General features: G+C 60.9%; 97 protein-coding genes, 4 tRNA genes and 1 pseudogene (2 of these 102 running past the window's edge). 55 read left to right on the top strand and 47 right to left on the bottom strand.

Features of this window, described 5'->3' with window-relative positions; all coding sequences use genetic code 11:
- The 5 genes from K1X80_RS17705 to K1X80_RS17685 form a co-directional block, all read left to right on the top strand.
- Window positions 1-500, top strand: the 3' portion of a protein-coding gene (locus tag K1X80_RS17705; RefSeq protein ID WP_128593639.1) for an FAD/NAD(P)-binding oxidoreductase. It extends 745 nt beyond the left edge of the window; 500 of the gene's 1,245 nt are visible here — the last part of the coding sequence; the start codon falls outside the window, past its left edge; the stop codon is at window positions 498-500.
- Window positions 501-509: 9 nt separating this feature from the next.
- Window positions 510-1,313 carry a sulfite exporter TauE/SafE family protein gene (locus K1X80_RS17700; protein WP_220172380.1) on the top strand — a complete coding sequence of 268 codons (804 nt, stop codon included), beginning with the start codon at window positions 510-512 and terminating at the stop codon, window positions 1,311-1,313.
- 153 nt (window positions 1,314-1,466) lie between these two features.
- Window positions 1,467-2,642, top strand: coding sequence for a porin (locus K1X80_RS17695; protein ID WP_057960082.1), 1,176 nt, complete (start codon window positions 1,467-1,469; stop codon window positions 2,640-2,642).
- A gap of 192 nt (window positions 2,643-2,834) precedes the next feature.
- A complete protein-coding gene (gene nosP, locus K1X80_RS17690; RefSeq protein WP_057960094.1) occupies window positions 2,835-3,998 on the top strand; it encodes a nitric oxide-sensing protein NosP in 1,164 nt (387 codons plus the stop codon).
- Window positions 3,928-6,228: a PAS domain-containing hybrid sensor histidine kinase/response regulator gene (locus K1X80_RS17685; RefSeq protein WP_120733526.1), complete on the top strand. Its 2,301-nt coding sequence runs from the start codon at window positions 3,928-3,930 to the stop codon at window positions 6,226-6,228. Before nosP ends, K1X80_RS17685 begins: the two co-directional genes overlap by 71 nt.
- Window positions 6,229-6,719: 491 nt before the next feature.
- Here the strand turns inward: K1X80_RS17685 and K1X80_RS17680 are convergent, their stop codons facing one another.
- Together K1X80_RS17680 and K1X80_RS17675 are read right to left on the bottom strand one after the other, a co-directional pair.
- Window positions 6,720-7,385, bottom strand: coding sequence for a response regulator transcription factor (locus K1X80_RS17680; RefSeq protein WP_029296512.1), 666 nt, complete (start codon window positions 7,383-7,385; stop codon window positions 6,720-6,722).
- A 27-nt stretch (window positions 7,386-7,412) separates the two neighbouring features.
- A complete protein-coding gene (locus K1X80_RS17675) occupies window positions 7,413-7,967 on the bottom strand; it encodes a PQQ-dependent catabolism-associated CXXCW motif protein (protein ID WP_057960077.1) in 555 nt (184 codons plus the stop codon).
- A gap of 275 nt (window positions 7,968-8,242) precedes the next feature.
- On the opposite strand from K1X80_RS17675, the gene K1X80_RS17670 reads away from it, so the two are divergent.
- Window positions 8,243-8,869 (top strand): response regulator transcription factor, encoded by a 627-nt coding sequence (locus K1X80_RS17670; RefSeq protein ID WP_057439407.1) that lies wholly within the window; start codon window positions 8,243-8,245, stop codon window positions 8,867-8,869.
- 42 nt (window positions 8,870-8,911) lie between these two features.
- Here the strand turns inward: K1X80_RS17670 and K1X80_RS17665 are convergent, their stop codons facing one another.
- A complete protein-coding gene (locus tag K1X80_RS17665; RefSeq protein WP_120733525.1) occupies window positions 8,912-9,559 on the bottom strand; it encodes a pentapeptide repeat-containing protein in 648 nt (215 codons plus the stop codon).
- A gap of 87 nt (window positions 9,560-9,646) precedes the next feature.
- Entirely contained in the window at window positions 9,647-11,539 is a 1,893-nt protein-coding gene (gene exaA / locus K1X80_RS17660; RefSeq protein ID WP_057439406.1) for a quinoprotein ethanol dehydrogenase, read from the bottom strand.
- 254 nt (window positions 11,540-11,793) lie between these two features.
- On the opposite strand from exaA, the gene pedF reads away from it, so the two are divergent.
- From pedF to K1X80_RS17595, 13 genes and pseudogenes are all read left to right on the top strand, one after another.
- Window positions 11,794-12,255 carry a cytochrome c-550 PedF gene (gene pedF / locus K1X80_RS17655; RefSeq protein ID WP_057439405.1) on the top strand — a complete coding sequence of 154 codons (462 nt, stop codon included), beginning with the start codon at window positions 11,794-11,796 and terminating at the stop codon, window positions 12,253-12,255.
- A 3-nt stretch (window positions 12,256-12,258) separates the two neighbouring features.
- Window positions 12,259-13,014, top strand: coding sequence for a quinoprotein dehydrogenase-associated SoxYZ-like carrier (locus K1X80_RS17650; RefSeq protein WP_120733524.1), 756 nt, complete (start codon window positions 12,259-12,261; stop codon window positions 13,012-13,014).
- Complete coding sequence (locus tag K1X80_RS17645) at window positions 13,011-13,937, top strand: quinoprotein relay system zinc metallohydrolase 1 (protein ID WP_220172379.1); 927 nt, start codon at window positions 13,011-13,013, stop codon at window positions 13,935-13,937. The genes K1X80_RS17650 and K1X80_RS17645 overlap by 4 nt, the downstream gene beginning before the upstream one ends.
- A gap of 26 nt (window positions 13,938-13,963) precedes the next feature.
- The gene (locus tag K1X80_RS17640) at window positions 13,964-15,484 is read left to right on the top strand and encodes an aldehyde dehydrogenase family protein (protein WP_057439402.1); all 1,521 of its coding nucleotides are present in this window, start codon (window positions 13,964-13,966) and stop codon (window positions 15,482-15,484) included.
- A gap of 659 nt (window positions 15,485-16,143) precedes the next feature.
- Entirely contained in the window at window positions 16,144-16,215 is a 72-nt protein-coding gene (pqqA, locus tag K1X80_RS17635; RefSeq protein ID WP_003243383.1) for a pyrroloquinoline quinone precursor peptide PqqA, read from the top strand.
- 127 nt (window positions 16,216-16,342) lie between these two features.
- Window positions 16,343-17,506 carry an alcohol dehydrogenase-like regulatory protein ErcA gene (gene ercA / locus K1X80_RS17630; RefSeq protein WP_169990360.1) on the top strand — a complete coding sequence of 388 codons (1,164 nt, stop codon included), beginning with the start codon at window positions 16,343-16,345 and terminating at the stop codon, window positions 17,504-17,506.
- Entirely contained in the window at window positions 17,490-18,860 is a 1,371-nt protein-coding gene (locus K1X80_RS17625; protein ID WP_115128518.1) for a hybrid sensor histidine kinase/response regulator, read from the top strand. The genes ercA and K1X80_RS17625 overlap by 17 nt, the downstream gene beginning before the upstream one ends.
- Window positions 18,861-19,008: 148 nt before the next feature.
- Window positions 19,009-19,422 carry a VOC family protein gene (locus K1X80_RS17620; RefSeq protein WP_057439400.1) on the top strand — a complete coding sequence of 138 codons (414 nt, stop codon included), beginning with the start codon at window positions 19,009-19,011 and terminating at the stop codon, window positions 19,420-19,422.
- Between the two features lie 90 nt (window positions 19,423-19,512).
- A pseudogene (locus K1X80_RS17615) lies at window positions 19,513-19,662 on the top strand (ATP-binding cassette domain-containing protein); the annotation flags it as partial.
- 75 nt (window positions 19,663-19,737) lie between these two features.
- Window positions 19,738-21,024 carry an amidase gene (locus tag K1X80_RS17610; RefSeq protein ID WP_220172378.1) on the top strand — a complete coding sequence of 429 codons (1,287 nt, stop codon included), beginning with the start codon at window positions 19,738-19,740 and terminating at the stop codon, window positions 21,022-21,024.
- A 108-nt stretch (window positions 21,025-21,132) separates the two neighbouring features.
- A complete protein-coding gene (locus K1X80_RS17605; protein ID WP_220172377.1) occupies window positions 21,133-22,611 on the top strand; it encodes a DASS family sodium-coupled anion symporter in 1,479 nt (492 codons plus the stop codon).
- Window positions 22,612-22,795: 184 nt separating this feature from the next.
- On the top strand, window positions 22,796-24,457 hold the full coding sequence (locus K1X80_RS17600; RefSeq protein WP_115128516.1) for an MFS transporter: 1,662 nt from the start codon (window positions 22,796-22,798) through the stop codon (window positions 24,455-24,457).
- Entirely contained in the window at window positions 24,454-25,605 is a 1,152-nt protein-coding gene (locus K1X80_RS17595; protein WP_169990358.1) for an HlyD family secretion protein, read from the top strand. The genes K1X80_RS17600 and K1X80_RS17595 overlap by 4 nt, the downstream gene beginning before the upstream one ends.
- A gap of 14 nt (window positions 25,606-25,619) precedes the next feature.
- Here K1X80_RS17595 and copD read toward each other — a convergent pair whose 3' ends face one another.
- Together copD and copC are read right to left on the bottom strand one after the other, a co-directional pair.
- Window positions 25,620-26,468 carry a copper homeostasis membrane protein CopD gene (copD, locus tag K1X80_RS17590; RefSeq protein WP_169990357.1) on the bottom strand — a complete coding sequence of 283 codons (849 nt, stop codon included), beginning with the start codon at window positions 26,466-26,468 and terminating at the stop codon, window positions 25,620-25,622.
- A gap of 3 nt (window positions 26,469-26,471) precedes the next feature.
- Window positions 26,472-26,837, bottom strand: coding sequence for a copper homeostasis periplasmic binding protein CopC (copC, locus tag K1X80_RS17585; RefSeq protein ID WP_186625818.1), 366 nt, complete (start codon window positions 26,835-26,837; stop codon window positions 26,472-26,474).
- Between the two features lie 115 nt (window positions 26,838-26,952).
- On the opposite strand from copC, the gene K1X80_RS17580 reads away from it, so the two are divergent.
- Window positions 26,953-27,573 carry a TetR/AcrR family transcriptional regulator gene (locus K1X80_RS17580; protein WP_029298440.1) on the top strand — a complete coding sequence of 207 codons (621 nt, stop codon included), beginning with the start codon at window positions 26,953-26,955 and terminating at the stop codon, window positions 27,571-27,573.
- Between the two features lie 112 nt (window positions 27,574-27,685).
- Here the strand turns inward: K1X80_RS17580 and preA are convergent, their stop codons facing one another.
- From preA to hydA, 3 genes are all read right to left on the bottom strand, one after another.
- Window positions 27,686-28,960, bottom strand: coding sequence for an NAD-dependent dihydropyrimidine dehydrogenase subunit PreA (preA, locus tag K1X80_RS17575; RefSeq protein ID WP_186625817.1), 1,275 nt, complete (start codon window positions 28,958-28,960; stop codon window positions 27,686-27,688).
- Entirely contained in the window at window positions 28,961-30,328 is a 1,368-nt protein-coding gene (locus K1X80_RS17570) for an NAD(P)-dependent oxidoreductase (protein WP_120734445.1), read from the bottom strand. It abuts the gene before it with no gap.
- A gap of 145 nt (window positions 30,329-30,473) precedes the next feature.
- The gene (hydA, locus tag K1X80_RS17565; protein ID WP_057441486.1) at window positions 30,474-31,913 is read right to left on the bottom strand and encodes a dihydropyrimidinase; all 1,440 of its coding nucleotides are present in this window, start codon (window positions 31,911-31,913) and stop codon (window positions 30,474-30,476) included.
- A gap of 600 nt (window positions 31,914-32,513) precedes the next feature.
- On the opposite strand from hydA, the gene K1X80_RS17560 reads away from it, so the two are divergent.
- A complete protein-coding gene (locus tag K1X80_RS17560) occupies window positions 32,514-34,001 on the top strand; it encodes an NCS1 family nucleobase:cation symporter-1 (RefSeq protein ID WP_169990354.1) in 1,488 nt (495 codons plus the stop codon).
- Between the two features lie 127 nt (window positions 34,002-34,128).
- Window positions 34,129-35,409, top strand: a complete 1,281-nt coding sequence (locus tag K1X80_RS17555; protein ID WP_186625814.1) for a Zn-dependent hydrolase — start codon at window positions 34,129-34,131, stop codon at window positions 35,407-35,409.
- A 39-nt stretch (window positions 35,410-35,448) separates the two neighbouring features.
- Here the strand turns inward: K1X80_RS17555 and K1X80_RS17550 are convergent, their stop codons facing one another.
- A complete protein-coding gene (locus K1X80_RS17550) occupies window positions 35,449-35,610 on the bottom strand; it encodes a hypothetical protein (RefSeq protein ID WP_164844848.1) in 162 nt (53 codons plus the stop codon).
- Between the two features lie 212 nt (window positions 35,611-35,822).
- Here K1X80_RS17550 and K1X80_RS17545 point away from each other — a divergent pair, with 212 nt between their 5' ends.
- On the top strand, window positions 35,823-36,509 hold the full coding sequence (locus tag K1X80_RS17545) for a peptidase C39 family protein (protein WP_057960079.1): 687 nt from the start codon (window positions 35,823-35,825) through the stop codon (window positions 36,507-36,509).
- A 48-nt stretch (window positions 36,510-36,557) separates the two neighbouring features.
- On the opposite strand, the gene pbpG is transcribed toward K1X80_RS17545, so the two are convergent.
- The 3 genes from pbpG to folD form a co-directional block, all read right to left on the bottom strand.
- Window positions 36,558-37,481, bottom strand: coding sequence for a D-alanyl-D-alanine endopeptidase (gene pbpG / locus K1X80_RS17540; RefSeq protein WP_057441495.1), 924 nt, complete (start codon window positions 37,479-37,481; stop codon window positions 36,558-36,560).
- Between the two features lie 246 nt (window positions 37,482-37,727).
- Complete coding sequence (locus K1X80_RS17535) at window positions 37,728-38,048, bottom strand: hypothetical protein (protein WP_128593476.1); 321 nt, start codon at window positions 38,046-38,048, stop codon at window positions 37,728-37,730.
- A gap of 28 nt (window positions 38,049-38,076) precedes the next feature.
- On the bottom strand, window positions 38,077-38,931 hold the full coding sequence (folD, locus tag K1X80_RS17530) for a bifunctional methylenetetrahydrofolate dehydrogenase/methenyltetrahydrofolate cyclohydrolase FolD (protein ID WP_057445013.1): 855 nt from the start codon (window positions 38,929-38,931) through the stop codon (window positions 38,077-38,079).
- 280 nt (window positions 38,932-39,211) lie between these two features.
- Between folD and K1X80_RS17525 the strand changes: the two genes are divergently transcribed.
- The 10 genes from K1X80_RS17525 (at window position 39,212) to K1X80_RS17480 (ending at window position 48,606) form a co-directional block, all read left to right on the top strand.
- Window positions 39,212-39,288 (top strand) — tRNA-Arg (locus K1X80_RS17525).
- A 32-nt stretch (window positions 39,289-39,320) separates the two neighbouring features.
- Window positions 39,321-39,396, top strand: a tRNA-His gene (locus K1X80_RS17520).
- Between the two features lie 58 nt (window positions 39,397-39,454).
- Window positions 39,455-39,539: transfer RNA gene (locus tag K1X80_RS17515), tRNA-Leu, on the top strand.
- A gap of 77 nt (window positions 39,540-39,616) precedes the next feature.
- Window positions 39,617-39,692 (top strand) — tRNA-His (locus K1X80_RS17510).
- Between the two features lie 402 nt (window positions 39,693-40,094).
- A complete protein-coding gene (gene tig / locus K1X80_RS17505; RefSeq protein ID WP_057441496.1) occupies window positions 40,095-41,405 on the top strand; it encodes a trigger factor in 1,311 nt (436 codons plus the stop codon).
- 92 nt (window positions 41,406-41,497) lie between these two features.
- Entirely contained in the window at window positions 41,498-42,133 is a 636-nt protein-coding gene (gene clpP, locus K1X80_RS17500) for an ATP-dependent Clp endopeptidase proteolytic subunit ClpP (RefSeq protein ID WP_029298421.1), read from the top strand.
- A 112-nt stretch (window positions 42,134-42,245) separates the two neighbouring features.
- The gene (gene clpX / locus K1X80_RS17495; protein ID WP_029298419.1) at window positions 42,246-43,529 is read left to right on the top strand and encodes an ATP-dependent Clp protease ATP-binding subunit ClpX; all 1,284 of its coding nucleotides are present in this window, start codon (window positions 42,246-42,248) and stop codon (window positions 43,527-43,529) included.
- Between the two features lie 160 nt (window positions 43,530-43,689).
- Window positions 43,690-46,086 carry an endopeptidase La gene (gene lon / locus K1X80_RS17490; protein ID WP_057441499.1) on the top strand — a complete coding sequence of 799 codons (2,397 nt, stop codon included), beginning with the start codon at window positions 43,690-43,692 and terminating at the stop codon, window positions 46,084-46,086.
- Window positions 46,087-46,232: 146 nt separating this feature from the next.
- Complete coding sequence (locus tag K1X80_RS17485) at window positions 46,233-46,505, top strand: HU family DNA-binding protein (RefSeq protein ID WP_003174819.1); 273 nt, start codon at window positions 46,233-46,235, stop codon at window positions 46,503-46,505.
- A gap of 229 nt (window positions 46,506-46,734) precedes the next feature.
- Window positions 46,735-48,606 (top strand): SurA N-terminal domain-containing protein, encoded by a 1,872-nt coding sequence (locus K1X80_RS17480; protein WP_057960062.1) that lies wholly within the window; start codon window positions 46,735-46,737, stop codon window positions 48,604-48,606.
- Window positions 48,607-48,669: 63 nt separating this feature from the next.
- On the opposite strand, the gene K1X80_RS17475 is transcribed toward K1X80_RS17480, so the two are convergent.
- Complete coding sequence (locus tag K1X80_RS17475) at window positions 48,670-49,845, bottom strand: MFS transporter (protein ID WP_057960061.1); 1,176 nt, start codon at window positions 49,843-49,845, stop codon at window positions 48,670-48,672.
- 126 nt (window positions 49,846-49,971) lie between these two features.
- Here K1X80_RS17475 and K1X80_RS17470 point away from each other — a divergent pair, with 126 nt between their 5' ends.
- A complete protein-coding gene (locus K1X80_RS17470) occupies window positions 49,972-50,916 on the top strand; it encodes a LysR family transcriptional regulator (RefSeq protein ID WP_220172376.1) in 945 nt (314 codons plus the stop codon).
- Window positions 50,917-50,960: 44 nt separating this feature from the next.
- On the top strand, window positions 50,961-51,758 hold the full coding sequence (locus K1X80_RS17465) for a DUF2242 domain-containing protein (RefSeq protein ID WP_057960059.1): 798 nt from the start codon (window positions 50,961-50,963) through the stop codon (window positions 51,756-51,758).
- Here K1X80_RS17465 and aceE read toward each other — a convergent pair whose 3' ends face one another.
- The gene (aceE, locus tag K1X80_RS17460; RefSeq protein ID WP_198792514.1) at window positions 51,759-54,419 is read right to left on the bottom strand and encodes a pyruvate dehydrogenase (acetyl-transferring), homodimeric type; all 2,661 of its coding nucleotides are present in this window, start codon (window positions 54,417-54,419) and stop codon (window positions 51,759-51,761) included.
- A gap of 155 nt (window positions 54,420-54,574) precedes the next feature.
- Here aceE and K1X80_RS17455 point away from each other — a divergent pair, with 155 nt between their 5' ends.
- Window positions 54,575-55,054 (top strand): MarR family winged helix-turn-helix transcriptional regulator, encoded by a 480-nt coding sequence (locus K1X80_RS17455; RefSeq protein WP_057441509.1) that lies wholly within the window; start codon window positions 54,575-54,577, stop codon window positions 55,052-55,054.
- Between the two features lie 18 nt (window positions 55,055-55,072).
- On the opposite strand, the gene K1X80_RS17450 is transcribed toward K1X80_RS17455, so the two are convergent.
- The 3 genes from K1X80_RS17450 to K1X80_RS17440 all read right to left on the bottom strand — a co-directional run bounded on the left by K1X80_RS17450 (window position 55,073) and on the right by K1X80_RS17440 (window position 58,599).
- Entirely contained in the window at window positions 55,073-56,095 is a 1,023-nt protein-coding gene (locus K1X80_RS17450) for a transketolase-like TK C-terminal-containing protein (RefSeq protein WP_057960057.1), read from the bottom strand.
- A gap of 328 nt (window positions 56,096-56,423) precedes the next feature.
- Complete coding sequence (locus K1X80_RS17445; RefSeq protein WP_220172375.1) at window positions 56,424-57,464, bottom strand: AraC family transcriptional regulator; 1,041 nt, start codon at window positions 57,462-57,464, stop codon at window positions 56,424-56,426.
- 4 nt (window positions 57,465-57,468) lie between these two features.
- Window positions 57,469-58,599, bottom strand: coding sequence for a carbon-nitrogen hydrolase family protein (locus tag K1X80_RS17440; protein ID WP_057960056.1), 1,131 nt, complete (start codon window positions 58,597-58,599; stop codon window positions 57,469-57,471).
- 211 nt (window positions 58,600-58,810) lie between these two features.
- On the opposite strand from K1X80_RS17440, the gene K1X80_RS17435 reads away from it, so the two are divergent.
- Entirely contained in the window at window positions 58,811-60,850 is a 2,040-nt protein-coding gene (locus K1X80_RS17435; protein WP_057960055.1) for an NADPH-dependent 2,4-dienoyl-CoA reductase, read from the top strand.
- Window positions 60,851-60,907: 57 nt separating this feature from the next.
- Window positions 60,908-61,798, top strand: coding sequence for a 1-aminocyclopropane-1-carboxylate deaminase/D-cysteine desulfhydrase (locus K1X80_RS17430; protein ID WP_220172374.1), 891 nt, complete (start codon window positions 60,908-60,910; stop codon window positions 61,796-61,798).
- Here the strand turns inward: K1X80_RS17430 and K1X80_RS17425 are convergent.
- The 3 genes from K1X80_RS17425 to K1X80_RS17415 form a co-directional block, all read right to left on the bottom strand.
- Window positions 61,795-62,340: a cytochrome b gene (locus K1X80_RS17425; protein WP_220172373.1), complete on the bottom strand. Its 546-nt coding sequence runs from the start codon at window positions 62,338-62,340 to the stop codon at window positions 61,795-61,797. The two genes, K1X80_RS17430 and K1X80_RS17425, sit on opposite strands and share 4 nt — an antisense overlap.
- 114 nt (window positions 62,341-62,454) lie before the next feature.
- Window positions 62,455-63,282, bottom strand: a complete 828-nt coding sequence (phnX, locus tag K1X80_RS17420; protein ID WP_057441522.1) for a phosphonoacetaldehyde hydrolase — start codon at window positions 63,280-63,282, stop codon at window positions 62,455-62,457.
- Window positions 63,283-63,359: 77 nt separating this feature from the next.
- Window positions 63,360-64,469: a 2-aminoethylphosphonate--pyruvate transaminase gene (locus K1X80_RS17415; RefSeq protein WP_057444272.1), complete on the bottom strand. Its 1,110-nt coding sequence runs from the start codon at window positions 64,467-64,469 to the stop codon at window positions 63,360-63,362.
- 112 nt (window positions 64,470-64,581) lie between these two features.
- Between K1X80_RS17415 and K1X80_RS17410 the strand changes: the two genes are divergently transcribed.
- Window positions 64,582-65,442, top strand: coding sequence for a LysR substrate-binding domain-containing protein (locus K1X80_RS17410; RefSeq protein ID WP_057960052.1), 861 nt, complete (start codon window positions 64,582-64,584; stop codon window positions 65,440-65,442).
- Here the strand turns inward: K1X80_RS17410 and K1X80_RS17405 are convergent.
- Window positions 65,412-66,317, bottom strand: coding sequence for a LysR substrate-binding domain-containing protein (locus K1X80_RS17405; protein WP_057441524.1), 906 nt, complete (start codon window positions 66,315-66,317; stop codon window positions 65,412-65,414). The two genes, K1X80_RS17410 and K1X80_RS17405, sit on opposite strands and share 31 nt — an antisense overlap.
- 266 nt (window positions 66,318-66,583) lie before the next feature.
- Here K1X80_RS17405 and K1X80_RS17400 point away from each other — a divergent pair, with 266 nt between their 5' ends.
- Both K1X80_RS17400 and K1X80_RS17395 read left to right on the top strand, forming a co-directional pair.
- Window positions 66,584-67,909 carry an MFS transporter gene (locus K1X80_RS17400; RefSeq protein ID WP_220172372.1) on the top strand — a complete coding sequence of 442 codons (1,326 nt, stop codon included), beginning with the start codon at window positions 66,584-66,586 and terminating at the stop codon, window positions 67,907-67,909.
- 118 nt (window positions 67,910-68,027) lie between these two features.
- A complete protein-coding gene (locus K1X80_RS17395) occupies window positions 68,028-68,735 on the top strand; it encodes a YebC/PmpR family DNA-binding transcriptional regulator (protein ID WP_057441529.1) in 708 nt (235 codons plus the stop codon).
- A gap of 149 nt (window positions 68,736-68,884) precedes the next feature.
- Here the strand turns inward: K1X80_RS17395 and K1X80_RS17390 are convergent, their stop codons facing one another.
- Genes K1X80_RS17390 through K1X80_RS17375 form a run of 4 tightly spaced genes read right to left on the bottom strand, consistent with a single transcriptional unit; the run spans window position 68,885 to window position 72,599 of the window.
- The gene (locus tag K1X80_RS17390; protein WP_169990348.1) at window positions 68,885-70,189 is read right to left on the bottom strand and encodes a protein kinase; all 1,305 of its coding nucleotides are present in this window, start codon (window positions 70,187-70,189) and stop codon (window positions 68,885-68,887) included.
- A gap of 35 nt (window positions 70,190-70,224) precedes the next feature.
- Entirely contained in the window at window positions 70,225-71,337 is a 1,113-nt protein-coding gene (zapE, locus tag K1X80_RS17385; protein ID WP_220172371.1) for a cell division protein ZapE, read from the bottom strand.
- Window positions 71,338-71,349: 12 nt separating this feature from the next.
- Window positions 71,350-72,096: an anti-sigma factor gene (locus K1X80_RS17380; RefSeq protein ID WP_057960049.1), complete on the bottom strand. Its 747-nt coding sequence runs from the start codon at window positions 72,094-72,096 to the stop codon at window positions 71,350-71,352.
- Window positions 72,093-72,599, bottom strand: coding sequence for a sigma-70 family RNA polymerase sigma factor (locus K1X80_RS17375; protein WP_057441590.1), 507 nt, complete (start codon window positions 72,597-72,599; stop codon window positions 72,093-72,095). The genes K1X80_RS17380 and K1X80_RS17375 overlap by 4 nt, the downstream gene beginning before the upstream one ends.
- Window positions 72,600-72,751: 152 nt before the next feature.
- Between K1X80_RS17375 and K1X80_RS17370 the strand changes: the two genes are divergently transcribed.
- Together K1X80_RS17370 and K1X80_RS17365 are read left to right on the top strand one after the other, a co-directional pair.
- The gene (locus K1X80_RS17370; RefSeq protein ID WP_220172370.1) at window positions 72,752-73,834 is read left to right on the top strand and encodes a catalase family peroxidase; all 1,083 of its coding nucleotides are present in this window, start codon (window positions 72,752-72,754) and stop codon (window positions 73,832-73,834) included.
- Entirely contained in the window at window positions 73,831-74,367 is a 537-nt protein-coding gene (locus K1X80_RS17365; protein WP_169990346.1) for a cytochrome b, read from the top strand. Before K1X80_RS17370 ends, K1X80_RS17365 begins: the two co-directional genes overlap by 4 nt.
- Here K1X80_RS17365 and K1X80_RS17360 read toward each other — a convergent pair.
- Entirely contained in the window at window positions 74,265-75,530 is a 1,266-nt protein-coding gene (locus tag K1X80_RS17360; RefSeq protein WP_120733501.1) for an MFS transporter, read from the bottom strand. The two genes, K1X80_RS17365 and K1X80_RS17360, sit on opposite strands and share 103 nt — an antisense overlap.
- Window positions 75,531-75,627: 97 nt before the next feature.
- Here K1X80_RS17360 and K1X80_RS17355 point away from each other — a divergent pair, with 97 nt between their 5' ends.
- Window positions 75,628-76,089 carry a helix-turn-helix domain-containing protein gene (locus K1X80_RS17355; RefSeq protein WP_057960045.1) on the top strand — a complete coding sequence of 154 codons (462 nt, stop codon included), beginning with the start codon at window positions 75,628-75,630 and terminating at the stop codon, window positions 76,087-76,089.
- A 20-nt stretch (window positions 76,090-76,109) separates the two neighbouring features.
- Here the strand turns inward: K1X80_RS17355 and K1X80_RS17350 are convergent, their stop codons facing one another.
- Window positions 76,110-77,261 (bottom strand): M14-type cytosolic carboxypeptidase, encoded by a 1,152-nt coding sequence (locus K1X80_RS17350; protein WP_120733500.1) that lies wholly within the window; start codon window positions 77,259-77,261, stop codon window positions 76,110-76,112.
- Window positions 77,262-77,740: 479 nt separating this feature from the next.
- Complete coding sequence (locus tag K1X80_RS17345; RefSeq protein WP_057960043.1) at window positions 77,741-78,085, bottom strand: DUF6124 family protein; 345 nt, start codon at window positions 78,083-78,085, stop codon at window positions 77,741-77,743.
- Window positions 78,086-78,214: 129 nt separating this feature from the next.
- On the opposite strand from K1X80_RS17345, the gene K1X80_RS17340 reads away from it, so the two are divergent.
- Window positions 78,215-78,862, top strand: a complete 648-nt coding sequence (locus K1X80_RS17340; protein ID WP_057441591.1) for a LexA family transcriptional regulator — start codon at window positions 78,215-78,217, stop codon at window positions 78,860-78,862.
- Here K1X80_RS17340 and K1X80_RS17335 read toward each other — a convergent pair.
- The 4 genes from K1X80_RS17335 to K1X80_RS17320 are packed head-to-tail and all read right to left on the bottom strand — an operon-like array spanning window position 78,859 to window position 84,411.
- Window positions 78,859-80,811 (bottom strand): acetyl/propionyl/methylcrotonyl-CoA carboxylase subunit alpha, encoded by a 1,953-nt coding sequence (locus tag K1X80_RS17335; RefSeq protein ID WP_220172369.1) that lies wholly within the window; start codon window positions 80,809-80,811, stop codon window positions 78,859-78,861. The two genes, K1X80_RS17340 and K1X80_RS17335, sit on opposite strands and share 4 nt — an antisense overlap.
- Entirely contained in the window at window positions 80,808-81,614 is an 807-nt protein-coding gene (locus tag K1X80_RS17330) for a gamma-carboxygeranoyl-CoA hydratase (RefSeq protein ID WP_120733498.1), read from the bottom strand. The genes K1X80_RS17335 and K1X80_RS17330 overlap by 4 nt, the downstream gene beginning before the upstream one ends.
- A 14-nt stretch (window positions 81,615-81,628) precedes the next feature.
- Entirely contained in the window at window positions 81,629-83,236 is a 1,608-nt protein-coding gene (locus K1X80_RS17325; RefSeq protein WP_057960040.1) for a carboxyl transferase domain-containing protein, read from the bottom strand.
- 11 nt (window positions 83,237-83,247) lie between these two features.
- Window positions 83,248-84,411 carry an isovaleryl-CoA dehydrogenase gene (locus K1X80_RS17320; protein WP_057441554.1) on the bottom strand — a complete coding sequence of 388 codons (1,164 nt, stop codon included), beginning with the start codon at window positions 84,409-84,411 and terminating at the stop codon, window positions 83,248-83,250.
- A 171-nt stretch (window positions 84,412-84,582) separates the two neighbouring features.
- On the opposite strand from K1X80_RS17320, the gene K1X80_RS17315 reads away from it, so the two are divergent.
- The gene (locus K1X80_RS17315) at window positions 84,583-86,265 is read left to right on the top strand and encodes an AMP-binding protein (protein ID WP_115128492.1); all 1,683 of its coding nucleotides are present in this window, start codon (window positions 84,583-84,585) and stop codon (window positions 86,263-86,265) included.
- Window positions 86,266-86,889: 624 nt separating this feature from the next.
- On the opposite strand, the gene K1X80_RS17310 is transcribed toward K1X80_RS17315, so the two are convergent.
- The 3 genes from K1X80_RS17310 to K1X80_RS17300 all read right to left on the bottom strand — a co-directional run bounded on the left by K1X80_RS17310 (window position 86,890) and on the right by K1X80_RS17300 (window position 89,204).
- Window positions 86,890-87,789: a hydroxymethylglutaryl-CoA lyase gene (locus K1X80_RS17310; protein WP_220172368.1), complete on the bottom strand. Its 900-nt coding sequence runs from the start codon at window positions 87,787-87,789 to the stop codon at window positions 86,890-86,892.
- Between the two features lie 13 nt (window positions 87,790-87,802).
- Window positions 87,803-88,204, bottom strand: a complete 402-nt coding sequence (locus tag K1X80_RS17305; RefSeq protein WP_057960037.1) for a MerR family DNA-binding transcriptional regulator — start codon at window positions 88,202-88,204, stop codon at window positions 87,803-87,805.
- A gap of 70 nt (window positions 88,205-88,274) precedes the next feature.
- A complete protein-coding gene (locus K1X80_RS17300; RefSeq protein ID WP_057960036.1) occupies window positions 88,275-89,204 on the bottom strand; it encodes a LysR family transcriptional regulator in 930 nt (309 codons plus the stop codon).
- Between the two features lie 151 nt (window positions 89,205-89,355).
- Here K1X80_RS17300 and K1X80_RS17295 point away from each other — a divergent pair, with 151 nt between their 5' ends.
- Window positions 89,356-90,585, top strand: coding sequence for an acyl-CoA dehydrogenase (locus K1X80_RS17295; protein WP_029298342.1), 1,230 nt, complete (start codon window positions 89,356-89,358; stop codon window positions 90,583-90,585).
- Between the two features lie 115 nt (window positions 90,586-90,700).
- Here K1X80_RS17295 and K1X80_RS17290 read toward each other — a convergent pair whose 3' ends face one another.
- A complete protein-coding gene (locus K1X80_RS17290; RefSeq protein ID WP_057441570.1) occupies window positions 90,701-92,041 on the bottom strand; it encodes a phosphate ABC transporter substrate-binding/OmpA family protein in 1,341 nt (446 codons plus the stop codon).
- Between the two features lie 198 nt (window positions 92,042-92,239).
- Window positions 92,240-93,052, bottom strand: coding sequence for an exodeoxyribonuclease III (xthA, locus tag K1X80_RS17285; protein ID WP_057441571.1), 813 nt, complete (start codon window positions 93,050-93,052; stop codon window positions 92,240-92,242).
- A gap of 188 nt (window positions 93,053-93,240) precedes the next feature.
- Between xthA and K1X80_RS17280 the strand changes: the two genes are divergently transcribed.
- From K1X80_RS17280 to K1X80_RS17255, 6 genes are all read left to right on the top strand, one after another.
- The gene (locus K1X80_RS17280; protein WP_220172367.1) at window positions 93,241-93,891 is read left to right on the top strand and encodes a GNAT family N-acetyltransferase; all 651 of its coding nucleotides are present in this window, start codon (window positions 93,241-93,243) and stop codon (window positions 93,889-93,891) included.
- Window positions 93,892-93,955: 64 nt separating this feature from the next.
- Complete coding sequence (locus K1X80_RS17275; RefSeq protein WP_057441574.1) at window positions 93,956-95,683, top strand: autotransporter assembly complex family protein; 1,728 nt, start codon at window positions 93,956-93,958, stop codon at window positions 95,681-95,683.
- Entirely contained in the window at window positions 95,680-99,354 is a 3,675-nt protein-coding gene (locus K1X80_RS17270; RefSeq protein ID WP_220172366.1) for a translocation/assembly module TamB domain-containing protein, read from the top strand. Before K1X80_RS17275 ends, K1X80_RS17270 begins: the two co-directional genes overlap by 4 nt.
- Before the next feature lie 173 nt (window positions 99,355-99,527).
- Window positions 99,528-100,001: a MarR family winged helix-turn-helix transcriptional regulator gene (locus K1X80_RS17265; RefSeq protein ID WP_057441577.1), complete on the top strand. Its 474-nt coding sequence runs from the start codon at window positions 99,528-99,530 to the stop codon at window positions 99,999-100,001.
- A 41-nt stretch (window positions 100,002-100,042) separates the two neighbouring features.
- On the top strand, window positions 100,043-101,245 hold the full coding sequence (locus tag K1X80_RS17260) for an efflux RND transporter periplasmic adaptor subunit (protein WP_220172365.1): 1,203 nt from the start codon (window positions 100,043-100,045) through the stop codon (window positions 101,243-101,245).
- Window positions 101,245-102,774, top strand: coding sequence for a DHA2 family efflux MFS transporter permease subunit (locus K1X80_RS17255; RefSeq protein ID WP_057441580.1), 1,530 nt, complete (start codon window positions 101,245-101,247; stop codon window positions 102,772-102,774). Before K1X80_RS17260 ends, K1X80_RS17255 begins: the two co-directional genes overlap by 1 nt.
- Before the next feature lie 70 nt (window positions 102,775-102,844).
- On the opposite strand, the gene lpxH is transcribed toward K1X80_RS17255, so the two are convergent.
- Both lpxH and K1X80_RS17245 read right to left on the bottom strand, forming a co-directional pair.
- The gene (gene lpxH, locus K1X80_RS17250; RefSeq protein ID WP_057960031.1) at window positions 102,845-103,594 is read right to left on the bottom strand and encodes a UDP-2,3-diacylglucosamine diphosphatase; all 750 of its coding nucleotides are present in this window, start codon (window positions 103,592-103,594) and stop codon (window positions 102,845-102,847) included.
- Window positions 103,591-104,094 carry a peptidylprolyl isomerase gene (locus K1X80_RS17245; RefSeq protein WP_057441582.1) on the bottom strand — a complete coding sequence of 168 codons (504 nt, stop codon included), beginning with the start codon at window positions 104,092-104,094 and terminating at the stop codon, window positions 103,591-103,593. The genes lpxH and K1X80_RS17245 overlap by 4 nt, the downstream gene beginning before the upstream one ends.
- 247 nt (window positions 104,095-104,341) lie before the next feature.
- Between K1X80_RS17245 and K1X80_RS17240 the strand changes: the two genes are divergently transcribed.
- Both K1X80_RS17240 and cysS read left to right on the top strand, forming a co-directional pair.
- The gene (locus tag K1X80_RS17240) at window positions 104,342-106,042 is read left to right on the top strand and encodes a glutamine--tRNA ligase/YqeY domain fusion protein (protein ID WP_057960030.1); all 1,701 of its coding nucleotides are present in this window, start codon (window positions 104,342-104,344) and stop codon (window positions 106,040-106,042) included.
- A 21-nt stretch (window positions 106,043-106,063) separates the two neighbouring features.
- A complete protein-coding gene (gene cysS, locus K1X80_RS17235; protein WP_057441584.1) occupies window positions 106,064-107,446 on the top strand; it encodes a cysteine--tRNA ligase in 1,383 nt (460 codons plus the stop codon).
- Between the two features lie 71 nt (window positions 107,447-107,517).
- Here cysS and K1X80_RS17230 read toward each other — a convergent pair whose 3' ends face one another.
- The 7 genes from K1X80_RS17230 to K1X80_RS17205 form a co-directional block, all read right to left on the bottom strand.
- Entirely contained in the window at window positions 107,518-108,066 is a 549-nt protein-coding gene (locus K1X80_RS17230) for a dihydrofolate reductase family protein (RefSeq protein ID WP_120733485.1), read from the bottom strand.
- 128 nt (window positions 108,067-108,194) lie between these two features.
- On the bottom strand, window positions 108,195-108,950 hold the full coding sequence (locus K1X80_RS17225; protein WP_233100817.1) for a peptidase E: 756 nt from the start codon (window positions 108,948-108,950) through the stop codon (window positions 108,195-108,197).
- Between the two features lie 802 nt (window positions 108,951-109,752).
- Complete coding sequence (locus K1X80_RS17220; RefSeq protein WP_170045415.1) at window positions 109,753-110,142, bottom strand: hypothetical protein; 390 nt, start codon at window positions 110,140-110,142, stop codon at window positions 109,753-109,755.
- Complete coding sequence (locus K1X80_RS28580) at window positions 110,142-110,450, bottom strand: polymorphic toxin type 47 domain-containing protein (RefSeq protein ID WP_120733481.1); 309 nt, start codon at window positions 110,448-110,450, stop codon at window positions 110,142-110,144. Before K1X80_RS28580 ends, K1X80_RS17220 begins: the two co-directional genes overlap by 1 nt.
- 533 nt (window positions 110,451-110,983) lie before the next feature.
- Entirely contained in the window at window positions 110,984-111,295 is a 312-nt protein-coding gene (locus K1X80_RS28575) for a DUF6896 domain-containing protein (protein ID WP_408980312.1), read from the bottom strand.
- Window positions 111,296-112,197: 902 nt separating this feature from the next.
- Window positions 112,198-112,566 carry a hypothetical protein gene (locus tag K1X80_RS17210; RefSeq protein ID WP_081044273.1) on the bottom strand — a complete coding sequence of 123 codons (369 nt, stop codon included), beginning with the start codon at window positions 112,564-112,566 and terminating at the stop codon, window positions 112,198-112,200.
- A 1-nt stretch (window position 112,567) separates the two neighbouring features.
- On the bottom strand, window positions 112,568-115,343 hold the 3' portion of the coding sequence (locus K1X80_RS17205; RefSeq protein WP_220172364.1) for an RHS repeat-associated core domain-containing protein. The gene runs 1,853 nt beyond the window's last position; only the last 2,776 of its 4,629 coding nucleotides appear in the window; the start codon falls outside the window, past its right edge — the gene reads right to left on this strand; the stop codon is at window positions 112,568-112,570.

Below are 115,343 nucleotides of genomic sequence, written 5' to 3'. Positions count from 1 at the left end.
AAGGCAATATCAGCGTCGAGGAAAAATCCTTCGACATGCTGCACGTCGTCCCGCCGCAAGTGGCCCCGGACTTTATCCGCCACAGCCCACTGGCCGACGCCGCTGGCTGGTGCGAGGTCGACCCCCATAGCCTGCAACAGGTGCGTTACCCGCACATCTTCGCCCTGGGCGATGTGTGCTCCACCAGCAATGCCAAGACGGCAGCGGCGGTGCGCAAGCAAATCGTGGTGGTCGCCGAGAACTTGCTGGCCCTGCGCAGACAGGCGCCATTGCCGCTCAAGTACGACGGTTATGGCTCCTGCCCGTTGACGGTGGAGAAGGGCAAGGTGGTGCTGGCCGAGTTCGGTTATGGCGGCCGGCTGCTGCCGACCTTTCCCCTCGACCCGACGGTGGCGCGGCGCTCGGCGTGGTTTTTGAAGGCGACGCTGCTGCCGTGGTTCTACTGGAACGGCATGCTCAAGGGCCGCGAATGGCTGACCCGTCTGGCCAAGGTGGAGTGAGAGAACCCTATGCTGCTGGCAAGTTTTTTTGGCGTGTTCATGGGGCTGGTGATGGGCCTGCCCGGGGCCGGGGGCGGGATCCTGGGGGTGCCGGCGTTGGTGCTGGGGCTGGGCTTGACCATGACCCAAGCGGCCCCGGTGTCATTGTTCGCCGTGGGCGCGGCGGCAGCGGTGGGGGCGATTGATGGCTTGCGCCATGGCCTGGTGCGGTACCGCGCGGCGTTGCTGATTGCCTTGCTTGGCGCCCTGTTTTCGCCGCTGGGGGTGTTCTTCGCCCATCAGTTGCCGGACAAGATCCTGATGGGCCTGTTCAGCGCGCTGATGGTGCTGGTGGCGTGGCGCATGTTGCGGCGCGAAAAGCTCGAGGCCGGCCCCAGCGACCATGGCGCCGCGTCCTGGGGGCAGAAGAACTGCATGCTCGATCAGCAGACCGGGCGGTTTTCCTGGACCGCCAAATGCACCGCGACCCTGGCCGCCCTCGGTGCGGTGACCGGTGCGGTATCGGGCCTGCTGGGGGTGGGCGGCGGCTTTCTGATCGTGCCGGCGTTCAAGCAACTGACCGATGTGCAGATGCGCGGGATTGTCGCCACCTCGCTGATGGTGATCAGCCTGATTTCGCTGATTGGTGTGGTCGGCGCGTTCCATGCCGGGGTGGTGATCGACACCCTCGGCTGGGTGTTTATTGGTGCCAGCATCGTCGGCATGCTCATCGGCCGGCGCCTGGGCTCGCTGATTCCGGCGCGGGCCTTGCAAATCGGCTTTGCCAGCCTGTGTATCGTGGTGGCAGGCGGGATGTTGTTCAACGCCCTTTGACCCCAACCCCGCGCCTACCGGTGTAAGCCTTAAGTGGCGGGCCCTCGGCGCCCTCCAAAGCACCGCGCATTTCCCTCCAAGGCAGCGTTTAACCGCGCTGCCTGGCTTTCGATAATCGCCTCCGACACCCAGACCCCCGTCGCGGAGCGCGCCATGCATAACAATAAGAACTTCCCCCGTCGTTTGTTGCCAGCCTTTATCGCCAGCCTCGGTTTGAGCTCGGTGGCCCAGGCCGAGATCGTGCTGTACGACAAGGACCAAACCACCTTCTCCACCGATGGCTACGTCAACGCCTTCTACGTCAACAGCGATGTGGACCGTGCCGGCGAGCAATACGACCGGCGCCAGTCGCGGGTGAAAATGGGCTTTTTGCCCAACTACCTGGGCTTCAACATGGGCAAGCAGGTCGATGACCTCAAGCTCGGCGCCCGTGCCTCGTTCTGGGTGACCATCAACGACAGTGAAACCAACGGCACCGACACCGCCATCGACGTGCGCCAGTTCTACGGCACCGTGGCCAACCCCGAGTGGGGCGAAGTGCTGATCGGCAAGGACTTCGGCCTGTTCGCCCGTTCCAACATCCTGCTCGACGAACTGCTCGCCGGCTATGGCCAGGTCAGCGACAGCCTGGGCCTGGTGGACGGCGGCGGGGTATCGTTCGGCAATATCGGCAGTGGCTACCCATACCCGTTCCCCACCTCGCAAATCACCTACCGCACCCCGGTAATGGACGGCCTGCGGGTGGCCGTGGGCATCATGGACCCGGTCGACACCAACGACAGCAGCCCGCTGGGCAAGGCCTACCAGAAGAACCCACGTACCGAGAGCGAGATCACCTACCAGTTCGACGTGGGCGGGGCGAAGATCTACAGCTGGCTCAACGGCAGCTACCAGACCTCGGACAACACCGACTCTACCGTCGAATCGGTGACCTCCAAGGGCCTGGGGTATGGGGTGCAGGCGAAGATGGGCGGCTTGTCGCTCACCGGCTCCGGCTTCCAGGCCAAGGGCATCAACCCGTTCTTCACCAACAACGCCGGGGAGGCCACCTTGCGTAATGTCGACAGCAATGGCTACCTGCTGCAGGGCTCCTACAAATTGGGCAAGAACCGCCTGGCGCTGTCCTACGGCAAGACCAAGGACGACGGCAACGGCGTGGTCGGCAGCGGCGCCGACTACGAAACCCGGGGCATTGCCCTGTTCCATGACATCAACGACAACCTGAAGCTGGTGGCCGAGTACAACCAGTTCGAGATCAGCGGCCACGACACCAGTGCGCAGAATGAAGACACCGATACCTTTGCCGTAGGTGCGGTGCTGACCTGGTAATGACCTGGAACACGGTCAAACGTGTGGGAGCTGGCTTATGTGGGAGCCAGCTCCCACACAAAGCCAGTTCCCCACTGAGATTCATCTGTTGCCCGGTGGCTCTCATCCCATCGAAGCCCCGACCCAGTACCCAAGTAGCATAGGTCGCCACCCCGCGCGTTCGTACACTTGAGCTTCAACGGGGAGATGACCATGCAACAGGTGCACAGCGAAGGCGTAGTCACAGCCATGTCCCAGGCCAGCGATGCGCAGCAGGTGGCCGATGAGCTGGCGTGCCAGTTGTTGCACCCGTACCTGGGGTTCGTGCTGTTCTTCTGCTCTGCCACCTATGATCTGCAGGCCCTCGGCCAGGCCCTGCAACACAGTTTCGGTGGTGTCCGCGTGGTGGGTTGCACCAGCGCCGGCGAGATCACGCCCCAGGGTTACGGGCGCAATTGCGTGACGGCGGTGGGGTTTGACCATGCGCACTTTTCCATTGCCACCGAACTGATCGACCAGGTCGAGCACTTCAGCCTGATCGACGCGCAACAAATGGTCGAACGCCTGGTGGGTGGCTGTCGCAGCAACACCCTGGCCCCGATCAAGGGCAACAGCTTTGCCTTGACCCTGCTCGACGGCCTGTCCAGCCGCGAAGAAATGGTCCTCGCCGCCCTGAGCGCAGCGCTCGGCGATATCCCGCATTTCGGCGGTTCGGCTGGCGATGACAACCACCTGACCCACACCCATGTGTATTTCGACGGCGCCTTCCACAGCGGCGCGGCTGTCGTGGTGCTGGTCAATACCTGGCTGGACTTCGAGGTGTTCACCACCCACCACATTCTGCCCTTGGCACACAAACTGGTGGTGACAGGGGCGGACAGCGCGTCGCGGCGGGTCTTTGAGTTGAATGCCGAACCTGCCGCCGAGGAGTACGCACGGCATATCGGCGTGGCCGTTGCACAGTTGGATCACCGGATCTTCGCCGCCCATCCGTTGGCGGTGCGTATCAACGAGCAGTACTACGTGCGGGCGATCCAGCAGGTCCACGATGACTTGAGCCTGAGTTTCTACTGCGCGGTGGAAAACGGCATCGTCCTCACCGCCATGACCCCGGGGCCGATCCTGCCCAACCTGCAGACCCTGTTCGACGGCCTGCAAGCGCGTCTCGGCGACCTGCTGCTGACCATCGGCTGCGACTGTTTCCTGCGGCGCCTGGAGCTGGAAGAGCACGGCACCCTGGAGCCGATCGGCGCCTTTTTGCGTGAGCAACGGGTGATGGGGTTCAACACCTACGGAGAACAGTTCAATGGCATGCACATCAACCAGACCTTTACCGGGGTCGCCATTGCCCGTGGTCGAAGCTCTGGACAGCGCTGAACTGCACGCGCAGATCCGCGCCCTGCAGCAGGACAATCGCAAGCTGGCGCGGATCAACGCCGCGCTGATCGAGCGCGTCGAGTCCGGCGCGACCCGTGGCAACGACCCCTATGCGGCGTTCCAGCATTCGGTGGTGCTGGCCGAGCAGGTGCGCGAACGTACCGACGCCCTCAACCAGGCGATGGCCGAACTCAAGGCCAGCAACCATCTGCTGCGCGATGCACGGCTGCGCGCGGAAACCGCCCACCAGCATTTGATTGATGCCATCGAGAGCATTTCCGATGCCTTTGTGCTGTTCGACCAGCACCAACACATTGTGTTGTTCAACAGCCGCTTCCAGGGGTTCTGGAGCAACAGCCCGGTGCAGATTGTCGCGGGCATGGGCCTGCGTGAGGTCAAACGGCTGATGACGGTCAACGGCCTGTTCACCGAAGAGGCCCACGGGCACGCTGATGAAACCCTGTTTTACCGTCTGGATAACGGCCGTTGGCTGCAAGTCAGCGAGCGGCCGACCCAGGACGGTGGGCGGGTGATTCTGTTTACCGACATCACTGACGTCAAACTGGCGGAAACCCTGCGCCGTGAACAGGCCGTCGCGCAGAAATCCCAGGAAAGCGAGCGCTGGATCCGCCTGATCACCGACCATGTGCCGGCGTTGATTGCCTACCTCAATGCCGATCTGGTCTACGAGTTCACCAACAAGGTCTACGAGCAATGGTATTGCTGGGCGCAGGGCGCGATGCTCGGCAAAAGCCTGCGCCAGGCCCACAGCGAACAGCATTACCAGCGCCTGGAAGCCTACGTGGCGCAGGCGCTGGCGGGGGAGAGCGTGACCTTCGAGTTCGCCGAAACCAATATCAACCATCAGGAGCGCTACATGCTGCGCTCCTATGTGCCCAACCGCCTGGCCAGTGGCGAGGTGGTGGGGATCTTTGTGCTGATCCGCGACATCACCGAACGCCGGCGCACCGCCGAGGCCCTGCACCAGGCTTATCAGAACCTGGAACTGCGAGTGCGCGAGCGCACCGCCGAACTGACTTCGCTCAACGACCAACTGCTGCAGGAAATCGACGAGCGCCGCCGCGTGGAGTCGCGCCTGCGCGAAGCCAAGCTGGAAGCCGAGCAGGCCAACCTGTCGAAAACCAAGTTTCTGGCGGCGGTCAGCCATGACCTGCTGCAACCGCTGAATGCCGCCCGCTTGTTTACCGGGGCCTTGCTGGAGCGGCGTGACCCGGTGGCCAACGAGACCCTGGTGCGCAATGTCAGCAATTCCCTGGAAGACGTGGAAAACCTGCTGGGCACCCTGGTGGATATTTCCAAGCTCGACGCCGGGGTGATCAAGGCCGATATCGCACCGTTTGCCTTGAGCGAACTGCTGGACAACCTCGCCGCCGAATACACCCAAGTGGCCCGCAGCGAAGGCTTGCAGCTGCACTTTATTGGCTGCTCGGCCCTGGTGCGCAGCGATATCCAGCTGCTCGCCAGAATCTTGCGCAACCTGTTGAGCAATGCCATCCGCTACACCTACGGCGGGCGCGTGGTGCTGGGTTGTCGGCGTGAGCATCAGCGGTTGTCGATCCAGGTCTGGGACACTGGTATGGGCATCGCCGAGGAGCGCCTGGAGGAGATTTTCCAGGAGTTCAAGCGTGGCGATGTGCAACGCCCGGACCAGGATCGTGGGTTGGGCCTGGGGTTGGCGATTGTGGAAAAAATCGCGCGGATCCTCGGGCACCGGATCAGCGTGCGCTCCTGGCCGGGACGGGGCTCGATGTTCAGTGTGGAGGTGCCGTTGAGCAGCACCGCACCCAGGGTCTTGCCTATGCCGGTGATGAGTGAGCCGATGCTGGAGCGTTTGCAGGGCGCCCGGGTGTGGGTGCTGGATAACGACGCGGCGATCTGTGCCGGTATGCGTACCTTGCTCGAAGGCTGGGGCTGCCAGGTGATTACCGCCTTGTCCGAACAGGACCTGGCACGCCAGGTGGACAACTACCATGCCCAGGCGGACTTGCTGATTGCTGATTACCACCTGGATGACGAACAGAACGGCGTGGACGCGGTGGCCAGGATCAATGCGCGGCGGGCCAGTGCCATTCCGGCGATGATGATCACCGCCAATTACAGCAACGAACTGAAACTGCAAATCCGCGAGCTGGGGCATACCCTGATGCACAAGCCGGTGCGGCCGATGAAACTCAAGACTGCCATGAGCCACCTCTTGGGCCGTCCCTGACATGCCCTCGATCAAAATGTGGGAGCGGGCTTGCCCGCGATAGCGGTGGGTCAGGCAAATAAATGCTGAATGACACACCGTTATCGTGGCGTAGGTATCTACACAGGTCTTTTCTGGGGTTGTGTACATATCCGTTGCTGCGGTCATGGCCACTTAGGGTTCCGCCCTTACGGCGGCTCACTTTTGGAAAAGAGCCCCAAAAGTAACCAAAAGGGCTCTTGCCCCACCACTCGGCACCTCGCCTAGGCTCGGTGTGCCCGTCATCCGACATTGATTTGGGGGGCCGCCGCGATGGGCCATCCATGGCCCAGCGCGGCTAACCCGGCGTCCTGCCGGGTTACCCCCCAAATCAAAATCGGATGACGGCCAGCGTGGTTTAACGGGGCGCCTCAGATCAAGATCAAGATCAAAAGCAAAGCGAGGCGGCCTTAAAGCCGACCTGATCTTTGAATCGTACGCGTACCCCTGTGGGAGCTCAGTTGTAAGGAAAATCAGCGCCGCAGGTAGGAGCCGAAGTCGATATCTCCAGCGCTAAGGATCGCCTGCACCCGGTTATGTACGTTCAACTTGCGCAGAATCGCCGACACATGGGCCTTCACCGTGGTCTCGGCAATTTCCAGGGTGTAGGCAATCTGCTTGTTCGACTCGCCCTTGGTCATCCGCTCCAACACCAGCAACTGCTTGCGTGTAAGGGCCTGCAGCAGTTCCGGGGCGAAGGCCGGGTTGTCGTGCATGCGCCGCTGGCCGGGGTTTTTCTGGGTGCGGATGATGTCGGGCGGCAGGTACACGTTGCCATTGAGGATCTGCTGGATCGCTTCGGTCATCTGCGCCCGTGGCGAGGATTTAGTGATAAAGCCCACCGCGCCATAGGTGATGGCTTGCAGCACGATCTGCTTGTCCTGTTCGGCCGAGACGATCACCACCGGTATGGTCGGCGCTTCGTTGCGCAGGTTGATCAGGCCGTTGAGGCCGTGCATGCCGGGCATGTTCAGGTCCAGCAGGATCAGGTCGAGGTCGTCGTGCTCCTGGGTCAGGGCCAGGGCGCTGTCCAGGTCGGCAGTTTCCATCACTTCGCTGCCGGCAAAACCGTCGCTGATGACGTTATGGATCGCTTCGCGAAACAGCGGGTGATCGTCGGCAATCAGAATTTTATACATGGCCGTTCACCTTTTTATTGTGATGTTTCAGGGGGCAAGCTCAAAGGGCTCAGGGTGTGCCGCGGCGACGGGCAGCTTGGCGGCTTCCCACGCGTCCAGGCCATCGCGATACCAATACACAGTGTTATAGCCCAAGGCTTTGGCCCGTTTTACCGCGTTCCAACTCAACCAGCAATCGGCGCGGCAGTAGAACACTAAGGGGTGGGCAAGGTGACCGTCGGTGTAGGTGTACAGGTGGCGGGCAAAGTAGCTCTGCCACTCGGGCGTCAGCTCGCCATCGCCGGTATTGGCCAGCCAGTGGCTGCCGGGCAGGTTGGCGTGGGGCTGGTCTTCGATGAACTGGCCGTGCAGCCATTGCCGGCGGTAGACGTCGATCAGCACCGGGCGCGGCTGTTGCGCCAGCAGGGTTTGCAGGGCCTGGGTATCGACGATGGTCGCGCCCGGCAGGTGTTCGGGGGTGGGGCTGCGATAGAGGTTGATGCGGTAGCCGTCGCGGGAAAACAGCGCGGTTGGCGGCTGGGCAGCAGCCAGCAGCGGGGTCAGCGACAGCACGGCAGCCAGAGTCAGTCGGGCGGGCAGCATGGCAGGTACGATCCTTATAGTTATGCGCCTATTACATGCCAGTCGCGCTGCCTTGGGAATGCGACGATAGACAGCAAAACCAGTACCAAAGTAGTAAATCAGCCGGCGCTTGAGGGCTCTAGCATGAAAGTACCGGTCATCCTCAGGAGTTGTACGATCATGCGAATTCTCAAGGCGCTGCTCTTGCCGTTTTTGCTGATTGTCAGCCTGATCGGCGTGGACAAGCTCCACGGCCCGCGACCGGCGCCGTTGTTGGTGACGCCGGCGCATTCCTCATGAATATCCTGTTGGTAGACAAGCACGCCGTGGTGCGCCTGGGTTACAGCAGCCTATTGCGGGCGCTGCTACCGGGCGTGGAAGTGCGCGAGGCGGGCACTGGCGAGGAGGCGCTGGCGCGGGTGCAGGAGGCGGTGCCGAACCTGGTGATCACCGGTTTTGGCCTGCCGGGCATCAGTGGCCTGGAGACCACCCGCCGCCTGCGCCAGCGCCTGCCGCAATTGCGCGTGCTGTTTTTCAGCCAGCATCAGGAGCTGCCCCTGGTACGCCAGGCCCTGGAGGCCGGTGCGTCGGGCTATATCACCAAGGGCGCGACGCCTGCGGTGATGAATGAAGCGGTGCAGCGCATTCTCGACGGCCACACCTATATCGAACAGGCCCTGGCCACCGAGCTGGCCTACCACCCGGTCGATCATCGCCTGCAGGGCATGACGGCCCGTGAGCTGGAAATTTTCCTGATGCTGGCCAAAGGCACACCCACCCGGGCCATTGCCGATCAACTGAGTATCAGCAGCAAGACCGTGTCCAATCACCTGACCTTGCTCAAGAGCAAATTGCAGGTCAGCTCCCATGCGGAGCTGGTGCATGTGGGGATTGATATGGGCGTGGTGCGGGCGGCGGGATAAGTCGCTCCTCTGCGGGAGCCGGCAAGCCCGCTCCTGCAAAAGTTAACGGTCCCAGGTGGTGGGGCAGTCCTTGCAGCCCTCCATATTCGCGTCCTGGAAGTTTGCATAGTGCTGGCGGCTGCCGGTGAGGGTGGCCTGTTCCAGGTTGCTTTCACCGAACTTGGCCTCTTGCAGGTTGGCGTCGCTCAGGTCCGCACCTTGCAGGTCGGCTTTGCTCATCCAAGTCATTTCCAGGTCTGCTGCACGCAGGTTGGCCTTGTGCAGCTTGGCCCCCGACAACCGCGCAAATTGCAGGTAAGCCGCGCTGAGGTTGGCGTTTTCAAATTGCGCGCCCTGGGCAAACATGCCCCAGCCTTGCACGGCCATCAAAGTGGCCCCGCTGAAATCTGCCAGGCGCAGGTTGGCTTGCTGCAGGCTGGCGCGGGTCAGGTTGGCGCCTTGCAGTTGGGCTTTTTCCAGGTTGGCCAGGTCGAGGTTCGCGTGGCGCAGGTCGGCCTCGCGCAGATCGGCCCCGGCCAGGTTCATTTTGCTCAAGTCCTGGTTGCGCAGGTTGGCGCCCTTGAGGTTGGCGCCGGGGCATTGGCTGTGGGGGGCGAGGGTGCAGCCGTTGATGACCAGGGGTTGATCGTCGCCGTCGTCGGCGTAGGCCAGAGGGAGGGAAAGCAGGAGTAGCAGGGGCAGGTAGTTCATGGCAGGGACCTCGTGGTGACCGTTGGGGCGCGGTGCGCCCTGGGAGGCATTCCCACGCAGAGCGTGGGAACGATCATCAACGGGGGGTTATTTTTGCGCGGTTTTGTTATCCCAACTCGGGATTTTGAACACCCAGAACGACCCGCCCTGTGCCACCGGTTTGGTCAGCTCGGCCATGTCGCCGCCCCACAACGGCACCGCGCCGCCGTAGCCAACGGTCACGCCGATGTATTGCTCGCCATCCTGTTCCCAGGTGATCGGTGGGGAGACGATGCCGCTGCCGGTCTGGAACTTCCACAGCTCCTTGCCGGTTTTTGCGTCGAAGGCTTTGAAGAAACCGTCGCCGGTGCCGGTGAACACCAGGTTGCCCTTGGTCGCCAGCACGCCGGCCCACAATGGCAGGGCCTCCTTGTGCTCCCACACCACCTTGCCGGTGGTCGGGTTCATCGCGCGCAGGGTGCCGACGTGGTCGTCATACATGCGCTTGATACGGAAGCCCATGCCCAGGTACGCCGAACCCTTCTTGTAGTTGACCTCTTCGGTCCAGTATTCCTCTTTCCACTGGTTGCCGGGGATGTAGAACAGGCCGGTGTCCTGGCTGTAGGCCATGGGGTTCCAGTTCTTGCCACCGAGGAACGGCGGCGAGACTTCCACCGGCTTGCCCTTGGTTTCACCCGGCAGCGGCTTGGCCGGACGCTGGCCTTCGTTTTCCACGGGGCGGCCGGTCTTCAGGTCGATATGACTGGCCCAGGTGATGTTGTCGACGAACGGGAAGGCGTTCTGCAGCTTGCCGTTGTTACGGTCCACCACGTAGAAGAAGCCGTTGCGGTCAGCGTGGCCGGTGGCCTTGACCACTTTGCCGTCCTTGTCCTTGTAGTCGAACAGTACCAGCTCGTTGTTGCCGGAGAAGTCCCAGGCATCGTTTGGCGTGTGCTGGTAGAACCACTTCACTTCGCCGGTGCTTGGGTCGACACCCACTTGGCCTGAGGTATAGAGGCTGTCGAAGTCGTGAGGGTTGCCATCCTTGGAAGTACGCGCCCAGGTGTTCCACGGGCCGGGGTTGCCGGCGCCGACGATGATGGTGTTGGTCTCGGCATCGAAACTGGCGCTCTGCCAAGGGGCACCGCCGCCGTGGCTCCAGGCCTCGACCTTGCCGGTTTCGGTGGTCGGATCATCCGGCCAGGACGGTGCTTTCACATCGCCGGTGGTGGTGCTGTCCTTGCCATTCAGGCGGCCCATGTGGCCCTCGACGAACGGGCGCATCCACACTTCTTCGCCGGTGTCCGGGTCGCGGGCAAACAACTGGCCGACCACGCCGAATTCATCGCCGGAGCTGCCGTGGATCAGCAGGACCTTGCCGGTGACCTTGTCTTTGATCAGCACCGGGGCGCCGGTCATGGTGTAGCCGGCGGCGTGGTCGCCGAATTTCTTGTTCCACACCACTTTGCCGGTGTTTTTATCGAGGGCGATCAGGCGCGCATCGAGGGTGCCGAAGTAGATCTTGTCGCCAAAAATCGCCGCCCCGCGGTTGACCACGTCACAGCACGGGCGAATGTTGTCGGGCAGGCGGTGGTTGTAGGTCCACAGGCGCTTGCCGGTCTTGGCGTCGAGGGCGAACACCCGGGAGTAGGAGCCGGTGACATACACCACGCCGTCGTTGACGATGGCCTGGGACTCCTGGCCGCGCTGCTTCTCGTCACCGAACGAGTACGACCAGGCCGGGGTGAGCTTGAACACGTTCTTGTCGTTGACCTGGGCCAGGGGGCTCCAGCGCTGGGCGTTGGTGCCCATGCCGTATTGCAGCACGTCCTTGGTGGTCAGGTGGTCGTTGGCAATGTCTTCCCAGGTGACGTTGCGCGTCTGCTTTGCAGGTTCGGCAGCGGCGAAGCTCGCCGCACTCAAGGACAGGCTGCCGACCAGCAGGAAAGCCTGCACGGCAAGGCTCAGCGGCGAGAGGGCGGGTAGCGATCTTATTGTCATGGTTGCAGTTCCCAGTGGAGGTTTTGGCCTGCACAGGTTGCTGGCTGGACGGTGCCCGCGGATACGGAAAATATCCCGGTGTGGCCGGGACAATTTCCCGAACCGCATCTGATTTAGCAGGGGCCCGCAAGCCTTACTACGAAGGGAGTAGAGCCCGGCCACCAAAGCAGCATACGGGCCCTGGCGAGGCGTTCCTATGATGGTTGCCATAGCCTCTGTAGAGAGGTTTTGCGTGCAATCCTGAGGGGACAATAATGACAACAAAACGCAACGCCTTGCTGGTTGCCGGCCTGTTGGCCGGGGTGATCGGTGCAGGCTCCGTCTGGGCTCACGGCAACGTGACGCCAACTGCCGTGGAAACCCAAGGCCTGACCCCGATCAAGGACGCCGGCGTACCGCTGGATGCCGATGGCTGGGCGGCGGTGAACCCGTATCGCCAGTCGCCGGAACACGCCAAGGCCGTCGAAGTGGGGGCCTCGGCCTATAACCAGAACTGCGCCGCGTGCCACGGTCTGGAAGCCAAGTCCGGTGGGATCGCCCCCGACCTGCGCATGCTCGATGAGGGCGATGCCGGGGACGAATGGTTCGTCGAACGGGTGCGCCACGGCGCGGTGCGCGATGGTCGGGTGTACATGCCGAAAATGGCCGACTACTTGAGCCAGGAAGCCTTGTGGGCGGTACGCACTTATCTTGATAGCGTGCACGTCGAGGAGTAAGCCATGGGCTGGCGCGCACGTTGGCTGTTGGCTTGCTGGTTGCCAGTGGCCGCCTACGGGATGGACCCCGGCAAAGACCCGGTGCCATCGGTGATGTGGAGCTATTTCCACCAGCAGTTCCTCGGCAATGCGCCGTTTGTCTTTGATGAACGGGTCAAGTTGCTGGCGCCGCCATTTGCCGAAGATGCGCGGCAGGTGCCCCTGGAAATCGACGCTCGCGCCTTCAAGGGCCAGGTGGTGAAAATCATCGCCTGGGCCGAACTCAATCCACTGCCGAAAATCGTCGACTTCCAGCCGGGCGAGGGCGTGTTGCCGTGGTTGGCGATCCGCGTCCGGATCGAGCAGGCCACGCCGTTGCGCGCCGCCGTGTTGACCAAGGATGGCCTGTGGCATGTGGGTTCGACCCTGATCGACGCCGCCGGCGGCGGCTGTACCGCGCCCAGCGTGGTGCGCAGCCAGCCGGGCTGGGAAGAACACCTGGGGGAAGTGTTGGGCGGTCGTTACCCCCGCGAGGATTTCAGCCGGCTGCGCCTGCAGATAGCACACCCGATGGACAATGGCATGGTCAGCGGCATCCCTGAGTTCTACATCAACCACGCCGAACTGCGCGACGCCCAGGACCGGGTGTTGGCGCGCCTGGAGCTGTTTGCGGCGGTCAGCGAGAACCCCGACCTGGCGTTTGACCTGCAAGGCGCCGGGCCGGTGCGCTTGCTGTTGCGCGATACCAGCGGTAGTGAATTCGCCGGGGCCATCCCATGAAGTGGCTATTACTGCTGTTACTCGGCCTGGGCCTGCCCGCGCTGGCCGACCTCGACTACGCCCTCAAGCCCCGGCAGATCGCCGCCGACACCTGGCTGCTGGAAGGCAGCACGGATAATTTCGCCAGGGCCAACGGCGGCAACATCGTCAATACCGGGTTTATCGTGACCCAGGCCGGGGTGGTGGTGATCGACACCGGGCCGTCCCGGCGTTACGGCGAAGCATTGCGCCAGGCGATTGCCACGGTCACCGACAAGCCGGTGATCCAGGTCTTGTTGACCCATCATCACCCCGACCATGTGCTGGGCAACCAGGCGTTCACGGATATGCCGATCGCTGCGCTGGCAGGCACCACCACGCTGCTGCGCGAACAGGGCGATGGCATGGCGGAAAACATGTACCGCATGGTCGGCGACTGGATGCGCGGCACCGAAGTGCTGCTGCCCAGCCAGACGTTGAGCCCCGGAGTGCAGACCGTCGGCGGCCACGCTTTGCGATTGTTGAGCCTGAGCGGCCATACCGGCGCCGACCTGGCGATTTTCGACGAGACCACCGGCGTGCTGTTTGCCGGCGACCTGGTGTTTTACCAGCGCGCCCTGACCACCCCCAACACCCCGGGCCTGGCGGAATGGCTGGCGGATATCGCCACCCTGCAAGGCCTGCCCTGGAAACTGATCGTGCCCGGCCACGGCCCGGTGGCCAGCGATGCCCAACCCTTCGCACAAATGCGTGATTACCTGGGCTGGCTCGACCAGCTCATGGCCACCGGTGCTGCCAACGGCAGTGCCATGGGCGAGATGATCCGCAGCCCCATTCCCGAACGTTTTGCGGCCATCAGCCTGAGCCGCTACGAACTGATCCGCAGTGTCAGCCACCTGTATCCCCGCTATGAACGCGCTCAGATGCAACGGATAGATCAATAACAACATCCCCCGAAAGAGGCCTCATCATGATCTACGCACAACCTGGCACCCCCGGCGCCATCGTCACCTTCAAGCCGCGCTACGGTAACTTTATCGGTGGCGAGTTTGTGGCCCCGGTCAACGGTGAATACTTCACCAACACCTCGCCAGTGACTGGCGAGGTGATTGCCGAATTCCCGCGCTCCAGCGCCGCCGATATCGACAAGGCCCTGGACGCTGCGCATGCTGCCGCCGACGCCTGGGGCAAGACCTCGGCCCAGGACCGCGCCCTGGTGCTGCTGAAAATTGCCGACCGCATCGAGCAGCACCTGGAAGTGTTGGCCGTGACCGAGACCTGGGACAATGGCAAGGCCGTGCGCGAGACCCTGAATGCCGACGTGCCATTGGCCGCCGACCACTTCCGTTACTTCGCCGGCTGCATCCGCGCCCAGGAAGGCGGCGCCGCCGAGATCAACGAACTGACTGCGGCCTATCATTTCCATGAGCCCCTGGGCGTGGTCGGGCAGATCATCCCGTGGAACTTTCCGTTGCTGATGGCCGCCTGGAAACTCGCCCCGGCCCTGGCCGCCGGCAACTGCATCGTGCTCAAGCCGGCCGAGCAGACGCCGCTGTCGATCATGGTGTTTGCCGAACTGATCGCCGACCTGTTGCCGGCCGGCGTGTTGAACATCGTCCAGGGTTTTGGCCGCGAAGCCGGCGAGGCCCTGGCCACCAGCAAGCGCATCGCCAAGATCGCTTTCACCGGCTCCACCCCGGTGGGCGCGCACATCATGCACGCGGCGGCCGAGAACATTATTCCGTCCACCGTCGAGCTGGGCGGCAAGTCGCCGAATATCTTCTTTGAAGACATCATGCAGGCGGAGCCGGCCTTCATCGAGAAAGCCGCCGAGGGCCTGGTGCTGGCGTTCTTCAACCAGGGCGAAGTGTGCACCTGCCCGTCGCGGGCGCTAGTGCAGGAGTCGATCTACGAGCCGTTCATGGCCGAGGTCATGAAGAAGATCGTCAAGATCAAACGCGGCAACCCGCTGGACACCGAGACCATGGTCGGCGCCCAGGCGTCCGAGCAGCAGTACGACAAGATCCTCTCGTACCTGACCATCGCCCAGGAAGAGGGCGCCGAACTGCTGGCCGGTGGCGCCGCCGAACACCTGGCGGGCGACCTGTCCAGCGGCTATTACATCCAGCCGACTCTGCTCAAGGGCCACAACAAAATGCGCGTGTTCCAGGAAGAAATCTTCGGCCCGGTGGTGGGCGTGACCACCTTCAAGGACGAAGCCGAAGCCCTGGCGATTGCCAACGACAGCGAATTCGGCCTGGGTGCCGGGCTGTGGACCCGCGATATCAACCGCGCCTACCGCATGGGCCGGGCGATCAAGGCCGGGCGTGTGTGGACCAACTGCTATCACCTGTACCCGGCGCATGCTGCGTTTGGTGGCTACAAAAAGTCTGGGGTAGGGCGTGAGAACCACAAGATGATGCTCGATCATTACCAGCAGACCAAGAACCTGCTGGTGAGCTACGACATCAACCCGCTGGGGTTCTTCTGATCGCCTGATTGAACTGCCAGCTTCCACCCTTTGATGGGTAGACATCAGCCGCCCTGCTTGAAATGCAATCAAGTGTGGGAGCTGGCTTGCCTGCGATAGCGGTTGTCCAGCTTGCATTATTGGCGGCTGACCTTCGGTCATCGCAGCATGAGTAGCTACACAACCCTCTTCTGGGTATGTGTACATATCCATTGCTGCGGTCACGGCCACTTAGGGTTCCGCCCTTACGGCGGGTCACTTTTGGAAAAGAGCCCGGAGTGCCGGCCCAGCCAAAAGTAACCAAAAGGGCTCTTGCCCCACCACTCGGCACCTCGCCCAGGCTCGGTGTGCCCGTCATCCGACATTGATTTGGGGGGCCGCCGCGATGGGCCATCCATGGCCCAGCGCGGCTAACCCGGCGTCCTGCCGGGTTACCCCCCAAATCAATATCGGATGACGGCCAGCGTGGTTTAACGGGGCGCCTCAGATCAAAAGCAAAGCGAGGCGGCCTGGTAGCCGACCTGATCGTCGAGTCGTGCGCGTACCCCTGTGGGAGATTCTATGTACATCCGAGACTAACGACTGCGACCGGTTCGTTCGAAAGTAGCATTCGCCCGCCAGCCCACCCATGTATTAATGCCTGTACCGGACTCTCCCGGTATAACAAGAGGAACGCTCCCATGTGGACCAAACCCGCCTACACCGACCTGCGTATCGGCTTTGAAGTGACCATGTATTTCGCCAACCGCTGAAACCATCCCAGGAGCCGGCCTGCCGGCTCCTGCAGGGATAAGGGCTAGCCCATTGGTCTGATTGCATTCGCCAGCGGATGCGTTAGTGTGGCCCGTATCTTCCAAAACAATAAAAACAGGCTTTCCAATGAGCCATAGCCTCAGCCAATTGCGTAAATTCGTCTCCCCAGAAATCATCTTCGGCGCCGGTTCCCGGCACAGTGTCGGCAATTACGCCAAGACTTTCGGTGCGCGCAAGGTCCTGGTGGTCAGCGACCCGGGTGTGGTCGCTGCCGGTTGGGTCGCGGATGTCGAGGCCAGCCTGCAGTCCCTGGGGATCGAGTACTGCCTGTACACCGCGGTGTCACCCAACCCGCGTGTCGAAGAAGTGATGCAGGGCGCCGAGGTCTACCGCGAGAACCATTGCGATGTGATCGTCGCCGTCGGCGGCGGCAGCCCGATGGATTGCGGCAAGGCCATCGGTATTGTGGTCGCCCATGGGCGCAGCATTCTTGAGTTCGAAGGGGTGGACACCATCCGCGTGCCCAGCCCGCCGCTGATCCTGATCCCGACCACCGCCGGCACCTCGGCCGATGTGTCGCAGTTCGTGATCATTTCCAATCAGCAGGAACGCATGAAGTTTTCCATCGTCAGTAAGGCAGTGGTGCCGGATGTGTCGCTGATCGACCCGGAAACCACCGCCAGCATGGACCCGTTCCTCTCGGCCTGTACCGGGATCGACGCGCTGGTGCATGCCATCGAAGCCTTTGTGTCCACCGGCAACGGCCCACTGACCGACCCCCATGCGCTGGAAGCCATGCGCCTGATCAATGGCAACCTGGTGCAGATGATCGCCAACCCCGGCGATATCGCCCTGCGCGAGAAAATCATGCTCGGCAGCATGCAGGCCGGCCTGGCGTTTTCCAATGCGATCCTCGGCGCGGTGCATGCCATGTCCCACAGCCTTGGCGGCTTTCTCGACTTGCCCCATGGCCTGTGCAACGCGGTGCTGGTGGAGCATGTGGTGGCGTTCAACTACAACTCGGCGCCGGAACGGTTCAAGGTGATTGCCGAGACCTTTGGCATCGACTGCCGGGGCCTCAACCACCGGCAGATCTGCGGGCGGCTGGTGGAGCACCTGATTGCCCTCAAGCACGCCATCGGCTTCCATGAAACTCTCGGCCTGCACGGGGTGCGGGTGGCAGATATTCCGTTTTTGTCGCAACACGCCATGCATGACCCGTGCATCCTGACCAACCCGCGTGAGTCGAGCCAGCGTGACGTCGAGGTCGTCTATGGCGAAGCTCTCTGACGACCAGCAGCGGGCTCTGGCCGGGCTGCTGGGGCTGGGCGATCACTCGGCGCGCAAGAGCCACTACCCGGAGCTGACGGCGCGGCTGGATGAACTGGAAGCCGAGCGCAAACGCTATATCCGCCTCAACGATGAGCTGGAACAACGGGTGGCGGCGCGCACCGATGAGCTGCTCGAAGCCAACCACAACCTGCAACAGCAGATCGCCCGGCGCGAACAGACTGAACAAGACCTGCGCGACGCCCGTGACGCCGCCCAGGCCGCCAATCGCAGCAAGGACAAGTACCTGGCCGCTGCCAGCCATGACCTGCTGCAACCGCTCAACGCGGCGCGGCTGCTGATCTCTACCCTGCGTGAACGCAACCTGCCCAGTGTCGAGCAAGTGCTGGTGGAGCGCACCCATCAGGCTCTGGAAGGGGCCGAGGACCTGCTGACCGACTTGCTGGATATCTCGCGCCTGGACCAGGCAGCGGTCAAGCCGGACGTGGCGCTGTACCGCCTGGATGAGCTGTTTGCGCCGCTGGTGTCGGAGTTCCATTCGGTGGCCCAGGCGGCGGGCCTCAAGCTGCGGGCGCGCACTGCCGGCTACGCGATCCGCACGGACTTGCGCTTGATGACGCGTATTTTGCGCAACTTCCTCAGCAATGCCTGCCGCTACACCGACGAAGGTTGCATCCTGTTGGGCGCGCGGCGGCGCGGTGATCGCCTGCGCCTGGAGGTCTGGGACACCGGGCGCGGAATTGCGGCGGACCGGTTGAGCTCGATCTTTCTGGAGTTCAACCAACTCGATGTCGGCCGCGCCGCGGATCGCAAGGGCGTTGGGTTGGGCCTGGCGATTGTCGAGCGTATCGCGCTGATTCTGGGTTACCCGGTGGCAGTACGCTCATGGCCGGGGCGCGGCTCGATGTTCAGCATCGAGGTGCCGTTGAGTGCCGAGGTACCCCTGGCCATCAGTCAGTTGCCGACACAGCCGAGCACTGGTAATCCGTTGCCCGGGCGCCGCCTGCTGGTGATCGATAACGAGCTGAGCATCCTTGAAAGCATGCGCGCGCTGCTCGGGCAGTGGGGCTGCGAGGTGGTGACCGCCACCGACCAGGCCGGTGCCTTGCTGGCGTTGCAGGGCCGGGCGCCGGAGCTGATCCTGGCTGACTATCACCTCGACCATGGGGTGGTGGGGTGTGCGGTGGTCAAGCAGTTGCGCGAGCATTTCGCCCAGAACATTCCCGCCGTGATTATCACTGCGGACCGCACCGACCAGTGCCGCCGCGCCCTGCGCCGCCTGGAAGCACCGTTGCTGAACAAACCGGTCAAGCCAGGTAAGTTGCGGGCGGTGTTGAGCCAGTTACTGGGGTAGGGCAATACTCCCTGCTCTTGTACGGGGCTATCGTTAAAAATTCTTTCGCTCTGAGTAAAAATTACATGCTGTGTGTTTCTGTAAAAGCAGCACAAACTTTGCCTTATTCCACTGTCATTTAAATAGATGGTGCTTTAAGGAGCGCTCCATGCAGTCGATTTTTCATCTGGCCTACCATGTTCGCGATTTGGAAGTTTCACGTCAGTTCTACTGTGACTTGCTGGGTTGCGCACAAGGGCGCAGCACGGATACATGGATGGACGTGAATTTCTTCGGGCATCAATTATCCCTGCACCTGGGTGAGCCCTTTGCCGTCACTGATACCGGCAGGGTCGGCGACCATCTGGTACCGATGCCTCATCTGGGGGTGTTGCTGGAGATGCCGGACTGGCTGGTGTTAAAGGACCGTTTGATCGCGGGCGGGGTGAAGTTTGTCCTCGCCCCTTATCTGCGCTTTGCCGGCGGACCGGGCGAGCAGGCAACCCTGTTCTTCCTGGATCCGGCCGGTAATCCCATCGAGATAAAAGGCTTCTGTGATTTGCAATCGGCGTTCGCTGTTTAACGCATGTTACGCAAACGACGTTAAGTTGATTTAAGTCTTTTGGGCGCGCCAGCCAACGGTAGGACGTGAACTCGTCAAGTTGCTCAATGGCTGCGACGGAACCTGGAGCGCGTGCGCATCCCGGAGCAGGCCCACAAGTTTTCGGGGCAAATGTCGGGCTGCCAGCAACAGCGCGTGGCGATTACCCGTGCCCTGTGCATGAAGCCGAAAATCATGCTGTTCGACGAGCCGACCTCGGCGCCCAATGACTTCTTCGACAACCCGCAGATTTTGCATTGAGCCCTTGGGCAGACAGGCCTGTAACAGAGGAATGCCATGTACCGTTTTGATCATTTGGATGCCACCACCCTGGCACAGCGGGTCTGTGCGGGTGAGGTGAGCGAAGAGACAGTCGCCGCACACTTCCTTGGGTGTGCCGAGGCCCAGGAGTCGACAGTACAGGCCTTTGTTTCGTTCGACCCCGACGCGGTACGTGCTCAAGCGAGGCAATTGACCGGGACGCGTGCGCGAGGTCTGTTGGCAGGTATTCCGGTGGGGGTCAAAGATAACTACGACACTGTGGATCATCCCACCGGTTTTTACTCGCCGATCTATGAGGACAACCGCCCGTCCCGCGACGCACAGGTTGTCTCGCTGCTGCGCCAGGCGGGGGCGCTGATTATGGGCAAGACCCACACCACCGAATTTGCCTATATGCACACCGGGCCGACGCGCAATCCCCAGGACCCCCGACGCACGCCCGGGAGTTCGAGTGCGGGCTCGGCGGGGGGGCTGGCGGCTGGATTCTTTCCCATCGCCCTGGGTACGCAGACGGCCGGATCATTGATCAAGCCTGCCGCTTATTGTGGGGTGCACGCCTTCAAACCCAGCTATGGGCTGGTCTTGCTTGAGGGGGTAAAGCCACTGGCGCCGAGTTTCGACACGGTCGGCTGGTTTGGGCGTTCGGTGCGTGACCTGAGCCTGATCGCGCAAGTCCTGATCCCGGGGTTCCCGGCGCGCCCCGCGGAAAGCCCGCTACGGTCGTTGGGCTTTTGCCGTACGGCGCGCTGGGATCAGGTGGACAAGGACGTGGCCCTGGCACTGGAAGCCGCTATAGATACGCTGCGTGCGGCAGGGCACCGAGTGAGCGAAGTGGTGTTGCCTGAGGGGTTTGCCAGGGTGTTTGATGACCATTTGTTGATAAACGATTGTGAGGGCGCCCGCTCATTGGCCGCTGAGTTCAATCGGCACCCGGACAAGATGAGCATGGAAATCCTCGATATGTTCGCCCGCGCCGAGCGGACCAGTTGGGAGCAAGAGTCAGCGGCCAAGAGGCGTCTGGCACAGTTGGCGCCGGTGCTGGAGGAGATATTCAAACCGTTTGACGCCGTCCTGGGGGCGAGCTGCGGCATCGTCGCCCCGTTGGGCCTTGGCGCCACTGGGCCGTCGGATTTCATCAAATTCTGGATGGCATTTGGATTGCCGCAAGTGAATATTCCTCTTGTGCGCAAGGCCGCAGAGCTGCCGGTAGGGCTGCAAATAATCGGAGGATTTAGAAACGACAGCCTTTTGCTAAGCGTGGCTGAGCAGGTCGATGCCCTGCTGCGGCCGGCTGGCCGATAGGAGGGGGCTGGGCTCACGTGTTGGCCTGGCACGTTGATACCCGTCAACACGGCGTGCGGTGCTTTGCCTCATGCTGTCGGCCTGATTTGAAGGCTGACGGAGAACCCCATGAACGGCCCCGCAACAACCGCTGCATCATTCAAGTTGCCCATGGGCCTGGTGATTGCCGTACTGGTGATGGTCGGCGTGCTGCTGTTGCCGCTGCCCGCCGATTTGCCGGTGGCCGGCCAGCGGATGCTGGCGATCCTCGCGTTTGCCGTGGTGGTGTGGATCACCGAGGCGGTGTCCTACGAAGCCAGTGCGATCATGATCACCTCGTTGATGGCCTTTCTGTTGGGCACCGCACCGTCCTTGCAGGACCCGACGCACCTGATCGGTTCCAGCCCCGCTATCAGCATGGCGCTCACCGGGTTTGCCAATCCGGCCCTGGCCCTGGTGGCCGGTGCGTTGTTTATCGCCGCCGCCATGACCCACACCGGCCTCGACCGGCGTATCGCCCTGGTGACCCTGACCCGGGTCGGTACCAGCACTCGCGGGATCCTGGTGGGCGCGATTGCGGTGACCATCCTGCTCAGCCTGGTGGTGCCCAGCGCCACCGCCCGCAGCGCCTGCGTGGTGCCGATCATGATGGGGGTGATTGCCGCGTTTGGCGTGGACAAACGCTCGAATATCGCCGCCGGGATCATGATCGTCGTCGCCCAGGGCACCAGTATCTGGAACGTCGGGATCCAGACCGCCGCCGCGCAGAACCTGCTGACGGTCGGTTTTATGGACAAGATGCTCGGCCAGCGCGTGTCGTGGATCGACTGGTTGATCGCCGGGGCGCCGTGGGCGCTGATCATGTCGGCGGTACTGCTGTTTCTGGTGCTCAAGTTGCTGCCCCCGGAAAGCAATAGCATTCCCGGTGGCAAGGAAGCGGTGGCGCAGTCCCTGGTGGAGATCGGCCCGATGACCGGGCCGCAGAAGCGCTTGCTGACCGTTTCGGTATTGCTGCTGCTGGCCTGGGCCACGGAAGGGCGCCTGCACAGCTTCGATACCACCTCCACCACCTACGCCGGCCTGGTGTTCCTGCTGCTGCCGGGGATCGGCGTGATGACCTGGAAGGACGTGCAGTCGCGTATCCCCTGGGGCACGGTGATTGTGTTCGGTGTGGGCATCAGCCTGGGTACCGCGTTGCTCACCACCCAGGCCGGGCAATGGCTGGGCGCGCAGGTGGTGGGGCATACCGGCCTGAATCAACTGGGGCCGCTGGGGGTGTTTGCGATCCTCGGCGCATTCCTGATTGTGATTCACCTGGGTTTTGCCAGCGCTACCGCGCTGACCTCGGCGTTGTTGCCGATCCTGATTGCCGTACTGCAAACCCTGCCGGGAGACTTCAGCCGGCTGGGCATGACCATGTTGCTCGGGTTTGTGGTCAGCTACGGTTTTATCCTGCCGATCAACGCCCCGCAGAACATGGTGTGCCTGGGCACCGGCACCTTCACCGCGCGGCAGTTTGCCAAGGTAGGCTTGCTGGTCACGGTGATTGGCTATCTGCTGATGCTGCTGTTTGCAGCCACCTACTGGAGCTGGCTGGGCTGGATCTAAAACCTCCTGTGGGAGCTGGCTCTCACAGGGGGGGGCTCGGCTGGGCACATATTTGCGCCACATCACAAATCAAATGTGGGAGCAGGCCAGCTCCCACAAAGATGACAAGATGAACCCCGCTCAGGTCTACTAAGCTCTGAGTCAGGGTTTTACCGGCCTCGTGCGTCGGTCATCAAGGTCACGAATGGATAAATACACCCCGCACACCTGGCAACCCCACGAGCGTCCGAGCTTGCCGGGGTCACCGTCGACGCCCCATCACCCCACGCTCAAACGCTGGGCTTTTGCCCTGGTTGGGGTGCTGGTGGCAATCACCGGCGGCCTGGGCAATGCGCTGGTGATCGCCAATCTGCCGTATCTGCAAGGGGCATTGGGCGCGACCACCGCCGAAATGGCCTGGCTACCCGCTGCCTATGTGATGACCAACGTGTCCATGAACCTGCTGCTGGTGAAGTTCCGCCAGCAGTTCGGCTTGCGCGCGTTTACCGAAGTGTTCCTGGTGCTCTACGCCCTGGTCACCTTTGGCCATCTGTTCGTCAATGACCTCAGTTCGGCAATCGCCGTGCGTGCCGCCCACGGCATGGTGGGCGCGGCCCTCAGTTCCCTGGGGTTGTACTACATGGTCCAGGCGTTCCCGGCGAAGTGGCGGCTCAAGGCTCTGGTGCTGGGCCTGGGTACCGCGCAACTGGCGTTGCCGATGGCGCGGCTGTTTTCCGAAGACTTGCTGCAGATTGCCGAGTGGCGCGGCCTGTACCTGTTTGAGCTGGGCATGGCGCTGACTTGCCTGGGCTGTGTGTTCCTGCTCAAGTTGCCGCCGGGCGATCGCTTCAAGACCTTTGAAAAGCTCGACTTCTTGACCTTTGCTTTGCTCGCCTCGGGCGTGGCATTGCTCTGCGCGGTACTGTCCCTGGGGCGCATCGACTGGTGGCTGGAAGCCCCGTGGATCGGCGTGGCCTCGGCCTGTTCCCTGGTGCTGATCATGGCCGGGCTGGCCATCGAACATAACCGCGCCAACCCGCTGCTGATGACCCGCTGGCTGGGCGGCGGGGTGATGATTCGCCTGGCCCTGGCGGTAATCCTGATCCGCATGGTGCTGTCCGAGCAGTCCACCGGCGCCGTGGGCTTTTTGCAGGCGCTGAATATGAGCAGCGAGCAGATGCGCACCCTGTACCTGGTGATGCTGTTGGGGGCGATCAGTGGCCTGGTGATCAGCGCGTTGACCATCAACCCGGCACACTTGCTGATGCCCCTGGTGATTTCCCTGGCGCTGATGGCCACGGGCTCGGTGATGGACAGCTTCTCCAGCAACCTGACGCGGCCGCAGAACATGTACCTGAGCCAGTTTCTGCTGGGGTTTGGCGGTACCTTCTTCCTCGGCCCGACCATGGTGCTGGGGATGCGCAATGTGCTGGCCAACCCGCGCAACCTCGTGAGTTTCTCGGTGTTGTTCGGGATCTGCCAGAACCTCGGCGGGCTGATGGGCGCGGCGTTGCTCGGCACCTTCCAGGTGGTGCGGGAGAAATTCCATTCGAGCATGATTGTCGAACACCTGACCCTGCTGGATCCGCGGGTCGCGGCCCGTGTACAAAGCGGCGGCTCGGCCTACGGCTCGGTGATTGCCGACCCGGAACTGCGCAACCTGATGGGCATCCGCAGCCTGGCCACGGCGGCCACCCGCGAGGCCAATGTCATGGCTTATAACGACGTGTTTATGCTGATCGCGATCATCGCGATCCTCACCATGTTGTGGATCTTTACCCGCAGCCTGTGGCTGATGAGCACCACCAAGAAAGCTGCCGCCAGTGCAGCGCCTTCCGTTCAACCTAGCGGCGCACTTCCTTCATGAGCGAACCTACGGCTACCACCACGACCACCAATGCCATTGCCGCCACCCCGGAGGGCACCACGCCACCGGGTGCGACGGCCACCGAGCCGCGCTCCCTGGGCGTGCGCATCGTCTCGTCCCTGGGCTTTGCCGCGATTGCCATCGTTGGCGTGTTGATTGTGCTGTACGCCTGGCAATTGCCGCCGTTCAGCAGCGCCGTGGAAACCACCGAAAATGCTCTGGTACGCGGCCAGGTGACGATCATCAGCCCACAATTGGGCGGTTATGTGTTCGAGGTGCCGGTGCAGGACTTCCAGCACGTCAAGGCCGGGGATTTGCTGGTACGCCTCGACGACCGCATCTACAAGCAGCGCCTGGATCAGGCCCAGGCGCAACTGGCGGTGCAGCAGGCCGCCCTGGCCAACGTGGTGCAACAGCGCAACAGTGCCGAGGCGACCATCAAGCTGCGCCAGGCCGCCCTGGCCGATAGCCAGGCCCAGGCGCGCAAAAGCACCGCCGACCTGCGTCGCAACGAAGAGCTGATCAGCGACGGCTCGGTGTCGCGCCGTGAATTGGACGTGACCCGCGCCGCCAACGCGCAAACCATCGCCGCTGTGGCCCAGGCCCAGGCCAGCCTGGAAATCGCCCGCCAGGACCTGCAGACGGTAATCGTCAATCGCGGCTCCCTGGAAGCGGCGGTGGCCAGTGCCGATGCGGCGGTGGAGCTGGCGCGGATCGACCTGTCGAACACCCGCGTCCTGGCCCCCCGGGACGGTCAACTGGGGCAGATTGGTGTACGTCTGGGGGCCTACGTCAACTCCGGCGCGCAGCTGATGGCACTGGTGCCGAACCAGTTGTGGGTGATCGCCAATATGAAAGAAACCCAGATGGACAACGTGCAGGTGGGCCAGCCGGTAACGTTTACCGTGGATGCCCTGGACCACCGCAAGTTTCATGGCACGGTGCAGCGTATTTCGCCGGCGACGGGGTCTGAGTTCAGCCTGTTGCAGGCCGATAACGCCACCGGCAACTTCGTCAAGATCGCCCAGCGCGTGCCGGTGCGGATCACGGTGGACCCCGATCAGGAGCAAAGCGAACGCCTGCGACCGGGGCTGTCGGTGGTGGTGAGTATCGACACGGCGGGGCGCTTGAAGAACAGTCCGCCTTGAACTGGATGATGCTCCTACAGCATCGGTGGCAGGGTGCCCAATAGGGAAACGGCCGCCACCGCCGCCGCGCCCAACAGCCATTCCAGCAACACGCTGGCCTGCAATTGGCCACGTCGCTGCTGGCAATCCTGGGTCCGTAGCCGGTTCAGCACTGCCAGGCCGAGCATGCCCGCCACCAGCAGCGCCTTGATCAACAGGATCAAGGCAAACCCGCTGAACAGCGGGGTAGGCCAGAATTGCCCGGTGAGCACGCGGATATTGATCAGCCCGGTGACCAGCAAACCCGCCACCAGCCCGTAACCGACGCCACTGAAGCGCTGCAGAATCTCTTCCAGGGGCGTGTGCTGCGTTTGGCGCAGGAGCAGGACCAACAACAGCAACCCACCGAGCCACGCACCGACGCAGAGCAGGTGCACCGCCTGGTTGAGGATCAGCAATTGGCCGCTAAGGCCACTGAGCATGGCGCCATGGCCCACGGGGGCCAGGGTTGCCAGGAGCAGCGTCGTCAGGGGCAGGCGCGCGCGGTTGCAACGTGTCAGCAGGCTCAGCACCAACAGGCCATTCAACAGCAGGTGCACGCTCCAGACCTGGCCGAAAAAAGTCTTGCCCAGCACCAATTGCACCGTTGCAAGGTCCAGCGCCAGCAAGTCGCTGCCGGCCATGCTGGCACTGATCAACAGCAGCCACGCCACGCCGCTGCCCAGGGCCAGCCAGGCCAGTGGCCCGGTGAGGCGCGCCAGTTGCCGGTCCACTGCCGGCTGGGGCTTGGTGCCCAGGAGCAAGGGCCGGAACACACTGGCCCCGAACATCAGCAGCACCGCCATAAAGTGCAGGAAACGGCACAGCACCAGCAGGGTTGCCATGGGTTATTGGCCGACCTTGAAGCTGTAGCTGCCTGCGCTCTTGTGGGTATCGACCGAGATGGCGTGCCACTCGACCTTGTAGGTGCCGGCAGCCAACGGGGCGGCCGGGGTCACCACCAGGGTTTTCTTGTCTTTGTCCGGGGTTTCCAGGCCCTTGACCGCCACTTCGGTGCCGTCCCTGCTCAGGGACACCTTGGTGAACGTGGCTTCGACGCCTTCGGAAAACACCAGGCGCAGGTCGGCGGGGGCCGTGACGGTGCTGTCGGCCGCCGGCGTGGTGCTTTTCAGGTGGGCGTGGGCCAAGGCCGCCTGGGCGCCCAGCAGAGAGGTCAGCAAGGCAACCGCCATCAACGTGTTCTTGATCAACATCGTGCACTACCTATCAAGGGGAGGAGCGGGCAGTGTACGAAGTTTCCACTCAGGCTGTCGCCCCGATCTAGAGCGGATGGTAGTCTTCCAGGCATGTCGTTGTCAGGGAGCCCCTATGGGCAATCACAAGATCGGTATCCGTCGGGTCAACGTCGAAAAGATTCTGCTGGCCGCTGAAAAGGTCTTCGCCGAAAAAGGCTATGGCAGCACCGCCATGGCCGACATTGCCGAACAGGCGCAACTGCCGCGCTCCAACCTGCATTACTACTTCAGCACCAAGAGCGAGTTGTACAGCGCGGTGTTGTTCGACCTGCTGGAAGTGTGGAAGCAGGACGCGCTGTGCTTCGAAATGTTCGATGATCCACGGGTGGTGCTCAGCAGCTACATCCGGGCGAAGATGCAGCACTCGCGCAGCCGCCCCTATGGTTCGAAAGTCTGGGCCAATGAAATCATCCACGGCGCGCCGACCCTCGGCGAAGCGCTGGATGCGAGCCTCTACGATTGGGCCAAGATGAAGGAAGCGAAGATCCGCCAATGGGTGGAAGACAAGCGCATCCTCGCGGTGGAGCCGTCGAGCCTGCTGTATATGATCTGGGCCTCGACCCAGCACTATGCCGACTTCGATCACCAGGTGATGATCCTCAACGACCATCAGGCGCTGTCGGATATGCAGTTCGAGCGGGCGGTGCAGACGGTGACCAGTGTGATTCTGCGGGGGATTGGCTTGGAGCCCTGAGCTTTGGGGAGAGGTTGAGGGCCTCATCGCAGGCAAGCCAGCTCCCACATTGGATTGGATTTACACCATTGAAATGTGGAAGCTGGCTTGCCTGCGATAGCGATTTAAACGGTTACACCGCCTCCCGACAGGGGTTCCTCGGATCCTGGGTCCAGTTGAGAAACGGCTTGCCAGTGTCCATCGGCACCATCTCGATGCAATCCGCCACCGGGCAGGTGATCTGGCACAGGTTGCAGCCCACGCATTCGTCGTCGATCACTTGGTACACGTGGGTGCCATCGGCCTGCTTGAGGCTGGCAATCGCCTGGTGCGAGGTGTCTTCACAGGCAATATGGCAACGCCCGCAGCCGATGCACGCGGCCTGGTCAATCTTCGCGATGACCTGGTAGTTGATGTCCAGGTACTTCCAGTCCGTGGTGTTGCCCACCGCGCGCCCGGAAAAATCCTGCAGGCTGCTGTAGCCCTGGCTGTCCATCCACCGCGACAAGCCATCCTTCATCTCGTCGACAATCCGAAAACCATGCAGCATCGCCGCCGTGCACACCTGCACTGCACCGCAGCCCAGGGCCACGAATTCTGCGGCATCGCGCCAGTTGCCGATGCCGCCGATCCCACAGATCGGTAGGCCCTGGGTCTGGGGATCACGGGCAATTTCGGCGACCATGTTCAAGGCAATCGGCTTGACCGCCGAGCCGCAGTAGCCGCCGTGGGTGCTTTGGGTACCGACGATCGGCAGGGCGACCATGCGTTCCAGGTCGACGCTGGTGATGGAGTTGATGGTATTGATCAGCGACACCGCATCGGCGCCCCCGCGATACGCGGCACGGGCGGCCACGCGAATATCGGTGATGTTGGGCGTGAGCTTGACGATCACCGGCAGCGAACAGTAGGTCTTGCACCAGCGTGTCACCTGTTCCACGTACTCTGGCACCTGGCCCACGGCCGCGCCCATGCCCCGTTCCGGCATGCCGTGGGGGCAGCCGAAGTTCAGTTCGATGCCATCGCAACCGGTGGCTTCTACCAGGGGCAGAATGTTTTTCCATGACTCTTCGACGCACGGCACCATCAACGACACAATCAGTGCGCGGTCCGGCCAGTCCTTTTTCACCTGGGTGATTTCCCGCAGGTTGATCTCCAGGGAGCGGTCGGTAATCAGCTCGATATTGTTGATACCCAGCACTTCGCGGTTGGCGCCAAAGTGCGCCGAATAACGGGACGAGACGTTGACCGCCGCCGGGTCCTCACCCAGGGTTTTCCAGACCACGCCACCCCAGCCGGCCTCAAAGGCGCGGACCACGTTGTAGGCTTTGTCGGTGGGTGGCGCGGAGGCCAGCCAGAACGGGTTAGGGGCTTTGATACCGGCGAAGACAATCGAGAGATCGGCCATTTACGCAGCCTCCACGTTGAGCATGAGTTGAGCGTGCATGGCCTCGGCGGCCAGCTTGCCGTGTTGCACGGCCTGGACGGTGAGGTCTTGCCCGAGGCTGACGCAATCGCCGCCGGCATACACGCCGGGGATGCTGGTTTGCAGCTGCGCATCGACAAAGATCCGTTCACCCTGGCGTTGCAGTTGCTGGGCCAGGGGATCGTGCAAGGCCTGCTCGTCGAAGCCTTGGCCGATGGCCTTGAAGATCGCATCGGCCGCCAGCTCGAAGGTTTCGCCGGTGGTGTGCAGCCGGCCGTTTTCCAGGCGCGTGCGGGCAAAGCGCATACCGCGTACCTGGCCGTGGTCGTCCAGCAGCACGGTGTCGGGTTGGGCCCAGGTCAGCAGGCGGACCTGGTTGGCCTTGGCGATCTCCTGTTCATGGTCGGTGGCGCCCATGTCGGCAAGGCCACGGCGATATACCAGGTTGACGTCCCGCGCGCCCAGGCGAGCCATTTGTACGGCCATGTCGATGGCGGTATTGCCGGCACCGAGCACGATGCAGCGGTCGGCCAGGGGCAGTTGGCTGAGGTCGTCGGCCTGGCGCAGCTCACGGATGTAGTCGGTGGCGGCGAGCAGGCCGGGGGCGTCTTCGTGGGGCAGGCCCAGGTGTTTGCTGGCGGCCAGGCCCAGGCCGAGGAATACCGCGTCGAATTGCTGGTGCAGGTCGCTTAGGCTCAGGTTGTCGCCCAGGCGCTGGCCGTGGCGGATTTCGATGCCGCCGATCTGCAAGAGGAAATCCAGCTCCTGCTGGGCGAAGTCATCCACCAGTTTGTACTTGGCGATCCCGTATTCATTGAGGCCGCCGGCTTTTTCCCGGGCTTCGAAAATCACCACGTCATGCCCATGCAAGGCACTGCGATGGGCGCAAGACAGCCCCGCAGGCCCGGCACCGACCACTGCGATGCGCTTGCCGGTAGGGGCGGCGCGCTGGAACGGGTGTTGCTCAAAGTGCGCGTTGTCGATGGCATAGCGTTGCAACAGGCCGATCAGCACCGGGGCGCATTCGTCGCTGTGGTTGCGCACACAGGCCTGCTGGCAGAGGATTTCTGTCGGGCAGACCCGGGCGCAACTGCCGCCGAGGATATTGGCCGAGAGAATCTTCTGCGCCGCGCCCTGGACGTTGTCGGTGTGGATATTGCGAATGAACGAGGGGATGTCGATCTCGCTGGGGCACGCGTTGACGCACGGCGCGTCGTAGCAATACAGGCAGCGCGAGGCTTCCAGGTGGGCCTGGCGGGCATTGAGGGGCGGTGCCAGGTCGGTGAAATGGCTGGCGAGGGTCGCCCCATCTTCGTTGGGGTGGGGGAGGTGGTTCAGGGTCTGGATCACGGTAAGGGCCTCACGGTTTTTTTGCCTCTGGCGGGCATTGGTTTTTTGTTGTTTGCACTGGCCTCATCGCGGGCAAGCCTGCTCCCACATTTGATCGGGTTCACCTATCAACGGGTGGTAGCTGGCTTGCCTGCGAGTGGCGATTTCAGCGGTTTATCGCGACTGGCCTGGAATGCTCGGCCCGCTTGCGCAGCTGCTCGAACACCGCCGGATACGCTGGCCGTTCGACATAGCGCCCGGCACCACGCTCGGCGCGCAGGTCGCCATCGACCCACACCAGCTTGCCCTGGCTGATGGTGTGGCTGGGTACGCCACGTACGGTCTTGCCTTCGAAGATATTGAAGTCCACCCGCTGGTGGTGGGTCTTGGCCGAGATGGTCCGTGTGCCCTGGGGATCCCACAGCACCAGGTCGGCATCGGCACCGACGCGGATCGCCCCCTTGCGTGGGTAGAGGTTGAAGATTTTTGCGGTGTTGGTGGAGGTCAATGCGACAAACTCCTGCATCGACAGGCGCCCGCTGTTGACGCCTTCGTCCCACAGCAACGCCATGCGGTCTTCGATGCCGGCGGTGCCGTTGGGGATCTTGCTGAAGTCGTCACGCCCGGCGGCCTTTTGGTCGGCGCAGAAGCAGCAGTGGTCGGTCGCGGTGGTGTGCAGGTTGCCCGATTGCAGGCCGCGCCACAGTGCGTCTTGATGCCCGCGGGGGCGGAAGGGCGGGCTCATCACGTAGCCCGCTGCGGTTTGCCAGTCGGGATGCTGGTACACGCTGTCGTCCAGCAGCAGGTGCCCGGCCAGGACCTCGCCGTAGACCGCCTGGCCCTTGGCGCGGGCGTAGGTGATTTCGTCGAGGGCTTCCTGGGTCGAAACATGCACCAGGTACAGCGGCGTGCCGATGGTTTCGGCAATCCGGATCGCCCGGCTGGCCGCTTCGCCTTCCACTTGTGAAGGGCGCGACAGCGGATGGGCTTCGGGCCCGGTGATGCCCTGGGCCATCAGCTTGCGTTGCAGGTGATACACCAGCTCGCCGTTCTCTGCATGCACGGTGGGCACCGCGCCCAGTTCCAGGCAGCGTTCGAAGCTGGCGACCAGGGTGTCGTCGGCGGCCATGATCGCGTTCTTGTAGGCCATGAAGTGCTTGAAGCTGTTGATGCCGTGGTGGCTTACCAGCTCGGCCATTTCCTCGCGCACCTGTTCGCTCCACCAGGTAATCGCGACATGAAACCCGTAGTCGGCCGCCGACTTCTCGGCCCAGCCGCGCCACTGATGGAAGGCCTCCAGCAACGACTGCTGCGGGTTGGGAATCACGAAGTCGATGATCGACGTGGTCCCGCCCGCCAGGCCTGCTGCCGTACCGCTGAAGAAGTCCTCGCTGGCCACGGTGCCCATGAAGGGCAGTTGCATGTGGGTATGGGGGTCGATACCGCCGGGCATCAGGTATTGGCCGCTGCCATCGAGTATCTCGGTGCCGGCGGGCACCTCCAGATCAGTGCCAATAGCGCGGATTAGACCGTCTGCGCACAAGACATCGGCTGGATAACTTTCATCATGGGTAACAACGGTGGCGCCGCGGATCAACAGAGACATGCCGAGTTCCTCAGGGGCTTGACCGGCTTATGCCAGTTCTAAGTGTTGTAGTTCTGCTCACCGTACAGAATCTATTCTTGTCATCGGTGACAGGAATAGAAACTAGCCCGAGTTTTTCGAATGATCAAGATTATTTTTTATAAGTATATATCTGTAATAACTTATTGATTTATAAGGGTAAAAACTGAAAATCACCAAAATGTAGCGACCTCTCACCATTTTGACGCACTTGACAGGTTCCCAATATGAGCAACATTTCCTATTGCAAATCAGACGCTTGAGAGTTGCCTCTTGACGGCAGGCAGTAATAAAAATAATTGTGTTGCACCAGATTGAGTCCTGATTGTTCGGACAACTTCTGCGTTATTTGGCCTGAGTAACGTTGAAAGTGCCGTGGGACTTTTCGGTAAACAAAATAAAGCTGATAAACATCAGCCAGTTATATAAGCGGTACGGATGCGGTGACGGTGTGCGGCACGGTAATTGAGTGCGCTGCCGGTTGGCCGGGTCCGTGATGTCATGTTGTCCATGCGGGACTGCGGCCATCCAGCGTTGAACGCCGGATGAGCAACAATAATTCAAAAAAACCGTGGAGCGGCCATGCAACAGAACAGATCGCAAGTCATAGAACGCGACGGCCTGTATGAACTCGACGCCGGCAGCGACGTCCTCGACAGCCCCCGTTACAACCACGACATGGCACCGACCAAGGTGCACGAACGAACCTGGAACAAGTGGCACATCACCGCGCTGTGGGTCGGCATGTCGATCTGTGTGCCGACCTACACCCTGGGCGGGGTGCTCACCGCGTACTTCGGCTTGTCGGTGGGCGAGGCGCTGGTGGCGATCCTGCTGGCCAATATCGTGGTGCTGGTGCCCCTGACGCTGAATGCCTTTCCGGGCACCAAGTACGGCATTCCGTTCCCGGTGTTGCTGCGTTCATCCTTCGGCATCCTTGGTTCCAATGTGCCGTGTCTGATCCGGGCGCTGGTGGCCTGCGGCTGGTTCGGTATCCAGACGATGTTCGGCGGGCTGGCGATCCACTTGTTCCTCGGCTCGATCTTCGAGGGCTGGAAGAGCCTGGGCGGCACCGGTGAGGTGATCGGCTTCATGATCTTCTGGGTGCTGAACCTGTGGGTGGTGCTGCGCGGTGCCGAGTCGATCAAATGGCTGGAAACCCTGTCGGCACCGCTGCTGGTGGCCGTGGGTATCGGCCTGCTGGTGTGGGCATTGCCCAATGTGTCGTTCAGCGAATTGATGGCGATCCCGCCCAAGCGGCCCGAAGGGGCGAGCCTGACGGGGTACTTTATGGCCGGGCTGACCGCGATGGTCGGGTTCTGGGCCACCTTGTCCCTGAACATTCCTGACTTCAGCCGTTATGCCAAAAGCCAGAAGGACCAGATACTGGGGCAGATTTTCGGCCTGCCGCTGACCATGTTCCTGTTCGCCGCCCTGGGCGTGATCATGACCGCCGCCTCGGTGAAACTGGTGGGGGTCAGCGTCTCCGACCCGGTGACCCTGATCGGGCACATCCAGAGCCCGGTGTGGGTCGCGGTGGCGATGGCGCTGATCATCATTGCCACGCTGTCGACCAACACGGCGGCCAATATTGTCTCGCCCACCAACGACTTCCAGAACATCGCGCCCAAGCTGATCAACCGCACCACCGCCGTGATACTCACCGGCCTGGTGGGGCTGGCGTTGATGGCCCACGAACTGCTGAAAAAGCTCGGCCTGATCGTGTCCGATGTCAGCCTGGAAACCGTGTATTCCAATTGGTTGCTGGGTTATTCGAGCCTGTTGGGGCCGATTGCCGGGATCATGGTGGTGGACTATTTCCTGATCCGTCGCCAGCAACTGGACCTGGCGGGGCTGTACCGCGATGACGTGTACCCGGCCTGGAACGTGGCGGGTTTTATCGCTTTCGGTGTGCCGGTGGTGCTGACCTTGCTGTCGTTGGGCAGCGATGCCTTCAGCTGGTTCTACAGCTACGGCTGGTTTACCGGATCGGCATTGGGCGGGGTGTTGTATTACGGGCTGTGCAGCAAGCGCAAAACCAGTCCTATCGCCGCTAAATTTCCGTCGTAAATGCGGTCAATGTGGGCGCTGGCTTGCCTGCGATAGCGGTGGTAACTGACCCGCCGCCATCCCAGGCAAGCCAGCCCCCATGGATATCGCGCCGACTCAAACAACAATATTGCCTGAGGAGAACCCCATGAACGCTGCCATCGACGTTCTGCAATCCACCCATCAGCACATCAACCGCGACCGCCTGTGGCAGTCGTTGATGGACCTCGCCAAGCTTGGCGCTACCCCCAAAGGCGGTGTGTGTCGCCTGGCCCTGACCGACCTCGATCGTCAGGCCCGGGATCTGTTTGTGCAGTGGTGCGAGGCGGCGGGGTGCACTGTGACCGTCGATGGGGTGGGCAATATCTTTGCTCGTCGTCCGGGGCGCAACCCGGCGCTGGCGCCGGTGATGACCGGCAGCCATATCGACACCCAACCCACTGGCGGCAAGTTCGATGGTTGCTTCGGTGTACTGGCGGGTGTGGAGGTGTTGCGCACGCTCAATGACCTGAAGATCGAAACCGAGGCGCCGCTGGAGGTGGTGGTGTGGACCAACGAAGAAGGCTCGCGCTTCCCACCGTGCATGATGGGCTCCGGGGTGTTCGCCGAGAAATTCACCCTGGCAGACACCCTGGCCAAGACCGACGCCGAGGGCGTCACGGTGGGCGATGCACTGAATGCGATTGGCTATGCAGGCACCCGGCCGGTCAGCGGGCATAAGGTGGGGGCCTATTTCGAAGCCCATATCGAACAGGGGCCGATCCTGGAAGACGAACGCAAAACCATCGGCGTGGTGCTGGGGGCGCTTGGCCAGAAATGGTTCGACCTGACCCTGCGCGGCGTTGAGGCCCATGCCGGGCCGACGCCGATGCACTTGCGCAAGGATGCTCTGGTCGGCGCTTCGGCAGTGGTGGCTGCGGTCAATGCCGCAGCCCTCGGCCATCAGCCCCATGCCTGTGGCACCGTGGGTTGCCTGCAAGCCTACCCGGGCTCGCGCAATGTGATCCCCGGCGAAGTGCGCATGACCCTCGACTTCCGCCACCTGGAACCGGCGCGCCTGGACTCGATGATTGCCCAGGTGCGCCAGGTGATCGACGACACCTGCGCCAAGCACGGCCTGACCTTCGAAATGGTGCCCACCGCCGATTTTCCACCGCTGTATTTCGATAAGGGCTGTGTCGATGCAGTGCGTGAGGCGGCCAATGGCCTGGGGTTGTCGAATATGGATATCGTCAGTGGCGCCGGGCACGACGCGATCTTCGTCGCTGAACTGGGGCCGGCGGGGATGATATTTGTGCCGTGTGAAGGCGGGATCAGCCATAACGAGATCGAAAATGCGGCACCGGATGACCTGGCGGCGGGGTGCGCGGTATTACTGCGGGCGATGCTGGCGGCGTCAGTTGCGGTCGCTCGCAAACAGCTGGCCTAGATCTGTAGGGGCCGGCTGCCTGCCGGCTCCTGGCTGGGCTCAGGCGTGATGCGCGACCGGCTTGTGGCTCTTGGCGTGTGCAGCGGGTTTGGGTTGTGGGTGATGGTGCCGGCGGGTCACGCGCAACACCCCCCACAACATGGCGCCGGCGACGGCTAGCCAGCCAAGCACCAGCATGAAAATCGTGGTTGTCAGGCTCATAAGTGCCTCCTTTTGCCCTGTGCAGGGCACTCACTGTCTTTGCAATGGACAGTCTAGCTGCCTCCCGGTTGCGTGCTATTGACCAATGGTCGTGTACATCCAACTTGTTTGCTCTATGCCGGGCTTTTTACTGTGGCCCAAGGCTATACCCGCGTCCCCGGGCGCCCTATGATCAACGCCCCAGCCCGCTGATGATCAAGAGAGTGAAGAAGTTGCGTTTACGGTCGAACCTCAAAACATCCTTGTTGGTGGCTGCCTGCGTCCTCGGCTTGGCCGCGTGTGCGGGGCATCCCACTCCCTCGAACATCCGCGGTTTGCCCGAGCGCGTAGAGCTCAACGGGGTGCCGGCGTTTCGCGGTGACACCTATCAGGGTGGTCCGGCCGCTTTGGCTAGCATGCTGTCGCAACAAGGCATTGTGATTACACCGGGGTTGCTGGATAAGCCATTGCACTTGCCGGGCGGGGAAGCCGACCTTGAGCGCAATATGCAGGTACTGGCGCGTGAGTACGGGATGCTGGTGTATCCGCTGGACCCCAAGCTGACCGCGCTGTTGGCGCAGGTGGCGGCGGGGTACCCGGTGATGGTGCGGATTACCGAGGGCTCGACGCTATGGGCCGAGCCGCGTTATGCGGTGCTGGTGGGGTTTAATCAGCAAAACAGTACGGTGGTGTTGCGAGTTGCCAGGGACCGGAGACGCCCAGTGGCGTTCAGCGACTTCGAGTCCGCCTGGAAAAGCGCCGGCCAGTGGGCGGTGCTGGTCCAGCGGCCAAGCCAGTTGCCGGCCAACCTGGATGCGGGTAGGTGGCAGCAGGCCGCCAACGCCACGGCCCAGGCCGGCCAGGAACAGGCGGCCGCCCAGGCACTCAAGGTGATGGCCGAAAGGCCGAAGCAGCCATAATGCAAATGGCGCCCGAGGGCGCCGTTTTTTGTGCCTGTCAACCGTGCCTCAGTGGGACTGGGCGACCCCGGTCTGGCGGGCCTTGAGGTTCTTGTCGGCCTTGTATTGCAGGGCCACGTCCGGCACCGAGCCGCTCTTGCCGGTTTCGATCCACTTGCGGATGCGGCTGGCATCGGCAAAGTGTGTGAACTTGCCGAAGGCATCGAGGATCACCAGCGACACCGGGCGGTTGCCCATGCTGGTCACCAGCACCAGGCAGTGGCCGGCCTGGTTGGTGAAGCCGGTCTTGGTCAGCTTGATATCCCAGTTGGCACGGTTGACCAGGTGATCGGTGTTGGAAAAGCCCAGGGTGTAGTTGGGCTTGCGGAACGACACGGTTTTTTCCTTGGTGGTGCTCAATTGCGTGAGCATCGGGTACTTGCGCGCGGCCTGCACCAGCTTGCTCAAGTCGCGGGCGGTAGACACGTTATGGATCGACAGACCGGTCGGCTCGACATAGCGCGTGCTGTTCATGCCCAAGGCCTTGGCCTTGGCGTTCATCGCGGCAATAAACGCGGCATAGCCGCCCGGATAGTGATGGGCCAGGCTGGCGGCGGCGCGGTTTTCCGAGGACATCAGGGTAATCAGCAACATCTCCTTGCGCGGCATCTCGCTGTTGAGCTTGACCCGCGAGAACACCCCTTTCATTTCCGGGGTGTCGCTGATGTTGATGGAGATGTACTCGTCCATATTCTGCTTGGCGTCCAGCACCACCATGCCGGTCATCAATTTGGTGACGGAAGCAATCGGCACCACTACGTCGGGGTTGCTGGCGTAGATCACCTTGTTGGTTTGCAGGTCCACCAACATCGCGCTGCCCGAAGCGATGTGCAGTTGCGAGGTGTCCCGTGGGGCCAGGGTGGTTTCGCTGGCGTTGGCGACAGTGCCTGCGAATGCGAAGAACAGGCTGACAAGAGAAAGACGAATATTCACGCGGATGAACTCGCTAAAAGGTAGAAAAATACCGGGTGTGACCGGCTATATGAAAAATGACGTTACATATTATTAGTATGGATCAGAAACTGATAGAGAGCCTTTAAATAAAGGCTGTAAGCCGATGATTGGTTAGGGTTGTAGCGCAAAGCGCATTGGCGCGCAGATATGGCAAAAACGCTTCTGTCAGCCCTGGGCATGTAGGACTGATACAAAAGCCTCAGGGCCTTTGAGAGGGGCTTTTTGTCAGCGGTGCGTCGAGTAGGAGTCGTTGAAATCAGGGACGAAGATGAACGGTAAAACGATTCGTTGGGCCACCCATTTATTACTGTGCGTAGGGGTACTACGTTGTTGATCGGTGAAGTCGCAGATGCCACTGACCATCATAGGGTTATGGGGTTTGGGGATTGCACTGCTGATTGGCGTTGCTTTTAAGTGCGCAGGCATCACTTTCAGAAAGCCGCGGCGCACTGTTCTGTCGAGCGGGAATAAAAAAATCCGCTGCCAGACAGCTGGCAGCGGATTTTTCAGGAGGCCCGGCGTGACCTGTGAACAGCCTTGGGTCAAGACGGGGCTCTTTTGGCGCTGCAGGTGATCAGCTGTGCAGGGTTTCGGCCGCGTACAGCGTGTTTTCCAGCAGGCAGGCACGGGTCATCGGGCCAACACCACCCGGCACCGGGGTAATCCAGCCAGCACGGGGCAGGGCGGTTTCATACACCACGTCGCCCACCAGCTTGCCGTCGTCCTGACGGTTGATGCCCACGTCGATCACGATGGCGCCTTCCTTGATCCACTCACCCTTGACCAGGCCCGGCTTGCCGGCGGCGACTACCACCAGGTCGGCACGGCCGACATGGCCCGCCAGATCCTTGGTGAAGCGGTGGGTCACGGTCACGGTGCAGCCGGCCAGCAGCAGTTCCATGGCCATTGGGCGACCAACAATGTTGGACGCGCCGACGATCACGGCGTCCAGGCCGTACAGGTCGACGCCGGTGCTTTCCAGCAGGGTCATGATGCCCTTCGGCGTGCAGGGGCGCAGCAGTGGAATACGCTGGGCCAGGCGACCGACGTTATAGGGGTGGAAACCGTCGACGTCTTTGTCGGGGCGGATGCGCTCCAGCAACAGGGAAGCATCCAGATGCTCCGGCAGCGGCAATTGCAGCAGGATGCCGTCGATATTCGGATCGTCGTTGAGGCCGTCGATCAGGTCGGTGAGGGCCTGCTGGGTGGTGTCGGAAGGCAAGTCGTAGGCCTTGGAAATAAAGCCGACCTCTTCACAGTCTTTACGCTTGTGCGAGACATAAACCTGGGAGGCAGGATCGCTGCCGACCAGGATCACCGCGAGCCCCGGCGTGCGCAGGCCAAGCTGGCGACGCTCGGCGACACGTTTGGCGATCTGCTGGCGCAGGCTGGCGGCGATTGATTTGCCGTCGATAAGTTGTGCAGTCATTACGCGTGATTAACCATCGAGAGGGGGAGGAAAAGTGCGCGCATTCTCGCACGCCAGGACGTGAGGGCAAAGGCGCTTGGTCTGCAAATTCCCCTAACCCCTTAAATAAAATGAATTTTTTTCAAAAAAGATTTGACGGCCCCTGGGGGCGTCTATACTATTCGTCGCACTTGTCGGGCACAGCCTAGCACTGGTTAAGAAGGTCGAGCGCAATAGCTGTTTGATTGTGTGAGGCTGGAAGCATTTAGTTTGTAGTCCTCCAAGAGTACAGATTAATCAGGCGCCCGTAGCTCAGCTGGATAGAGCATCCGCCTTCTAAGCGGATGGTCGCAGGTTCGAGTCCTGCCGGGTGCGCCATTAGGCAGCTTTGGCACAAGTAGCGCAAGATGGTGGGCGTAGCTCAGTTGGTAGAGCACGGGATTGTGACTCCCGTTGTCGAGGGTTCGATCCCCTTCGTCCACCCCATATTTCAAAAGGCGCCAGATTTAACGGTCTGGCGCCTTTGTTTTAAAAGTTTCAAGCCGCGGATGTGGTGGAATTGGTAGACACACTGGATTTAGGTTCCAGCGCCGCGAGGCGTAAGAGTTCGAGTCTCTTCATCCGCACCAAATACAGCGTCACCCTTGCCATGGGCTAGGTTGGGGCTTAACAGAGAAGGCAATTGGCTTCTTTGTCACGCAATATGGTGGGCGTAGCTCAGTTGGTAGAGCACGGGATTGTGACTCCCGTTGTCGAGGGTTCGATCCCCTTCGTCCACCCCATATTCCGAAAGGCGCCAGATTTAACAGTCTGGCGCCTTTTTTGTTTTAGCGGTTTGCGTATTCGGCGGCTGCAGGTACTGGGTCGCAGGGGTGGGGCGCTTCGTCGTATTTTTGTTTCTCGATGATGCCGAACTACCCGCCGGCCTTGCGTGCAAGGTCGGCTGTCAGGGAGATGGTCGCTGGCTGCTTCTATATATAGAAGGGTTGGCACAGAGCCCTGGCGTGATTGGCTGTATTTGTCACTGGGGCGAGGAGCATTCGTGCATTCGTACCTGTAAATTGCCTGCTGTTTTTTTACCCGTTTTCAGTAGGGTGACTTCTTGAGTTTGACCCACTAGAATGCATGCCCTTGATTCTTGGGTCGGAAACGGCCGGCTAACGTCTGTGCAACGAGGAATATCCATGCAAGTTTCTGTTGAAAATACTACTGCTCTCGAGCGCCGCATGAGCATCACCGTGCCGGCAGAGCGCATCGAGACCGCGGTCAACAAGCGTCTGCAGCAGACTGCCCAGAAGGCCAAGATCGCTGGTTTCCGTCCAGGCAAAGTGCCGATGAGCGAAATCAAGCGCCGTTTTGGTGCTGATGCACGTCAAGATGCTGTCGGTGACGTGATCCAGGCTTCCTTCTACGAAGCTGTTGTCGAGCAAAAGCTGAACCCGGCTGGCTCGCCTTCCATCGAGCCTAAGTCCCTGGAAGCTGGCAAGGACCTGGAATACGTTGCTGTATTCGAAGTGTTCCCGGAGTTCACCGTTGCTGGCTTCGAAGGTATCGAAATCGAGCGCCTGAGCGCCGAAGTGGCCGATGCCGACCTGGACAACATGCTGGAAATCCTGCGCAAGCAGAACACCCGCTTTGAAGTGGCCGATCGCGCTGCCCAGAACGAAGACCAGTTGAACATCGACTTCGTGGGCAAGGTTGACGGCGAAGTGTTCGCTGGCGGCTCGGCCAAGGGCACTCAGTTGGTACTGGGCTCCAACCGCATGATCCCGGGTTTCGAAGACGGTCTGGTTGGCGCTAAAGCCGGCGAAGAGCGCGTTCTGAACCTGACTTTCCCTGCTGACTACCAGAACCTGGACCTGGCTGGCAAAGCCGCCGAGTTCACTGTGACCGTCAACAGTGTTTCCGAGCCTAAGCTGCCAGAACTGAACGAAGAGTTCTTCGCCCAGTTCGGTATCAAGGAAACCGGTATCGAAGGTTTCCGCGCCGAAGTTCGCAAGAACATGGAGCGTGAGCTGCGCCAGGCCATCAAGTCCAAGGTCAAGAACCAGGTTATGGACGGTCTGCTGGCCTCCAACCCGATCGAAGTGCCTAAGGCCCTGCTGTCCAACGAAGTGGATCGCCTGCGCGTACAAGCTGTTCAGCAGTTTGGTGGCAACATCAAGCCTGACCAACTGCCGGCCGAGCTGTTCGAAGAGCAAGCCAAGCGCCGCGTTGTGCTGGGTCTGATCGTGGCTGAAGTGGTCAAGCAGTTCGACCTCAAGCCTGACGAAGACCGCGTTCGCGAAATGATCCAGGAAATGGCTTCGGCCTACCAGGAGCCTGAGCAGGTCGTGGCTTGGTACTACAAGAATGACCAGCAGCTGAACGAAGTCCGTTCGGTTGTGCTGGAAGAACAAGTTGTGGATACTGTTCTGCAGAAGGCTAAGGTGACCGACAAAGCGGTCTCTTACGAAGAAGCAGTCAAGCCGGCAGAAGCAGCACAAGCCGACTGATTGTCCAACTCGTTTGAAAATACACCCATAAGCCAGCCTCGCGCTGGCTTATGCGTATTCAAGACATGACTATTTGGGAGTAACTGCAGAGCATGTTCCGTAATTCGTATATTCAGCAGAACTCTGATATCCAGGCCGCAGGCGGCCTGGTCCCGATGGTTGTCGAGCAATCTGCTCGTGGCGAACGCGCCTACGACATCTATTCGCGCCTGCTCAAGGAGCGAGTGATCTTTCTGGTTGGTCCGGTAGAGGACTACATGGCCAACCTGATCTGTGCGCAACTGCTGTTCCTTGAAGCGGAAAACCCGGACAAGGACATCCATCTTTACATCAACTCCCCAGGCGGTTCGGTGACAGCCGGCATGTCGATCTACGACACCATGCAGTTCATCAAGCCGAACGTGTCCACCACTTGCATTGGCCAGGCCTGCAGCATGGGTGCATTCCTGCTGACAGCCGGTGCTGAAGGCAAGCGTTTCTGCCTGCCTAACTCGCGTGTGATGATTCACCAGCCACTGGGCGGTTTCCAGGGCCAGGCGTCGGACATCGAAATCCACGCCAAGGAAATCCTGTTTATCCGTGAGCGCCTCAACACGCTGATGGCCAAGCACAGCGGGCACACCCTGGAAGAAATCGAGCGCGACACTAACCGCGACAACTTCATGAGTGCCGAAGCCGCACGTGAATACGGGCTGATCGACGCCGTGATCGACAAGCGCCCCGCTTAATATAAGCAGCTCAAAATAGGCCTGGTCGGCATGTCCGACCACCGGCGGGCTTGAAAAAGCCCGCATAAGCCTTCATCTTGTGTTGCAAGCCTATCGGATTTGGATCGAACGAATGACTGACACCCGCAACGGCGAGGACAACGGCAAGCTGCTCTATTGCTCCTTCTGTGGCAAAAGCCAGCATGAAGTGCGCAAATTGATTGCCGGCCCCTCGGTCTTTATCTGCGACGAGTGCGTCGACCTGTGCAATGACATCATCCGTGAGGAGGTGCAGGAGGCACAGGCCGAGAGCAGCGCGCATAAATTGCCTTCGCCTAAAGAAATCAGCGGCATCCTTGATCAGTACGTGATTGGTCAAGAGCGTGCAAAGAAGGTTCTGGCCGTAGCGGTGTACAACCACTACAAGCGCTTGAACCAGCGTGACAAGAAAGGTGATGAGGTCGAACTCGGCAAGAGCAACATCCTGCTGATCGGTCCTACAGGCTCGGGTAAAACCCTGCTTGCAGAAACCCTCGCTCGCCTGCTGAACGTTCCCTTCACCATCGCCGACGCTACCACCCTCACCGAGGCGGGTTACGTGGGTGAAGATGTCGAGAACATCATTCAGAAACTGCTGCAGAAGTGCGATTACGACGTAGAGAAGGCCCAGATGGGTATTGTCTATATCGATGAAATCGACAAGATTTCGCGCAAGTCTGACAACCCGTCGATCACCCGGGATGTTTCCGGTGAAGGCGTGCAGCAAGCCCTGCTGAAGCTGATTGAAGGCACGGTCGCTTCCGTACCGCCCCAAGGCGGCCGCAAGCACCCGCAGCAGGAATTCCTGCAGGTTGATACGCGTAACATCCTGTTTATCTGTGGCGGTGCGTTCTCCGGCCTGGAAAAGGTTATTCAAAACCGTTCCACCCGTGGCGGCATCGGTTTCAGTGCAGAAGTGCGCAGCAAGGAAGAAGGCAAGAAGGTGGGCGAGTCCCTGCGTGAAGTCGAGCCTGACGATCTGGTCAAGTTCGGTCTGATCCCGGAGTTCGTTGGCCGTCTGCCGGTCCTGGCGACGTTGGACGAGCTGGATGAGGCTGCTCTGATTCAGATCCTCACCGAGCCGAAAAACGCCCTGACCAAGCAATACGCCAAGCTGTTCGAAATGGAAGGTGTAGACCTCGAGTTCCGTGCCGACGCGCTTAAATCGGTGGCCAAGCGGGCACTGGAGCGCAAGACCGGTGCACGCGGTTTGCGTTCGATTCTCGAAGGCGTATTGCTCGACACCATGTACGAAATCCCCTCGCAGTCCGAGGTGAGTAAAGTGGTGATCGACGAAAGCGTTATAGAAGGTAAGTCCAAGCCACTGTATATCTACGAAAACAGTGAGCCGGCTGCCAAGGCTGCGCCAGACGCGTAAGCGTTTCGCAGTTTCGGTACAAACAAGGGGCCTCTAGGGGCCCCTTTGTTTTGCATAGGAATTTTTACTGTGTGTAACTGCCAGCATTGAGCTTGTTTTTTTTACACGCAGCCCCCATCTTGGTTTCAAGCTTACTTTCATCTGTCATAGAGGCGAAATCATGAAGACAACCATTGAATTGCCTCTCCTGCCATTGCGTGATGTGGTTGTGTATCCGCACATGGTTATCCCGCTGTTCGTGGGGCGCGAGAAGTCTATCGAAGCCCTCGAGGCCGCGATGACGGGCGACAAGCAGATCCTGCTGTTGGCCCAGAGAAATCCGGCTGACGACGATCCAGGCGAAGACGCCCTGTATCGCGTCGGCACTATTGCTACCGTTCTGCAATTGCTCAAGCTGCCAGATGGCACCGTCAAGGTGCTGGTCGAGGGCGAGCAGCGCGGTGCGGTCGAGCGCTTCATGGAGGTGGATGGCCACCTGCGTGCAGAAGTGGCGTTGATCGACGAAGTCGATGCGCCTGAGCGTGAATCCGAAGTTTTTGTACGCAGCCTGCTGTCCCAGTTCGAGCAATACGTGCAACTGGGCAAAAAAGTCCCGGCTGAGGTCCTGTCCTCCCTCAACAGCATTGATGAGCCAAGCCGCCTGGTCGACACCATGGCCGCGCACATGGCGCTGAAGATCGAGCAGAAGCAGGACATCCTCGAAATCATCGACCTGTCGACCCGGGTCGAGCACGTCTTGGCCCTGCTGGATGCCGAGATCGACCTGCTGCAGGTTGAGAAACGCATTCGCGGTCGCGTGAAGAAACAGATGGAGCGCAGCCAGCGCGAGTACTACCTGAATGAGCAGATGAAGGCCATTCAGAAAGAGCTCGGCGACGGCGAAGAAGGCCACAACGAGATCGAAGAGCTGAAAAAGCGCATCGACGCCGCTGGCTTGCCTAAAGACGCGCTGACCAAAGCCACCGCCGAGTTGAACAAACTCAAGCAAATGTCGCCGATGTCCGCCGAAGCCACCGTGGTTCGTTCCTACATCGACTGGCTGGTGCAGGTGCCGTGGAAGGCCCAGACCAAGGTACGCCTGGACCTGGCGCGTGCCGAAGATATCCTCGACGCCGACCACTATGGCCTCGAAGAGGTCAAGGAACGCATCCTCGAATACCTCGCCGTGCAAAAGCGTGTGAAGAAGATTCGTGGCCCGGTATTGTGCCTGGTCGGTCCTCCTGGCGTGGGTAAAACCTCCCTGGCCGAGTCGATCGCCAATGCCACCAACCGCAAATTCGTGCGCATGGCCCTCGGTGGTGTGCGTGATGAAGCGGAAATTCGCGGTCATCGCCGGACTTACATCGGTTCGATGCCGGGAAGATTGATTCAAAAGATGACAAAGGTTGGCGTACGCAACCCTCTGTTCCTGCTCGATGAAATCGACAAAATGGGCAGCGACATGCGGGGCGATCCGGCATCGGCCTTGCTCGAAGTGCTCGACCCCGAGCAGAACCACAATTTCAACGACCATTACCTGGAAGTCGACTACGACCTGTCCGACGTAATGTTCCTGTGCACCTCCAACTCCATGAACATCCCGCCGGCGTTGCTGGACCGGATGGAAGTGATTCGTCTGCCGGGTTACACCGAAGACGAGAAGATCAATATCGCCGTCAAATACCTCGCGCCCAAGCAGATTTCGGCCAATGGCCTGAAGAAGGGCGAGATCGAATTCGACGTCGAGTCGATCCGCGACATCATTCGTTACTACACCCGCGAGGCCGGTGTACGGGGCCTTGAGCGCCAGTTGGCGAAGATCTGCCGTAAGGCGGTCAAGGAACACGCCCTGGAAAAACGCTTCTCTGTGAAGGTCACCGCCGATGCTCTGGAACACTTCCTGGGCGTGCGTAAATTCCGCTACGGCCTGGCCGAGCAGCAGGATCAGGTAGGGCAGGTGACTGGCCTGGCGTGGACCCAGGTGGGCGGCGAATTGCTGACCATCGAAGCGGCGGTTATCCCTGGCAAAGGTCAATTGATCAAGACCGGTTCCCTGGGTGACGTGATGGTCGAATCCATCACTGCTGCGCAGACCGTGGTGCGCAGCCGCGCACGCAGCCTGGGGATCCCCCTGGACTTCCACGAGAAGCACGACACCCACATCCACATGCCGGAAGGGGCTACCCCCAAAGACGGCCCCAGCGCTGGCGTAGGCATGTGCACGGCCCTGGTATCGGCCCTGACCGGCATTCCGGTGCGCGCCGATGTCGCCATGACCGGGGAAATCACCCTGCGCGGCCAGGTATTGGCCATTGGTGGCCTGAAGGAAAAGTTGCTGGCGGCCCACCGTGGTGGCATCAAGACGGTGATCATTCCGGAAGAGAATGTTCGCGACTTGAAGGAAATTCCTGACAACATTAAGCAGGATCTGCAGATTAAACCGGTTAAATGGATTGACGAGGTCCTGCAAATTGCGCTGCAATACGCGCCGGAGCCCTTGCCAGATGTGGCTCCGGAGATAGTCGCGAAGGACGAAAAACGCGAGACTGACTCTAAGGAAAGAATTAGCACGCATTAATACGTTTAAGCCTGGTGGCTTCCTTGACAGCTTTTTAGAGCCCTTGTTATAAAGCGGCTCTTAAGTGTCTGTAGGCCATTCAGCACTGGTTTTTGCTTTCACCAAAAAACTTAGAATCATACTCAATAGATATAAGGGGACTTAGAGTGAACAAGTCGGAACTGATTGATGCTATCGCCGCATCTGCTGATATCCCGAAAGCCGCTGCTGGCCGTGCGCTGGACGCAGTAATCGAATCCGTCACTGGCGCTCTCAAGGCCGGCGACTCCGTGGTACTGGTAGGTTTCGGTACTTTTTCTGTGACCGATCGCCCAGCTCGCACTGGCCGTAACCCACAGACTGGCAAAGCACTGCAAATCGCTGCTGCCAAGAAACCAGGTTTCAAAGCCGGTAAAGCCCTGAAAGAAGCCGTTAACTAAGCTTCGTTCAAGCCTTTGCCTATCCGGGCTGGACGCTGGTCTGGCCTGGCAGCGGAGCGGCAACTGACCCGAGTATCCATCGGGTCGCTACGCCGGGGGGCGGGTTCAATACCCGTCCGTTCCGCCAGTTACGAGAAGGCGCATCCTCGGATGCGCCTTTCTTCTATCCGGATTCTACCCACGCTCCACGGTTGCCTAATTTTGAAGTTCAACCGTTTCTGGGGGACGCATGCTGCAGAATATCAGGGACAATTCACAAGGCTGGATTGCCAAGACCATTATCGGCCTCATCGTTGTATTGATGGCTTTCACCGGTATCGAGGCCATTTTCCAGGCCACGACCAACAGCCAGGACGCGGCCAAGGTCAACGGTGAAGAAATCAGTCAAAACGAGCTGAGCCAGGCCGTCGACATGCAACGTCGGCAGCTGATGCAACAACTGGGCAAGGACTTCGACGCGTCCTTGCTGGATGAAAAAATGCTGCGCGAAGCGGCCCTCAAGGGCCTGATCGAGCGCAAGCTGCTGCTGCAAGGCGCGGCGGATTCGAAGTTCTCCTTCTCGGAAGCTGCACTGGACCAAGTGATCCTGCAGACCCCGGAGTTCCAGGAAGACGGCAAGTTCAGCGCTGAGCGCTTTGACCAGGTGATCCGTCAACTGGGCTACAGCCGTATGCAATTCCGCCAGATGCTGACCCAGGAAATGCTGATCGGCCAACTGCGTGCAGGCATTGCCGGCAGCGGTTTTGTCACCGATCAGGAAGTCCTGAACTTTGCGCGCCTGGAAAAACAGACCCGTGATTTCGCCACCGTCAGCGTCAAGGCCGACCCGGCCGCAGTGAAACTCACTGACGACGAGGTCAAGGCTTACTACGACCAGCACGCCAAGGAGTTCCTGACCCCGGACCAGGTCGTCATCGACTACCTGGAGCTGAAGAAGGCTTCGTTCTTCGACCAGGTAACGGTCAACGACGATGAGCTGCAGGCCCTGTACGAGAAAGAAACCGCCAACCTCGCTGAACAGCGTCGTGCCGCGCACATTCTGATCGAAGTCAACGACAAGGTGACCGAGGCCCAGGCCAAGGCCAAGATCGACGAAGTCCAGGCACGCCTGGCCAAGGGCGAAAGCTTCGAGGCCCTGGCCAAGGAGTTCTCCCAGGATCCGGGCTCGGCCAACAACGGCGGCGACCTGGGTTTTGCAGGCCCTGGCGTCTACGATCCTGAGTTCGAAAGCGCCCTGTACGGCTTGAACCAGGACCAGGTCTCGGCACCGGTACGTTCCAGCTTCGGCTGGCACCTGATCAAGCTGCTGGGTGTTGAAGCGCCAGAAGTGCCATCGTTCGCCAGCCTGAAAGACAAGCTGACCCGCGAGCTGAAGACCCAGCAAGTGGAGCAGCGCTTCGTCGAGGCGACCAAGCAACTGGAAGACGCGGCATTCGAAGCCTCCGACCTGGCCCAGCCAGCTTCGGACCTGAAACTGACCGTGCACACCTCGGCGCCGTTTGGCCGTGAAGGTGGCGAAGGCATCACGGCCAACCGTGCCGTGATCCAGGCAGCTTTCAGCCCTGAAGTGCTGGATGAGGGTGCCAACAGCACCGCCATCGAACTGGATCCGGAAACCATCGTAGTCCTGCGCGCCAAGGAGCACCGCAAGCCGGAGCAACTGCCGCTGGAAAGCGTGGCGACCGCCATCCGTGCCCAGATGACCAAGGAGCGTGCAAGCGCTGCGGCGAAGGCTCACGCTGACGAGCTGATCGCCAACCTGCGCGATGGCAAGCTGGCGTTGGACAAGCCGGTTGATGGTCAGGCCTGGAAAGTCACTGAAGCGGCCACCCGTGGCCAGGAAGGCGTTGAGCCTGCCGTACTGCAGGCACTGTTCCGCATGGCCAAGCCTGTTGCTAAAGACAAGCCGACCTTTGCTGACGTGACCCTGCGTGATGGCAGCTTGATGATCGTGCGCTTGAACAGCGTCACCGAAGGGGCTGCGCCAACCGAAGAGGAGAAGGAGCAGTATCGTCGCTTCCTCGCTTCGCGCGTCGGCCAGCAAGACTTCGCTGCGTTCCGCAAGGAACTGGAAGCCAAGGCTGACATCAAGCGCTTCTGATGCTGTGATAGCGTCTCCAAAAAAGACCCCGGCCTGAAACCGGGGTCTTTTTTTGCCTGTTTGTCAGGTGCGGCGAGGCTGTAGGGTGGTGATCAATGCCAGCGTAGCCAAGGCGGCAACGACCCAGGGAAACCACATGACGCCCCATCCCTGAAGCAGTATGCCGCCCAGCAGCCCACCGCTGGCAATCCCCAGGTTCCACACCGTCACCAGCATCGACTGGGCTGCATCCGCCGAGTCACCGGCCGATTTGGCCAGCGCGGTTTGCAGCAAGGCGGGCAAGCCGCCAAATGCCAGGCCCCAGATGGCGACTGACAGGTAGACGACCTCGGTAGAGGCGATCCACAGCCCCAGGGCCAATGCCGCAGCGGCAAACAGCGTGCAACTGATCACCAGCAAGACCTGCAGCAGGCGGTCAATCAACAGGCCGACGATCCAGATTCCCATCAGCGCGGCCAGGCCAAATACCAGCAACACCCGGTCGATGTCGGCGCTAAGCCCTGCGGGCACCAGGAACGGCGCGATATAGGTGTACAGAATGTTGTGCGCCAGCACGTAGGTAAAGGTCACCCACAGCACCGGACGCACCCCCGGCAAACGCAGGACCTGGCGCAAGCCCAGGCGCTGTTGCGCACGTTGCCCGGCAAAGTCCGGCACCTGCCAGCGCACCCACGCCAGTAGCAGCACCGTCAGCCCGGTCATGATCGCAAAGCTCAAGCGCCAACCCACTGCAGTGCCCAGAAACGTTCCGGCAGGTACTCCAAGGGATAACGCCAGGGGCGCGCCCAGCATTGCCACGGCAATCGCCCGGCCCTGTAGGTGCGGCGCCACCATGCGGCTGGCATATCCTGCCAGCAGTGCCCAGAGCAAACCCGCGAACACCCCGGCCAACAGCCGTGCGACCAGGGTCAGCCAATACACGCTTGATAGTGCCGTGACACTGTTGACCAGCGCGAAGCCACCAATGGCTAGCATCAGCAAGGGGCGGCGGCGCCAGCCACGGGTGGCGATGGTCAGGGGGATGGCGGCCAGCAACGAGCCGAGGGCATACAGCGTGACGAGCTGGCCGACCAGCGCCTCGCTCACCCCGAGGCCGGCGCTCATCTGGGGCAGCAGACCTGCGGGCATCGCCTCGGTGAGGATGGTGATGAAGCCGGCGGTGGCCAGCGCCAGCAAGCCCGCCATGGGCAGGCGTTCGCGCTGGCTGGGCAGGCATTGCGGTGTACTGCAGTCATTCATGTGGCTCGGCTCCGTATTCAAGGCATCAGGACATCGGGGCAGAGTAGGGGGCTGAACCACTTGGAAAAATGGGCTAAGGTTCCGAACTTATCGGACTTTTATGTCCGTAATTTGCAGGAAGTGACAATGGACAGTCTGGGCAGTATGTCGGTGTTTGTGCAGGTCGCGGAGACCCGCAGCTTTACCCAGGCCGGTCGGCTGCTGGGGGTCTCGTCCTCGGCTGTGGGCAAAAGCATTGCGCGCATGGAGCAGCGTCTGGGGGTGCGGCTGTTCCATCGCAGTACCCGCAGTATCACGCTGACGGCCGAGGGCGCGCTGTTTCTCGAGCGTTCACGGCGGATCCTGGCCGAGGTTGAAGCGGCCGAGCAGGAGTTGACTGAAGCAGCGACCACCCCCCGTGGCAAATTGCGCATCAGCTTGCCCCAGGTCAGGGGGCTGTTGATGCCAGTGCTGACCGAATTTATGCGGGCCTATCCAGAGATTGAGCTGGACGTGGATTTTTCCGACCGCATGGTGGATGTGATCGAGGAAGGCTTCGACGCTGTGGTGCGCACCGGCAGGCCCGAGGACTCGCGGCTGTCGGCGCGGCTGCTGGGGCACTATCGGTTGGTGCTGGTGGGAGCGCCGCAGTATTTCGCCCTACACGGCGTACCGGCCTGTCCTACGGACCTCAACCATCATGCCTGCCTGCGTCACAAGTTTTGCGCCACCGGCAAGCTGGAGAGCTGGCCCCTGCGCCATTTACCCGGCGAACCCGAGCCGGTGCTGCGTGCACCGTTGGTCAGCACTACCATCGAGTCGCTAAAGCCCGTAGTGCACGAAGGCCTGGGGATTGCCTGCCTGCCGGACTTCATGGTCCGCGAATCCGTCGAGCAGGGCCGCCTGCAGCGGGTGCTGGACGATTACCTGGAGCACAGTGGCAGCTTCTGGATGCTCTGGCCATCGAGCCGACAGGCCTCGGCCAAACTGCGGGTGTTTATCGATCATATGAGCGCCAGGCTTTTTCCTGCACCGCGCGTCGAGCCGGCCAGTGACGTTTTACCGACAGGAATCCGCGCGCGCACCCGGTGATCTGTTGCACAATACCGCCCTGACCGTTTTCCTCAGGATGATCAATGTCGACTTCATTTCACTTGCGTGGCCTTGCGCTCGCGCTGGTGCTGGCAGGCGCCACGGGCTGCTCGTCGCCCAAGACCGCTATCTACGAACATGAGAATTTCGACGATTCCGGTACGTTTTCGCGCAATTACCCGGTCAGCGATGTCGCGGCCTGCGAAGCGGCACGCCGGGCGTTGCTCAGCCAGGGCTACATCATCACCAGCAGCGACCCGAAGCTGGTGAGTGGTAACAAAAGTTTCCAGCAGACCGGCGAGACCCATCTGCAGATCAGCTTCAACGTGGTGTGTGCCGAAGATGGCAGCGGCGAGCATCATGCGACGATGTTTGCCAACGCCCTGCAGGATCGCTACGCGCTGAAGAAGGTCAACAACTCCGCCAGCCTGGGGGTGGGCGTGCTGGGTTCGGTGTCGATGCCGATTGGCTCCACCGACGACTCGATGGTCAAGGTGGCTAGCGAGACCGTCACCTCACCCAAATTCTATGACCGCTACTTTGCCTTGGTGGACGTGTTCCTGCCTCAGGAAGTGAAGGCCGCCGAACACATTCCCGAAGCGCCCAAGGCCGATCTCGGCGTGCCGGAGCCCAAGCCCGCGCCGGTGGTGGACAAGGTGCAAGCGCCTCAGGAAGCGCCGACCATGCCTGTCGCACCGCCCGTCTCGGAGCCGCTTGCACCACCGGTGGAAGCCACGCCGATTGCGCCAGAGGCAGTACCGGCAGAAGTGCCAGCGCCGACTGCGCCTGTGCTGCCGCCACCGACAGAGACCATCCCGCCGCTGCCGGCCAACGGGCAGTAACTAGACGCCGGTCGGGTCGGCTTTATCGACGTCGATCCCGTAGCGGCTGATCGCCTCGCCGACTTTGGTACGGCTGATCAGGCCGTCATCAGCCAGGGCCTTCAATGTCGCCAAGACGATGAAATGGCGGTCCACCTCGAAGAACTCGCGCAGCGCTTCACGGGTATCGGACTGGCCAAAACCGTCAGTGCCCAGCGCGACAAAGCGCCTGCCTGTGACGAATGGGCGAATCTGATCGGCGAAGATCTTCATGTAGTCGGTGGCTATCACCACCGGCCCCGGGTGGTCCGCCAGGCATTGCTCCACGTAGCTGGTGCGTGGCTCGTCCTCGGGGTGCAAGAGGTTCCAGCGCTCCACCCCAAGGCCCTCGCGGCGCAGTTCGGTGAGGCTGGTAACACTCCAGACGTCACTGTCCACGGCAAAGTCCTCGCGCAGCAAATCTGCGGCGGCGATCACTTCGCGCAGGATCGAGCCACTGCCCATCAGTTGCACCTGGGCTTGCTGGCCCGCCTTCAGTCGATACATGCCCTTGAGAATGCCATCCTCGACACCTTCGGGCATGGCCGGGTGCGGGTAGTTTTCATTGAGCAGGGTGATGTAGTAGTAAATGTCCTCCTGTTCGACGTACATGCGCCGCATGCCCTCGCGGATGATTACCGCAAGCTCGTAGGCAAAGGTTGGGTCGTAGGACACGCAGCAAGGAACCACCGAGGCCAGCACATGGCTATGCCCATCATCGTGCTGTAAGCCTTCGCCCATCAGTGTGGTGCGCCCGGCGGTGGCCCCCAGCAGGAAGCCACGGGCCCGCGCATCGCCTGCGGCCCAGGCCAGGTCGCCGACACGCTGGAAACCGAACATCGAGTAGAAAATGTAGAAGGGCAGCGTCATCAGGCCGTGGTTGGCGTAGGACGTGCTGGCAGCGATCCACGAAGAAAACGCGCCGGACTCATTCAGGCCCTCCTGTAGGATCTGCCCGTCTTTGCTCTCTTTGTAGTAGCTCAGTTGCCCGGCGTCCTGCGGGGTATAGAGCTGGCCCACGGCAGAATGAATACCGATCTGGCGGAACAGGCTTTCCATGCCAAAGGTGCGCGATTCGTCCGGCACAATCGGCACGATCAACTTGCCGATGTGCGGGTCTTTCAGCAGGGTGCCGAGGATGCGCACGAAGGCCATGGTAGTGGAAATGGCACGCTCGCCAGTGTCTTTGAGTTGGGTGGCAAACGCTTCGAGCGGCGGCACTTGCAGGGCCGGTACCGAACTGTGCCGGGCAGGAATATAACCGCCCAGGGCCTGGCGCCGCGCGGCAAAGTAGCGGCCTTCTTCGCTGTCGGCAGCGGGCTTGAGATAGGGGATTTCAGCCAGTTGGTCGTCAGCCACCTCCAGGCCGAACCGGTCGCGGAACGCCTTGACGGCCTCGGCGCCCATTTTCTTGAGCTGGTGATTGATGTTCTGGCCTTCGCCTGCCTCGCCCATGCCAAAACCCTTGACGGTTTTCGCCAGGATCACCGTAGGTTGCCCGGTATGGCGGACTGCGGCGGCATAAGCGTTGTAGACCTTGTCGGGGTCATGGCCGCCCCGTGAGAGCTTCCAGATATCGTCGTCGGAAAGATCCTCCACCAGTGCCAGCAACTCCGGGTATTTGCCGAAGAAGTGTTCGCGCACGTAGGCGCCGTTTTGCGACTTGTAGTTCTGATAGTCGCCATCCACACATTCCATCATGCGTTGGCGCAGCAGGCCGCTGCGGTCCTTGGCCAGCAGGGCATCCCAGCCACTACCCCAGATGACTTTGATCACGTTCCAGCCGGCAGCGCGATACAGGCTTTCGAATTCCTGGATGACTTTGGCGTTGCCCCGTACCGGGCCGTCGAGGCGTTGCAGGTTGCAGTTGACCACGAAGATCAGGTTATCGAGTTTCTCGCGCCCCGCCAGGGAGATCGCCGCCAGGGATTCCGGCTGGTCCATCTCGCCATCCCCCAGGAACGCCCAAACTTTGCGCCCCGCCTCAGGCTTGAGGGCGCGCAGGTCCAGATAGCGCATGAATCGCGCCTGGTAGGCCGCAGTGATCGGCCCCAGGCCCATGGACACGGTAGGAAACTGCCAGAAGTCCGGCATGAGGCGGGGGTGGGGATAGGACGACAGACCCTGGCCGCCGGCCTCGCGGCGGAAGTTATCGAGTTGTGCTTCGTCGATGCGCCCTTCGAGGTAGGCGCGCCCGTAGATGCCTGGCGAGGAGTGCCCCTGGATATACACCAGGTCGCCGGCAAAGGTCTCGGTTCGACCACGGAAGAAATGGTCAAAGCCTACGTCGTAGAGTACCGCGGCCGACGCATAGGTGGCGATATGCCCGCCCACGCCCGAGTGTTTACCGGCGCGCAAGACCATGGCCATGGCGTTCCAGCGGATAAACGCATTGAGCCGGCGTTCGATTGCCAGGTTGCCGGGGTAGGGCAGTTGCCGGTCCACCGCGATGGTGTTGACGTAGGGGGTGGTGACCCGCCCATGGAAGTCGCCATGTCGCGCTACGTCGAAATCCAGCAACTGATCGATCAGGTAATGGGCGCGGGGGCGACCTTCGGTGGACAGCACCGATTCGATGGACTCCAGCCATTCGCGGGTTTCCTGTGGATCGTCGTCGAGTCTTACTGCGTTGTTCGCGTTCATGTGAGGCTCCAGGTGTGCGGATACCAGCGTGCGGTTTCCTTGTGGGAAGGTGATTCGGCACGCTGCAAAAGTAATTGCAATTGCAACTACATGCCTGAATTTAGCGCGGGATGCGCTACCATTGCAACCTTCTCGAATTCCCCGGATGGTGTTGCATGTCGTCGAAAGAGCCTGATGTCTGGTTCCGTTTTGTCAGGGCCCACAGGACAGTCATCCGTGAAATCGAACGGCGCCTGGCCTTGGCCGACCTGCCGCCATACGCCTGGTACGATGCCCTGTGGGGCCTGGAAAGCGGTCCTGATGGCACTCGGCGCATGCATGAATTGGCCGATGTGCTGGCGATCGAGCGCTACAACCTGACGCGATTGGTGGACCGCCTGGAAAAGGACGGCCTGGTGGTGCGCTCGCGCTGCGAAGGTGACGGGCGCGCCGCGTTTGCCTCGATCACCGATGAGGGCCGGGTGTTGCGTAAAAAGATGTGGGGCATCTACGAAAGTACTGTGGATGAACTGTTCCTCTCGCAACTCGACGCCGAGCAACGCCAGGGCTTTGCCGATGCGCTGGAGCGCACGGCCGGGCTGGCGATGCAGGCCAGTGTGCAGACCCGCGGACGGCGCAGGCCTGAAACACCATAGGCAAGGGCATGCTCTTGCTCATTTGAGGGCGTACTGTTGCAGCGCGCGCTCCACTTGTCGCACCTCGATCCGTCCCTCGTCTGCCAGCGCCTTCAGGGCCAGCACGGCAATCCAGTAGCGGTCAGGTGCCGTCGGTTGGACTGAGCCGGCCCCCAGCGCGACAAACCGTGCATCCACATGGGCCGCCAACGGGTCGACGATGGATTGCGGATAGCCGGTGACAGCGATCACCGGGCTGTGGTGGGCCGCCAGGCAATCGCGCAAGTGGCAGCTACGCTTTTCGGCCAGAGGGTGTAGGCGGTTCCAGCGCTCGGCGGCGCGTGCTTCCCGCGCCAGCCGGGTGTAGCTGGGGCAGCTCCATAACTGCGCCGATACGTTCCAGTCGGTCTCCAGCAGCCTCGCTGCATGCAGGACTTCTTCAAGTGCGCGGCCAGCCCCCAGCAAGCGCACGTGCAATTCGCCGGGTGGCTCGCGCCCGATCCGATACATCCCCTTGATTGCATCCTGTCGGTGCTGTGGCGCCAGTCCAGGTCCGTCGTCCTGGTCATGCAGGGCCAGGTAGTAAAATCCGGGCCTGCCGTCGACATACAGCGCGTGCAAACCCGCCAGCACAATCGCTCGGGTTTCGTCGCCGGAGGCTGGATCGTATGGGGTGCACTGCGGGTTGCTGGCCAGCCATAGCGCAAGTGAAGGGTGCGCGCCGTGGCGCCCGGAGGCGGGGCGGGTGTGGATGTCGTTGCACAGAATCCCGCGTTGATCGGTGCCCTGGCAGAGGGCACGCAACTGCGCCGATGAAGTGGCGTTATGCAGGTACAGCAGTGGTTTTTCCCCGGTATTACGCGCAAACCAGGTGGGCCAGGCGGTAATGCGCCTGGAGTGGGATTGGCCGCGAATGACCCAGGCTTGCCGGCGTGTCGCCGGGTGAAACTCCAGGGTGTTGGCCATGGCCATCACTGTATACAGGGGCGAGCTGCGGGGTGGTTGTTGATCGTTGAGGGTGTCGATGCAGATTCGTGCGGATTGCGCAGTGCTGGCAGTCATGAGTCACGTCCCATGGCAATGGAGCGCATCACCCTACTGGAAGTTGACATATAATTGCAATTGCAATGATTGCAGTTGCATTTAAATCGCTCGGTTAAATCCGCGCCTGGCTGCTGCGTTTAATCTTCAAGCGCAGGAACGTCATGCCCCTGTCTTTTTTTCGTCATGACGGCACTTTACGCTGGTGATGCAGGTCACTTGAGTCACCTGCTTTGATTAAACAAGGAGTCGACGATGGACGATTATCAAGAAGAGCTGCTGGAATACCAGGCCTTTGAACTGGACCCTTCGCACCCGGCCGACGACGCCACCGAGCTGTAGGCAGGCGTCAGGCGGAATGCCGCTGACTGCGGCGAAATTCCCCTGGGGTCTGTCTGTTCCAGCGCTTGAAGGCCCGTTGAAAGGCTTCCGCTGAGGCGAAACCGAGCAAGTAGGCAATTTCCCCAAACGCCAGTTCGGTATCGCGAATGTAGGTCATGGCCAGGTCGCGACGGGTGTCGTTGAGAATGGCGCGAAACTGCGTGCCTTCCTCGGCCAGTTTGCGGCGCAAGGTCCAGGTCGGCAGTTTCAGGCGTGCCGCCACTTCTTCCAGGTCGGGTTCCCGGCCGCCATTGAGCATCGGCCCCAGTAAACGTGTGATGCGCTCGCGCAGGCTGCGGGTGCGGGTCAGTTGTTCCAATTCCCGTTCACACAGTTGCAGCAGCAAGTGCCAGGTACTGGGGCAGTGCTGCGGGTTGCGCAGGCCAAGGCTGTGCTGGCTCAGGCGCAGTTGATTGAGTTCGGCGCCGAACTGGATCGGGCAATCTCCCAGCACGGTGTAGCTCGCGCTGTAGTCCGGCGCGGCGAATTCGATTTCGATCCGCTCGGCCAATACAGGCTGCTGGCACAAGGTCGCCATCTGCTGCAGCCAACCGGCCAGAATCGAGTCCACCACGAAGCGGTTATAGGCGTTGTAGGGGCTGATGGAATAGAAACGCAGCCAGGCACCCTGGGCGTCTTCATGAAAGCTCGACTGGCCACGGTAGTTGGCGCCGTACAGGGCCTCGAAGCGCGTCAGGGTGCGCGCGGCTTCGCGCACGTTGGGCGCCTGGGCGGCGGTGACGCCGGCCAGGCCAAGTTGATTCATGCGGCTCAACTGGCCCATGCGCAGGCCCAGGCTGGGGTCGCCGGTCAGTTGGATGGCTGCATGGCCCAGGCGCATATAGCGTGGGATCGACAGGCGCGCACCGGGCTCACTCAAGCGCGCCGGGTCGAGGCCGTACTGCAACAGCAGCGGCTGCGGGTCCAGGCCATGGCTGAGGATGGCGTCGGCCAGGGTATGCACGATGCCCACCGATAAGTCCCCGAGGCGCATCGGTGCCGGTTTCATGGGCTTACAGCCACACGTTCAGCAGGCGCGCACCACGCGCGTTGCTGTCGGCGAAGACTTGGCCCTGGGCACTGAGAAAGCTCTGGCCGCTGGTTCCCTGGTCCCAGAATTGCCCGCGCATGAATACGCTCATGCCCGCACCCGCGAGGCTGATGGGAGGCTGGCTGATCAGGCTCAGACGATGCCAGGCTTCGCCTTCACTGAGCTCTTCGGGCTTGAGGCTGACTTCCGGGGGCGTGGACACGCTCTTGAAGCCGCGCCATGGCTTGTCCCAGGTGTCGCGGCCAATCACCAGTGCCGGCACGGCCACCAATTGCGCACCTTGTTCGTTGAGCTTGCGGTAGTTGTCGGGGTACCAGCTGTCGCTGCCGATCAGGATGCCCAGGCGCCCGGCCGGAGTGTCGATCACGCTGATCGCGTTTTCGTCGCCCGGGGCGATAAAGCCGCGCTCATTGAAGATCGGGTAGAGCTGGCGCTGGGGTTGGCCCAACGGCAAGCCATCGCGGTCGAACACCAGGCTGGTGTTGTACAGCGCGCCATGACCGACCTGCAATTGGCCCTGGCTGACGCTCGGGTTGGGCAGGGCGATGGAGCCGGCCACCAGGGTCACTCCGAACTCTTTGGCCAGGCCGCCAAACAGCACCTGGTAATCACGGGCCATGGCCGGCGCCTTCATGCGCAGGTAGGCATCGTCCAGGCGGTTATCGCCCTGGGCACTGATCAGTGCGCGCAGGAACAGCAACGGATTGCTTGCCGACAGCCAGTTCATCGCCTCTTTCAGGCTGGTGGCCTGATACAGCTGGTTTTTTTCGCCACTGACCATCAACCAGGTGCCGACGTGCTCCGGCAGGACCACGATGGTTTTGTCGTTGATCAGGCCCATGTCCCGGGCATTGCGCAGGTAGGCCGAGAGCTTCAGGTGCAGGCGTTCCAGGCTCTGGTAGTCGGCGGGGAACAGCTCCGGCTGGATGCCCAGCAGGTTGCCGTGATCGGCGGGAGTGCCCTCGTTCACCGCCAGGTTGATCCGCAGGTCCGACAGGTAATGCCCCACGGGGCGCTCCTGGGTCCAGACCAGATAGGCGGAAACGGCGGCGACCAGGGCCATGGTCAGGGTCAAAGCAAGTAATTTACGCATGGGGGAACAGACAACAGGCCGTGTGCAGGGTTCGCCCCTAGGGTAGGGCCCGTCGTCCCGCTTGCCAAGGGGCGCTGCACATTTGGATCAATAAGTTGTCAGTTTCAGTCATTGAGCGCTAAGGGCGGGGCTCTTAGTCTGTGGGACATAAACCGATGGCCGGCCATTCGAGCCTGCCACGTCCCGTGATGATCCGTTGTGGAGCTGTACCATGACCGCTGCTGCCTACCCGCACCTGCTGGCCCCGTTGGACCTGGGTTTTACCACCTTGCGCAACCGTACCCTGATGGGGTCGATGCACACCGGCCTTGAAGAAAAGCCCGGCGGCTTCGAGCGCATGGCCGCGTATTTCGCCGAGCGTGCCCGTGGCGGCGTCGGCCTGATGGTCACCGGCGGTATTGGCCCGAACGATGAAGGCGGGGTGTATTCCGGGGCAGCCAAGCTGACCACTGAAGCCGAAGCGCTCAAGCACAAGATCGTCACCCAGGCCGTGCACGAGGCGGGCGGCAAGATCTGCATGCAGATCCTTCACGCCGGGCGTTATGCCTACAGCCCCAAGCAGGTTGCGCCGAGTGCGATCCAGGCGCCGATCAACCCGTTCAAGCCCAAGGAGCTGGACGAGGAAGGCATCGAGAAGCAGATCAGCGACTTTGTCACCTGCTCTCTGCTGGCCCAGGTCGCTGAGTACGACGGCGTCGAAATCATGGGTTCCGAAGGTTATTTCATTAACCAATTCCTCGCCGCCCACACCAACCATCGCACCGATCGCTGGGGTGGCGCCTACGAAAACCGTATGCGTTTGCCGGTGGAAATCGTGCGCCGGGTGCGCGAAGCCGTCGGGCCGAATTTCATCATCATCTTCCGCCTGTCGATGCTCGACCTGGTGGAAGGCGGCAGCACCTGGGAAGAAATCGTGCAGTTGGCCAAAGCCATCGAGCAGGCGGGCGCGACGATTATCAATACCGGTATCGGCTGGCATGAAGCACGCATCCCGACCATCGCCACCAAGGTGCCGCGCGGCGCGTTCAGTAAAGTCACGGCCAAGCTGCGTGGCGCGGTGCAGATCCCGTTGATCACCACCAACCGTATCAACACCCCGGAAGTGGCCGAGCAGATCCTCGCCGAGGGCGATGCCGACATGGTGTCCATGGCGCGGCCGTTCCTCGCCGACCCGGAGTTCGTCAACAAGGCCGCCGCTGGCCGGGCCGACGAGATCAATACCTGCATCGGCTGCAACCAGGCCTGCCTGGACCACACCTTCGGTGGCAAATTGACCACCTGCCTGGTCAACCCGCGCGCCTGCTACGAGACCGAGCTCAATTACCTGCCGGTCAAGCAGATCAAGAAAATCGCCGTGGTCGGTGCCGGCCCAGCCGGCCTGGCTGCTGCCACCGTGGCGGCGGAGCGCGGCCATCAGGTGACCCTGTTCGACTCGGCCAGCGAGATCGGTGGCCAGTTCAACGTGGCCAAGCGCGTGCCGGGCAAGGAAGAATTTTTTGAAACCCTGCGTTACTTCAAGCGCAAGCTGCAGACCACCCATGTCGAACTGTGCCTCAACACCCGGGTCGATGTAGCGCAACTGGTGGCCGGCGGTTATGACGAGATCATTCTCGCCACCGGTATCGCGCCGCGTACCCCGGCGATTCCTGGCGTGGAAAACCCCAAGGTGCTCAGCTACCTGGACGTGCTTCTGCAGCGCAAACCGGTGGGCAAGCGCGTTGCGGTGATCGGCGCCGGTGGTATCGGCTTTGACGTGTCGGAGTTCCTTGTGCACCAGGGCGTGTCCACCAGCCTGGACCGTGAAGCGTTCTGGAAGGAATGGGGCATCGACACCCTCCTGCAGGCGCGCGGTGGCGTGGCCGGGATCAAGGCCCAGCCCCATGCCCCGGCGCGTGAGGTGTACTTGCTGCAGCGCAAGGCTTCCAAGGTTGGCGACGGCCTGGGCAAGACCACCGGCTGGATCCACCGTACCGGCCTGAAGAACAAAAAAGTGCAGATGCTCAATAGCGTCGAGTACCTGAAGATCGACGACGCCGGCCTGCATATCCGGATCGGCGCCGAGGGCGAGCCCCAGGTGCTGGCGGTGGACAATATCGTCATCTGCGCCGGCCAAGACCCGTTGCGCGAGTTGCAGGACGGCCTGGTCGCCGCTGGCCAGAACGTGCACCTGATCGGGGGGGCCGACGTGGCTGCCGAGTTGGACGCCAAGCGCGCCATCAACCAGGGCTCGCGCCTCGCCGCCGAGCTGTAAGGCGACACGAGGGGCGGTGTTAGACTACCGCCCCTTTTTTCATGCAGACATGCACTGATGGGTCCTTTCGACTGGCTTCCCCATGCGCCCCTTGAACCTTTGCAACTGGAGTGGCTGAACGGGGTCGAGGTGGCCGTGTTGCGCCTGGACCGCATCGACCCGCTGATCAGCGGCAACAAGTGGTTCAAACTCACCGGGCACCTGGCCGAGGCGCAACAGGCGGGGGCCAGCGGTATCATCAGTCTGGGTGGCGCCTACTCCAATCATCTGCATGCCCTGGCGGCGGCCGGCAAACGCTTCGGTTTTGCCACCGTCGGCCTGCTGCGTGGGCACCCACAAGACACCCCAACCGTCCTCGACCTGCAAGCTTTCGGCATGCAACTGCACTGGCTGGGCTATGGCGGTTACCGCGCGCGCCATGGGCCGGACTTCTGGTTGCCTTGGCGCGAGCGATACCCGGATTTGCATCCCGTGCCCGAGGGCGGCGGCGCAATGACAGGGGCGTTGGGCTGTGGCGTGTTGGTCGAGCAGGTGCGCAGGCAGTTGCACACCCTGGGCTGGGCCGATTACCACGCCTGGTGGCTGGCAGCCGGTACCGGTACCACCCTGGCGGGCCTGGTGCTGGCGGAGGCGGGTGCCCATCTTGTGTACGGGGCCCTGGCGGTGCCGGATGACCACGGCGTTGCGCAGAACGTGCAGGCTATCGTGCAGGGCGGGTATGAGTTGCTGGATGCCAGCCGTGGCGGCTTTGCAAAGGTCGATCCGTTATTGCTTGAGTTTATCCAGGCCACCGAGCGGGCCAGCGGCCTGCCGTTGGAACCGCTATACACCGGCAAGGCGCTGCTGGCGCTCAAACATCAGATCGAGGCCGGGCGCTTTGCCCCCGGCACTCGCCTGATTTTTGTGCACACCGGTGGCCTGCAAGGCCACCGGGGTTTTGTGGATTAACGCTTGGGCAACATGCGCAACACGGTGTTATCCCGCATGAAGTAGTGGTGGTACAGACCCGCCGCGGCATGCAAGCCGATCAGCCAATAGCCGAGGGTGCCGCCCAGCACATGCCAGCCTTCGATCTGCTTGGCCAGGTCCTTGTTCTCACCAATCAGCGGTGGCAACTCGATCCCGTAGAACCACACCGAATGCCCTTCGGCACTGACGATCAGCCAGCCAAAGATCGGCATGCCGATCATGAACACATACAGCGCCACATGCATCAGCGTCGCCAGCAGGGCTTGCCATTGCGGCGGCGCGGGTAAAATCTTCGGCGCCACGCCAAGGCTGCGGGCAAACAGGCGCAGCCAGACCAGTACAAACACGGTCAGGCCGAACATGAAGTGCATTTCCTTGATCAGGGTGCGGCCGTCACTACCCTTGGGGAAAATCCCGCGAAACTCAATGGTGGTGTAGACCAGCACCAGCAGCACTAGCATCAGCCAGTGCAAGGCGATGGACATCGTACTGTAACGGGACTCGCTGTTTTTCCACGGCATCGCGTCTTTCCTCACTCATCAGGGGCAAACCTCCGTTCTTTGGCGACGAAGTCCCTTTAGCCTAAACCTGTTATGCAAGGTTTGCCCGAGTGAGGGGCGATGTATTGACGTCGATCAGGCGCTTTGCGGCATTTCACCTCGGGCCAGGCGCTGATTGATGTCGGCGATCACGCCGGGCAGGTCGGTGATGGTGTCGATCAGGTAGTGCGGGCGCGAGCCGGCAAACAGCGTTTCGATGCGCTGGCGTTCACTGGCCAGGGTCGCCGGGTCCAGGGCGCGGAACTGCTCGTAGGTCAGGCCCAGGGCGTTGCCTGAGCAGGTCAGCGCCACGGTCCACATCCCGGCGCGGCGGCCTTCGAGGATGCCCGGCACGGTGTCGTCGATCTTCACGCAGGCCGCCACGTCATCGATGCCCAGGGCGATCACGTTGGCCAGGGCCTGGGCCGGCCATGGGCGGCCATTGGGTACTTCGTCGGTGGCCACGACGTGGTCGGCGATGTAGCCGTTGGTGGCGGCCAACTCGACCACTTTGTCCATCACTTGCTTGGGGTAGCCGGAGCAGGAGCCGATCTTGATCCCTTGCGCACGCAGCGCGGCAATGGTCTCCAGGGCGCCGGGAATCAGCGCCGAGTGTTCGGCGATCTTCTCGATCTGCAACGGCATGAAGCGCTCGTAGATGGCGGTCACGTCATCGTCGGTCGGCGTGCGGCCGAAGGCCTTGCGGTAGCGCTCGGCGACTTGCGGCTGATCGCACAGGGTGCGGATGTGGTCCCACTTGCCCATGCCCATCGGGCCACGGGCTTCTTCGATGGAGACCTGCACGTCGAACTCGGCAAACGCTTCGACAAAAATCTGCGTAGGCGCGAAGGAGCCGAAGTCGACCACGGTGCCGGCCCAGTCAAGAATGGCGGCCTGCAGGGTGTTGGGGTTCTGATAGTTCATGGTTTAAATCCTGTCAGTAAGGGGTAGGAGTCGGCTTGCCGGCGATGGCGGCCGTGAAGGCCCCATCGTCGAGGGAATCAGATTTCGAGTACTTCCATCTCTTGCAGCGCCTGGGCAATCGCCGCCACCGCCGCTTGCATCTCGGCCTGGTTGACATGGCCGATGCAGCCGACGCGGAAGGTCTCCACCTGGGTCAATTTGCCCGGATACAGAATGAAACCCTTGGCCTTGACCCGCTCGTAGAAGTCTTTGAACTGGTAGCGCGGATCGTTCGGCGCATGGAAGGTGACGATGATCGGCGCCTGGATCGCGCTCGGCAGGAAGCTGCGCAGGCCCAGGTCGGCCATGCCATCCAGAAGCGTCTGGCAGTTGGCTGCATAGCGCTGATGGCGCGCCGGCAAGCCGCCTTCTTCGTTGTATTGCAGCAGCGCTTCATGCAGGGCGGCCACCACATGGGTCGGCGGGGTAAAGCGCCATTGCCCGGTCTTGGCCATGTAGGCGTGCTGGTCGAACAAATCCATGGCCAGGGAGTGGCTGTTGCCCTGGGCCGCGGCCAGGGCCTCTTTTTTCGCAAACACAAAACCCATGCCTGGCACGCCTTCCAGGCATTTGCCGGAGGCGGCGATCAGTGCATCGAACGGCACCTGGGCGGCGTCGATGGGCAGCGCGCCAAAGGAGCTCATGGCGTCGATGATCAGGTGCTTGCCGTGGCGCTGGATGACCTGGGCGATCTCCGGCAGTGGGTTGAGGATGCCGGTGCTGGTTTCGCAGTGGATCAGCGCGATATGGGTGATGCTGCTGTCAGCCTGCAACAGCCGGTCGACATCGGCGGCGGTGGTGGGTTGGTCTTCGGCGGTTTCGAAGGTGCTGAACGGGCGGCCCAGCACTTCGCAGATCTTCGCCAGGCGCTTGCCGTACGCGCCGTTGATCAGCACCAGTACCTTGCCATCGCGGGGTACCAGGGTGCCGATGGCCGCTTCGACGGCGAACGTGCCGCTGCCCTGCAAGGGCACGCAGTGATGGCTGTCGCCACCGTTGATGATCGCCAGCAGTTGCTCGCAGAGGCTGGCGGTCAGTTGGTTGAAGCGGTCATCCCACGAACCCCAATCAACCATCATCGCCTGGCGGGTGCGGGCGGAGGTGGTCAGGGGCCCAGGTGTGAGCAGGATCGGCGCGGCAGTACTCATTCTCATGTCCTCGCAAAGCAGTGGGATGAAGCTACGGGACATAAATTGCAGTTTGGCTTGTCATCAATCAAATTGTTTGTTGTTATGCCAGCCATCAGTGAGGCCGATAGCTATGAATCTTTTCCAACTCCGTGCATTTGACGCCGTGGCCCGGGACGGCAGTTTTACCCGTGCCGCCGCACGCCTGTTTATCAGCCAGCCAGCCGTGACCGGGCATATCAAGGCGCTGGAAGAGCACTACCAGATCACCCTGCTGCGGCGTACCGCGCGGCGCGTCGAGTTGACGGAGGAGGGCATCAAGCTGGCGGCCATTACCCGCAGTATCTTCGGCCTGGTGGATGAAGCGCAGACCCTGCTCGAAGCCAACCGCCAATTGCTCACCGGGCGCCTGGAAGTGGCGGCGGATGGCCCGCATATGGTCATGCCGATGCTGGCCAAGCTGCGTGCCCGTTACCCGGGGATTACCGTCAACCTGCGCCTGGGCAATGCCCAGGAAACCCTGGCGGCGCTGCTGTCCGAGCATGCGGATGTGGCCGTGTTGACCGAAGTCGAGCCGCGCAAGGGCGTGCACCTGCAACCCTTGAGCGAATCCCGTATCTGCGCCTTGGTACCGGCTGGCCATCCGTGGCTGGCGGACCCGGCGGGTATCCGTCTGGAGCAGTTGGACCAGGTGATCATGGTACTGCGCGAGCCCAGTTCCATTACCCGCCGCACCTTCGACGACGCCTGTGCCAAGGCCAGCGTGCAGCCCAGGGTGTTGCTGGAACTGGACAGCCGCGAAGCGGTGACGGAAGCGGTGGCGGCCGAGTTGGGGGTGGGCGTGGTGTCGTCGGTGGAAGTCAGCCGCGATCCGCGGGTGCATGCGATTCCTATCCGTGGCGACGGGCTGCTGAACCAACATATGCTCGGCTGCATGGAGCGGCGCCGGGAATTGCGCTTGATTCAGGCGTTCTTCGAGTTGGCTTCAGGCTGATCTTCGCGCAGGCTTTCGCGGACAATCTCCAGAAAGGTCGCCACTACCCGCCGCGAACTCTGTTCCTTGAGGCACACCAGTGTTTCCTTCATGCGCTGGGTGCAGTCGCGGATGGGCATGGCATACACCCGTGAATCGGCGCCGAACTCCGACGCCGACACCACGCCCACGCCAATCCCCACCACCACGGCCTCACGCGCGGCTTCGCGGCCCTCCACCTGGATCGCCGGGCGGATGCGCAGCCCGGCCTGGTGCATCTCGCGCTCCAGGGTCTGACGGGTCACCGAGCCGGTTTCCCGCAGGACCAGGGGGGTGTCGTCCAGATCCGCCAGCTCGATGGACTCGCGCCCGGCCCACGGGTGGTTGCGGGCGACGAACGCCAGCATCGGGTCATCACGCAAGGGGATCGAAAGCAGGCGCTCATCGTCGACGTCACGCCCCACCAACGCCAGGTCGGCCTGATAGTTATACAGGCGGTACAGCGCATCATCGGTGTTGCCGGTCTCGATTTTCACGGTGATTCCCGGATAACGTTCGCAAAACCGGGCGATTTGCGGCAGCACATGCACCGGGGCGTCCACCGCCAGGGTCAGGCTGCCGGTTTGCAGGGCCTTGGAGTCTTGCAGCAGCTCCTGGGCTTCGGCGGCGATGACAAACAGGCGCTGGGTGATACTCAGCAGGCGCTCGCCGAGGTCGGTCAGGCGCACCGAGCGTTTGTTGCGATGGAACAGCAGCACGCCAAAACGCTCTTCAAGCTTGCGCACTTGGTCGGAAATGGCCGGCTGGGTGAGGAACAACCGTTCGGCCGCCAACGTGAAACTGCCATGGACAGCCACGGCATGGAAGGCTTTGAGTTGGGCGTGGGAAACCGACATGGCGCGACCTCTTACAAGCTGAGCTTATATTTGAAATACGATAAATCGATTTTACCTATTAGTCAGCCATTGCTTTGATAGCCCTCAGTCGCCGTAGGTTGAGTCCTACAACTTCGGCGATCATGAGCCCTTGCGTGCAACCTTGCAGGACTCATCTGACCAGTACCCGGTGCTCTGCCACCCGGTACTGCAGTGCAAAACAATAAAAACACAGGCAATTGCTTCTCGATTCTGCCGGCACACTCACACCTGAGGTCAGAACCACCATGAATATCCCTATGGGTAGCATCAAGCGTTGGCGCGTGCAGATTTTCGCCATCACCTGGCTGGCATATGCCGCTTTCTATTTCACCCGCAAAGCATTTTCCGTGGCCAAGTTAGGGATCGTTGACGACCCGAGTTTCCCGCTGGACAAGATGATGATGGCCAACCTGGATGGCCTGTACCTGGCGGCCTATGCCGTCGGCCAGTTCACCTGGGGCATGCTCGCCGACCGTTTCGGGCCACGGGTGGTGGTGTTGGGCGGGCTGGTGATTTCAGCGGCTGCCGCGCTGGTCATGGGCACGTTTGCCACCTTGCCGATCTTTGTCACGTGCATGTTGATCCAGGGGTTGGCGCAATCCACCGGCTGGTCGGGGCTGTGCAAGAACCTTGGTAGTTTCTTCCCGGCGCAACAGCGCGGGCGGGTGCTGGGCTTATGGAGCTCGTGTTACGCGTTTGGCGGGCTGGTGGCCTCGCCCTTTGCCGGCTGGTGGGCCTACACCCTGATTGGCAGTTGGCACGCGGCATTTATCTCCAGTGCCGCGGTGGTGGCGGTGGTGGCGGTGCTGTTCTTTACTTTCCAGCGCAACACGCCACAGGACGTCGGCCTGCCAGAAGTGGAGCCCGAGCCGGCAATGAGCGCCGAAGAGCAGGCGGCGGCGAAAAAAATCAGCATCCTTGAGCCGTTGCGCGAGATCTTGCGCAACCGCACGGTGCTGACCCTGGGCCTGGCGTACTTCCTGTTGAAACCGGCGCGTTACGCGATCCTGTTGTGGGGCCCGGTGATTGTCTATGAGCAGATGCCCTCGGTGGGCAAGGTCGGCGCGGCCATTGTGCCCACGGCGTTCGAGCTGGCGGGGTTGTTGGGGCCGATCATGATTGGCCTGGCGTCCGACAAACTGTTCGGCGCCCGGCGCATGCCGGCCTGTGTTCTCAGTTTGTTGGCGCTGACCGTGTCCCTGGCGCTGTTTATGGGGGCGTTGCATACCGGCAGTGTGATGTTGGTGATGGCTTTGCTGTTTGTCATGGGCCTGACCCTGTACGGGCCGGACTCGATGATCAGCAGCACGGCGGCCATTGACTTCGGTACCGCCAAGGCCGGCGCAACGGCGGCGGGCTTCGTCAATGGTTGCGGCTCGGTGGGCGCGATCCTCGGTGGCCTGCTGCCGGGCTACTTCGACACGGTGACGGTGTTTATCGTGTTCGCCGGCGCTGCCCTGTTTTCCTCGCTGGTGCTGATGCCTTATTGGAACGCCCGGCCTGCGGTATTGGCGCAAGTGGGCGACTTTGTGCCGGATCGCACGGTGGCAATCAAACCCCTGCGCACCTGAGGTACCTGCAACGCTGGCCGGTTTTTTGGTGGAACGATGGGTTCTTGCCCTATAAACTCTGCGGCCAAAGCGCCGGCCAGTAGACGTCTCGGCGCCACGGATATCAAGAGAGTGAGTCATGGGCGCACAGTGGAAGGTTAAACATAAAGAAGCGGCATCCAATGCCAAGGGCAAGATTTTCGGCAAGCTGGTGAAGGAAATCACCATTGCCGCCCGTAACGGTGCGGACACCGCGACCAACGCCCACCTGCGTCTGGTGGTCGAGCAGGCCAAAAAGGCCTCGATGCCCAAGGAAACCCTGGAGCGCGCAATCAAGAAAGGCGCGGGCCTGCTCGGCGAGACCGTGCAGTACCATCGCGTGACTTATGAAGGGTTCGCCCCGCACCAGGTGCCGTTGATCGTTGAATGCGTGACCGACAACATCAACCGCACCGTGGCGGAAATCCGCGTAGCTTTCCGCAAGGGGCAACTCGGAGCTTCGGGCTCGGTGGCCTGGGACTTCAACCATGTAGGGCTGATCGAGGCCTCGCCGGACACCCCCGATGCCGACCCGGAAATGGCCGCCATCGAAGCCGGTGCCCAGGACTTTGAGGAAGGTGAAGAAGAGGGCACGACCCTGTTCATCACCGAGACCACCGACCTGGACGCGGTGCAGAAGGCGTTGCCGGAGCAGGGTTTTACCGTGTTGTCGGCGAAGTTGGGCTACCTCGCGAAAAACCCGGTCAGCGGCCTGAGCGACGAGCAGATGGCTGAAGTCGAAGCCTTCCTGGAAGGCCTGGACAACCATGACGACGTGCAGGACATGTTCGTCGGCCTGGCGGGCTAAACCCGGCCTGGAATTATGGGCACGGGCTTGTGTGTGAGCGGGCTTGCCCGCGATTGCGGTGTATCAGATGGCACATCAGCTGGCTGACCCACTGCTATCGCGGGCAAGCCCGCTCACACATAAGCCCGCTTCCACATTTGCAGGGCGTTTCAGAGTGAGGACAGCAGTGCCTCGATCTCTTCGAACGCCGGACGCGCCAGCACCTGCGGCTGGCAGCAGCGCTCCCGCAGCGCCTCCAGCACTTGGCGCTGGTCATCGCTCAAACCTGCGTCAATGCGCTCCAGCAACTCCTCCAGCAACACCCCGAACGCCCGCACTTCAATGCGCTGCAACGCCCTGGTTTCCAAGGTGTCGGCCGTGGCATGGAATGACGCCGCGCCAAAGTCCCCCAGCAAACAATCACCCCCGGCATTCCACAGGATATTGTGGCCATACAGGTCGCCATGGGTGATGCCATGCCGGTGCAGGTGTGCGGCCACGGAGGCGATGCCGCGCGCCATGCGCAACGCCACAGCCACGCTGAAACGGCTGGCGGGGTCGTAGATGTCCCGGGTGCAGGACGCCAGGCTGGGCAGGCCGGCGAGGTTGCGGTAGCTCGGGTCGATCAGGTCCATCACCAGCGCGGCCTGGTCATCGGGGTGGCCGATTACCCGGCCTTGCACCTTGATCAGGTTGGGGTGCAGCCCGGCGGCAATGCAGGCCTGCATTTCATGCAGCGGTGAACCGTCGCTGGTGATGGTGCCCTTATAGAGTTTGACCGCGACCGGCTCGTTCGACGGTTTGCGCAGTGCCTTGCGAATCACCCCCGAGGCGCCTTCGCCGAGCACCTCGGCCAGCTCCAGTTCGGCCCAGGGAATATTCGCTGTGTTGTCGTCAATTGCCAGTTCAACCGCGCTTTCCACCGGGTTGCCGGCATAGGCCAGCCAGGTCAGGCGCGGCAGCGTCAGCAGCCATTGCGGCAATTGCGTCAGGCGGTTGGCGGCGATGCGCAGCAGTTCGAGGTTATGGCACTGGGCCAGGCTCGCCGGCAGTTGCTCCAGGCGATTACCGGCCAGCATGAGTTTTTGCAGCAGCGGCCGTTCGCCGAGTTCATCCGGCAAGTGGCTGAGACGGTTATCGGTGAGGATCAACCAACGCAATTGCGGCGGCAGTGCAGCAGCCGACACCTGCTCGATCTGGTTGGCCTTGAAGCCGACCATGCTCAATTGCTGGCATTGCCCCAGGCACGCCGGCAGTTCGGTGAAGGCGTTGTCCGAGCAAAACAGCACGCGCAGGTGGGGCAGCCGGTGCAGGTCGTCGGGCAGACTGCGCAGGGCGTTGCCGCTCAGGTTGAGGATTTCCAGGGAGTCGGCCAGGTCGAAGATTTCCCGGGGGAACTGCGTCAGGCCGCAGGACAGGTCCAGGCGCTTGATGCCAGCCAGTTGGCCAGCCTTGAGTTGGGCAAGGGTATCCATGAACAGCTTAGGTCACTCGACAAGGTCAAAGGCGCTCATGATAGCGACTTGAGCGCCAGCGGGCTGACTTGTTGCAACTGCCCCAGGCGGCTGCGGGTGCGCGCCAGGTCAATCGCCTGGCCTTGCAGGGCGTGGTCCAGTGGCTGTTGGCCCAGCAGGGTCAGCTGCTTGTCCTGGTCGTAAAGCACGTCGATCAGGTTGATAAAGCGCTGTTGCACGGCAATCGGGCAATCGCCGAGTAGCGGCAGGTCGTCGATGATCCAGTGGTCGAAATCCTCGCACAGCAGCAGGTAATCCATCACGGCGGTGGGCTGTTCGCACAGGTCGTTGAAGGTCAAGGCCAGGCTGCGCGCCTGGTGCCAGCGCACCTGCAGTTGCCGCGAGCCGACCGCCAGCGCCAGGGGCGGGCCATCGGTGGCGGGCAGCCCCAGCTCACGGCGCTGGGCCGGGGTGCCCGGCCACACGTACTGGCCATGGGTGAAGCGCTGCAGCTGGTGGTTCTGCGCCAGGCCCCGGTAGTCCTGGGGCGCGCTGACTTCCATGACGTCCATGCGCGCGCTGATCAAGTCAATCACCGGCTTGAAGCGCTGATGGTACAGCGGGTTGGGCAGCAAGCCCTGGGGCGGGTAATTGGAGGTGACCAGCAGCAGGATGCCCCGTTGGAACAGGGCCTTGAACAGGCGAGTGATCAACATCGCGTCGCCGATGTCATGCACATGGAACTCGTCGAAACACAGCACCCGGCAGCCGTCGAGCAATTGATCCAGAGTGGCGCCCAGGGCATCGGCCTGCTGGCGGTGGGCAAACATGCCGCGGTGCAGGCGGGCGAAAAAGTCGTGGAAATGTACCCGCTGCTTGTCAGGCAAGGGCAGGGCCTGGAAAAACCCGTCCAGCAGCCAGCTTTTGCCCCGGCCGACAGCGCCGTGCAGGTACAGGCTGCGGGTCGGGCGCTGGGCCAGCAGGTGTGCGGCCTGCCGCGCCATAGCGTCGATCACCTGCACCTGGCTGGGGCTGAGGGTGTAGCCCTGTTGCCGAGCCTTGTCCGCGAAGAAGCGCTGAATGGCTGGCGCGCTGTCGTGGGCGGTTTTTTTGCCCAGCAGGCGTTTGAGCAGGGGCAGGCGCCGGGGGCGGCTCTCTCGAAAAGGCATGGCGTTGGCGTCCTAGAACCGGGTGGTCTGCTTGAGCAATGGGGTGGTCGGCTCGTCCTCCGGGCTGACCATCGCATAGTTGTAGCCGGGGCTGGACCAGTATTCGGCCTGCAGTCCATCGGCACTGCGGCTGCCCCGTGGCAGCAGGGTGTTTTGCGGGCCGGGCGGGCGAATATAAAAACTGATGCGCCGGCCCTGCGGGTTCTCGTAAAGCACCATCGCTGCCGCGCCCTGATCGGTGCTGAGCAGCCGTGCGCTGACCGGGCTGAAGCCGGCCTCGCTGAGGTCTGGCAGGCGATGGGCCTGGGCGAAGTAACGGTCGAGCCAGGCTTGCATATCGCCATTGCCCTGCACCTGGTAATCGGCGGGCATGATTGGGTTCTGGGCAAACAGGCGGTACGCCTGCATGGCGTCGGTCATCGGCAGTGCGCTGGCGACCAGGGTCGCCTGCCGCGCTTGCCAGCCACCCAGGCCGCCCAGGCCGACGGCGAGCACCAGCATGGCGGCAGTGGCCAGCTGGCGGCGCGACTGGTGCTTGAGACGCTGGCGAATCTGCGCCGGATCCAACTCGGGGTTGGCCGCTGGCGGCGCACCGATGGCCGTGCGCAGGTGCTGGGCATCCTGTTGCCAGGCGTGGACCTGGGCCGCGACCTCGGGGTGGGCGGCGAGCCAGATCTGCAGTTGGCGGCGATCCGGCTCGCTGAGCTGGTGATCGACGTACGCGTGCAGGTCGCGTTCGTTGGGGGGCAGGCTGATCATTTGAGTATCCGCAGGGAAGGGCGGGTGATGTCACCGTCGCTGAGCTGGCGCAAGGCCTGGCGGGCACGGGACAGGCGTGACATCACGGTGCCGATGGGCACGTCGAGGATATGGGCGACTTCCTTGTAGCTCAAGCCTTCCACCGAAACCCACAGCAGCAGGGCGCGTTGCTCGCTGCTCAACTGGTCGAAGGCTTGCAGGGTCGATTGGGCGATCACCGTACGTTCGACTGACGGTTGCGCGTCATCACGACCGGTGAAGAACTCCAGCATCCGCGCATAACGCCGCGAACGCCGGTGCGCGTCGAGGAACTGCCGATAGAGGATCGAGAACAGCCAGGCGCGTAAATCGCCGTCGACGCGCTTGTTGCGCCAACTGACGATGGCGCGCTCAAGCGTGGCCTGCACCAGGTCGTCGGCGCTGCTGGGGTTGCGTGTCAGGGATACGGCAAAGCGCCGTAGCCTGGGGAGGAGTTCACGCAATGAGTCGTCGAGTTCGTGCATGGCAATCTTGGTCACTGTGCTTGGACCAGGAAGACGTCCGGCCTTGGAGGTTATTCCAGGGATTGAAAAATAAACAGTGCGGGTGGGAATAGAGCGTGTCGACGCTCGTCCTGCTTCTCTCTCATCTGTGGCCGCTGGCCCTGGAGCACTGCATGCCAGATCAACCATCCCCCTCACGCCCGCCGCTGGGGCGCGCCAGCCTGATGCTGCGCCTGGCCGCTATCGGCGTGGTCGTCGGTGCCGCCGCCGGGGCGTTTGCCTACGTCAACGGCACACTCGACCCGCAGCGGTTGCGCCCCCAGACCCTGGTCAATGCCCTGGAAACCAATAACGGCGTGCACCCCGGCTACCGGCGCAACCATTCCAAGGGTGTATGCGTGGCGGGCTATTTCGAGAGCAGTCCTGCGGCGCGTGCCTATTCCCGTGCGCAGGTATTCAGCGAGGCCCGCACCCCGGTGATCGGCCGTTTTGCCTTGCCCAGCGGCAACCCCTATGCCCCGGACAGCAGCGTACCGATCCGCAGCCTGGCCGTGCAGTTCAACCAGGCCAACGGCCAGCAATGGCGCAGCGGGATGAACAGCATGCCAGTGTTCCCGGTGGGCACGCCCGAGGCGTTCTACCAGATGCTCAAGGCGGGGACTCCCGACCCGGCGACCGGCAAGCCCAACCCGGCCAGTATGCCGGCGTTTTTTGCCAGCCATCCGGAGACGGCGCCGTTCCTGGCCTGGGTCAAGACGGCCAGGCCATCAGCCAGCTATGCCACCGAGCGTTACAACGGCATCAATGCGTTTTACCTGGTGAATGCCGACGGGCAGCGCCAGGCCGTGCGCTGGGGGCTGGTGCCGATGAGCCAGGACGTCAGCGCAGCCGCTGCGCCGCCAGGGGCGGATTTCCTCCAGGCCGACCTGGAGCAACGATTGGCGGCCGGCCCCCTGCGCTGGCAGTTGCAGATCACCCTGGCCAACCCCTCAGACCCGGTGGATGACGCCAGCAAGGCCTGGTCTGGGGCGCACACGGTGCTGGATGCCGGCACCCTGATACTCGAGCGCAGTCAGCCGCAGTTGGACGGTGATTGCCGCGATATCAACTTTGACCCGCTGATCCTGCCCAGTGGTATCGAAGCCTCCAATGACCCGCTGCTGGCTGCACGTTCTGCTGCCTATGCCAGTTCCTACCTGCGCCGTACCGGCGAAGTCAGCCAGTTGCACAGCGCCTCTCAGGAGTCCCAGCCATGAAGACTCAACCACGTTTTTTCGCCCCGCTGGCGCGCCTGCTGCACTGGCTGATGGCGCTGATGGTCATTGCCATGCTGTTTATCGGTGCTGGCATGGTGGCCTCGGTGTCCCAACGCCATGCATGGTTGTTGCACCTGCACAAGCCATTGGGCATTGCGATTCTGCTGTTGGTGATCGTGCGCCTGGTGGTGCGCTTTGCTACCCGCCAGCCGCCGCTGCCTGCCGATTTGCCGGCGTGGCAGGTGTTGGCGGCCAAGGCGTCGCATCTGCTGCTGTATGGCTTGATGCTGGCGCTGCCGTTGTTGGGATGGGCGATGATTTCGGCGGCCGGTGACCCAGTGATGCTGAGCAGTTCTTTGCAGTTACCGGCGTGGGTGCCGGCCAACGCGCAGTTGTTTGCAATTCTGCGCAAGGCCCATGGGTATCTCGCCTATTTGCTGTTCCTCACGGTGTTGCTGCATTTGGCGGCGGCGTTGTTCCATGGCTGGATTCGCCGGGATGGCGTTTTGCAAAGCATGCTCGGCAAGGACTGAGCCCCGAGGGTTGCCCACCAGTATCCCAGGGCCAGTAGGTTGATGGCGGCGCCCAGGGCACAAACGCCGAGCCAGCCGGCCCAGGCGTACATCAGGGTGGCGCCGAGCGAGCCCAGGGCGCTGCCTGCCGAATAGAACAGCATGTAGCCGGCAGCCAGGCGGCTCTGGGCTTCGGGGCGCACGCTGTAGATCAGGCTTTGGCTGGTGACATGCACGGCTTGCAGGCCGAGGTCGAAGGCAATCACCCCAAGCAACAGTGCCCACAACGAAGACTGGGTCAAGGCGATGGGCAGCCAAGACACCAGCATCAGCGCCAGGGCCGCGCCGCTGGTCCACTGTGCCCAGCCTCGGTCAGCCAGGCGCCCGGCATGGGCCGCTCCCAGCGCGCCGGCGGCACCGGCAAGGCCGAACAGGCCGATCTGGGTGTGGGACAACGACAGCGGCGGGGCGCTCAAGGGCAATACCAAGGGCGTCCATAGCACCGTGCCCGCGGCAAAAATCAGCAAGGCCAGCACCGCGCGGTCGCGCAGCACTTTTTCCTCGCGCAACAGGCTGAACACCGAGCCGAGCAACTGGCGATAGGCGCCTGGTGCCCGGGGCTGCTCGGTAGCGGGCAAGACACGCCAGAGCAGCAGCGCCATCAGCAACGTCAAGCCAGCCGACAGCAGGTACACCGAGCGCCAGCCGGCCAGGTCCGCCATGAGCCCGGACACCGTGCGCGCCAGCAGCAGGCCAACCACGATGCCGCTGGTCACCAGGCCCACTACGTGCCCCCGTTGCTCGGGGCGCGCCAGGTTTGCGGCGTAGGCCACCAATACCTGGGCCACCACGGCGAGCAAGCCCGTCAGCAACAGGCCAGCCAGAAACCCCACGCTGCTGTTGGACAGGGCGACTAGCAATACCGCGCCGGTGGACAACAGTAACTGGCCGACGATCAAGTGCCGACGGTTGAGCAGATCACCCAACGGCACCAGCAGTAATAAACCGAGGCCATAGCCGACCTGGGTCAGGCTGATCACGATGCCGACGGTGGCGGGGTCCATGGCGAACGTCGTGGCCATGGCATCCAGCAGGGGTTGGGCGTAATAGACGTTTGCCACCGACAGGCCGCAGGCAATGGCGAACAGCAGCACCACGGCGCCGCTTAACGATGATTGGGGCATGCTGAGTTCTCATTGTGGTTGTTAAATAAAACCAGTTGTACGGTAGGTATTCTGGTTTTATATTGCAACTACATTTTTTGTCAGGCAGGCGTTACCCATGGTCAAACTCACCCGCTTTGAAAGTGCCGAATGCCCGGTGGCGCGCTCGCTGGAGGCGATTGGCGATGGCTGGGCGCTGTTGATCATTCGCGATGCATTCGACGGCATCCGCCGTTTTGGCGAGTTTCAGCGCAGCCTGGGTATGGCCAAGAATATTCTTTCGGCACGCTTGCGCAGCCTGGTCGGCCACGGGATTTTCGAGATTGTCCCGGCCTCGGATGGCAGTGCTTATCAGGAGTATGTGTTGACGGAAAAGGGCAGGGGGCTGTTTGCCGTGATCATTGGGTTGCGGCAATGGGGCGAGGGGTTTTTCTACGCCGAGGGCGAGGCCCATTCGGTGCTGTTGGACCGTGAGCACGGACAGCCGCTGCAGGCTTTGCACGTGCAGGCGGCAGATGGCCGGGTGCTTGGGCCGCTGGACTGCGTGCGGGTGGCGGCGCAGTCCGAGGCTGAGGGTTAACGACGCTTATTGGGGCAGGGTCAGCGCAGTACGTTGACCATGTCCGCCACGGTGCTCAGCACGTCCTTGCCCAGTTGCCGGGAGCGTTTGCCGGACCAGCCGGTGCGTGGGTCGGGCGCATCGTCGTTGTCCTTGAACGGCATTTCAAGGGTCAGGGACAGGCAATCGAATTTCTCGCCCACGCTGTTGCACGCCAAGGTCATATTGGCCTGGCCCGGCAAGTCGCGGGTGTAGCCATGGGTGGTCTGGAAGTCGCGGGTCAGTTCGCTCAAGTGGCTGCGAAAGTGTTTTTCCAGGGCCTCGATACGCGGGGTATAGCCGGGGTTGCCTTCACACCCTGCGGTGAACACATAGGGGATTTCTTCGTCGCCGTGGATATCCAGGAACAGGTCGACGCCGTATTTTTCCATTTGCTGCTGGACGAACAGCACTTCCGGGCTCTGTTCCTGGCTTGCGCTTTGCCAGGCGCGATTGAGGTCCTGGCCCATGGCGTTGGTGCGCAAGTGACCGTGGAACGCGCCATCCGGGTTCATGTTCGGCACCAGGTACAGGTCGGCGGATGCCAGGAGTTTTTTCAGTTCAGCATCACCTTCCTGCTGCAGGCGCTCGATGATGCCTTCCATAAACCACTCGGCCATATGCTCGCCCGGGTGCTGCTGCGCAATGATCCACACTTTGCGCTGCCCGGCGTCACCCTTGCCACGGCGTAGCAGGGGAATATCACGGCCTTCGACACTCTTGCCGGTGGCCAGCAATTGCGTACCGGCGCGGTTCAGTGCCTGCTCGATCAACCAGGCGTGACGCTCGCGACTGTAGGGTTCGAAGTAGGCGAGCCAGGCGTGTTTTTGCTCGGCCTGCAGTTCGATGTGCAAGGTTTCGCCATCAAAGCGTGTCGGCACCCGGAACCAATTGACGTGGTCGTAGGACGCCACGGCGTTGTAACCGCTCCAGGCATGTTTGTAGGAGGACTGGCCGGCGTTGCTCAGGCGAAAGGTATGGGTATGACCAATGTGCATGCCTTCGGCCTTGAAGTGGAACCATTGGAAGTGCTGGCTGCGGGTATCAGGTTTGATCGCCAGCAGTAACTGATGGGCATCGCTGGTGTCGAGCACCTGGATATTGCCACTGTCGAAGTCGGTGCTGATTTTGATGGAGGTCAAGGCCACGGTCATAGTCTGATTGCCTGAATATGAGAGTTGTGGCGGGCAGTTTACACAGACGCGGGGTAAAGTCTGGACGCAAATTATTGCGAAAAGGGAGGGGGCGTCATCCTTGACGCAGCCGCAGCTTAGAGTCTATGAGATTGATTCTCAAGTGCTATCTTGGAAAGAAGCGGGCCAGAGCGCTTGATCGGCTTTCTTTCGGTGATTGTCTTTTGCTACCATGCGCGCCATCGAGCAACACACAGTCTTCATTAGCCTGAAGCCACGCCAGAATAACTGGCAAAAAAAAGACCCGGCCAAAGAGCCGGGTCAAAAACCGTGATTAGCCTGATGAGGAGATATTCCAAGAGTCCGACCTAAGGTCTCTTGGCCTATCGACTGATCTCGCGACCAGCTGCTTGCAATAATAATCATTATCATTTGCAAGTCAAATGTTTTTATCCGTCTGATAGAAATATTTTTCCTTCTGTTCCTGCACGCCTATCTGGCTATGAGGCTTTGCCGCCTGCCAGTTGCAGTGGACGCTCCAGCATGGCCTTGGCCATATCAATCAAATACACCACTGAAAACGCCAGGTCTCGGGTGCCCCCCAGCTTGTTGTTCGCCAATTCATACGCGATGGCGGCGGCGCTGCGCAGCAGGTCCGAGGCATGCACCAGGGCTTCTTCGCTGCTGACATGGGGGTTGGCCTCGAAAAAGGCCACATCGTCCACTGGCTCCGTGTCCTCTTTCAAGTAGTAGTCCAGTGCGCGTCGGGCGGCTTCGCTGCCCTGCAAGAACTTTATTTCATCGTCATCAGGCGTGCCAGGCAGGTGATCCAGGGTAGTGGTCATGAGGTCGGTGCTCTGGGTGGGAAGGTGAACAGGTGGGGTTGATAATAATACGATCTGTATTTATGTCATTTGATTGATTACTACAAACTGTTTATTGTCGCCCTAAATTCATCCGGTATTGTGTGGCCCATGGATAAATGGATAGCGTTGGTCAAAGCCAACATGAAGGCCCGCAAGGTCACGCAGCATCAACTGGCCGCACGCTTGGGCATGTCCCAGGGCGGCATTGGCCACTGGCTCGGCAAGCGCCGGGTGCCCAGCCTCGCCGATATGAACCGGGTGCTCGAAGAGCTGGGCCTGGGCTATCTGGAGACGGTGCTGGTGATCCGCGAAAAAAGCGACGCCCCGGCGAACGACGATGCCGCGCCGGTCACTCAATACAATCCGTATTTTCGTTACCCTGTGACTGACTGGAAACACCCCTGCCAGGTGCACGAACAGCGGCCAGCCTATGGCGCCACGCGTTTTGAGGCGAGCGATTACGAGGCCGACGGCGAGGCGTTCTGGCTCCAGGTGAGCGGCGATGCGATGACCGCGCCCAGCGGGCCGAGTATTGCCGAAGGGATGATGATCCTGGTAGACCCGGCCCGCGAAGCCGAGCCCGGTACATTGGTGGTGGCCCAATGGGCCGGCAGCAGCCAGGCGACCTTTCGCAAGTTGATCGAGGAAAGCGGCCAGCGTTACCTGGTGCCGCTCAACCCGACCTACCCCAAAGCCCTGCTCACCGATGACTGCCGGATCATCGGCGTGGTGGTACAGGCCACGGTGAAGTTCTAGGCCTGGGCTTCCAGCTCCACCAAGGCGCTGCCTTCGCCGACCATTTCGCCTTCCTGGCAATACAGTGCCTTGATCACGCCTCCGTGGGGCGCGCGGATGCTGTGCTCCATCTTCATCGCTTCAAGCACCACCAGTTGCGCACCGGCCTCCACCGTCTGCCCGACTTCCACCAGCACCCGCACGATGCTGCCGTTCATGGGTGCGCTCAGGCCGCCCTGATGGGCTTGTCCGGCATCGACGGCGGCGATCGGGTCAAACAGCGTCACGCTGCGCATCTCACCTTGCCAGCGCAGGAACAGCGTCTGCCCATGGCGCACGGCCAAGTGCGAACGGCGGATGCCAGCATCCTCGATCAGCAATTGTTCGCCACGCAGTTGCGGCGCGGTGCTGGTTTGCAGTGTTACCAGGCGATCCTGGCCGTCACTGCTCAAATGCAGGGATGTTTCGGCAGGCAGGCCCGCACGAAAGCCCAGGGTTGCAGCCCACGGCGAGGCAGGATCGTCCTGCCGCAGCCGGGAGGCCTGGCTCTGCATGAAAGCATGACCGGCCGCCTGCCAGAACTCATCACTCAACGCACTGGCGGCAGGCAGCAGTTGCTCCTGATAACGCGGGATAAACCCGGTATCCAACTGCGCTGCGGCAAAGGCGGGATGGCCGATGATGCGCCGTAAGAAGCCCAGGTTGGTCTTCAAGCCGCCGACCGCAAACTCGTCGAGCATGCTCAACAGGCGCAGGCGCGCCTGTTCGCGGTCCTCGCCCCAGGCGATCAGTTTTCCAAGCATCGGGTCGTAGAAGGGCGAGACGTCGTCCCCTTGCTCGACGCCACTGTCCACCCGCCGTCCCGGGCCTGGCGCCGATTCGCGGTACAGCGCCAGATGCCCGGTGGCCGGCAAAAAGTCATTGGCCGGGTCTTCGGCATACAGCCGCACTTCAATCGCGTGGCCGCGCAACGGCACCTGCTCCTGGGTCATGGGCAGCGGCTCGCCTTGCGCCACGCGAATCTGCCAGGCCACCAGGTCCAGGCCGGTGATGGCCTCGGTCACCGGGTGTTCTACCTGCAAGCGAGTGTTCATTTCCATAAAGAAAAACTCACCGCGCGCATCCAGCAGAAACTCCACGGTGCCGGCGCCCACATAGCCAATCGCCTGTGCGGCACGCACCGCTGCCTCGCCCATGGCCTGGCGCAGGGCAGGGCTGAGGCCGGGTGCCGGTGCTTCTTCGACGACCTTTTGATGGCGACGCTGGATCGAGCAGTCGCGCTCATTGAGGTACAGGCAATGGCCGTGCTGGTCGGCAAACACCTGGATCTCCACGTGACGGGGCTTGATCAGGTACTTTTCCACCAGCATCTGCGCATTGCCAAACGACGACAGCGCCTCGCGCTGGGCCGAGGCCAGGGCTTCGGCCAGTTGGCTTTCGTCCTCGACCACTTTCATGCCCTTGCCGCCGCCGCCCGCCGTGGCCTTGAGCAGCACCGGGTAGCCAATGCGCGCGGCGGCCTGGCGGAAGGTTTCCAGATCCTGGCCGGCACCGTGGTAACCCGGCACCAGCGGCACGCCAGCGGTTTCCATCAATGCCTTGGCCGCCGACTTGCTGCCCATGGCATCAATGGCCGAGGCGGGCGGGCCAAGGAAAATCAGCCCGGCCTCTTCAATCGCTCGGGCAAAGCGTGGGTTTTCGGAAAGAAAACCATAGCCTGGATGAATCGCCTGGGCGCCGCTGGCCTTGGCCGCGGCGATCAGTTTGTCGATCTGCAGGTAGCTGTCGGCGGCCTTGCTGCCGCCCAGGTCCACCCGGATATCGGCTTCTCGGCTGTGGCGCGCATCGCGGTCCGTGGCGCTGTGCACGGCAACGGTGGTCATGCCGAGTGCCTTGGCCGTGCGCATGACCCGACAGGCGATTTCGCCCCGGTTGGCCACCAGTACGCAGGTAATCAACGGTGCACTCATGAACGCGGCTCCTGGGACTGCCAACTGGGCGCACGCTTTTGCAAAAATGCGCGCAAGCCTTCCTGGCCCTCGGCGCTGACGCGGATGCGCGAGATGGCGTTTTCGCAGTAACGGCGCAACGCCGGGGTCAGGGCGCCATTACCCACTTCGCGCAACAAATCCTTGCTGGCGCGCATGGCCGCCGGGCTGTTGAGCAGCAGGTTGGCGATCCATTGCTCGACGTGCTGATCCAGCGCATCCAGCGGGTAGCTTTGCGCCAATAGCCCGATGGCCTGGGCCTGCTGACCGTCGAAGCGTTCTGCGGTCAGGGCATAGCGGCGTGCCGCGCGCTCGCCAATCGCCTGCACCACAAACGGGCTGATGACCGCCGGCGCGAGGCCGATGCGTACTTCCGACAGGCAGAACTGCGCATCATCGGCGCCAATGGCCATGTCGCAGCAACTGATCAGGCCCAGGGCGCCGCCGTAGGCCGCGCCCTGGACCACCGCCAGTGTCGGGATCTTCAGCTTGGCCAGGTTGTACATCAACTCCGCCAATTCGCGGGCGTCGTCGAGGTTGGTGTGGTAATCCAGTTCGGCCGACTGTTGCATCCAGGCCAGGTCCGCGCCGGCGCTGAAATGCTTGCCGCGCCCGCGCACGACCAGAAAACGCAGCGCGGCATCGGCCTGGACCTGGTCCAGGGCAATGATCAGCTCGCGGATCATTTCGGCGTTGAACGCGTTGTTCTTCTCTTCCCGGCTCAACCACAGCGTGGCAAAGCCACGGGGGTCGTTGACCAGTTCAACAGTGTTGAAATCGCTCATGGGTGCAGCTCCAATTACATGCGGAACACGCCGAAGCGGCTCGGCTCGATGGGGGCATTCAGCGCGGCGGACAAGGCCAGGGCCAGCACGTCACGGGTCTGCAAAGGGTCGATGACGCCGTCATCCCACAGGCGGGCGCTGGAGTAGTAAGGGTGGCCCTGGGTTTCGTACTGGTCGAGGATCGGCTGCTTGATCTGCGCTTCGTCCTCGGCGCTGAACGCCTGGCCACTGCGCTCGGCCTGTTCGCGCTTGACCTGCACCAGCACGCCGGCGGCCTGTTCGGCGCCCATCACGCCAATGCGGGCGTTGGGCCACATCCACAAAAAGCGCGGGTCGTAGGCGCGCCCGCACATCCCATAGTTACCGGCACCAAAGCTGCCGCCGATGATCACTGTGAATTTCGGCACCTTGGCGCAGGCCACGGCCGTGACCAGCTTGGCGCCGTGCTTGGCGATGCCGCCGGCTTCGTATTTCTGCCCAACCATAAAGCCGGTGATGTTCTGCAAAAACAGCAGGGGAATCCCGCGCTGGCAGGCCAACTCGATAAAGTGCGCGCCTTTTTGTGCCGCTTCGGCGAAGAGGATCCCGTTGTTGGCGAGGATCGCGATGGGGTAGCCATGCAAATGGGCAAAGCCGCAGACCAGCGTGGTGCCGAACAGCGCCTTGAATTCATCGAAGACCGAGCCGTCCACCAGTCGCGCAATCACTTCGCGTACATCGAACGGTTGCTTGGCGTCGGCCGGGATCACCCCATACAGCTCTTCGCTGGCATACAACGGCGCGACCGGCGTGCGCTGTTGCAACTGCCCCTGTTTGCGCCAGTTGAGGTTGGCGATGCTGCGACGGGCCAGGGCCAGGGCATGTTCATCGCTGTCGGCGTAATGGTCGGCCACCCCGGAGATCTTGCAGTGCACATCGGCACCGCCAAGGTCTTCGGCGCTGACCACTTCACCGGTGGCGGCCTTCACCAGTGGCGGCCCGGCGAGGAAGATGGTGGCCTGCTGGCGCACCATGATCGCTTCATCGGCCATCGCCGGCACATAAGCGCCACCCGCCGTGCAGGAGCCCATCACCACGGCAATCTGCGGAATGCCCTGGGCGCTCATATTGGCTTGGTTGAAAAAAATCCGCCCAAAGTGTTCGCGGTCGGGGAACACCTCGTCCTGGCGCGGCAGGTTGGCGCCGCCGGAGTCCACCAGGTAAATGCAGGGCAGGCGGTTCTGTTCGGCGATGGTCTGGGCGCGCAGGTGTTTTTTCACGGTCAGCGGGTAGTAGGAACCGCCTTTTACCGTGGCATCGTTGGCGACGATCATGCATTCGACGCCTTCGACCCGGCCGATCCCGGCGATCACGCCCGCGGCCGGTACCTCTTCACCGTAGACCTGATACGCCGCCAGTTGGCTGAGTTCGAGGAACGCCGAGCCCGGGTCGAGCAGGCGGTTGATACGCTCGCGCGGCAGCAGCTTGCCACGGGAGGTATGACGCTCCTGGGCCTTGCTGCCGCCGCCTTGCTGGACCTGGGCGAGCAGGGTGTGCAAGGCATCGACCTGTTTGAGCATTGCCGCGCTGTTGCTGGCGAATTCCGCCGAGCGCGGGTTGAGTTGGGTGTGCAGGGTGGCCATGGTGCACTCCCTCAGCGGGTTTCGTTAAACAGTTCGCGACCAATCAACATGCGTCGGATCTCACTGGTGCCCGCGCCAATTTCATACAGCTTGGCATCACGTAACAGACGGCCTGCGGGGAATTCATTGATGTAGCCATTGCCGCCGAGAATCTGGATCGCATCGAGGGCCATCTGTGTTGCGCGTTCGGCGCTGTACAGAATCACCCCGGCGGCGTCCTTGCGCGTGGTTTCGCCGCGCTCGCAGGCCTGGGCCACCGCATAGAGGTAGGCGCGGCTGGCGTTGAGCTGGGTGTACATGTCGGCAACTTTGCCCTGGATCAGCTGGAATTCGCCGATGCTCTGCCCGAACTGCTTACGGTCGTGGATGTAGGGGACGATCAGGTCCATGCAGGCCTGCATGATCCCGGTAGGGCCGCCGGAGAGCACCACACGCTCGTAGTCCAGGCCGCTCATCAGCACTTTGACCCCGCCATTGAGCACGCCGAGGATGTTTTCTTCGGGCACTTCGACGTCATCGAAAAACAGCTCGCAGGTGTTGGAGCCGCGCATGCCCAGCTTGTCGAACTTGTTGCTGCGGCTGAAGCCCTTGGCGTCGCGCTCGACAATAAACGCGGTAATACCATGGGCGCCTTTTTCCAGGTCGGTCTTGGCGTAGATCACATAGGTGTGGGCATCAGGACCGTTGGTGATCCAGGTCTTGCTGCCGTTGAGCACATACACGCTGCCGCGTTTGTCGGCGCGCAGCTTCATCGACACCACATCGGAGCCCGCATTCGGTTCGCTCATGGCCAGGGCGCCAATGTGTTCGCCGCTGATCAGCTTGGGCAGGTACTTGAGTTTCTGTTCATGAGTGCCGTTGCGGTTGATCTGGTTGACGCACAGGTTGGAGTGCGCCCCGTAGGACAACGCCACCGAGGCCGAGCCGCGGCTGATTTCTTCCATGGCCACCACGTGGGCCAGGTAACCCAGACCGGCACCGCCGTATTCTTCCGGCACGGTGATGCCCAGCAGGCCCATGTCACCGAACTTGCGCCACATATCCACGGGGAACAGGTTGTCGATATCAATCTGCGCTGCCCGTGGCGCCAGCTCCTTGGCCACGAAGGCCTGCACCTGGTCGCGCAGCATGTCGATGGTTTCACCGAGGGCGAAATTCAGGGTCGGGTAACTCATGGAGGGGCACCTATAAACATTATTGTTGTGGGGCTGGCGACGCCATTGGGCGATCACCTTTACGTTAACGTAAACTTGCGTTGCATGACTGTCAATCGTAGCTTACGTTAACGTCAAGCTCGCGCCTGACCGGCGCACCGTCCACCTACAAAAAAGACAATAGGGGTCGTCATGGATCAACCGAATCAGAGCTACAGCCGTGGCCCACAGGACAAGGCCTTGCTGGCCATGACCATCGGCCAGGCATTTGACCGCACGGTGGCGCAGTACCCGGAGGGCGAGGCCCTGGTGGTGCGCCATCAGCAGCTGCGCTACACCTGGCGGCAGCTGGCCGGAGCCGTGGACCTGCATGCACGCGGGCTGCTGGCGCTGGGGTTGCAGGCCGGGGATCGCCTCGGCATCTGGGCGCCGAACTGTGCCGAGTGGTGCATCAGCCAGGTGGCCAGCGCCAAGCTCGGGGTGATTCTTGTCAACGTCAACCCGGCCTACCGCAGCAGCGAGCTGGAATACGTGCTCAAGCAGTCGGGTTGCCAGTGGTTGATCTGTGCCGGTTCGTTCAAGTCCTCCGACTACCACGGCATGCTGCAGGCGCTGGTGCCGGAACTGGCGGAGCAGGGCATTGGCCAGTTGCACTGTGATCTATTGCCGGAACTGCGCGGGGTGATCAGCCTGGATGCGCGACCGCCCTCGGGGTTCATGCCCTGGTCGCAATTGTCGGCCCTGGGGACGGGGACACCCCCGGAACAATTGCAGCACCGCGAGGCCAGCCTGCACTTCGATCAAGCCGTCAATATCCAGTACACCTCCGGCACCACGGGCTTCCCCAAGGGCGCCACCCTCAGTCACCACAACATCCTCAATAACGGTTACATGGTTGGCGAAAGCCTGGGCCTGACCGCGCAGGATCGCCTGGTGATCCCGGTGCCGCTCTATCATTGCTTTGGCATGGTCATGGGTAACCTGGGCTGCATCACCCATGGCACCACCATGATCTATCCCAATGACGGCTTCGACCCACTGCTGACCCTGACCGCCGTGGCCGAAGAGCGCGCCACCGGCCTGTACGGCGTACCCACGATGTTTATTGCGGTGCTCGATCATCCGCAACGCAGCACGTTCGATCTGTCGAGTCTGCGCACTGGGATCATGGCCGGCTCCACTTGCCCGATAGAGGTGATGCGCCGGGTCATCAGCGACTTGCATATGAGCGAGGTGCAGATTGCCTACGGCATGACCGAGACCAGTCCCGTTTCCCTGCAGACCGGCGCGGATGACGATCTGGAGCGGCGCGTGACCACGGTCGGGCGGACCCAGCCGCAACTGGAAAGCAAAATCATCGACGAGGCCGGTAACACCGTGCCGCGTGGGCAGATTGGCGAGTTGTGCACCCGAGGCTACAGCGTGATGCTCGGCTACTGGAACAACCCTGAAGGCACCCGCGAAGCCATCGACGACGCCGGCTGGATGCACACCGGCGACCTGGCGACCATGGATGAGCAGGGTTATGTGTGCATCGCCGGGCGCAACAAGGACATGATCATTCGCGGTGGCGAGAACGTGTACCCACGGGAGTTGGAGGAGTTCTTCTTCACCCACCCGGCGGTGGCGGATGTACAGATCATCGGCATTCCCGATGAGCGTTATGGCGAAGAGATCGTGGCCTGGATCAAGTTTCACCCCGGGCACGTGGCCAACGAGCTGGAACTGCAAACCTGGTGCAAGGGGCGCATTGCACACTTCAAGACGCCGAAGCATTTCCGCTTTGTCGAAGAGTTTCCGATGACTGTGACGGGGAAGATTCAGAAGTTTCGCATGCGTGAGATCACCATCGAGCAACTGCGTAGCGAAGACTGAGATCTGGCGCCGATCAAAAATGTGGGAGCGGGCAAGCCCGCTCCCACATTTGCCTTTGCATGTACCGCGCAATGGTTTTCACCCAGACAGCACAAAGGGGAGCCGAAGCTCCCCTTTAATTTGTTGTTACGTGCTCTTTTTTTATTATTGAGGGGCGGTCTATTGTTGTTTTTGGCAACCGTGGCCCTTTACCGCTGTTTTTGGCGACCCCCATCCGGGGTCAAGAGCAAACGTATTTTTTTGAGCGCTGATCTGCTTCTTCGCACGCGATCCAACCAGTGGGTAGCTACCTTGAGGTAGTTTTATTGTTCTCTGCCCGGTTGCGAGTGGCGGCTTGCGCCGTACCCTGCGAAGCACATCTTCTCCAAAAAAATCTGTTAGCTGCGTCTCTGCCGTGTTGTTTTTGTTATGTCAGAGTCGTTACGTCTTATTTTTATTAGGTTTGGTGCTTTTTATTCTTGTTATGCCATAGAGATAGCAGAAGCCGTGCCAACTTTTAAAAGCCCTTTAAAATCAATGGTTTGATTTTTTAGTAGGAAATTTACTTCAGGGAATGCGACAAAATATGTTCCCGTGTTACCCGATGTGTAGCCGCGAGGTAACACATCGGAGCAGGCGCGCTACTCAACGGGTGCTACGGGCCTTGGCCACGCGTGAGCCGGTGGGGCGGCCCAGGACCGTACAGATCTGCTGGCCCGCCACAATCAACTTGTCCATGTCGATACCGGTTTCGATGCCCAGGCCGTCGAGCAGGTACAGCACGTCCTCGGTGGCCACGTTACCGCTGGCGCCCTTGGCATAGGGGCAGCCGCCAAGGCCCGCGATAGAGCTGTCGAACACCTGGATACCCTCCAGCAGGCTGGCGTAGACATTGGCGATGGCCTGGCCGTAGGTGTCATGGAAGTGTCCGGCGAGCTTTGCCCGTGGCACGTCCTTGCCCACTACCTCGAACATGCGCCGCGTAGCGCCTGCGGTGCCGGTGCCGATGGTGTCGCCCAGGGACACTTCATAGCAGCCCATGGAATACAGCTCGCGGGCCACCGCAGCGACTTGCTCCGGGGCGACCTGACCTTCATAGGGGCAACCCAAGACACAGGACACATAGCCGCGCACACTCACGCCGTGCTGTTGTGCCGCCGCCATGATGGGCGCAAAGCGCTCCAGGCTCTCGCTGATGGAGCAGTTGATATTGCGCTGGGAAAACGCCTCGGACGCCGCTGCAAATACTGCGACCTCCTTGACCCCGGCCGCCAGCGCGTCCTCGAAGCCCCGCAGGTTAGGCGCCAACGCGCCATAGATCACGCCCGGCTTGCGCTGGATCTGCGCAAACACTTCGGCCGAGCCGGCCATCTGCGGTACCCACTTGGGCGAGACAAAACTGCCGACTTCGATATAGCCCAGGCCCGCCGCGCTGAGGGCGTCGACCAGTTGCACCTTGTCGGCCACGCTGATGGGCTGGGCTTCGTTTTGCAGACCGTCGCGCGGGCCGACTTCGATCAGGCGCACCTGAGAGGGGAGAGACATGGGATCTACCTTTTTATTGGGGTTGGCCGACCTGGCTCTGGATCGTCTGTTCCAGGGCCTGGGTGCAACGTTCTTCGGCGGTGTCCAGTTCCAGTTTCATCTGCTCGATGTCCAGCAACTGCTGTTCCAACTGCTCACGGCGTTCGCTGATTTTTGCCAGCATGCTGTGCAATTGCTTTTGATTGCCGCTGCTGGGGTCGTAGAGTTCGATCAGTTCGCGGCATTCGGCCAGGGAAAAACCGATGCGCTTGCCCCGCAGGATCAGCTTCAGGCTGACTTTGTCCCGGGGCGAATAGATACGCTCCTGGCCGCGGCGCTCGGGGCGCAGCAGGCCCTGTTCTTCATAGAAACGAATGGCCCGGGTGGTGATGTCCAACTCGCGGGCCAGGTCGGAGATGCTGTAGGTCGTGCTCATGGTGGCGCTCAAGGAGGGTCTTGGCGCTACGCTAATGGCTGCTTGACGTAAACGTCAAGCAAATCACCGCCTACGCGTTATCCAACTTCTTCTCACGCGCCGTAACCTGCTGGCACAACTCGATCATCTGCTCGCGCATCCAGCGGTTGGCGGGGTCCTGGTCGGTGCTTTCATGCCAGTACAGGTGGGTTTCCACCGGCGGCACATCATTGACCGGCAGGTTGAACGAGTGCAGCTCGTTACGCCGTGCAAAGCGCTCGGGCACGGTCATTACCATATCGGTCTGCTGCAACACCTGGGAAGCCATCAGGTAATGCTGGGAGCGCAGGGCGATCTTGCGCTGGATCCCCATTTTGCCGAGGGCCAGGTCGACGTGGCCCAGGCCATTGCGCCGGCTGGAAATATGGATATGGGTCAGCGACAGGTAGTCATCGAGGCTGAACTTTTCCTTGCCCGCCATCGGGTGGCCCTTGCGCATGGCACACACGTAGCGGTCTTCCATCAGCTTGACGTGGCGCACTTGCGGGTCGGTGTTGAGCGGCGCGTCCACTGCGAAATCCAGGCGTCCGGCGGCCAGTTCCTTGGTGGTTTCCCGACGTTTGGACAGGAAACTCTCAATGATCACCGTGGGCGCCAGGCGGCGCAGGCGCTGGAACAGTGGCGGCAGGATCACCGCTTCAGTGAGGTCGGTCATGCTGATGCGGTAGGTCTTGGCCGCTTGCAACGGGTTGAAGATCCGGCTCTCTTGCACCGACACCCGCAGCAACGACAGGGCATTGCGCACCGGGCCAATGATGTTCTGGGCCATGGGGGTCGGCACCATGCCCTGGGCGGTCCGCACGAAGAGCGGGTCGTTGAAGGTCTCGCGCAGGCGTGCCAGGGCGTTGGATACGGCCGGCTGGGTGATGCCCACGATCTGTCCGGCACGGGTCAGGTTGGCTTCGGTGTAGATCGCGTCAAAGACGATGAAAAGATTGAGGTCGACCTTGCTCAGATTCATTTCGTTGCGCTCTTCTTGTTAGGTTTTCATACGCCGATCATATATCGGTGATGAATGTTAATACACGCCGAGAATAGGCTAGGTAAATTATCAGCGCTGTTCTAGCATCGTTTGCATGACCTAAACAACCTCTCCAAGAAGGGAGCTGCTCATGGATTTTGCCTATTCGCCCAAGGTTCAGGAACTGCGTGAACGCGTCACCGCGTTTATGGATGCTTACGTTTACCCCGCCGAGCCGGTGTTTGAACGCCAGGTCAGCGAAGGTGACCGCTGGCAGCCCACTGCGATTATGGAAGAGCTCAAGGCCAAGGCTAAGGCTGAAGGCCTGTGGAACCTGTTCCTGCCGGAATCCGAACTGGGCGCTGGCCTGACCAACCTGGAATACGCGCCGCTCGCCGAAATCATGGGCCGCTCCCTGCTGGGGCCGGAGCCGTTCAATTGCTCGGCACCCGACACCGGCAATATGGAAGTGCTGGTGCGCTACGCCAACGAAGAGCAGAAACAACGCTGGCTGGAGCCGCTGCTGCGTGGCGAGATCCGCTCGGCGTTCGCCATGACCGAACCCGATGTGGCGTCTTCCGACGCCACCAACATGGCCGCCCGCGCCGAGCGCCAGGGTGACGAGTGGGTGATCAACGGTAAGAAGTGGTGGACCTCCGGCGCGTGTGACCCGCGCTGCAAGATCCTGATCTTCATGGGCCTGAGCAACCCGGATGCGCCGCGCCACCAGCAGCACTCGATGATCCTGGTACCGGTGGATGCGCCCGGGGTGAAAATCGTCCGGCCGCTGCCGGTGTTCGGCTACGACGACGCGCCCCATGGGCATGCCGAAGTCCTGTTTGACAACGTGCGTGTGCCGTACGAAAACGTCCTGCTGGGTGAAGGCCGCGGCTTTGAAATTGCCCAGGGGCGCCTTGGCCCGGGCCGTATCCATCACTGCATGCGCTCGATTGGCATGGCTGAACGGGCCCTGGAGTTGATGTGCAAGCGCTCGGTCAGCCGCACCGCCTTCGGCAAACCGCTGGCGCGCCTGGGTGGCAATATCGACAAAATCGCCGACTCGCGGATGGAAATCGACATGGCACGCCTGCTGACGTTAAAGGCTGCCTACATGATGGATACGGTCGGCAACAAAGTGGCGAAAAGTGAAATCGCCCAGATCAAGGTCGTGGCGCCGAATGTGGCCCTGAAGGTGATTGACCGGGCGATCCAGATCCATGGCGGTGCCGGGGTCTCCAATGACTTCCCGTTGGCCTACATGTACGCCATGCAACGCACCTTGCGCCTGGCCGACGGCCCGGATGAAGTGCACCGGGCGGCGATTGGCAAGTTCGAGATTGGCAAATATGTGCCTAAAGAACTGATGCGCAGCGGCCAGTAGGACTGAGTCGCCGGTATCTCGGGCAAGCCCGCCCCACATTGTGATCGCACGCGGTCAGTGTGGGACCGGGTTTGCCCGCGATTGCGGTGGGCCAATCCACACCCGTCTTCAGGTTTCAATAAACCCATACCTCCACCCGGCGATTCTTGATCCGCCCCTCATCCACGGTATTCGCCGCTACCGGCATCTCGGCGCCGAAGCCGCGAATATCGCGCAACACCACACCACTTTTGACCAACTCCCGGCGTACCGCCATTGCCCGCAGCTTGGACAGCAGGTCGGCGCGTTGCGGATCATCCTTGGCGTCACCAAACCCCACCAGCGTGACGCGCTTGTCCCGTTTATCGTGGCTATCTATATAAGCCACCACGCGGGCAAGGTCCTGGCGCGCCTTGTTGTCCAGGCTGGCGCTGCCTTCTTCGAAGCGAAAATTCACCGTCAGGCGCTGCGCCTCGCGGGCAATGGCCTGGTAGTCGGCTGGCATCGGCGCCCGTGGCTGCACGGTGATGGCCTGGACCTGCTGGGCGATAAAGCCATTGGCCGCCACGATGGCCTGGCCTTGGGCGCTCTGGGTAAAGTCCACCAGCGCTTCGGCCCAGGGATTGCTGTTGTTGGGCGGCAGATAGAAAAACAAGCGGCGCGACAGCGGGTAGTCTTCGGTGGCGATCAGGCTGCTCTGCGGCAACATGGCTTGGGAGTCGCCATCGCTGATGGCCACCGCCTTGGCCTGACGCACATAGGGCAGGCCGATAAAGCCAATCCCCTGAGGATCCTGGCTGACTGCATCGGACAATTGCTCGCTCGATTCAAAGCGCTGAGCCTTGCTGTCGAGGGTTTTGCCGCGACGGCTGAGCACCAGCTCCTTGAAGGTGTCGTAGGTGCCGGATTGATCATCGCGAGCATACAGGCGGATCTTCCCGCCGCTGCCGCCCAAGGCTTCCCAGGTGCTGATCTCGCCGCTGAAAATCCTCGCCAGTTGTTCGGTGGTCAACACCTGCAGCGGGTTGCGTGGGTGCAGGATGATTGCCAGGCCATCAATCGCGATCACCTGCTCGGCACCGGGGCTTTTCAGGTCACCCAGGGGCTCGAGGTCCACCAGTTCGCGGTCCTTGATCGGGCGTGACGCGGCCGCCAGGTCGGCCGCGGCCTGTTTCAGCGCGGCAAAGCCGGTGCTGGAACCATGGGCGGCGATCTCGACCAGTACCCGCTTGCCTTGGGGGCTGGTGCCGACGAGGCGCTCTTCGTTGGGGCGGGCGGGTGTTTCGCTGTGTACAGCCTTGAGACCCTGTTGCTCCAGCAAACCCCTGACCAGCGCCGGGCCCAACGCCGCGCCAATGGTGTTGGAACCCTGGATGCGCAAGGCCGGGCCGTGTTCGGGAAAGGGCAGGGGCGTTGCAGAAACTGTAAGAGGAAAAACGCTGCAAAGTGTCAGCAGGTACAGAACGCGCAGCATCATGCCGGCACCTTCTCAAGCCAAAGGACGTGCGGGCAGATTAAGTCAGTAAGGTTGCCAAAATATGACTGATACCCAGCCGGTCCAAATGTGGGAGCAGGCTTGCCTGCGAAGGCGGTGTGTCAGTCAACATATCTATCGACTGCCCCAGCGCCATCGCAGGCAAGCCAGCTCCTACATTTTATGGTGTGGCCGCAAAGATCAGCTCAGTTCCAGCCAGATCGGCGCATGGTCCGAGGGTTTTTCCAGGCCGCGCAACTCATAGTCCACACCCGCATCCTTGACACGTGGCAACAGGCCGTTGGAGGCCATGATCAGGTCGATCCGCAGGCCACGCTTGGGTTCGTCTTCAAAGCCGCGGCTGCGGTAATCGAACCAGCTGAAGCGATCCGCCACGTCCGGGTTGAGGTGACGGAAGCTGTCGGTCAGGCCCCAGTTCTTCAGGCGCGCCATCCACTCGCGTTCTTCCGGCAGGAAGCTGCATTTGCCGGTCTTCAGCCAGCGCTTGGCATTGTCGGCACCGATGCCGATGTCGCAATCCTCGGGGGAAATATTCACGTCGCCCATCACCACCAATGCCTGGTCATTGCTGAACTGGCTCTCCAGCAGGTGTTGCAGATCTTCGTAAAAGCGCTGCTTGGCCGGGAACTTGGTCGGGTGGTCGCGGCTTTCGCCCTGTGGGAAGTAGCCATTCATGATGGTGATCGGGTTGCCGTGTTCATCGGCGAAGGTGCCCCAGATAAAGCGGCGCTGGGCATCCTCTTCGTCGCTGGCAAAACCCTTGTGCAGGGCCAGCGGTTCCTGGCGCGAGAGCAGGGCGACGCCGTAGTGGCCTTTCTGCCCGTGGTAGTACACGTGATAGCCCAGGGCCTGGACTTCGGCCAGCGGGAACTGCTCGTCGTGGACTTTGGTTTCCTGCAGGCCGATCACGTCGGGTTGATGTTTGTCGATCAGGGCCGCCAGCTGATGAGGCCGGGCGCGCAGCCCGTTGATATTAAAAGAGACGATTTTCATGGTCGGCAGTCCAGTCTGGCAAAAGGGCGATGCTAGCCGACAAGTCGGACGGGGGCCAGCGTGGCGGTAGGACTGATGCGCTGCTAATGTCTCTCAGGGAGCCAATGGCAGGGAACGACTCCGTTGCCCCGGGCTCGTAACAATAAGAGCGCGACCTTTTTGAGTGGCGCCCAGGGGAGATACGACTGATGCCCGACACCTCGACCGCCGTTGCCCAGGTGCACCTGCTCGATAGCGGCTATTCCCGCGAAGCGCGCTCGCTGCTGTACCACGCCTATCGGCATGAGCCGACCTTTGCCTACCTGTTCGAAGCTGAACGCTCAGGGTACGAGCAGCGGGTCCGCGCGACGGTGCGCGAGCTGGTCAAGCAACACTTTCTCCAGGAACTGCCGGCCATCGGCCTGTTGGTCAATGACCGCCTGATCGGCATCGCCCTGATTGCCCCGCCGCAACGGCGCCTGGGCATCACGGAAAGCTGGGCCTGGCAATTGCGCATGTGGCTGAGCACCGGTTTCAGGTGCACCCGGCGCTACCTCGAATACCATCAGGCGGTGCTGGCGTGCCTGCCATCGGAGTCGGTGCATGTGCTGCCGCTGCTGGGGGTCCACCCGCAATTCCAGCGCAAGCATTACGGCGAACAACTGCTGGAAGCCGTGCATAACTGGTGCGCCGAAGACCCGCATTCACAAGGGGTGGTGCTGGATACCGGCAATCCGCTGTACCTGGAGTTCTACAAACGCCAGGGCTATGCCGAAGTGGCAGAGGTGGCTGTAGGACCCATTCTGGAACATGTGTTTTTTCACCCGAATCCCCAGGTGTTACAACCTGCAACGCCTTAACCCAGAATTATTCAGACAATTCCAGGTTCTAAGGTGCTCCTCAGCTCGTGTAGCATCCGCGCCTATGAAGTTTCCAAATAAAATTACCAGCGGCTTGATCCTGCTGTTCACAAGCTGCGGCGCCTTGGCACAAAGCGAACTGGACGTGCGGGTCAAGCCTTCAAACGATGCGCTGAAGGCCAATATCGAAGGCTATATCGGCGGGGTTGGCGAGCGTGACGAAGAGGCCTTGCAGCGCTTCAGTCGCGGTGCCGAGGAGCAGGCGCGCAAGGCCGCCCAGGCACTGGGCTTTTATCAGCCGCAGATTGCCAGTGAGGTAAAGCCCGGCAAGAATCCGCGCCTGATCCTCAGTATCGACCCCGGCGAACCGGTGCATTTACGCAATGTCACGATTCGCGTCGACGGCCCGGCGGCCGAGCTCAAATCCTTCCGTGTGCCCGACAGCAAAGACCTCAAGTCCGGCGCCGTACTCAACCATGGCCATTACGAAGACGCCAAGCGCCTGATCCAGAACCAGGCCTCGCGCTTCGGCTATTTCAGTGGCCGCTTCACTCGTCAGACACTGTCCGTCGACCCCCAGGCGGGCGTGGCCGATATCGAACTGGTCTACGACAGCGGCCCGCGCTACACCCTCGGCAAGGTCAACTTTGCCGGCGATACCCCCTTTGATGAAGAGCTTTTGCAACGCATGGTGCCGTTCAAGAGTGGCGCGCCCTACGATTCCGAACTGATCGCCGAACTGAACCAGGCCCTGCAATCGAGCGGCTATTTCGAGGGCGTGCGCGTGGATGCCGCCCCGGCAGCGGCGGCCAATGATGTGATCCCGGTGGCGGTCCAACTGGAAACCCGTAAACCGCGGACCATGGGCCTGGGCCTGGGTTTTTCCACTGACGTCGGCCCGCGTGGCAAGGCCAACTGGACACGGCACTGGGTCAATCCCCAGGGGCACAGCTATGGCTGGGAGGCCGAGTTGTCGGCGCCCCGGCAGAACGTCGGCCTGTGGTACGACATTCCCCTTGATCCGCCGCTCACCGACAAGCTGCGTTTTGCCGGTGGCTATCAGAATGAAGAGCTGGCCAATACCGACACCCTCAGCAAGCTGCTCACCCTCGGCCCGGAATGGCACAGCAAATTGCCCAGCGGCTGGACACGGGTGATCTCGCTCAAATGGCAGCGCGAAGAATATCGCCTGGGGGACGACTCCGGCTTGAGCAATTTGCTGATGCCCGGTATCAGCTATTCCTACCTGCGCAGCGATAACCGCATCGACCCGCATAATGGCTATCGCCTGCAGTTCGATACCAAGGTGGCCAAGGAAGGGCTGGGCTCTGACACCAACCTGCTGTACGGCACTGCGATGATCAAGGGCTTGACCACCGTGTGGGACAAGCACCGTTTCCTCGGTCGCGCGCAGTTTGGCGGCAGCGCCACCAACGGCTACAAGTCGGTGCCGCCGTCCCTGCGCTTTTTTGCCGGTGGCGACCAAAGTGTGCGTGGCTACGAGTACCAGACCCTGTCCCCGGAAAACAACAAGGGCGACCGCATCGGTGGCCGCTACATGGTGGCCTTGAGCGCCGAGTATCAATATTCCATCGCCGAAAAATGGCGGATCGCGACCTTTGTCGATCAGGGCAACTCCTTTAACACCCTTGAGTTGCCAAGCCTGAAAACCGGGGTCGGCGTCGGCGTGCGCTGGGTGTCTCCGGTCGGCCCGATTCGTCTTGACCTGGCCCATGCCCTGGAAGATCCGGGCGGCATTCGTTTGCACTTTTCCATGGGGCCTGAGCTGTGAAGCGTGGTTTGAAAATAGCGGGTCTGAGTGTGGCAGCGGTCGTTGCCTTGGTGCCGCTGGCGGTGTGGAGCGTACTGGGTACGCAAGTCGGCAGTCGCTGGGCCCTCGGCCAAGTCCCGGGGTTGAGCGTGGAAAACTTCCAGGGCCGTTTGGGTGGGCAATGGAGCGCCGACCAGGTGCTGTGGCAACAAGACAGCAGCCGCGTAGAGCTCAATGCCCCCAAATTCGACTGGTCGCCGGCGTGCCTGCTGCGCATGACCCTGTGCATCCGGCAACTGGACGTGGAGCAGGTCAGCCTGCAATTGCCACCCAGCACCGAAGACAGCAGCGGCCCGATTACCCTGCCGGACTTGAACCTGCCCGTGGCGATCGAACTGGGCGACGTGCGCGTCGGCAGCCTGCTGTTCAACGGCAGCGAAGAACTCAAGGGCCTGCAACTGGCCGCGCATTGGACAGCCGAGGGCATGCAGATCGACGCGGTACATCTGCAACGCGACGACCTGGTGCTGGATCTCAGCGGTATGCTGCACCCCGCGGGCGATTGGCCCTTGACCGCGACCGGCAACCTGAGCCTGCCCTATGCCCCGGGCGGCGCGCCGTGGACGGTGGCGCTGAACGTGACCGGTGATCTGCTCAAGACCCTCAAGCTCGACGCCGACAGCACGGGCTACCTGCCAGCCAAACTTAGCGGCGAACTGCAACCCCTGGTCGAGAACCTGCCAGCAGAGTTGCGCATCACCGCCGATGGCTTCAAACCTGCCGCCGACTTGCCGGACACCTTGCAGCTCAACCAACTGGACCTGACTGCCAAGGGCGACCTGGGCAAGGGCTATCAGTTGCTAGGCAAGGCTGTATTACCCGCAGAAAAGGGCCCGGTTGACCTGTTGCTGCAAGGCCGGGTCGATGCCAAGGGCGCGCAGCTCGCCGGCCTGGACCTGAATGCCGGGGACAAGCAAAGCCTCAAGCTCAGCGCCCAACTGGATTGGCAGCAGGGCTTCAGCGCAGACGCAAAAATCGACTGGCTGGACTTCCCCTGGCATCGCCTGTATCCGCTGATTGACGAGCCGCAAGTGGTGCTACGCACCTTCAACGGTGAAGTGTCCTATAAGGACGGCAACTACCTGGGCAATCTCAAGGCCGACCTCGATGGCCCGGCCGGCAAATTCAGCCTGGTCACGCCGTTCAGTGGCGACCTCAAGCAAGTGTTCCTGCCCGAGCTGAAATTGACCGCTGGCCAGGGCAAGGCCGAAGGGCACTTGAACCTGCAATTTGCCGAGGGCATCGCCTGGGATACGGCGCTGGACCTGTCGGCGTTGAACCCGGCGTACTGGGTCGCAGAATTGCCCGGTACCCTGGCCGGGCCGCTGCGCAGCAAGGGCGAGTTCAAGAACGAACAACTCAAGCTCAACGCCGACCTTGACCTCAAGGGCCGCTTGCGCGGCCAAACGGCGGTGCTGGCCGCCAAGGCCGAAGGCGCGGGCGAGCAGTGGACCCTGGCCAACCTGGATATCCGCCTGGGTGACAACCGCATCAATGGCAGCGGCAGCCTGCAACAGCGCCTGGCCGGGCAGATCGACATCAAGCTCGCACGCCTGGCCCAGCTGTGGCCGCAGTTGCGTGGGCAGGTCAATGGTCGACTCGATGTGGCCGGCACTCTAAAGGCGCCCCAGGGCAAGCTCGATCTCAAGGGCCAGCAACTGGTGTTTGAAGACAACCGCCTGCAAGCCCTCACCCTGGACGCCACGCTTGATAACGCACAACGGGCGAAGATCGACCTCAAGGGCACCGGCATCCAGGCCGGGGATACCCAGCTCGGTACTTTGACCGCCAGCGCCCAGGGCGACATCAAAAACCAGAAAGTCCAACTGGACCTCATGGGCCCCCTGGTCAAACTGGCCCTGGCCCTGGACGGCACGCTCGACAAGGGTAACTGGCGCGGGCGCCTGGCCAGTGGCGAGGTGCAGGCCGGGGGCCAGGACTGGAAGCTGCAGGCCCCTGCGAAAATCGAGCGCATGGCCGATGGCAAGCTGACCTTCGCTGCCCATTGCTGGGTCTCCGGGCCCGCCAGCCTGTGTGGCGAAGACCAGCGACTGATGCCCGATCCCAAGCTGCGTTATCACCTCAAGCAGTTCCCCATCGACAGCCTGGCGCAGTGGCTGCCCAAGGATTTCGCCTGGCAAGGCAAGCTCAACGCCGATATCCAGCTTGACCTTCCGGCCAGCGGCCCTAAAGGCCTGATCGCGGTGGATGCCAGTGGCGGCACGTTGCGGGTCAAGGACAAGGACCAGTGGCTGGACTTCCCCTACGACACCCTCAAACTGGACACCACGCTTAACCCCACGCGCATTGATACCCAGCTGAATTTCCGCGGTGGCAAGCTCGGCGAGTTGCTGCTGCAGGCGCAGATCAACCCGCTGGCGAAAAACAAGCCGATCTCCGGCAACTTCAGCCTTACCGGCCTGGACCTGGCGGTAGCGCGGCCGTTTGTGCCGATGGTGGAAAAACTCAATGGCAAGCTCAATGGCAGCGGGCGCATCTCCGGCGGCTTGTTGGCGCCGCAGGTCAACGGCAACGTCAACCTGATCGCCGGCGAGATTTCCGGGCCCGAACTGCCCATCAGCCTTGAAGGCCTGAACGTGCAGGCCCTGATCGCCGGCGAAAGCGTGCAGCTCAACGGCGGCTGGCGCAGTGGCAAGGCCGGGCAGGGCAGCCTCAAGGGGCAGATCGATTGGGGCCGGGCCCTGGCCGTTGACCTCAGCCTGCAAGGCTCGCAATTGCCGGTCACGGTCGAGCCCTACGCCGAACTGGAAGTGGCGCCTGACTTGAAGATCACGCTCAAGGACGACAAGCTGGCGATTGCCGGCAATGTGCACATCCCGCGCGGTGATATCACTGTGCGTGAACTGCCGCCATCGACGGTCAAGGTCTCGGATGACACGGTGATCGTCGGCAGCCAGACCGAAGAGGGCAAGCCGCCGATGGCCATCGCCATGGACATCAACGTGGTCGTGGGCGAGGACCAGCTCAACTTTGCCGGTTTCGGCCTGACCGCCAAGGTCCAGGGCCAGGTGCATATCGGCGATAACCTGGACACCCGTGGCGAGCTGTGGCTCAACGATGGGCGCTACCGCGCCTATGGCCAGAGGCTGGATGTGCGGCGTGCGCGCCTGCTGTTCGCCGGGCCGCTGGACCAGCCATACCTGGATATCGAAGCCATCCGCAAGACCAACGACGTGATCGCCGGTATCCGCCTGAGCGGCAGTGCCGAGCAGCCGACCACGCAGATCTTCTCGGAGCCGGCCATGAGCCAGGAGCAGGCGCTGTCCTACCTGGTGCTGGGCCGTCCGTTGAGCACCACCGGCGAAGACAACAATATGCTGGCGCAAGCGGCACTGGGCCTGGGCTTGATGGGCAGTGCCGGCGTGACCTCGGACATTGCCAAGAATCTGGGGATCCAGGACTTTGAGCTGGACACCCAGGGCAGTGGCACCAACACGGCAGTGGTGGCCAGCGGCAAGATCACCGAGAAACTCAGCCTGCGTTACGGGGTCGGGGTGTTCGAGCCGGCCAGCACCATTGCCTTGCGTTACCTGTTGAGCAAGAGGGTGTACCTGGAAGTGGCCAGCGGCGTGGCCAGTTCATTGGATATCTTCTACAAGCGGGATTTCTGACGGTTAAAGGCACATCAAATGGTGGGAGCTGGCTTGCCAGCTCCCACCATTTTTTTTGGGGTGCATTCAGCGCCTGATTACCAAGCAACCTAACTATTTATTTGACATTCGCTGCCTAGGCAGTAATATTTCGTCACACATTCACTGCCTAGGCAGTAATAAGGTGACTCCCGATGGAACACTTCACCCCGGAAAACTTCCATAACTGCCATCTCGGGCTGTTGCTGGGGCGCGCCGCGATTCTCAAAGACCGCATCATCGACACCCATATGGAACCCCACGGCATCACCGCCGCGCAGTTCAAGGTGTTGATCATCATGGCCCAGTTCGGCGTCGATACCCCGGCGGAGCTGTGCCGCAACCTGTCCCTGGACAGTGGCTCGATGACTCGCATGCTCGACCGCCTGGAGCAAAAAGACCTGCTGGCGCGCAAGCGCTCCGAGCAGGACCGGCGCCAGGTGCAACTGGTGCTGACCGCAGAAGGCCAGCGCCTGGCGGACATGCTGCCGCAGATCGGCGCCCAGGCCCTGAACCAGTTGGCTGGCGCACTCGAACCGGGGGAGTTGCAGACCCTGGAGCACATCCTGAAGAAAATCCTGATCGCTGCGGGTGATCCCATCACGTTGCAGCGGGTCGGGACTCAATGAACACGCCAGTCACGCGCGCTGAATAACGCAAGGTACTTGTCATGGCTACTGCCCAAGCAAACAACACCGCACACTCCCAACCCAACGACGGCAACCCGCGCAAACGCAAAATCATGTTGCTGGGCCTGGCGCTGATCGTCGTCCTTTGCGTCCTGGGCGTGTGGGGCTGGTACGAGCTGTATGGCCGTTGGAGCGAAAGTACCGACGATGCGTACGTGAATGGCAACGTGGTGGAAATCACCCCGCTGGTCACCGGTACCGTGGTCAGCATTGGCGCCGACGATGGCGACCTGGTCCACGAAGGCCAGGTGCTGATCAACTTCGACCCCAACGACGCCGCCGTCGGCCTGCAAAGTGCCCAGGCCAACCTGGCGCGCACGGTACGCCAGGTGCGTGGCTTGTACAGCAATGTGGATGGCATGAAAGCCCAGGTACAGGCGCAAAAAGCCCAGGTGCAAACCGCCCAGGACAACTTCAACCGCCGCAGAGTCCTCGCCCAGGGCGGCGCGATTTCCCTGGAAGAACTGTCCCACGCCCGCGACGCCCTGAGTGCGGCGAGCAACTCACTGGCCAACCTGCAACAGCAACTCAATACCTCCACTGCGTTGGTGGATGACACGGTGATTTCGTCCCACCCGGATGTGCAGGCCGCTGCCGCGCAACTGCGCCAGGCCTACCTGACCAATGCGCGCAGCACCCTGATCGCACCGGTCACCGGCTACGTCGCCAAGCGCACCGTGCAACTGGGCCAGCGGGTCGAGCCGGGTACCGCGTTGATGGCGGTGATTCCCCTGGACCAACTGTGGATCGACGCCAACTTCAAGGAAACCCAACTGCGCCAGATGCGCATTGGCCAGCCGGTGGATATCGAGGCCGATCTCTACGGCAGCGACGTGAAGTACAGCGGCACCGTCGACAGCCTCGGCGCCGGTACCGGCAGCGCCTTTGCCTTGCTGCCGGCCCAGAACGCCACCGGCAACTGGATCAAGATCGTGCAGCGGGTACCGGTGCGCATCCATATCAATGCCCAGGAGTTGGCCCAGCACCCGTTGCGGGTGGGCTTGTCGACCCAGGTGGAAGTCAACCTGCACGACCAGAGTGGACCGGTACTGGCGCAACAACCGCCGCAAAAAGCCTCGTTCACCACCACCGTGTATGACCGCCAGTTGGCCGAGGCCGACGCGATGATCACCCAGTTGATCCATGACAACAGCGTGGCCGCGCCCAAGGCAGCACAACGCTGATGAGCAATAACGCCTCGTTCACGCCACCCAGCTTGCTGATGGCCACCATTGGCCTGTCCCTGGCGACCTTTATGCAGGTGCTCGACACCACCATCGCCAACGTGGCGTTGCCGACCATTTCCGGCAACCTGGGCGTGAGTTCGGAGCAGGGCACCTGGGTCATCACCTCATTTGCCGTAAGCAATGCCATTGCCTTGCCATTGACCGGCTGGTTGAGCCGGCGCTTTGGTGAGGTGAAGCTGTTTTTGTGGGCGACCGTCCTGTTTGTGCTGGCCTCGTTCCTGTGTGGTGTCTCCACCTCGATGCCCGAGTTGATTGGCTTTCGCGTGCTGCAAGGCTTGGTGGCGGGCCCGTTGTATCCAATGACCCAAACCTTGCTGATTGCGGTCTATCCCCCCGCCAGGCGCGGCATGGCCTTGGCGTTGCTGGCGATGGTCACGGTGGTCGCGCCCATTGCCGGGCCTATTCTTGGCGGCTGGATTACCGACAGCTACAGCTGGCCGTGGATCTTCTTTATCAACGTGCCCATCGGGATATTTGCGGTGATGGTGGTGCGTGCGCAGCTCAAGAAACGCCCGGTGGTCACCAGTCATCAGCCGATGGACTATGTCGGGCTGCTGAGCTTGATCGTCGGGGTCGGTGCCTTGCAGATCATCCTCGACAAGGGCAATGACCTGGACTGGTTCGAATCCAATTTCATCATCATCGGCGCGGCCATTTCGGTGATCGCCCTGGCGGTGTTTGTGATCTGGGAAATGACCGACAAGCACCCAGTGGTCAACCTGCGCCTGTTTGCCCATCGCAACTTCCGCATCGGCACCATCGTCTTGGTGCTGGGCTACGCCGGGTTCTTTGGTATCAACCTGATCCTGCCGCAATGGCTGCAGACGCAGATGGGCTACACCGCGACCTGGGCCGGGCTGGCGGTGGCGCCGATCGGCATCCTGCCGGTGCTGATGTCGCCCTTTGTCGGCAAGTACGCGCACAAGTTCGACTTGCGGCTGCTGGCCGGCCTGGCGTTCCTGGCGATCGGCCTGAGCTGCTTTATGCGCGCCGGCTTCACCAATGAAGTGGACTTCCAGCATATCGCCCTGGTGCAGCTGTTCATGGGCATCGGCGTGGCGCTGTTCTTTATGCCGACCTTGAGCATCCTGATGTCCGATCTGCCGCCGCACCAGATCGCCGACGGCGCAGGCCTGGCGACCTTCCTGCGGACCCTGGGCGGCAGCTTTGCGGCATCGCTGACCACCTGGATCTGGATTCGCCGCGCGGACCAGCACCATGCCTATATGAGCGAGAGTATGAGCGTGTACGACTCGGCTACCCGCGATGCGCTGAACACCCTGGGCGGTGCGGGGCACAAGGCCTATGCGCAACTGGACCAGATCCTCACCAGCCAGGCGTACATGATGTCCACCGTGGATTACTTCACGCTGCTGGGGTGGATGTTCATGGGCTTGATCCTGCTGGTGTGGCTGGCCAAGCCGCCGTTTACTGCGAAGGCTGGGCCGGCGGCATCAGGGCACTGATCTTGACGTCTTCGCGGTTAAAAATGTGGGAGCAAGCCCGCTCCCACATTTGCTTCGTGTTGTTTGCAAGTCAGGCGCCAGGCAACGCCAACTGCGGATTGACGAAGTCAAACGCCGCCAGTTGAAACCCTTGCTCATCCACCTGCAACGCCCAGCCCTGCTTGTCCCAATCCCCCAGCACAATGCGCTTGGCCGCCTGCTCGCCAATCTGCAACTTGTGAATGGCCGGGCGGTGGGTGTGGCCGTGGACCAGGGTGCGCACGCCGAAGGCTTGCATCACCCGTGGCACTTCCTCGGGCGTTACATCGACAATATCGTTGGCCTTCATGCGTACCTGGGCACGGCTTTCGCTGCGCAGCTTGTGCGCCAGTTTATGGCGGGTGCGCAAGGGCAGGTGGCGCAGGATAAACAGCACGATGGGATTACGCAGGATGCGCCGCAGCTTCATATAGCCGAGGTCGCGGGTACACAGGCTGTCGCCGTGCATCAACAGCACGGGCTCGCCATACAGCTGCACGACGGTAGGGTCCTTGAGCAACGTTGCGCCTGCGGCTTTGCAGAACGCCTTGCCGATCAGGAAATCCCGGTTGCCGTGCATCAGGAATACTTGGGTGCCACTGTCGCTCAGCTCACGTAGAGCCGCGCAAATCGAACGCTGGAACGGGGTCATGCCATCGTCACCAATCCAGGCTTCGAAAAAGTCCCCCAGGATGTACAACGCTTGCGCGCCACGGGCGCGGCCGTGGAGTAAATCCAGAAACGCCCGGGTAATGTCCGGGCGCTCCTCTTCCAGATGCAAGTCTGAAATCAGCAGTATCACGCAACGATCTCGGCTTTCTCGATGATCACGTCTTCTGCTGGTACGTCCTGGTGACCGCTTTTCGTGGTGGTGGAAACACCCTTGATCTTGTCCACGACGTCGGTGCCTTCGGTGACTTTACCGAATACCGCGTAGCCCCAACCCTGTACGGTCTTGGCGCTGTGGTTGAGGAAACCGTTGTCAGCCACGTTGATGAAGAACTGCGCGGAGGCCGAATGCGGCTCCATGGTACGGGCCATGGCGACGGTGTACTTGTCGTTGGAAAGACCGTTGTCCGCTTCGTTCTGGATGCTTGGACGCTTGTCTTTCTTTTCTTTCATGCCAGGCTCGAAACCGCCGCCCTGGACCATGAAGTTGCCGATGACACGGTGGAAAACGGTGTTTTCGTAGTGGCCGGCGTTAACGTACTCGATGAAGTTGGCGACGGTGATCGGCGCTTTCTCGGCGTTCAGCTCGATGACGATGTCACCGTGGTTGGTGGTCAGTTTGACTTGAGTCATGTTCATTACTCTTTTCAGGGAATTCGTGGGTTCGGACGCCTGGGCACCTTACCGGGTTGGCTAAACTGCGGCCAAGGCGCGCAGTTTAGCGTGCCTGTCAGGAATTTCGAGGTGGTTTTTTACCGCCCATGCAATAAATGCAGCAGTTTTTGGCCATGCCCTGTCAGGTGCTTGACGGCATCGGCTATGATAAGCCCTTTGTTTGTCTGGCCCGACCCGGCCACGTACCTGTCTGTTCAAGGATCCTATGAGCAAGCCCACTGTCGACCCTACCTCGAATTCCAAGGCCGGACCTGCCGTCCCGGTCAATTTCCTGCGCCCGATCATCCAGGCGGACCTGGATTCGGGCAAGCACACGCAGATCGTCACCCGTTTCCCACCTGAGCCCAACGGTTACCTGCACATCGGCCACGCCAAGTCGATCTGTGTGAACTTCGGCCTGGCCCAGGAGTTCGGTGGCGTAACGCACCTGCGTTTCGACGACACCAACCCGGCCAAGGAAGACCAGGAATACATCGACGCCATCGAAAGCGACATCAAGTGGCTGGGCTTCGAATGGTCCGGTGAAGTGCGCTACGCCTCCAAGTATTTCGACCAGTTGTTCGACTGGGCCGTGGAACTGATCAAGGCTGGCAAGGCCTACGTCGACGACCTGACGCCTGAGCAGGCCAAGGAATACCGTGGCACCTTGACCGAGCCGGGCAAGAACAGCCCGTTCCGCGACCGTTCGGTAGAAGAGAACCTGGACTGGTTCACCCGCATGCGCGACGGCGAGTTCCCGGACGGCGCCCGTGTATTGCGGGCCAAGATCGACATGGCCTCGCCGAACATGAACCTGCGTGACCCGATCATGTACCGCATCCGCCACGCCCATCACCACCAGACCGGTGACAAGTGGTGCATCTACCCCAACTATGACTTCACCCACGGTCAGTCGGACGCCATCGAAGGCATTACCCACTCCATCTGCACCCTGGAGTTCGAAAGCCATCGCCCGCTGTACGAATGGTTCCTCGACAGCCTGCCGGTGCCGGCGCACCCGCGTCAGTACGAATTCAGCCGCCTGAACCTGAACTACACCATCACCAGCAAGCGCAAGCTCAAGCAGTTGGTCGATGAGAAGCACGTACATGGCTGGGACGACCCACGCATGTCGACCCTGTCGGGCTTCCGCCGTCGTGGCTACACCCCGGCGTCGATCCGCAATTTCTGCGACATGGTCGGCACCAACCGCTCCGACGGCGTGGTTGACTACGGCATGCTCGAGTTCAGCATCCGTCAGGACCTCGACGCGAACGCCCCGCGCGCCATGTGCGTGCTGCGTCCGTTGAAAGTCGTGATCACCAACTACCCGCAAGACCAGGTCGAGCACCTCGAACTGCCGCGTCACCCGCAAAAAGAAGAACTGGGCGTGCGCAAGCTGCCGTTCGCCCGTGAAATCTACATCGACCGCGATGACTTCATGGAAGAGCCGCCCAAGGGCTACAAGCGCCTGGAGCCGAACGGCGAAGTGCGCCTGCGTGGCAGCTACGTGATCCGTGCCGACGAAGCCATCAAGGACGCCGATGGCAACATCGTCGAACTGCGTTGCTCCTACGATCCTGAAACCCTGGGCAAGAACCCTGAAGGCCGCAAGGTCAAAGGCGTGGTGCACTGGGTGCCGGCCGCGGCCAGCGTCGAGTGCGAAGTGCGCCTGTACGATCGCCTGTTCCGCTCGCCTAATCCCGAGAAGGCCGAAGACAGCGCCAGCTTCCTGGACAACATCAACCCTGACTCCCTGCAAGTACTTACGGGTTGTCGTGCCGAACCGTCTTTGGGCGACGCACAGCCGGAGGACCGTTTCCAGTTCGAGCGCGAAGGCTACTTCTGCGCGGATATCAAGGACTCGAAACCTGGTCAGCCGGTATTCAACCGTACCGTGACCTTGCGTGATTCGTGGGGCCAGTGATCAAGTCTTAAGGGAAACATCGTGCTAACGATCTACAACACGCTCAGCAAGACCAAAGAAGTCTTCAAGCCGCTGGACGGCAACAAGGTGCGCATGTACGTGTGCGGCATGACCGTGTACGACTACTGCCACATCGGCCACGGCCGCAGCATGGTTGCTTTCGACCTGGTGACCCGCTGGTTGCGTTTCAGCGGCTACGACTTGACGTACGTGCGCAACATCACCGACATCGACGACAAGATCATCAATCGCGCCAATGAAAACGGCGAGTCGTTCGACGCGCTGACCGAGCGCATGATCGCCGCCATGCACGAGGACGAGGCGCGCCTCAATATCCTCAAACCAGACATGGAGCCGCGCGCCACGGACCATATCCCGGGCATGCACGCGATGATCCAGACCTTGATCGACAAGGGCTATGCCTACGCCCCGGGCAATGGCGACGTGTACTACCGCGTCGCCAAGTTCATGGGCTACGGCAAGCTGTCGCGCAAGAAAATCGAAGACCTGCGCATCGGCGCCCGCATCGAAGTCGACGAAGCCAAGCAAGACCCGCTGGACTTCGTGCTGTGGAAAGGCACCAAGCCCGGCGAGCCGAGCTGGGAATCCCCCTGGGGCGCCGGGCGTCCGGGCTGGCACATCGAATGCTCGGTGATGTCCACCTGCTGCCTGGGCGAGACGTTCGACATTCATGGCGGCGGCAGCGATCTTGAGTTCCCGCACCACGAAAACGAAATCGCCCAAAGCGAAGCGGCCACCGGCAAGACCTACGCTAACGCGTGGATGCATTGCGGCATGATTCGCATCAATGGCGAGAAGATGTCCAAGTCCTTGAACAACTTCTTCACCATCCGCGACGTGCTGGAAAAGTACCACCCGGAGGTTGTGCGTTATCTGCTGGTATCGAGCCATTACCGCAGTGCCATCAACTACTCGGAAGACAACCTCAAGGACGCCAAGGGCGCCCTGGAGCGGTTCTACCACGCGTTGAAAGGCCTGCCGGTTGTGGCGCCGGCCGGTGGCGAGGCGTTTGTTGAACGCTTCACTACCGTGATGAACGACGACTTCGGCACCCCCGAAGCCTGCGCCGTACTGTTCGAGATGGTCCGCGAGATCAACCGCCTGCGCGAGAGCGATCTCGCCGCAGCGGCCGGCCTGGCGGCACGCCTCAAGGAACTGGCCAGCGTGCTGGGCGTGTTGCAAATGGAAGCGGACGACTTCCTGCAAGCCGGCGCCGAAGGGCGTGTGGACGCAGCCGAAGTCGACGCCTTGATCCAGGCCCGCCTGAATGCCCGTGCCAACAAGGACTGGGCAGAATCCGACCGCATCCGCGACCAACTCACCGCCATGGGCGTGGTATTGGAAGACGGCAAGGGCGGGACGACCTGGCGCTTGGCTGACTGACGGCTGATGCCTGCATGAATAAAAACGCCCCGACTGGTTCGGGGCGTTTTTGTTTGTGGTGGTGTTGCGAGTCAACGCTGCTCGATGGTATACCGGCTCTGGACAAAGCCATTGTCCGAGGTACAGGTAGCGATGTGGCGAAGCTCACATTCACGACCGACGTGACTGAACAAGGGAATCCCCTGGCCCAGCAGAATCGGAATGCGGGTGATGATCAACTCACTGAGCAGGCCTGCTTCAAGAAATGCCTGGATGGTCTGGCCTCCGTCGATATAAAGATGTTTCATACCGCGCTCGGCCAGTTGGTCGACGAGCATGCTCACATCGGCTGCCAACACCTCCACCTTGCCCTGTAGGTGCGCAGGAATCTCTAAGGTCTTGTGGGAAAGCGCTATGACCGGCGTGCCCTCATAGGGCCACTCTGGAAAGGACAGTACTTTTTCCAGGGTCTTGCGCCCCATGACCAACCCGTCGACTGTTGCGATGAAGCTTTCATAAGTGATGCCATTCAAGCCCGAACTTTCATATTCCGGTCGGTGCAGCCACTCAATATCCCCATCTGGCCGGGCAATAAAACCGTCAATGCTTGCTGCGATAAAGACGGAACATTTGATCCTCATGGGTGGTAAAACTCCTTTTTTATCAAGTGGAATCAAGACGGTATCACTTTAGCGCCTGCACGTTGGCGGCGAATGGCGGAGCGACGTGGTGGTTTGCAGGGCAAGGTTGCTCAGTCGTACGTCGGCCTCTACTCAGATAGCAACCTTAGATAAGGCGGCGCCGGACTGACTTCATAAGCGCTACTTTTTGCGTCATTACGGATCGTTTCATAGTGTTGGTTATTCTTGAAATGCAGGGCGACCCCGTCGTCGGCTGCGTAAGCAGGGTGCACACCCTTAAGCTTCACAAGCTCAACAAATGATTCTGCTCTTCCTGCCTCTGAGCTGAAGTGCGGACACAGCGCGCCGGGAAGTAAACCCAGGCCGTCGATCAGGGCGAAGGCTCCCCCTGAGTCGGAGTGGCCGTAGTCGAACCAGCAAATGGCTCCGGCACTGACACCACAAAGCACCTTGCCACTTTCCCATGCCTTCCTTAGCAAGCCAACTACACCAAATTCTCGCCAGATAGCTAACATGGCGCGCGTATTCCCGCCTGCTACATAAACAATGTCGGCCTGTTCAAACAACGATGCAATATAGCCAGCGTCGGGAAACGGCGGAATAAAAAACGTCAAGCAGGTGACGGTGCAACCGATACTTTCGTATTTGGTGATGAAGTCGGAAATTTTCAGGCGGTCATCGCCATTGGCTGTGGAGATATAGAGAACGGTGGGACGTGCCTTGCCCGATAGTGCGACGATGTGTTCGTCAATGCGAGTCATGCAGGTCATTTCCTCGGCTGACTCGCCACCAATAACAATTATGGATTTATCCATCACGACCTCTACCTCGTCCTGAATTTCAGCTTTTTCAAGGTATTTGAACACTGGGAAAATATCATTCAAACACATTGCTCAAGGTAGCAAAGATCAAAGGTGGGAGCTGTCGAGCCCCAGCGAGGCTGCGATGGCGGCGGCGCTGCCAGTATTTATACTGTGTGAGGCACCGCCATCGCAGCCTCGTTGCGGTTAATGGCGGTCAAATGGTTTGTTCCTCGGATCTATTCGTGTCGCCTCTATTGAGAGGGGGGAGGGGGGGAACAGTCAGTGGGCCTAAGATCCACATAGTCGAGGTCACCTTCAAATGTGATGCAGGCAATCCAGCATAGGTTTTCAGGAAAAAAATAGGTGTGTTGGGGGATTTCAGAAAATATGTCAATTGCTTCTCTAATATCGTCAATTTGAACGACATAAGCGTGATCTATAACGGAACCCCCTGAAAAGCACACATTATTAATATTTAAATGGCTAAGGGCTTCTGAGATATGAGCCAAAGCTTCGAGTCTGTCTAGAATGTTTAGATTGACGGAAGTTTTTACAGTGCTTGAATCTATCTTGCTTCCTGCGAACGTGAATTTTTTTGTATTTCATCAATTAGCTTTGCTTCTTCAGTTTTAGATAGCTCATTTTTTCGCAAACCTTCTGTTTATTTTGAGAACTGATTCTGCAGAACCTTGGAACAGATAGTGGGGCCCTTTTTTCTTTCCCTACTAGACGTTTGCGTGAGAGCCATTTCGCTCATCACGCCGTAGTGGATGGTTTATCCAAGCACACAAACTCAGGGGGCATAGGCGATCAATGGCGGATCTACTACTGCATCGACTCGCCATCAAATAGATTCGTCCCTTACTGTATGTCACTTTGGTTTTTAAGCCCAGAGCACGCAATCATGGTCATCCAGATGAACCAAAAACGATAGATCATGATCGGTGACCCAGAACGGATAACCAGTTGTTTCGCTTATTAACAGCGCAAGGTCTTGTGCGTTTTCGAGTTTCCATGCTCTGTGACCCGTGTCAAAAACCAAAAGTATGAGGTCGTTTTTTTTTATGCGGTCTGGTATTTCCTTCCAAAAGTCAGGGTTGTGCTCGGTGCATTTCTCGTTGAAATCGACTGGATCTAGTACATTTTTTTCTGTTTTAAAGTATTTTTTGGTTAAGGTGGATATTAATGTTGCGATCTCTTCAGAATTGAGCTTCTTTGAGGAGATTTTCAACGTGTTTATAGTTTCGTCTAATTCTTCTTCTAGATAATTCATCATGGTTCTCCGATTCTTGAGCGGCTAACTGGAAGTAACTCTAAAAGTATATGGCCCCTTACTGCACCACCACCTGCCCTTTTTCCGGCAGTTTGGTAACCAATATGAGGTGATTGAGGACCTTTTTTGCTAGAAACAAGCGTTGGGTCATCAATGTTGACTTCCGTTCCTCTGTTTGGCCCTTTCTGTACACGCCACTCGGTTGGGAAGGTTTTTCCGTATTTGTCCTTTCCCCACTTGGTCACGCTGTAATCGTCCTTGGAGACCCCTATCCGGCGAAATGCCTTGCGAAAAGGGGGCGGATCTATTTAACAAAGTGTAAAGATAACGACTATAATTGTTTGCCGAGCACCAGGCCTTAGTGGTTGGCTTCATTCAGACACACTACTTAAGGGGGGCATTAATGACGGGCTTGTTTTTTATTGGCTAGGAATTAAATATGTCCGTCACTTTTATCGGGCTGCGAAACCCGGTCGCTGAATTTGCAGCGACTGCCGAAGATTATGGGGGGGGCTTCCCAGTGGCAACCCTAAAACGCTGTCGGAAATATCTGAGAGGGGATTGATATATAACCCTTCCGGTAGTTGGTTAAAGGAACGGATCTATTTAGCGCCCTGCGGGAGCAATGGCCGTTTGCCGCCGCTCAACGCGTTTTGGTGTTGATTCATAGTGGGCAATGGTGGGCCTATTACTAAATTTACTAGCGATTAAATAGGTTCGTTCCTTTTGTTCCGGTTTTTATCAAGGTTTCTGGAAAAATAAGTTGGAAGTTGAGCCCTGAATTTTCTTTGCTTTTCCTTTTTCTACGTACTCGCTGAACTCTCGCTCGAGCGTCGTCTTGTTAGTGTATTTTTTGTATTTTTTTGGAACTTCGCATGCGTAAATGTAAAGTCATCCATGATTCGAAGCCATCAATTCGACCGTCGGGGCCGTAATCGAAGTCAATACATTTCTCGGATATGTAAACCCTACAGCCGACTCCATGTAGTTCGTACGTTGCGTCATCGCTGAGCTTTCCGCGCAGCGGGATTTTTTTTGAACGCCACAGTCCTAAGATATTTTTTGTACCAAAAGATAATTCAAGTAAGTTGGTTGCCTTTTCAACTTCCTCTAAGTATTCGCTGATTAGGTCTTCTAGCGTCTGAGTTTTCATTTTCTTGACCTTTCTAGCCTATCTGGTCCAGCGATTTTTGAAGAGTTCACTACGTCATTGATGCTGCTAAATGAGGTGTGGTGGTTTTCTATATTGTCAATCAGTCTTATGGTGACAAGTGTATGTGTTCGCCTTGCTGCAGACGCCCGATGGTGCCCATATTATATAATGCGAAAAGGGGGCGGATCTATTTAACAAAGTGCACAGATAACGACTATAAGCGTTTACCGAACATCACGCCTTAGTGGTTGGCTTAATTCGGGCGCACAAGTTAAGGGGGCGCATTAATGACGGACTTATTTTTTATTGGCTAGGGATTAACTATTTCCGTCACTTTTATCGCTGATATGCAGGTTCTGGACAAGGCTGTCGATACTGGGTACATTAAAGTATTGACTTTCAAGTGAGTGGCTCTCGTCTAGACGTCTGTTGGGTAAAGTGAAATGTTTGTTGTTTTTAAGTTTACATACTTTGGAGTATGGTCGGGCTTTTCTTTCAGGTCTATAAGGATTGTTTAAGATCCAATGCGTAGGGCTGCGCAATTATCATCATTCCCTAAGATCAGTTCTGCGGTTATGTAGGTAATGCTGTCTATGATCTCTATTTTTTCCTCATGCTGGGGTGGTCGGGTAATATTATTGTTTCCAACAAAAAATATCATTCAGGTCGAATTCGACATCAATATACTCTCCGATTTTCGGTATCGGGCCTATCCACGTTGCTACACCACGTCCGGCAGATGTCTCATAATTAACATAAGATTTTTCGCGATGAGAAAATATATTTAGTATTTTTACAATCATCTTATTTTTTTGTAGTGCGCTTTAATTGCTGGGTTGTCAATGTTCATTGTTTTGTTTTTTGGGGGAGTAAAAGGGAGCTATTATTGCATCGGCTTGCGATCAAATAGAATCGTTCCGTTTTTTACGTTTGGTAGTGTATGTGTTGTGTGTGCAGTCAAGTTTTTCAGCGGTATAGCTACCTGCAATTACTGTAAATATCACATCGCATCCGTCACTGGATGTGAAGCAATAACTTGTCCCTGTCTCGTTTGGATCTACTCGTGTTGCCTCTGCTGAGAGAGGCGTGTCAGTGGTTTCGTACATTTCGGATATTTCAGATCCGATCGCACCTATCCCTTGGAAGGCGATTAGTTTGTGGAAGGTTATTAGCCATAGCTGCTCCTGCCAGTCTGAAAACTCTATTGATAGCGTGCTTCTATCGCATATTAGTTTTTCTATTGTTCCGTCTGAAACGGGAAATTTCTTCATCTTAAGATCCTGGATGTTTTTCGCCCGGTAGAAACCCAGTTCCGTGCCCGGGCTGATAATTTTCAGGGGTGACCTTCAGTAGCGTATTTTGTTTTTCAGATTGCTTCCAGCTTAAGTCATTCGGCTTAAGCTCAATGTGATAGTGGTTGCCGTGATGTCTTGGACTAAAAGGGCCAGGATCTCCCGGGTGGCTTTCAAATCTAATGCGGGTATCTGTATTAGGCCTCCATTCCATTCGTTGGGTACCGTGTTTTGTTGTTGAAATCTTTGGCTGTACGCCTAAAGCCTCGGTAAAGTCATTTGGATCAGAAGGGAAGTGGGTGTAAGCATTCGGTATAGCAGGTGAGTTGTGGTCGGCTTCTATTTGCGATGTAGGGTCTTCGATACGAACGGCTGGTTTACACCCGCTTTCGCCCGGACACGTATTCAACCCCAACGGATCCACCCACCCCGTAGGGTTGGGCACATACAAATACCCGTTCAGCCCACCGGCCAACTTCACCGGGTCGGGCGTCAGGTAGCGTCCGTTATCCGGATTGTAGTAGCGATGCCGGTTGTAGTGCAGCCCGCTTTCCCGGTCGAAATACTGCCCCTGAAAACGCAGCGGGTTATCGACGGTGCTCACGTCCAGCCGGGTGATTTTTCCGTAGGCTTGGTAATGGGCTGACCAGACGATTTTGCCGTCCGTGTTCGTTAGCTCCTGGGGCGTACCCAGGTGGTCCAGTTGGTAGTGGAACGCCTGGGTATTGGCCGGACCAAACCCTTCCAGCAAGGCCAGCGGCCTGAAGCTATCAGGCTCGTAGAGATAGCTGCGATGCTGCCCCGCCGTGTGCTCGGCGATGACTTTGTCGCCTTGCCAGAAAAACTCAGTGGTTTTGCCCGCCACGGTTTTGCTGATGCGCCGCCCAAATGGGTCATAGCGATAACTGGCCTGGCTGCCGTCCGGTTGCGTCACGCCGATCAGGCGGTGCTGGCAGTCGTAGCGGTATTCGGTGACTAACTGCTGCGCGCGGCCACGGCGTTCGCGTATGAGGTTTCCGAAGGCGTCGTAGTCGTAATGCCGGTCGCCTTGCAGTAACAGGCGGTTGCCGACGACGATGCCGGGGCCTGGGCGGTCTTGCATCAGCAGGTTGTTCGCCGGGTCGTGGGCGAAGCGTTCGGTGGGATCCTGGGAATGGTCGGCGCGGGTCAGGCGGTCGAGGGGGTCGTAGTGGTAGTCGTGCTGGCCCTTGCGGGTGTCGAGCAGGCGGGTGAGGTTGCCGCTGTTGTCGTAGGTGTAGCGGCGAAGGCCGTGGCGGTGTTCGTGTAGGGCCAGGCGGCCCTGGTCGTCGTAGTGGTAGTGGCTCAGCAGTTGGCCCTGCTGGCGCTGGTGTTCGCGGCCTGCTTTGAACAGGTGCGAGCTGAGTGTCCGGCCATTCAGGTCGATAGTGGCAAGGTGGCCGCCCTTGTCGTGGTTGAAGGTCAGGCGGTTGTTGTCCGGCAGGCGCAGGGTTTCGAGTTGGCCGCAGTGGTCGTAGCCATAACGCAGGGTGCCCCAGCCTTGGTGCTCGGCGGTCAGGCGGCTTTGCGCGTCGTATTCGTACTGCAGCGGCCAGTGGCCGTCGTCGACGCTAAGCAGATTGCCGAGGCGGTCGTAGGTGTAATCCACCGTGCTGCCATCGGGCAGGTTTTTTCGGACGAGGCGGCCGGTGTTATCGCGCTGGTAGGTGGTAACCAACTGACGGTCATCGTCGCCAAACTCGGTTTTTTCCTGCAGGTGGCCGTTGAGGTCGTAGACGTAGGCGGTGCGTTGGCCGTCGAAGCCGGTTTCCTGCTGGATCAGGCCGTTGGCGTGGTACTCCAGTTGATAGCGCTCACCTGCCTCGTTTTCGATCTCGGTCAGCAGCAGGCGAGTGTTGTCGTAGCGGTACTTGAGTTGAGAGCCATCGGGGTTGATCCGGCGACTGATCAGGTGCAAGCCATCGGCATATTCATACCGGGTCACACGCCCCAGCTCATCGCGCTCGGCGGTGATTTTTCCGTAGGGGTTGTAGCTCAATTCGCGGGTGGCACCGCCCGGCATTACCACCTTGATCAGCCGACCCACCGCGTCCCAGTGATACTGGGTCAGGGCGCCATGTTCATCCTCGCGGGCAATCTGCCGGCCCAGGTCGTCATAGCGATAACGGCGCACGCCGCCATTGGGCAATTGTTCCCCAATCAACTGCCCAAGCTCGTTCCACGTCAGGCGCTGACAGCTGTGGTCCGGGTACCAAACCGCTAAAAGCTGGCCACGCTTGTCATAGCTGTACTCGGTGACATTGCCGGCTGGATCAGTCTGGCGCGTGATCGCGCCCTGATCATTACGCTGGTACTTCCAGACCGCCTCACCCCGGCGCATGACCCGTACGAAGCCATCCTCATACTCGTAGGAGGTAGGCTCGTCATCCCCAGGAAACAGCGCCACCAAGCGCCCAGCCTCGTCGTACTGATAGGCCGTGATCGCGCCCAGGGGATCCTGTTCAACCGTCAGCCGCCCCTGTGCGTCGTAGGACCTGAAATGCTCGCCGCCATCCGGATCAACCCGCTGCACCAGGCGTGCCCGCGGGTCATGCACGTAGACTTCCTGACTGCCATCGGCGTTAAGCAGGGTGACGCGGCCGTCGTCCCAGCTATAGCGCGTATCCATCTGCGCAAAACTGGCCCAATGCCGCACACAGCGCGCCGCCTTGCCAGACCGTTCCCACTCCCAGAAGAAACTCGCCCCACCGGCCAACTGCCGCTCAGTGATCACCGCA

Origin of the sequence: Pseudomonas sp. So3.2b (assembly GCF_019464415.1) — a bacterium.
In the GTDB taxonomy this organism is placed as follows: Bacteria; Pseudomonadota; Gammaproteobacteria; order Pseudomonadales; family Pseudomonadaceae; genus Aquipseudomonas; species Aquipseudomonas shahriarae.
Note: the sequence above shows the minus strand (reverse complement) of the source record. Positions and strands in the feature narration are given on the sequence as shown.

Bases quoted from the DNA above. Each gene is read 5' to 3' on its own strand.
- K1X80_RS17700 (WP_220172380.1), top strand. From the start codon at position 510: ATGCTGCTGGCAAGTTTTTTTGGCGTGTTCATGGGGCTGGTGATGGGC.
- K1X80_RS17695 (WP_057960082.1), top strand. From the start codon at position 1,467: ATGCATAACAATAAGAACTTCCCCCGTCGTTTGTTGCCAGCCTTTATC.
- nosP (WP_057960094.1), top strand. From the start codon at position 2,835: ATGCAACAGGTGCACAGCGAAGGCGTAGTCACAGCCATGTCCCAGGCC.
- K1X80_RS17685 (WP_120733526.1), top strand. From the start codon at position 3,928: ATGGCATGCACATCAACCAGACCTTTACCGGGGTCGCCATTGCCCGTG.
- K1X80_RS17680 (WP_029296512.1), bottom strand. From the start codon at position 7,385: ATGTATAAAATTCTGATTGCCGACGATCACCCGCTGTTTCGCGAAGCG.
- K1X80_RS17675 (WP_057960077.1), bottom strand. From the start codon at position 7,967: ATGCTGCCCGCCCGACTGACTCTGGCTGCCGTGCTGTCGCTGACCCCG.
- K1X80_RS17670 (WP_057439407.1), top strand. From the start codon at position 8,243: ATGAATATCCTGTTGGTAGACAAGCACGCCGTGGTGCGCCTGGGTTAC.
- K1X80_RS17665 (WP_120733525.1), bottom strand. From the start codon at position 9,559: ATGAACTACCTGCCCCTGCTACTCCTGCTTTCCCTCCCTCTGGCCTAC.
- exaA (WP_057439406.1), bottom strand. From the start codon at position 11,539: ATGACAATAAGATCGCTACCCGCCCTCTCGCCGCTGAGCCTTGCCGTG.
- pedF (WP_057439405.1), top strand. From the start codon at position 11,794: ATGACAACAAAACGCAACGCCTTGCTGGTTGCCGGCCTGTTGGCCGGG.
- K1X80_RS17650 (WP_120733524.1), top strand. From the start codon at position 12,259: ATGGGCTGGCGCGCACGTTGGCTGTTGGCTTGCTGGTTGCCAGTGGCC.
- K1X80_RS17645 (WP_220172379.1), top strand. From the start codon at position 13,011: ATGAAGTGGCTATTACTGCTGTTACTCGGCCTGGGCCTGCCCGCGCTG.
- K1X80_RS17640 (WP_057439402.1), top strand. From the start codon at position 13,964: ATGATCTACGCACAACCTGGCACCCCCGGCGCCATCGTCACCTTCAAG.
- ercA (WP_169990360.1), top strand. From the start codon at position 16,343: ATGAGCCATAGCCTCAGCCAATTGCGTAAATTCGTCTCCCCAGAAATC.
- K1X80_RS17625 (WP_115128518.1), top strand. From the start codon at position 17,490: ATGGCGAAGCTCTCTGACGACCAGCAGCGGGCTCTGGCCGGGCTGCTG.
- K1X80_RS17620 (WP_057439400.1), top strand. From the start codon at position 19,009: ATGCAGTCGATTTTTCATCTGGCCTACCATGTTCGCGATTTGGAAGTT.
- K1X80_RS17610 (WP_220172378.1), top strand. From the start codon at position 19,738: ATGTACCGTTTTGATCATTTGGATGCCACCACCCTGGCACAGCGGGTC.
- K1X80_RS17605 (WP_220172377.1), top strand. From the start codon at position 21,133: ATGAACGGCCCCGCAACAACCGCTGCATCATTCAAGTTGCCCATGGGC.
- K1X80_RS17600 (WP_115128516.1), top strand. From the start codon at position 22,796: ATGGATAAATACACCCCGCACACCTGGCAACCCCACGAGCGTCCGAGC.
- K1X80_RS17595 (WP_169990358.1), top strand. From the start codon at position 24,454: ATGAGCGAACCTACGGCTACCACCACGACCACCAATGCCATTGCCGCC.
- copD (WP_169990357.1), bottom strand. From the start codon at position 26,468: ATGGCAACCCTGCTGGTGCTGTGCCGTTTCCTGCACTTTATGGCGGTG.
- copC (WP_186625818.1), bottom strand. From the start codon at position 26,837: ATGTTGATCAAGAACACGTTGATGGCGGTTGCCTTGCTGACCTCTCTG.
- K1X80_RS17580 (WP_029298440.1), top strand. From the start codon at position 26,953: ATGGGCAATCACAAGATCGGTATCCGTCGGGTCAACGTCGAAAAGATT.
- preA (WP_186625817.1), bottom strand. From the start codon at position 28,960: ATGGCCGATCTCTCGATTGTCTTCGCCGGTATCAAAGCCCCTAACCCG.
- hydA (WP_057441486.1), bottom strand. From the start codon at position 31,913: ATGTCTCTGTTGATCCGCGGCGCCACCGTTGTTACCCATGATGAAAGT.
- K1X80_RS17560 (WP_169990354.1), top strand. From the start codon at position 32,514: ATGCAACAGAACAGATCGCAAGTCATAGAACGCGACGGCCTGTATGAA.
- K1X80_RS17555 (WP_186625814.1), top strand. From the start codon at position 34,129: ATGAACGCTGCCATCGACGTTCTGCAATCCACCCATCAGCACATCAAC.
- K1X80_RS17550 (WP_164844848.1), bottom strand. From the start codon at position 35,610: ATGAGCCTGACAACCACGATTTTCATGCTGGTGCTTGGCTGGCTAGCC.
- folD (WP_057445013.1), bottom strand. From the start codon at position 38,931: ATGACTGCACAACTTATCGACGGCAAATCAATCGCCGCCAGCCTGCGC.
- tig (WP_057441496.1), top strand. From the start codon at position 40,095: ATGCAAGTTTCTGTTGAAAATACTACTGCTCTCGAGCGCCGCATGAGC.
- clpP (WP_029298421.1), top strand. From the start codon at position 41,498: ATGTTCCGTAATTCGTATATTCAGCAGAACTCTGATATCCAGGCCGCA.
- clpX (WP_029298419.1), top strand. From the start codon at position 42,246: ATGACTGACACCCGCAACGGCGAGGACAACGGCAAGCTGCTCTATTGC.
- lon (WP_057441499.1), top strand. From the start codon at position 43,690: ATGAAGACAACCATTGAATTGCCTCTCCTGCCATTGCGTGATGTGGTT.
- K1X80_RS17480 (WP_057960062.1), top strand. From the start codon at position 46,735: ATGCTGCAGAATATCAGGGACAATTCACAAGGCTGGATTGCCAAGACC.
- K1X80_RS17475 (WP_057960061.1), bottom strand. From the start codon at position 49,845: ATGAATGACTGCAGTACACCGCAATGCCTGCCCAGCCAGCGCGAACGC.
- K1X80_RS17470 (WP_220172376.1), top strand. From the start codon at position 49,972: ATGGACAGTCTGGGCAGTATGTCGGTGTTTGTGCAGGTCGCGGAGACC.
- K1X80_RS17465 (WP_057960059.1), top strand. From the start codon at position 50,961: ATGTCGACTTCATTTCACTTGCGTGGCCTTGCGCTCGCGCTGGTGCTG.
- aceE (WP_198792514.1), bottom strand. From the start codon at position 54,419: ATGAACGCGAACAACGCAGTAAGACTCGACGACGATCCACAGGAAACC.
- K1X80_RS17455 (WP_057441509.1), top strand. From the start codon at position 54,575: ATGTCGTCGAAAGAGCCTGATGTCTGGTTCCGTTTTGTCAGGGCCCAC.
- K1X80_RS17450 (WP_057960057.1), bottom strand. From the start codon at position 56,095: ATGACTGCCAGCACTGCGCAATCCGCACGAATCTGCATCGACACCCTC.
- K1X80_RS17445 (WP_220172375.1), bottom strand. From the start codon at position 57,464: ATGAAACCGGCACCGATGCGCCTCGGGGACTTATCGGTGGGCATCGTG.
- K1X80_RS17440 (WP_057960056.1), bottom strand. From the start codon at position 58,599: ATGCGTAAATTACTTGCTTTGACCCTGACCATGGCCCTGGTCGCCGCC.
- K1X80_RS17435 (WP_057960055.1), top strand. From the start codon at position 58,811: ATGACCGCTGCTGCCTACCCGCACCTGCTGGCCCCGTTGGACCTGGGT.
- K1X80_RS17430 (WP_220172374.1), top strand. From the start codon at position 60,908: ATGGGTCCTTTCGACTGGCTTCCCCATGCGCCCCTTGAACCTTTGCAA.
- K1X80_RS17425 (WP_220172373.1), bottom strand. From the start codon at position 62,340: ATGCCGTGGAAAAACAGCGAGTCCCGTTACAGTACGATGTCCATCGCC.
- phnX (WP_057441522.1), bottom strand. From the start codon at position 63,282: ATGAACTATCAGAACCCCAACACCCTGCAGGCCGCCATTCTTGACTGG.
- K1X80_RS17415 (WP_057444272.1), bottom strand. From the start codon at position 64,469: ATGAGTACTGCCGCGCCGATCCTGCTCACACCTGGGCCCCTGACCACC.
- K1X80_RS17410 (WP_057960052.1), top strand. From the start codon at position 64,582: ATGAATCTTTTCCAACTCCGTGCATTTGACGCCGTGGCCCGGGACGGC.
- K1X80_RS17405 (WP_057441524.1), bottom strand. From the start codon at position 66,317: ATGTCGGTTTCCCACGCCCAACTCAAAGCCTTCCATGCCGTGGCTGTC.
- K1X80_RS17400 (WP_220172372.1), top strand. From the start codon at position 66,584: ATGAATATCCCTATGGGTAGCATCAAGCGTTGGCGCGTGCAGATTTTC.
- K1X80_RS17395 (WP_057441529.1), top strand. From the start codon at position 68,028: ATGGGCGCACAGTGGAAGGTTAAACATAAAGAAGCGGCATCCAATGCC.
- K1X80_RS17390 (WP_169990348.1), bottom strand. From the start codon at position 70,189: ATGGATACCCTTGCCCAACTCAAGGCTGGCCAACTGGCTGGCATCAAG.
- zapE (WP_220172371.1), bottom strand. From the start codon at position 71,337: ATGCCTTTTCGAGAGAGCCGCCCCCGGCGCCTGCCCCTGCTCAAACGC.
- K1X80_RS17380 (WP_057960049.1), bottom strand. From the start codon at position 72,096: ATGATCAGCCTGCCCCCCAACGAACGCGACCTGCACGCGTACGTCGAT.
- K1X80_RS17375 (WP_057441590.1), bottom strand. From the start codon at position 72,599: ATGCACGAACTCGACGACTCATTGCGTGAACTCCTCCCCAGGCTACGG.
- K1X80_RS17370 (WP_220172370.1), top strand. From the start codon at position 72,752: ATGCCAGATCAACCATCCCCCTCACGCCCGCCGCTGGGGCGCGCCAGC.
- K1X80_RS17365 (WP_169990346.1), top strand. From the start codon at position 73,831: ATGAAGACTCAACCACGTTTTTTCGCCCCGCTGGCGCGCCTGCTGCAC.
- K1X80_RS17360 (WP_120733501.1), bottom strand. From the start codon at position 75,530: ATGCCCCAATCATCGTTAAGCGGCGCCGTGGTGCTGCTGTTCGCCATT.
- K1X80_RS17355 (WP_057960045.1), top strand. From the start codon at position 75,628: ATGGTCAAACTCACCCGCTTTGAAAGTGCCGAATGCCCGGTGGCGCGC.
- K1X80_RS17350 (WP_120733500.1), bottom strand. From the start codon at position 77,261: ATGACCGTGGCCTTGACCTCCATCAAAATCAGCACCGACTTCGACAGT.
- K1X80_RS17345 (WP_057960043.1), bottom strand. From the start codon at position 78,085: ATGACCACTACCCTGGATCACCTGCCTGGCACGCCTGATGACGATGAA.
- K1X80_RS17340 (WP_057441591.1), top strand. From the start codon at position 78,215: ATGGATAAATGGATAGCGTTGGTCAAAGCCAACATGAAGGCCCGCAAG.
- K1X80_RS17335 (WP_220172369.1), bottom strand. From the start codon at position 80,811: ATGAGTGCACCGTTGATTACCTGCGTACTGGTGGCCAACCGGGGCGAA.
- K1X80_RS17330 (WP_120733498.1), bottom strand. From the start codon at position 81,614: ATGAGCGATTTCAACACTGTTGAACTGGTCAACGACCCCCGTGGCTTT.
- K1X80_RS17325 (WP_057960040.1), bottom strand. From the start codon at position 83,236: ATGGCCACCCTGCACACCCAACTCAACCCGCGCTCGGCGGAATTCGCC.
- K1X80_RS17320 (WP_057441554.1), bottom strand. From the start codon at position 84,411: ATGAGTTACCCGACCCTGAATTTCGCCCTCGGTGAAACCATCGACATG.
- K1X80_RS17315 (WP_115128492.1), top strand. From the start codon at position 84,583: ATGGATCAACCGAATCAGAGCTACAGCCGTGGCCCACAGGACAAGGCC.
- K1X80_RS17310 (WP_220172368.1), bottom strand. From the start codon at position 87,789: ATGTCTCTCCCCTCTCAGGTGCGCCTGATCGAAGTCGGCCCGCGCGAC.
- K1X80_RS17305 (WP_057960037.1), bottom strand. From the start codon at position 88,204: ATGAGCACGACCTACAGCATCTCCGACCTGGCCCGCGAGTTGGACATC.
- K1X80_RS17300 (WP_057960036.1), bottom strand. From the start codon at position 89,204: ATGAATCTGAGCAAGGTCGACCTCAATCTTTTCATCGTCTTTGACGCG.
- K1X80_RS17295 (WP_029298342.1), top strand. From the start codon at position 89,356: ATGGATTTTGCCTATTCGCCCAAGGTTCAGGAACTGCGTGAACGCGTC.
- K1X80_RS17290 (WP_057441570.1), bottom strand. From the start codon at position 92,041: ATGATGCTGCGCGTTCTGTACCTGCTGACACTTTGCAGCGTTTTTCCT.
- xthA (WP_057441571.1), bottom strand. From the start codon at position 93,052: ATGAAAATCGTCTCTTTTAATATCAACGGGCTGCGCGCCCGGCCTCAT.
- K1X80_RS17280 (WP_220172367.1), top strand. From the start codon at position 93,241: ATGCCCGACACCTCGACCGCCGTTGCCCAGGTGCACCTGCTCGATAGC.
- K1X80_RS17275 (WP_057441574.1), top strand. From the start codon at position 93,956: ATGAAGTTTCCAAATAAAATTACCAGCGGCTTGATCCTGCTGTTCACA.
- K1X80_RS17265 (WP_057441577.1), top strand. From the start codon at position 99,528: ATGGAACACTTCACCCCGGAAAACTTCCATAACTGCCATCTCGGGCTG.
- K1X80_RS17260 (WP_220172365.1), top strand. From the start codon at position 100,043: ATGGCTACTGCCCAAGCAAACAACACCGCACACTCCCAACCCAACGAC.
- K1X80_RS17255 (WP_057441580.1), top strand. From the start codon at position 101,245: ATGAGCAATAACGCCTCGTTCACGCCACCCAGCTTGCTGATGGCCACC.
- K1X80_RS17245 (WP_057441582.1), bottom strand. From the start codon at position 104,094: ATGACTCAAGTCAAACTGACCACCAACCACGGTGACATCGTCATCGAG.
- K1X80_RS17240 (WP_057960030.1), top strand. From the start codon at position 104,342: ATGAGCAAGCCCACTGTCGACCCTACCTCGAATTCCAAGGCCGGACCT.
- K1X80_RS17230 (WP_120733485.1), bottom strand. From the start codon at position 108,066: ATGAGGATCAAATGTTCCGTCTTTATCGCAGCAAGCATTGACGGTTTT.
- K1X80_RS17220 (WP_170045415.1), bottom strand. From the start codon at position 110,142: ATGAATTATCTAGAAGAAGAATTAGACGAAACTATAAACACGTTGAAA.
- K1X80_RS28575 (WP_408980312.1), bottom strand. From the start codon at position 111,295: ATGAAAACTCAGACGCTAGAAGACCTAATCAGCGAATACTTAGAGGAA.
- K1X80_RS17210 (WP_081044273.1), bottom strand. From the start codon at position 112,566: ATGAAGAAATTTCCCGTTTCAGACGGAACAATAGAAAAACTAATATGC.